This is a genomic window from Chromohalobacter moromii (assembly GCF_023091865.1).
Lineage (GTDB): Bacteria > Pseudomonadota > Gammaproteobacteria > Pseudomonadales > Halomonadaceae > Chromohalobacter > Chromohalobacter moromii.
Genome location: NZ_JAHXDI010000001.1, coordinates 459,561 through 574,903, shown reverse-complemented (window position 1 = coordinate 574,903; position 115,343 = coordinate 459,561). Strand labels below are relative to the sequence as shown.

Genomic DNA, 115,343 nt, shown 5'->3' with positions numbered 1-115,343 from the left:
ACTTGGCACCGACGCAAAGCGCGGCGATACCGCAATACCTGGCTCGCTTACTGCTGGCCTTGGACCATGCCCTGAACGCGCTTCATGAGCTGCGGATCCTGCTGGATCGCCTGGCCAATGGAGTTGAACTCTTCGACGCTCATGCCGCTGTCTTCGACAACGCTGACCATCTCTTCATTGGCTTTTTCACGAAGCTCTTTCTGCTTGGCTTCGTCATCCGCGTTCTGAAGCTGCTTGGTGTACTTCTGGGAAACTTGAGCGATTTCCTCAGACGCATCGGCGAACTGCTGAAGCTGTTCGTCAGAAAAATCTTGAGAGGACGCACCTTGAGTCTGGGTTGTCCCGCTTGCTGCCGGGTCTTCCTGCTGTGCCATGGCGGCCTGTGCCGCTACCATTCCGGTCGTCAGCATAGCCGCTGAAACAAGAGCAGTGATCCGTTGCATGAATACCTCCAGGTTATTGCGTGTGCGTAGCCATTGTGACGCCACTGTAGTGGGTGAGTTCACATTTTTCCTGTAACAGAGTGTAAATGCTCACGCGCCATTCAACCAGGCCACCAACGCCTCGATTCCATGACGCACCGTGGCAAGCTCAGGCACGGCCATCGCCGATTCGAGATCGTCGGGGTAGTCGCGTTCCAAAAGCGCCGCGCCATCGAAGTCCACATAGGCCAAGCGCGCCGTCAGTTGCGTCGATTCGCAGCCAAATGCGCTGCCCGGCAAGAGCGCGATGCCGGCCTCTTCGAGCAACCTGGCGGTCAACTCGGCGCTGGTGGCAATCCCACGCGCTCGTAGTATCTCGCGATATGCACTGAAATCGGGGAACAGATAAAAGCCTCCATCCGGCGCGTGCGTGCGAATTCCAGCCGCCTCAAGACGTTGCGCGCACCAGCGTCCGATCGCACTCAACCATTGCCGCTGGGCCTCGAGATACGCTTCCAGCGCCGGCGTCACGCTATACGCGGTGATCGCCGCCGCTTGGACCGGACTCGCCACGCTCGACCACGTTTCCGAGGCGAGCCCCAGCAAGCGCGTTAACAATGCATCGCCCAGCGCTTCGGGCACATTCAACATACCCAAGCGCCACCCCCCGGCACCACACCACTTGGAAAGCCCGCTAGTGGTCAACGTACCCTCGGGGTAATCGAGTGCGAAGGGACGATGTTCTCCGCGGTGATGAAGCGGCCCGTAGATCTCGTCGGAGAGCACCAGCACGCCATGGCGCTTGGCGACCGCGGCCAGTTCACGCTGCATCTCGGGCTCATACGACAGCCCCGTGGGGTTGCCAGGCGCATTGAGGATCAGCAGCCTTAGACTCGGGCCATGCTCACGGCAATGCCGGTCGAGCTGTGCCGGCGTAACCAGCCAGCGGCTATCGAAGCTTGTTTCCAGCCTCACCGCCGGCTGTCCCGCGAGTCGCGCTTGTGGCGCATAGGAGACCCAGGCCGGCGCCGGAATGAGCACTTCGGCACGTGGCAGGGCCTTCATCAGTGCAAACAGCAGCAGCTTGCTCCCCGGGGCGATCAACACGCGTTCGGCTCGCCAATCGGTGCCCTCCAGGTGGCGATGGAAAGCCGCCACCTGTTCGCGCAGCGCCGCCATACCCTGCACCGGCAGGTAGGCTTTGTCGGCGGCGTGTTCGGCCAGCGTCTCCACCGCAGGGGGAAAGACCGGAAATGGCGACTGGCCGAAACCGAACTTGGTGATGCGCCGCCCCTGCGTTTCGAGTAGACGCGACTGCTCGTTGATCAAGAGCGTATCCGAGGCGGCGGTGGCGTTGTGATCGTCGGCGTAGCCCCGGTCCAGCCATTCGGCAGCGCTGGGAGCGGGCCCTGGGACATCGGAGGCAGAGACAGAAGTGGTCATGGCAAACTCCAGAGAAGCGGCAAAAGAAGCGGTGTAAGCGAACACGTCACTCGACGTGCAGACGCGAGATCAGCGCCTCGCGCTGACGCAAGGCAAGCACTGCGTCATGCCCCATCTCGCGGGCCACGCGGGACAACAACAGCTCGACGAGCATGAACAGGCTACTCATGGGGTTGAAGAAGAAGGCGCCCTCGGCCGGCGCAAGCAGCGTCGATTCGCTCAACGCGGCCAGCTGCGAGTTGGAATGGTTCGTCAACGCCAGCAGCGAGGCGCCCTGCTCCACCGCCAGCCGGCAGTAGTCGATGCTCATCCGCGACTCGGGCCTAAAGGCAATACCGATCACCAGATCACCTTCGCCCAGCCGTAATGCCTGCTCGACGCTGACACCGGCGTGTCCCGAGACCAGGTGCACACCATCGCGCAGATAATCCAGGTAATACGCCAGGTAATGCGCGGCCCCGAAGCTGGCCCGCAGGCCGATGACGTGGATACGCTGGGCCCGCTGGATGCTAGCCGCTGCCGTGGTCAGTTGCGCCGTATCCAGCGTGTCCACGGCAGCCGATAGATTTTGCATCTCCTGCTGCCATAGCGCGCGATCATCCGCCAGCGCGTCGCCCTCGGCGCGGGGCGTCTCACCGAAATCCAGCAAACGCTGGGCACGCGTGGAATAGAAGGCGCTATCGCTAAGATCCTCACGAAACAGCGCCTGCAGCGCCTTGTAGCCTTCCAGGCCGAGCGCGTGTGCTAGGCGCGTCAGGCGCGAAGGGTTTACCCCGTGGTGCTGCGCCAACTGCGAGATACTCGACAGGCTCACTGACTCGGGCTGGGCCAATAGGGCTTCGAGCAAAGCGAGTCCCTTAGCGGAAAGCTTCAGGTCGGCGGCGTCACCACGTCGAGCACGCAGCGCCAGCAGTTGCAGGTCGGCATAGCGCCGGGGAGGCAAGTCGACATTCTCGGCGGACATGGGGCGGGCTCCTGACACCATTCCCTGAAAGGGTTCTGCTTCCAGATTAGGCATCCGCCTCCCGTATTGCAAATTAATTTGCAATACGGGAAATAAAATATCGAAAACTACCTCGGCTGCAGTCCTCTGCCATACTGGCAGTACTCCCAAAGGAGTGATGCCATGCAAAGGAGTGATGCCATGCGAACCGCCCTGCTTGCCTGCTGGATGCTCGTGCTGCTTGGCCCGGTGAACACCGCACATGCCGCCGACCCCGCCAATCCCTTGATCACCGACCACGGGCTTTTTCGTCCGCTGGTGATCGTCTCCCCACAGCGCGACGACGATTACCAGCGCATGCGGACTCAGCTCAGAGCCAGTCACGCGAAATTCGAGGCACGTGACATGGTGCTCTACCGGGTAGAAAACGGGCAGGGATATCGCAACGACGAGCCGATGACTCGCTTCGAGACTCAAGCTCTGTTGAAGGCACTGACGCTAGATGACGACGCACCGCTCACCACGGTGCTCATCGGTAAGGACGGCGGCAAGAAAATGCAGCTGGAGGGGTTCGTGGCGCCGGAGACTGTCTATCACATCATCGACCAGATGCCGATGCGGGCAGCGGAGCGCGACTGACCGCTCCGCCTCGCCCTTCTCACGCATCAGCGCCAGCACGCCAACTGACGCAGGTGGACATCACGCGCCTGCCCCGCCGCCACCGGTGTCAGCCATACCTCGGTGCCCGGCTGGCATTGCGCCAAGCGCGCGCAGGCCAGCGGCGTCAGCGCACCGAGTCGCGGATAACCCCCAATGGTCTGGCGGTCGTTGAGCAAAATGATGGGCTGGCCATCGGCGGGCACCTGGACGGCACCCAGCGGAATTCCCTCGGAGACCATTCCCTCGCCCTGATAATGCAGCTCGGGGCCGGTCAGGCGCACGCCCATGCGGTCGGTGCGTTGATCGATTGTCCAAGCGGTATTGAAGGCCTCGAATACGCTGGTGCCGCTGAAATCGGCAATTTGCGCGCCGCCGACCAGCGCCAACGTCACGCGCTCTCCATCTCCGGGTAACGTGCCCACCCCCGAGGGCAACGTTCGCTCGGGGCCGGCACCGCCCGACCATGTCAGGCAATCGCCTTCGGTCAGCACGCGCCCCTGGCCATCGAGCCCACCCAGGCTTTCGCGCACCGTGCTGGCCACGCTGCCCAGCACCGGCGTGGCATCGAGTCCGCCCGGAAAGGCGAGATAGGCACGCAGACCGGCTCGAGGACTCTCGAACGCCAGGCGCTGCCCGGCAGCGATCGTAAAGCGGCACCCTGGCACTAATGGCTCATCGTCGAGGGTCGCGCCTAGATCAGCCCCCGTCAGGGCCAGCGTCGCCGGAGCCTCAGCGTATAGGGTCAGGCCGCCCACGGTAATTTCCACGCCGGGGGCTTGCGGCGCGTTACCCAGCAGCCAATTGGCCCACCCCAGCGACACCCAATCGGCGGCACCGCCCTGAGTCACGCCGAGATGGCGTACCCCAAAGCGTCCGCCATCTTGTATCAGTGCCAGCGGCCCCGCACGTTCGACGATCAATCCCTTCATGCCTGGGCCTCCGTGGGGGTGTCGCCGCGCTCGGCCAGTGGCGTCGGATCGCCACCCTGTTCAATGAATGCCTCGCGGGAGATAGCCTCGAAACGCACCTTATCGCCGGGGCGAAATAGGCTATAGCCTTCCCGGTCGCGCCCGAACAGTGCCACAGCCGTACGTCCGACGATGTTCCAGCCGCCCGGCGAGAGCGTGGGATAAACCGCCGTCTGGCGCTCGGCGATGGCCACGCTACCGGCGGCGACTTTCTGACGCGGAGTCTTCAGGCGCGGCGTGGCCAACGCATCGTCGAGACGCCCCATGAAGGCGTAACCGGGTGCGAAACCCAACGCGAAGACGCTGTAGTCCCGCGCGCAATGCCGCGCGATGACGTCCTCTTGACTGCCCCCCAGACGCTCGGCAATGCGCTCGAGCTCCGGCCCGACACTAACGTCGTACCACACCGGAATCACATGCCGCTGGCCTTCGCCACTCGTCGCGGGCGTGAGGCCTTTCAGCGCCTCGCTCACCCGGGCTCGAGCGGCCTGCAGATCAAGGCGTTGGATATCGTAATGCACCAGCAGCGTGGTGTAGGACGGCACCAGATCGATCAGCGCCTCGCCGAAGGCCTCGCGCAAGGCTCGGTCGGCGGCTAGCATCCACGGCATATTCTCTTCGTCGATGTTGTCGAAAAGGCGCACGATGAGACTGTCCATGCCCACCGTTTCGATACTTGGGTCGCTCACCGACTCACTCCCGTGCCAGACCATCGAAGGCGTCACGAATGGCGCGCACAGCGGCCACCGACTCAGCATTATCGCCGTGGACGCAAAGCGTATCGGCGGCTAGACGCAGCGTGCTGCCGTCGTTGGCGGTCAGCGCTTCGCCCTTGGCGAGCGTCACCGCCTGCGCCACGATGGTCTCGCGATCATGGTGGACGGCACCCGGCTCGCGCCGCGACACCAGCCGTCCCTGGGAGTCGTAGGCGCGGTCGGCGAAGGTCTCGAACCACAGCGTGACGCCCATTTCCTCGGCCAGCGCCCGCATCGGCGCCGGGTCCGCCGTGGCCATGGCGAGTAGCGGCAAGGTGCGATCATAGGCCAGCACGGCGCGCATGGCGCCGCGCAAAAGCTCCGGATCGCGGGCCATGTCGTTGTACAGTGCGCCATGGGGTTTGACGTAGCTCACGGTCGTGCCCTCGGCGCGGCACATGCCCTCCAGCGCGCCGATCTGGTACAGCATCATGTCCTCGACTTCGCGCGGCGAACAAGCCAATGAGCGACGCCCGAAGCCTTGCAGATCGGGATAGGCGGGATGCGCGCCGACACGCACGCCGTGTTGCACGGCCAACGCCACGGTACGCCGCATGATGTCGGGGTCGGAGGCATGAAAGCCACAGGCGATATTGGCGCAATCGACATAGGGCATGACCTCGTCATCGAGGCCCATTTTCCAGTTGCCGAAGCTCTCTCCCATGTCGCAGTTGAGGAGCGGAAGGGACATGAACGTGACCTCTTTTATTGTCGTCGGCTTTCACGGTTTGGATATTTCACTCTAAGAAAGCCCACGAGGCGCGGTCCAATCGTTTTTCGCGATGCACGATATCGGTGGAACCTTTCAGCGCGGCGCGGGAAAACGAGTTGACGCCGCACAGCGCCGGGCTAAAGAATCGAGGCTCACGAATGCCAATCACAACTGACACCGAGGATGCTCCCATGGCCGTAAGCGATCCCTTCCATCTCGCCGTGCAGGTGCGCGACATCGACGAAGCCCGGCGTTTCTACGGCGACTTCCTAGGCTGCCCCGAGGGCCGCTCATCGGAGAGCTGGGTCGACTTCGACCTCTTCGGCCACCAGTTCGTCTGCCATCTCAACCCTGCCCTGAAGGACACCGCCGTGGCCAGTCACAAGAATCCGGTGGACGGTCATGGCGTGCCGGTGCCGCATTTCGGCGTGGTTCTCGAGATGCAGGCCTGGCAGGCCCTGGCCGACAAGCTAAGCGCTCATGGCATCGCCTTCGAAATAGAGCCCTACGTACGCTTCAAGGGCGAACCCGGCGAGCAAGCCACCATGTTCTTCTACGATCCCTCCGGCAATGCCCTAGAATTCAAGGCCTTCAAAGATCGCGAGACACAGCTGTTCAAGAAGGCATAGCTTTTCAGGAAGACATCGCTTTTCAAGAAGACAGAGTACTCGACGCCGCTTCCTTTTCGCCGCGCGGGAATCGCGCGGCGACCTGTGCAGGATCACCGATGTTCGATTTCAAGGAACTCGAGGCGTTCGTCTGGGTGGTGCGCCTGGGCTCGTTCCGCAAGGGCGCGACCAAGCTGCACCTCACCCAGCCATCGATCTCGGACCGTATCACCCGGCTCGAAGACAGCGTCGGCGAATCGCTTCTCGACCGCTCGGCGCGCCCCGTGCAACCCACGCTTCGCGGCCGCGAGTTCTTCACCCATGCAGAACGTCTACTCGAGGGACGCGACGAGGCCATGCGCCTGTTCCAGGACGAGGAATCGTTCTCCGGCACGCTGCGCCTTGGGGTTATCGAGACCATCGCCAGCAGTTGGTGCCCGACCTTCATGCGCCGACTGGCAGAGCGCTATCCGCAACTGACCATCGAGTTGATGGTGGATATTTCCCCCTTTTTACATCAACGCCTGGCCGAGAACGATCTCGACATGCTGTTCGCCATGGACGGCCTAGCGCCGGGTCTCTCTGCCATTCAGACGCCGCTTTGCACCTACGAGATGGGTATGTTCGCCGCCCCCGAGCTAGCCGCCGCATTACGCCATGGCGATATGGCGACCTTCGCCGACACGGCGTTCATTTCCTTCAGCAAGCAGGCGCGGCCCTACAGCGAGCTGGTCGCCTACCTCACCGCGCTGGGCATCGACACGCCACGCATTCACTCCACCAGCACGCTGATGACCATCATGCGCATGAGCATCGAGGGGCTGGGCATCGGCGTCTTACCGGTCGCCACGGTACGCGATGCCGTGGAGGCCGGTAACCTGGAGCGTCTGACGCTGGAAGAACCCCTGCCACCGATGATCTATGACGCCATCTGGCGCCGTTCCAACTACCCGAGCTTCTGCGCCAGCGTGGCTCGCCTGGCCAAGCAGTGCGCCGCCGATTACGCCCAGGATCACGGAAAGCTTTCATCACCGACCACTATGAAAGGTTACGTCGATACTTGACATCAGAATTAACGATTTGACGCCAACGCATCGCCACTTGAAGAATGAAATCGTCTTCCAAGTTCAATAACAATGAGGAATTGAACATGCGTACGATGCATTCTTTCGCCTGGCTGGCGGCACTCGGCTCGCTTGGCATTGCCAGCAGCGCCATGGCCGCGCAATGGAACCTCGCCACACCCTATGGCGATGCCAGCTTTCATACTCAGAACACCAAACAATTCGCCGAGGACGTCGCCGACGCTACCGACGGTGAACTGGACATCACTGTGCATAGCGGCGGCTCGTTGATCGCGCACTCCGAGATCAAACCTTCCGTGCGACGCGGCACCGTCCAGGCGGGCGAAGTGTTCCTTTCGTCGCTCTCCAACGAATCGCCGATCTACGAAGTGGATACCTTGCCGGGACTGGCCGGGAGCTACGAAGATGCCTACGACCTCTGGCAGGCCTCCAAGCCGATCATCACCCAGATGTTCGCCGATGAAGGCCTGATGCCGCTGTATGCCGTACCGTGGCCGGCGCAGGGCATCTATACCGACTTCGAGCTGACCGATGCATCGCAGTTCGAGGGGCTGCGCGTGCGTGCCCCCAACATCAACACGCAACGCTTCGTCGAGAATCTCGGTGGCACGCCCACCGAAACCGAAGAGGCCGATATTCCCACTGCGTTCAGCACCGGACGCGTCGACGCCATGATTACGTCGGTCTCCACGGGTAAGTCGATGTCAGCCTGGGACTATGTCTCGCATTACAGCGATGCCAACTTGTGGCTGCCCAAGAACATCGTGTTCGTCAATAAACGTGCCTTCGACCAACTCGATGACGAGACGCAGCAAGCCGTGCTGGATGCCGCCGCTGAAGCCGAACGACGTGGCTGGCAGGCCAGCCGCGAGGACAGCGCCGAGAGCGCCAAGGCTCTGAAGGAACACGACATCACGATTTCCAAGCCCAGCGGCCAGCTGGCCAAGGATCTCGAGGCTGCCGGCGACTCGCTGTTCGAGAACTGGCAGGAACGCGCTGGCGATCAGGCCAAGATGCTGATCGAGCGCTATCGCGAGCGCCAGGCCGACGACTGACGCGTCACATCCGACCCAAGACGACATTCGACGCTTCGTGATCGCCATAATGCATGGCGGTCGCGAACGTTAGATGACGTCTTCGCCCCCGATTCGTGAGTGACCGACATGACCTACCGACTCGACAGACTCTATCGCCTCGGCGCTTGGGGCGCCGCGGCTTGCATGCTGGCGATCTGTGCCATCGTCACCGTTCAAGTGCTACTGCGCTGCCTGGATGCGTTGCTGGTCCTGGCGGGCAACGCGCGCCTGGGGCTCGAAATTCCCGGCGTCTCGGAAATGGCCGCTTATCTGCTGGTGGGCGCCACTTTTTTAAGCATAGCCTATACCTTCACGCACCACGCACATATCCGCGTGACGCTGGTCATTTCACGTCTGCCACCGCGTGCCCGCGTATGGGTCGAGACACTCTGTCTGCTGGTGGCGCTGGCGCTTAGTGTACTGCTCACTTGGGAACTGGTGGGCCTGGTGCGTGAAAGCCTCGAATACAACGATGTGTCCTCGGGATTGCTCGCCATTCCACTATGGATACCGCAAAGCGTTCTCGTCGTTGGCATCGCTTTGATGTGCGTGGCGCTCCTCGAAACCTTGTTGGGTACCCTGCGCACGGCTTTCACGGCCCCTGCTTCTTATGTGGCACCCGAGCCACAGGACGGTGACTCATGATCCGCCATACGCGAGAGGATACCTTGTCATGCTGACCCTCAGTCTCGTCACGATCCTCGCCCTGGCGCTGCTTCTCGGCGGCGGCGTATGGATCGCCTTTGCCCTGCTGGGAACTGGCTGGATCGCCCTGACGTTCTTCGGCAGTTTCGAGCCCGGCCCCATTCTGGCGTCCGACTTCTGGGGCGCCAGCTACGGCTGGGATTTGACCGCTCTGCCGATGTTCGTATGGATGGGAGAAATCCTGTTTCGCTCGGGGCTTGCGGACAACATGTTTCGCGCCCTGGCGCCCTGGCTCAACCGCCTGCCGGGACGCTTGCTGCATTCCAATATCATCGGTAGCGGCCTGTTCGCCGCCGTATGCGGCTCTTCGGCGGCGACCTGCGCCACGGTCGGCAAGATGACGCTGCCCGAGCTGGAACGCCGCGGCTACGACGGTAACCTTGCCATCGGCACGCTGGCCAGCGCCTCGACGCTGGGCCTGCTGATTCCACCTTCGATCATGATGATCGTCTACGGCGTGGTGACCGAGCAGTCAATCTCGCGGCTATTCATCGCCGGCATTCTGCCGGGCTTACTGCTGCTGGGTCTGTTCATGACCTACCTGATCGGTTGGTCGTTGCTGGTCGGCAACCGCCAAGGGCGTGCCGGCGAGGGCGCGGCCCACATGCCGTTCGGACAGAAGCTTCGCAATAGCGCCCAGTTGATCCCACTACTGGCGCTCATCGGCGGCATCCTGGGCAGCATCTACGGCGGGCTGGCCTCGCCCACCGAAGCCGCCGCCGTCGGCGTGGTGCTGTCGATGCTGATCGCGCGGGGCAACGGTCACTTCAACAAGGCCATCTTTCTCGACTCGCTCTTCGCGGCGCTGCGCACGGCGTGCATGATCGCCTTCATCATCGCAGGCGCCTCTTTTCTCTCCTCGGCAATGAGTTTCACGCAACTGCCCATGCAGCTCGCTAACGCCATCGCCGAGATGGGACTGTCCCCAACCATGCTGCTGGTGGTTCTGACACTCTTCTTATTGGTACTGGGCTGCTTCCTCGACGGTATCTCGCTGATCCTGCTGGTCACGTCGATCATCATGCCGCTGATCGAAGGCGCAGGGATCGACCTCATCTGGTTCGGCATCTACCTGGTCATCGTGGTGGAAATGTCGCAGATCACACCGCCGGTCGGCTTCAACCTGTTCGTCATTCAGGGACTGACCGGCAAGGACATCATCACCATCACCCGCGCTACCCTGCCGTTCTTCTTGCTAATGATCCTCGCCGTGGTGCTATTGCACCTGTTCCCTGGGATCGCATTGTATCTACCGCAAGCGATGAACTGACCGACATACTCCCTCAGCACAACGCCAACCCGCCACAACCCCAACGGCCGCTGGTATGCTCCAGCGGCCGTTGGGGTTCGGGTCAAAATAGCCTGAAAGACTTACAGAGGTTTGACGCTCGGCACCGGTGCGGTGGCGTCCTTTGCCAGCGGATTACGCAATGGTAGGGCGAATGGCTTGGCGTCGATTTCGAACACATCTCCCGGCTGAGCACTGATACCGTCGCTGAAGCTCAGTGTCGCAGTGCCGAAGAAGTGCACATGAACGTCACCCGGCCGACAGAACTGCGCGTACTTGAAATGATGTGCCTCGAGATTGGCGAGGCTGTGGCACATGTTGTCTTCGCCGGAGATGAACGGTTTCTCCCATAGCACACCGCCGTCGCGCCGGATGCGCGATGTGCCCTGCACGTCGTCGGGCAGTTCGTCGACGAGCAACGTCGGGCCGAAGGAACAGGCACGCAGCTTGGAATGCGCCAGGTACAGGTAGTTCTCGCGCTCGGTGACATGATCCGAGAACTCGTTGCCCAGCGCATAGCCGATGCGACGCGGCGCGCCGTCGTTGTCGATCAGATACAGCCCGGCGATTTCGGGCTCTTCGCCGCCATCCAGCGCGAAATGTGGCATGCGCAGCGCCTCGCCTGGGGCCATGACGATGCCGCCATCGCCCTTGTAGAACCACTCCGGCTGCACGCCGAAATCATCGCCGGTCGGTTTACCGCCCTCGAGCCCCTTGCGGAACATCTTCATCGAGTCGGTGAGCGGCGCTTCGCTCTGATCTGCCTCGTTCATTTGGCGGTGCATCTTGTCGCGCCCCTCGGCACTGCCGAGATGCGTCAACCCGGTGCCGGTGACCAGCAAGTGCGCCGGGTCGGGATGATCGAGCGGTGCCAATAGGCGGCCTTGATCGGACAATGCCGCGGCGTCGATACGGGCCTCTCCCGGCCACTCGGCAACCAACGCGGCAAGCCCGACATTGCGATCGAGCGCCGTGAGTGCCAGGGCTAGCACGCTATCCACGTCATCTAGACGACGCGCCTGTGTCGGATCGTCTTCGATGACCAGGACGAAACGCTCGCCATTGTCGTTCCGAGCTTGTGCGAGTTGCATGTTATGGGCTCCTGAAGGTCGAGTCGGTGACGGTGGGTCGCTCAATCGTGATAGACCACGCTGCGCCCGCCATCAATGGTGATACAGCTTGCGTTGATGAACGGTGCCTCGTCGGAGGCGAGAAAGACCGACGTCATGGCGACCTCCCGCGGCGTTCCCAGGCGCCCCGGCGGCAACAGCGCCTCGATCCGCTGCCTGGCCGCGTCCGGCTCGTCGAATCGTTGCCAGTGTGCCTCGACCGCGGGCGTAGCGATATACCCCGGCGCGATGGCATTGACGCGCACGCCTTGTCGAGCGTATTCGATGCCCAGCGACCGCGTCAGCCCTATCAAACCGTGCTTGGCCACCGCGTAGGGAAAACAGCCCGGCAGGATGGAAAACGCATGCGTCGAGGCCACGTTGATGATGCTGCCACTCGCCTGCGCGAGCATGTCTGGCAACACACCGCGCGCGCAGTGCCAAGCGCCTTCCAGATCCACTGACATGCAGCGCTGCCAGGCAGCCTCGGGCATTTCAAGCGGCGTGTGGAAGACGTTGCGCCCAGCATTGTTGATCAGAGTCGTGACCGGCCCATGCGCCTCGCGTGCCGCGTCGAGCGCCATGTTCACAGAAGCGGGATCGGCAATATCGCAGGCGATCGCCACAACCACCCCGCCGGTATCGCGCAGTTGCCGGGCGACGGCTTGCGCGCCTTCGAGATCGATATCCGCTAGCGATACGTGCGCACCTTCCTCGATACAGGCCTCAGCCATGGCCCGGCCGATGCCGGCCGCCGCTCCGGTAATGAAGACATGTTTGCCATGCAGGCGCGGCGCTCTTTCCGCCATCGCACGTCACCCCTTGGCGCGGCGTGTTTGTTTCCAGCGGTCGAACATCACCGCCAGCAGCAGGATCGCCCCGCGTACCAGATACTGATAGAAGGTGGGCACGTTGAGTAGCCCCATCGCGTTCTGTACGCAGCCCATGATCAAAACGCCGACTAGCACGCCGGTGATCGAGGCCACCCCACCAGACAGCGAGACGCCACCCAGCACACAGGCGGAAATCACCGCCAGCTCTAGCCCCATCGAGGTGTTGGGGTCGCCAAGCCCCATGCGCGAGGCCAACAGTACCCCAGCGATGCCCGCGACAACGCCCTGAAGGGCGAACACGGTAATCTTCAGACGACGGACGTTGACCCCAGCCAAGCTCGCCGCCTCGGCATTACCACCGGTCGCCAGGGTGTTGCGTCCGAACGCCGTCATGTTGAGCACGATTCCGAAGACCACGAAACACGCGATCATGGTCCATACCGGCAACGTCAGCCCCAGAAATGAAGCACTGCCCAAGTCGAAGAAGCTCGGCACGGTGACCATGACCGCATCACCTCCGGAAGTGATGTAAGCCAACCCGCGCACGAACTCCATCGCTGCCAAAGTGGCAATCAATGAATTGATGCCGAACTTGGATACCACGAAGCCATTGAAGGCCCCCACCGCGCCACCGGCGGCGACCCCCACGAGCACGCCAATGAAGACGCTGCCCGAGGTCGACGTCACAACGGCAGCCACCACGCCGGTAAAGGCGACGATGGAGGCGACCGACAAATCCACCTCGCCGAGGGCCAGCACCATCATCATGGTGGTCGCGATGGTGCCGATCAGGGTGACCGAGAGTAGCAATCCGACGATATTGCGGCCGGTCAGAAAGTCCGGCACGAATATCGCCAAAGCGATGAAGAGGACGAAAAAAATCGCAATCAACCCGGAGGTGTCGAGCAACGTGCGCAATGCCTTGGCCCGCGGTTTTGGCGCCGTCGGCGAGGTGTCGGTAGCGGCCATTTTGTTTGTGCTCATGTGGTCAATCTCTTCATGTTGTTAGCGGGTGAGCAATGCGATTGATGGCAACTCAAGCCGGAAGCGCCAGTCCCAGCAGGCGCTCTTGGGTCGCCTGCTCGCGCGGTACGATATCGACCAGGGCGCCATCGCGCATGACACCGATGCGATCGCAGATCGAGCTGACCTCAGCGAGGTCGCTGGAAATCACGATCACGCCCTTACCCTGGTCCGCGAGGTCATACAGCAAGGTGTAGATATCGCGTCGAGCCCCCACGTCGATGCCACGCGTGGGCTCGTCCATCACGAACAAGTCGATCTCCTCCGCCAGCCAGCGCCCGACAATCACCTTCTGCTGATTCCCCCCCGAGAGGGTATTGATCGGTGTGCGATGGTTCGGCGTCTTGATACTCAAACGCTGGATATAAGTCTTGGCGTTATCGGCTTCACGCCCAGCATGGCGAAACACGCCCCAGCGCTTGAAGAAGCGCCGACAACTGATATTGAGATTGTCAGCGACACTCGCCACGGGAAAGATTCCCTGGGATTTGCGGTCCTCGGGACACATGGCGATGCCCGCACGAATCGCCTGTTGAGGCGAGGTAAAGACACCGGTTTTGCCGCGAAACGTCACCTGCCCTTGGCTCGCCTTTTCCACGCCACACACCAAACGCATCAACTCGCTACGCCCGGCGCCAACAAGCCCGAAGAGACCGAACACTTCGCCGCGTTTCACCTCCAGACTGACCGGCTCGTTCACGCCCCGCCCCTGAAGACCGTCGATACGCATCAATACGTCGCCCATGGCACGCTGCCTGAAGCCATAAACGTCCTCGATTTGACGCCCCACCATCTCGCCGACCAAGGTGTCTTGATTGACGCCGTCCAACGTCTCGTGGGTGCAAATATGGCGCCCATCGCGGAATACCGTCAGCGCATCGCACATCTCGAAGACTTCTTCCATGCGGTGCGTGACATAGAGCACCACGCGCCCTTCCTCGCGTAGCCGCGCGACGATGCGCTTGAGCTGCCGTGTTTCCTGCACGGAAAGGCTGCTCGTGGGTTCGTCGAAGGCGATGATCTTGGCGTCACGTAATAGTGCACGGCCAATCTCGATCATTTGCTGTTGGCCGATGGACAGCTCTCGCACCTTGGTGGCCGGATCGATCTCCCCCTCGCCGAGATCTTCGAGAATCTCCCGAGCACGCGCCTTCATGGTACGCCGGTCGATGAAGCCGCGACGCTCCGGCAACTGTCCCAGCAACAGGTTCTCGGCCACCGATAAGTTGGGTGACAAGGTGAGTTCTTGATAGATGATCGCGATGCCGTGAGCCAATGCCTCTCGGGCGTTGGTAAAGACATACGACTGGCCATCGATCCACAACTGGCCCGAGGAGGGACGGTTTACGCCGCTGAGTACCTTGAGCAAGGTCGACTTCCCGGCGCCGTTCTCGCCCATCAAGGCATGCACCTCGCCGGCCTTCGCAGCAAAACTCACACCGTCGAGCGCCCTCACACCGGGAAACTCGACGGTAATATCATCGAAACGAAGAAAAGCCTCGGACATACGGCACTCCTGAAGGAAACAAGCATGCCCGCGACGTGGCGCGGGCATCGATCTTACAAACCCAGCTCTTCCCGTACGTCTTGCCAGTTGTCCCGCGTCATCAGCTTACCGGTCGTCTCGGTATTGGCCGGCGGTTTCTCGCCTTCGGTAATCCACTGGTAGAGGTTGTCCGCCGACTGGCGCCCATGCATGGTCGAACTCACGGCAACGGTACCGTGGAAGCCAGTAGGCGTCTCACGCGAGAACTCCGCGAACGCCGCGCCGGAGCCGTTGATGCCCACGCCGATGACCTGTTCCGGATCGAGTCCGTACTGTTCACTCGCGCGTACGCCGCCTAGCACGCTCTCTTCGTTGAGGGCGTAGATCACCCAGTGCTCGAAATCGCCACGCTTGGAGAACACCGGCGATGCCGCCGAAAAGGCGCTGCTGGTATCGGTATTTTGCTGCGGCGCATCGAAGATGTTGTCCTTCTTGAAACCGGACTCGAGCAACGCAGCCGTGGCGCCATCGGTACGCTCTTTTGCGGTAGGCAGTTCATAGTTGGTGATACGCAGTGCGGCGACCTCGTCCGGATCCCAGCCGCGATTGTCCATCTCTTCGGCGATGGCGTTACCGACTTGCTCACCGATCTTATAACCGGACATCCCCAAGTGCGGCACGTTCTCCATCGGCTCGCCATCGCTGCCGATAAAGCGATCGTCGACGGTCACCACTTTCATGCCATATTGCTTGGCACGGTTCATGATCGCTGGCCCCAGCCGCACATCCGGCGGACAGATCACGAAGCCCTGAGCGCCTTGCGAGTTGAGGTTATCAATGGCACTCAACACTTCCTGGCCATCTTCGCCCGACAAGCGCACCACTTCGAAGCCTTTCTCTTCACCCAATGCGGTCGCGGCCTCTTGCTCATTGATGAACCACGCCTGTTCGGGCTTCTTGACGATGAAGCCCATCTTGACGTCCTCATCGCTCTGGGCTTGTGCCGTCAACGGCCCAGCGCTCAGCGCCAAGCCCACGGCCATCCCCAGTAGGGTACGTGTCATGGGTCGTAGCGTACGCGTCTTAGGTGTTGTTAATGACATCCGGCGTCCTCCTGGATCCCTTCGAGGGGTTGTTGTTGTGCTGCAGAACAGGTTTCTTAACAGTCTGAACAATAGGCATCAGCGAAATAACCGACTAATGCCACTTGACAGAAATACCGATATCCATTTTGTTATTGTTTTCTCCTGAGGCCAGACACCATGAGCTCCTTGCCCACTGACTGGTTCATGAAGGTGCGACTAAAGTTGCGCCATTTGCAGTTGTTCATCGCGCTAGACGAGCTGCGCAACCTGCACCGCGCCGCCGAGCGCCTGGGTATGAGTCAGCCGGCGGCATCCAAACTGCTGGGTGAGCTAGAAAACCAGCTCGGCCTCGTATTGTTCGACCGTCACCCGCGCGGCATCGCCCCCAACTGGTACGGCGAGACGGTGATTCGACACGCGCGCGGCATCATGTCGTCGCTTCATCAAGCAGGCGACGAATTGAATGCATTGCATGCGGGCAGCGCGGGGAGTGTTTCGGTGGGGACGGTGATGGCGCCAGCCGTCACGCTGCTGACCAGCGCGGTGGAGCGCGTGCATCGCGACCGCCCCAACCTCAAGGTCAGCATCGACGTGGATGTCAGCCACGAGCTGATTCCGCGTCTCATGGAAGGCGAATTCGATTTCGCCATCGCGCGAATACCATCGACGCTGCCCGCGGGCGATTTCGTCTTCGAAGAGATCGGCGAGGAGGCGCTGTGCTTCGTGTGTCGCGCCGACCATCCGCTCGCCCAGCGCGAGTCGCTGAACCTGGCGGCGATGGTCGACTACCCTTGGGTATTGCAGCCGCCCGGCGCCTTGATGCGCCAGCGGGTCGACCATCTATTCCTGCATCACGGCGTGGCGTTGCCGCGTCAAATCGTCGATACGCCGGACATCCTGGTGGCGCTGGCCATGGTCGACAAGTCGGATACCGTGACGGTGACCACGCGGCAGGTAGCGGACCTGCTCTGCGACCAGCCGCGCTTTCGCATTTTGCCATTCCCAGAGGCGCTGAGCGTGCAGCCCTACGGGCTGGTCAGCCTGCGCGAACAGCGGCTTTCGCCCGGCGCGGCGGCGTTGATGTCGACTCTGCGCGAGATCATCCGTGGTCGATGAGTCACGCCCTCAGCAAGGCACGCTTACTCGTGGAAAGCATCGACGCTGACGCGCTGACCAAGCAGGAAGGCATCGGCGACATGCCGTAGCGGCGCGACATCGACATCACTCTCACCATGAGCGATGAGCTCGGCGAAGCGAGCGTAGAGCCCGGGGTACTCGGCATCGCCGCCTTCCATTACCACCTCATCACCGACGGTCAAGCGACTGCCGCCCTGGGTGAGTGACAACGGCCCGGTATCGGTCTCGATGTAAATATCCCAGGTCTGCGGTCCCGTCTGGCGCCAGTCGAACTCGGCTCGAATATCGGCATCATGTGCATCGCGGAACGCCAGCGTCGCCGCGATCGGTCCCTGCCGATTGGCCGGCACTGCAAGCTCGCCCTGGGTGAGAAAGAACGGTTCGGGCAGAATCGCAGTGATGATCGACAGCGCGTTGATGCCGGGATCGAAAACGCCCAGGCCACCGGCTTCCCAGATCCATTCCTGGCCGGGATGCCAGCGCCGTACGTCTTCCTTCCATTGCACGTTGACCGAACGCACGCGACGCCCACTCAGCCACTCACGAGCTTGAGCGACCCCCGCCGCGTAACGCGAATGCCAGGTTGCGAACAGCGTCACGCCGGCACGCTCGGCCTGAGCACGCAGATCTTCAACCTCGCTCAGCGTCGCACCCGGCGGTTTTTCCAGCATCACATGCTTGCCTGCGGCGATGGCCGCGCGCGCCTGGCGATAACGCACTTGCGGCGGCGCGCACAGCGAAATCGCCTGGATGTCCGGACGCTCATCGAGCAAGGTCTGGATATCGCGAAAATGCGCGACACCCTCCAGCGACGCATTACGGCTGGCCACGGCATCGAGCGTGAACGCCGCGCTGTCATGCAGGGCGGGCACGTGCTGGTCGCGTGCGATTTTGCCGAATCCGACGATGGCCACGGAAGTGGAATTCATGAAGGCTCCTTATCTAATAAAAGCGACTGCAATGACGGCGGCCAGCACGATGACAACGCTTACAGGCGCTCAAGGTAAGCGCTACCGCCCAGTTGACGCATTTGCTGCCGAATCCACTGGCTGCGCTGCTGGATGTACGCCGAGGGTCGCGACGCGCTCCACTCGCGCGGATTGGGCAGAATCGCCGCTAAGCGGCTAGCCTGCGCTGCGCTGAGTTGGTTGGCGCTCACACCGAAGTAGTGCTGCGCGGCGGCTTCTAGGCCGAACACGCCGCTATCCCACTCGACGATATTGAGATACACCTCGAGGATCCGCTCCTTGGGCCATAGCAGTTCGATCAAGACCGTGAACCAGGCTTCAAACCCCTTGCGCACCCAGGTCCGATCGGTCCAAAGGAACAGGTTCTTGGCGGTCTGCTGACTGATAGTGCTGGCGCCGCGCAGGCTGTCGCCACTGAACCAGGCGTCTAGTGCCTTCTGCATCTGGTTGAAATCGAATCCGTGATGCATGGGAAAGCGCTGGTCCTCTGAGGCGATCACCGCCAGCTTGGCATTGTCGGAAAGCGACGCCCATGGCCGCCATTGCTGGTGGATCGAGATCGGCTCGCCACTCACCCACGACTCGATCTTGCGCTCCAGCATCACCGTCGAGCCGAACACCGGTACCACGCGAAACACCAGCACCAGGAGCACCGATAGCCCCACGAAGCCAAGTATCACGAACAATAAAAAGCGCAGTCCCCTGCGCAACCAATCCCGCGTCATGCGTTAGCCTTATTGGGTCGCAGCATCATGACGAAGGAGTATATCAGGCCTGCCCGTTAACAGACTGCCGCATAGCCCGACGTCAACCTACTGCGTGTGCCGATAGCCATCTAATGCGTTTCGTGGCCAAAAGCGATATCTATTCGATTATCATATTCGCATGCCCCCTAATAAACGGATACCACCCTGCACACCCAAGACCAAAGGCGTGATACCAAAGTAGTGCGATATGACATCCATATTAGTGTGCTTGCAACCCCGCCCCGGTCATTCGATCATGGGTCGTGCCGGTCCTGATACCAGGGTCGCCGCCTCCTTACCGTGATACCCGGGAGCATCGCCATGTGGCCGCAACGTGAACTGCTCGACCGCCTCGCCATCGAACTGCCCATCGTCCAGGCTCCCATGGCTGGCGCCAACGACGCGACACTGGCCATCGCCGCTAGTCGAGGGGGCGCGCTGGGCTCCATCCCTTGCGCCACGCTCGCCCCCAAGCGCATCGAGCAGGAAGTCGCACGGTTTCGCGAGCATGCCACCGGCCCGCTCAATCTCAACTTTTTCTGCCACTTGCCGTCACCGCCCGATCCCTGCGCCGAAGCTGCCTGGCGCGAGCGCTTGGCACCGTTTTATCGCGAGGCGGGACTCGACCCCGAGGATGCCGCCCCGGCCGCCCAACGCACGCCCTTCGACGAGGTCCAGTGCGCGCTGGTCGAGCGTCTGCGTCCCGAGGTCGTGAGCTTTCATTTCGGCTTGCCGGACGCGCCCTTGCTGGCTCGCGTGAAGGCCACCGGCGCCACCGTCATGGCCAGTGCCACCACCGTCGCCGAGGGGCGCTGGCTGGCCACCAACGGTGCGGGCATCATCATCGCCCAGGGGCTCGAAGCCGGCGGACACCGTGGTGTTTTTCTGGAGGATACCCGCGCGGACACGGTGGCCGACGCCATGGCCCGCCAGCCCGGCACCTTCGCGCTGGTGCCGCAGCTCGTCGATGCCATCGACCGGCCCGTCATCGCCGCCGGCGGCATCGGCGACGCACGCGGTGTCGCCGCCGCCTTCGCGTTGGGTGCCTGTGGCGTGCAGCTCGGCAGCTACTACCTGTCCACGCCGGAAAGTCTGATCAGCGACATTCATCGCGCTGCCCTGACCAAGGCCCGCGACGACAACACCGTCGTCACCCGCCTGTTCTCCGGCCGCCCGGCGCGCAGCCTCGTCAATCGAGTGATTCATGAGCTCGGCCCGCTCTCGCCAGCCGCCCCGCCCTTCCCCACCGCCGGTGGCGCGCTCGCTCCGCTCAAGCAAGCCGCCGAGGCCCAAGGACGTGGCGACTTCTCATCGCTGTGGGCCGGCCAGGCAGCGGCACTGGCGCTCCAGGGCGACGCCGAGACTCTCACGCGCCGACTGGGCAACGAGACGCTGGCACGACTCCAGACGCTGGCTCCGCGTTGATCACGCCCCCGTCACCCTGACTTGCCACCTCCGACGATCAGCCCGTTGAAAGACGACCTGCAAAGCCGTCATAATCCCTTAGCCAACAAAATATCGTCACGTTATCGATTCGCCTGCTTTCGTCCTCAGCGACGTCGCATCCGCTTCCGGTAACGCCCACGACACACAAGGACAAGGCTTTGCATCCTCTCTCGCTGGCACCCGCTTCCCGGTGCCATCGCTCCCTCTGCATCGGTGGTCGCGCATGACGCAGGTCGACCGGCTCTTCGAACGCTACGGCCCCCGCTACCGCCTGTGGGTCACCCTGACCGTGATGCTGGGACTCGTGGCACTTGGCATGTCGATCACCATCGTCAATGTAGCGGTGCCTTATATAAAAGGCGCGTTCGGCATGAGCGATTCCCAGGTCCAGTGGCTGTCGACCGGCTTTCTGGCCTCGACGACCGTTTCGCTGCTCGTCGCGCCGTGGCTGGTCTCCGCCGTCGGCCAGCGCGCCACCTTCATTGGCTTGCTGGTCGTGTTCATCGCCGCCTCGTTTCTGGGGGGGTTGGGACAAGGCATGGGCATGCTCGTTGCCGCGCGCGTCATCCAAGGCGGAATGACGGGGCTGATCCGCCCGGTGGCGATGCAGGCGCTGTTCGCGGCTTATCCGCCCGAAGGACGCGGCATGGCGACAGCGATGTACGGCATGTGCCTGGGACTGCCGCTGACGCTGGCCACGGTGATCGGCGGCTGGCTGGTCGAGCATTTCACCTGGCGCTACGTCTTCTTCGTGACCCTACCGATCTGCGTGGCGGCGGCGGTGATGGGCTACTTCTTCCTGCCCTCGCGAGAACAGAAGGGCCCGCGCCCGCCCTTCGACTGGGCCGGCGTCGTGCTGCTATTCGTTGCGGTTTTCTCACTGCTCGCGGCGCTTTCCAACGGCCAGCGCTGGGGCTGGTATGACCCGCGCGTGCCGGGCTTGATCCTCATCGCCCTCGTCTGTGGCACCGCGTTCGTGGTTTGGCAGAAGCGCACCGAGCATCCGTTGATGGACCTAGCGATTTTCCGCAATCGCGTGTTCGTGGTCGGCACCCTGGCGATGTTCCTGTTCGGTGGCACCTTCTACGGCATCATGTATTTGCTGCCTCAGTTCGTGCAGTCGGTGCTGCATTACAGCCCGATCACCGCCGGACAGATCTTTCTGCCCTCCACCGCCGTGCTGGGAGTGCTAGTGCCACTAGTGGGCTGGTTGAGCGACCGTCACCCACCGCACCGACTCACCATGCCGGGGCTGGCCTGCACGATGTATGCGGTGTGGTTGATGGCACAAATGGACTGGAATACCTCGTTCGCGTACCTGGCGACGGCGATGGGCATTCTGTCCATCGGCATGGCCGCGTTTCCTCCGCCAACACTTTCCAACGCCATCGCCGGACTGCCCCGGCACCTGACCGGCCACGGCTCCGGCGCTATCAACTTCGCGTTGCAGCTCGGCGGTGCACTGGGCACGGCGGCGTTGGTCATTCTGCTCGACCGGCAAACGGTACAGCATGGACAAGCGCTCAACGCGGGCGTCAACGCCGATAACGCCCTCGCCCAGCAGCAACTCCACCAGCTCGCCGAGCTGGCTGGCCATCTCGGCACCTCCGCCACCCAACAAGGTGCCATGGCCGGATATCTGATGGAACGTATCGAGACGATCTGGGCATCGATCCTCGCTTATCAGGATGGCTTCTGGGTGCTCACGGGGAGCCTGTTCATCGTCGCGATCCCCTCGCTTCTGCTCAGCCGCTGGCGCGCCACGACGCCCAAGTGACCACGACGTCTACGTAACGCACGTTTCGACCAAGGACACTGTCATGACCAACGACACCACCATGACCGATGACACAACACCACAGGCAACCGACAAACGCCGCCTGCCGCCGCGCGGCAAGTGGCTAATTCTGGCGATTCTCGTCGTGCTCTGTTTGATCTGGCTCGGCTTCGCCATCGCTCATCGCGTGACCCACGTCAGCGCTCAGGACGCCCGCGTCATGGCCGATCAGATCACGGTCAGTAGCCGCCTGGACGGTCGCATCACCGACTTCACGCTCACCGAGGGCGATACCCTGAAGCAAGGTGACGCCGTGGCATCGCTCTACAGTAAGCCCGATGAGCGCAAGATGGCATCGCTCGAGGCCAACGTCGCCGCGCAGCAGGCTCAGCTCGACTACGAGAAGGCACGTTTGGCGATGGCCCAAAAGCAGCTTGAAGGCGGCATGAACTTGACCCATCAAGACCTCGAGGCCAGCCAAGCCGCCGAGGAAGCCGCCCAGGCACGACTCACCGAGGCCGAACGCGAGTTCAAGCGTGCCGATACGCTGTACAAGAAGAACTCGGTCTCCGAACAGCGTCGCGATCAGGATTATTACGCTTATCAGGCCGCCAAGGCCGAGCACGCCCAGGCACAGCAAGAAGTGGAAGTCAGCCAGGCGCTGGCCGATAACGCTCAGGTGGGCTTCATCAACGGTTCGCAGATGCCATTGCCCAACCCCGACGTGCTGCAAAAACAGGTGGGAATCGCCGAACGAAACCTCGCCGCCGCCCGAGCCAAGCGCGACGAGGAACGCCTACGCCTCGACGACCTGCATATCACGAGCCCCAGCAACGGCGTAATCAACAAGACATTGGCCGATCAAGGCGAATACATCAGCGCTGGGCAGCCGGTCCTGATGATGCACGACCCCGACAAACTCTGGGTCAAGGCTAACATCAAGGAGACCGATATCGGCGAGCTGCGTCAGGGCCAACCGGTCGCGATCACCGTCGACGCTTTCCCGGACGCCACCTTCAAGGGCCATGTCAGCGTCATCGGCCGAGCCGCCACCAGCCAGTTCGCGCTACTGCCGGACCCCAACCCTTCCGGCAACTTCACCAAGATCACCCAACGCCTGCCGGTGCGCATCCAATTCGACGATGGGCCGACCGAGCTGATCGGCCCTGGGATGATGGTCGAGGTGGATATCGACGTCAGCGACGCCGAACCGCGCGATCACGGCTGAGTAAGACGGGCCTATCGCAAGTGATTGCTCACTTCAAGCCTTCGGCCTGCATGGCGCGCTGAACCGAGTCCCGCTCGGCGATGCGCGCCACGAAACGCTGCAAATGGGGCCACGCGTCCAGCGAGACATCCACCACCTGCGCCCAACTGAGCACCGTAAATAGGTAAGCGTCCGCCACGCTGAAGCGCTCGCCCATCACGTAGTCACGCGACGTCAGGCGCTCGTTCATCAGCGATAGCCGCGTCTCGAGATTTTTCTGAGCGATACCACGCCAGGTCTCGCCGCTATTGGGCTTGAAGAACGGACTGAAGTTCTTGTGCAGCTCGGTGGAGATGAAGACCAGTTGGCTCAATAGCTCGAAATACGCCTTGCTACCCGGGGAAGGCGCCATCTCGGCCTCCGGTGCGAGATTGGCGACGTAGAGAAGAATCGCCGCCGCCTCGGTCATCACCTCACCGTCGTCCAACACCAAGGCGGGCACGTACCCATTGGGACTGATCGCCCGATAATCCTCGCCGCTCTCCGTTGTCTTGGCAGCCAGATCCACTTTCTCGATCTCGTAGGTCAACTCCGCCTCTTCCAGCGCGATATGCACGGCCATCGCGCAGCTACCCGGCTTGAGATACAGCTTCATGTCATGCGCTCCATGATTGTCCTATTGGGTTTTAAAGGTGTGCGCTCACTTCGCCCGAGGCACTTTCAATGCCTGGCAATGACGCGCTACCGACAGCGCCACCACGGCGCTGGCATCGGTGGTGATCTCGCTGCCCCAGAATGCCGCGTAGGCGGTCTCGAATTCCAGTGCATGCAAACGCTCGCCGATGCGTGTCACCTCGTCGGCAGGCAACGGAATATTGTTGGGGTACGACCACATGAACGACGCCATGCGATCCGGCGTGACTAGCAGCGTGTCTCCGGTCAACAATGTACCGCGCGCTTCCCAATGCAGCACGCTGGCGCCGGGGAAATGCCCGCCCAAACGGTGCACCGTCACTCCGGGCAGCACCTCCAGCGTCTCGCCCTCCCACGGAGTGAGCGCTTCATCAGGCACCATGATCCATTCGCGATCCGCTGCATGCGCATATACTGGGCACTTAAACGCACGGCCCCAGCTCGCCATGGTGGCGTAGTAATGTGGGTGCGAAATGACGATGGCCTTTAGCCCGCCCAGCGCCTCGATCAACGTGACCGTCGCCGCATCCAGCAGGCTAAGGCAATCCCACAACACATTGCCGTGGGGCGTGCGCAGTAAGAACGCCCGCTGGCCAATGGCGAATTTCGGCACCGTGCCCAGCGCCAGTAGACCCGGCGCCATCTCGCGAAAGGTATTGGTATGCCCCGCCGCCAGCGCCGTAGGCGTCGTCCACTGCTGGCCCGATGCCGGCACGTACTGCCGCTCGTCCTCGCATACCGGACACCGCGACGGCGGCGCCTCGCTCGCGGGATATTGCACCCCGCATGTTGCACACAGAAACCCCGGTAACATCATCCGTCCCCCTCCCTCGTGTTAGCGCTTGTTCACGCTCTGGCGGCTAGCAGCGCCTCCGCCATTTCCACGAAGCCGTCGCCATGGCTGGCATTACATAGCCAGCGTGGGGGCCGAGGCAATTGATCGAGGCGCGTGACTATGTTGGCAACGCCCACGCTCAGCGAGTGGCGCTGGAAAAGAGACGCATCATTGGGCGCATCACCGATGAACAAAACACGATCTCGGCGTTCTTCGGGACGAAGGCCAAGATCATGCTCAAGCACCCAATCCGCCATGGTGGCCTTATCATGATCGCCGAACCAGGCATTGACGTGAATCGAACTGGCTCGAGCACTAGCACCAGCGTCATGAAAAGCCGCGATTAGACGTGCAATTGCGTCATCATCAAGGGGCGCTACATCTTGTCCATGGTCGACAGCCACATCGGCCAGGCGGTAACGCTGGTCGGCGGCCAATCGGGATCCGGGTACGGCGCGCATCGCTTGCTCGGCAATCGCTAGCAGTTGGTACTGTTCTTTATGCAGTGCTGTCAGCGGTCGCACGCTGTGAATGTCCAGTCCACCCGACTGCGTGCGCCGAAACCGGAAGGCACCGCTTTCGCCGATGACTGCCGCGACCGGCCAGGCGCGAACGAGATGATCGCACCAGCCAGCGCAACCGCCGGTGACCGGAATCACCGTAATACCGGCAGCATCGAGTCGCTCCAGTGCAGCCAGCGTTGTACTCGCAAGGCGACCATGGCGAGTCAAGGTATCATCGACATCGGTCAGCACCACCGACACACTGGCCAACGTCTCACGTGGCGCACATTGCAACGGCTGGGGAGCGCTCATGCGGTATCCTCGCGGGCAGTAGTGTCCGAGGCACGCGCCGATAGCGCGCTGTCGATAGCCTCGAGAGTGGCGATATGTAGGGCGACGCCGGCACGTTCCAAGCGCTGCGTCATGGCATCGGATGGCGCTCGGTCGGTGACGATGCCATCGAGTACGCTCAGCGGCGCCACTCGCTCGAGTACGGTCTGGGCGAATTTGGTGTGGTCGACGAGTAGGTAGGTCCTTTCGCTGCGCGAAATCAGCGTGCGCTTGACCCAAGCAGCGTCACGGTTGACGTCGAGAATGCCTTCTTGCGTCAAACCGCTGGCGCCGATGAAAGCGATGTTGGCGTGAAAACGGGTCAGATAGTCGGTCGTGTCCTGCCCGAAAACACCGCCTTCACGGGCATTGAAGTCGCCGGGGCACAAGATCAGTCGAGACGCCGAAGACGCCATCGCGCGCGCTACGGGGTAGCTGTTGGTGATGATGGTCAGCGCTTGTCCGTTGGCCGCCAACTGCCAAGCAAGCTGAGTGGTCGTGGAGCCGGCGTCGATCATCACGACCTGACCGGGTTCCAGCAGCCGGGCAGCGGTATGAGCAATAGCCCGCCGCTCGTCGACCGTCGCTTGCTCGCGCTCATCGATGGGCGGCTGAATCCCCATCGGGCGCGCCACGGCGCCACCATGGGCACGGTCGAGTAACTCCTGGTCGCTGAGTGCATCCAGATCGCGGCGTATCGTCTCGGCGGTCACCCCAAAGCGCGAGGCAAGCGTCGCAATGCGCACGTGGGGTGTATAGCGCAGAACCTCGAGGATCTGAGCATGACGTTCGTCCTTGCGCGGCTTGCGGCTCATGACGCTAAGACTCCTTAACACATTTAGCAAGGCTACCTGGGTCGCTATTTCCCACACTTTAATCTTTGTTTTACCACATTGTATTGCGACTATTGGCGAACAATGCTGCATTTTTGTTGTAAATACCAATTTAGCTAGTCTAGCCTCCAGATAATCCCACACGAACAATCAGAGTCAGGGATACAAGGAGTCCACGCCATGACCCACGATGCTTTTCAGGCGCCCGCATACGCGCCATTCAACACTTCCAACAATGCCTTTTCTGTCTTGTTCCGTGGCATACAGCGCCCGCGCAATCTTTTGGCAACGGCACTATTAGCGGCCCTTCCACTCACGGTTCAGGCTGCCGAAGACTGCTCGCAGCGAGGTGAGCTGGCCTCGATCTACTGCGATGCCGACGGCGATCTGGTCGCCGATGCGCCAAGCGACCCCAGCAAGTACATCGACCCCGAGACGCTGATCTTCGCCTACACCCCAGTCGAGGATCCGGCCATCTATGCCGATATCTGGGACCCGTTCATCGAGCATCTCAGCGAGGTGACCGGCAAGGACGTACGCTTCTATGCCGTGCAGTCCAATGCCGCCGAGATAGAAGCCATGCGCAGCGATCGCATTCACGTTGCGGGATTCTCCACCGGCCCAACGCCCTTCGCGGTCAATCTCGCCGGGGCCGTACCATTCGCTATCATGGGCTCGGAAGAAGGCGAATTCGGCTATACCTTGCAGCTTTACACGCGCAAGGATAGCGGCATCGACACCATGGAAGACCTAGAAGGCAAGCGTATAGCCCATACCTCGCCGACCTCCAACTCCGGCAACCTCGCGCCGCGCGCGCTATTCCCGAAAGAAGGCATCGTACCAGGCGAAGATTACGAGGTGGTTTACTCAGGGTCGCACGATCAATCGATGCTCGGCGTGGTCGCCGGCGACTACGATGCAGCGCCGGTAGCCTCCGAGGTCGTCGACCGTATGGCGGATCGCGGTCTTTACGATCCAGAAGAGGTCAAGATTATCTACGAGTCCAAGCCATTCCCTACTACAGCCTACACCTACGCCCACAACTTGAAGCCCGAGCTGATCGATAAGATCAAGGAAGCGTTCTTTACCTTCGACATGCGCGGCACCGAACTCGGCAAGGAGTTCGAGGGCGTTACCAAGTTCGTTCCCGTGACATATAAGGAAGACTGGGAAGTCATTCGCGATATCCAGGAAGCCAACGGTGTGAAATACACCCCCGACAACCTGGATGGCTAAACCGCACAAGATGTGTGCCAGACTTCCGTGGACACCGACCGCCCGGGCTCTATCGCAGGAGCTCGGGCGAGGAGGATGGATATGTTGCGAATCCAACAGCTCGTAAAGCGCTACGGCCACGACGAGCCTGTATTGAAGGGGCTGGATCTTGAAGTACCCGACGAATCGGTGGTCTCGATCATCGGTGCGTCAGGGGCCGGCAAGAGTACCTTGCTACGCTGCATCAACCGGCTAGTCGAGCCAACCTCTGGCAGTATCGAGCTTAACGGTGCCGAGTTGACCCGTTTGCACGGCAATGAACTCCGCAAGGCACGGCGACGCATCGGCATGATCTTCCAAGGCTTCAACTTGGTAGATCGTTTGACCGTAATGGAGAACGTGCAGTGCGGACGCCTGGGTTACATCCCCTACTGGCGCGCCGCGCTACGCAAATACCCGACCGAGGACATCGACCGGGCCTACACGCTCATGGAACGCGTGGGGATTGCCCATTACGCCAACAAGCGCGCCGATGAACTCTCCGGTGGAGAGCGCCAACGCGTTGGTGTGGTTCGCGCCCTGATGCAAAATCCGGAAATTCTGCTCGCCGACGAACCCACCGCCTCGCTCGATCCTGTCAGCTCACGTCAAATCATGGAATTGCTGCAGACACTCGCACAGGAGCTGCAACTGCCGGTACTGATCAACATTCACAATGTCGCCGAAGCGCGCGAATATACGCAGCGCATCGTCGGGATGCGTTTCGGGCGGCTGATTTTCGATGGCAAGCCCGAGGACCTCGATCAATCCGCGATGGATACCGTTTACAGCGGCACACCGGCGGAAGACCGGCAACAGGCCGAACAGGACACATCCAAGGCGGTGGTCTCATGAACGACGCCACTCCATCCCGCACTTGGCGAAAGCCGCCCTTTATAGCTAATCCGTGGCTACGCTGGGGGCTGATAGTCGTCGCGCTCATCTATCTGAGTTGGGCAGCCTCTACACTCCCGTTCGACTGGGCCCGAGTCAGCCAAGGCATGGAACGTGCAGCGCGTATATTCTCGGGTGCCTTTCCCCCCAATTTCTCGCGTCACGATCTGTTGATCAAAGGCTTCCTGGAGAGTCTCCAGATCGCCATTCTTGCCACCTTGCTAGGGCTCGCGCTGAGCGTTCCGATCGCATTCATGGCGGCACGCAACATCGCCATCAAACCAATCTACCTGATAGGACGCGCGCTGATTATCATCACCCGCAGCTTCCATCCGGTGATCGTCGCCATTCTGTTCGTCAAGGCAGTCGGCTTCGGCCCGGTGGCGGGCATCCTGACGCTCACCATTTACTCGATCGGTTTCGTCGCCAAGATGCTTGCCGAGCGCATCGAGGAAATCGATTGGGGACAGGTCGAGGCATTGCGCGCCAGCGGCACACGCTATCTCACGGTGCTGCAATTCGCCGTGCTGCCGCAAATCATGCCACGTCAGATAGGGCTCTCGATCTATCAACTCGACAGCAATCTGCGTGCTTCAGCAGTCGTGGGTATCGTAGGCGCGGGAGGTATCGGTTCCACGTTGATGAACGCCTTCGGCCGCTACGATTATGACTTCGCACTGGCCATCACGCTGGTGATCATCGCCGTGATTCTAGTCAGCGAGGCCATAAGTGGACGTATCAGGAGGGCGATCTGGTGACACAACCATCCGTGGCCGAGCGCGCCTGGTCGCGCTACACCCCCCAACAGCGTTGGAAACGTTTCGCCGGCCTCATCGTGGTAGCACTGGCAGTCACCTGGTCGGTAGCAACTCTGGATGTCATCTGGCCTTGGGTCTGGGATGCGCCGGTACAGATCGGTGACTTGTTCCGGCGCATGGTGCCACCGGAATTCAGTAACTGGCGGGCGATTTTCTGGGCGCTGGTCGAAACACTCAATATCGCCACCTTGGCCACCTTCGTGGCGGTATTCGTGTCGCTGCCGATCGCCTATATCTCGGCGCAGAACACGACGCCTAATCGGTTCACCTTGTGGCTGGGACGCTTCATCCTGGTTTCCAGCCGCTCGGTGAATACGCTGATCTGGGCACTATTGTTTGTCGCGATCTTCGGGCCAGGCGTGCTGGCAGGAATCATTGCCATCATGTTCCGTTCGCTGGGCTTTCTCGGCAAACTAATGGGCGAGGCCATCGAGGAAATCGATCGCCGCCCGGTGGAAGCCTTGGAAGCGACCGGCGCCTCACGCGCCAAGGTCATTCTCTATGCCATCGTGCCACAGGTAGTCCCGACCTTCTTCGCCGTCAGTATCTTGCGCTGGGACATCAACCTGCGCGAATCCACCGTACTCGGCCTAGTGGGTGCTGGCGGTATTGGTGTGATTCTCCAAGGTGCCATCGACACGCTGGCCTGGCCCACCGTCGCCACCGTTTTGCTCGCGATCATCGTTCTCGTCATCGCCGGTGAAGCTGTCGCCGCCTGGTTACGCAAGAAGGTGATCTGATGACATGCCGCTACTAACTCAAGCTGGCCACGATATCCGTCACCCAGCCCGTCACTCAGATGCCGGAGTCGCGCTTCTACGGCGCTGTGCACGGAACCTGACACACTATCAAAAACCGGGCGCTTGAAAGCGCCCGGTTGAGAGTAAGCATTAACTCCTACGCTCGTTTAACGCTTGAAGAAGTTGCTTTTTACGAGATCGACGACGTCTTCCATGCGGCCGTTGAGGACGGCTTTGGTGGAGTAGAGCGCGGTAGAAGCAACTTGTCCGGCCTCTACCTTGGGCGGCATGACGAGTTCCATGCGGTTGACCTTGACGTCGAGTAGCGCGGGGCCGTCGTGATTGAGCCACTCGGTTATCGCGGGCTTGAGTTCGTGGACTTCCTCGACGCGTTTGCCCCAGATGCCCATGGCTTGGGCAAGCTTATCGAAGTCGGGATTCTCTAAGTCGGTATAACTGTCGAGCAGGCCTTCGACCTTCTGTTCGAGTTCGACAAAACCCAGCGAGCTGTTGTTATAAACGACGATTTTGAGCGGCACTTTCTCTTGCTTGAGGGTGAGGAGATCGCCCATCAGCATAGTCAGGCCGCCGTCGCCGCACATGGCGATGACTTGCCGCTTGGGAAACGCCTTCTGAATGCCGATAGCCTGCGGATAGGCGTTGGCCATGGTGCCATGGACCAGGCTAGAAAGCGTACGGCGCTGGCCATTGGCGTGAATGTGACGCAGCATCCAGACCATCGGGCTACCGCCATCCGCCGTGAAGATGGCATCGTCGGCGCCCTGCTCGTCGAGCGCCAGGGTCAGTGCCTGCGGATGAATCAGCGCGTCGTCCTTGGATTCATGGGCATCATGCTCAAGCGCCTCCAGATACTGCTTGCGACAGTTATCCACCCAGTGGGTGTCGGTCTGCTCATCGACCATCTTGGCCAGCGCCAGACAGGTATCACGCACGCTGCCGACCAGGCCGATATCCACCGGGTGGCGTTTGCCGATCTGTTGCGGGTCGATATCCACCTGAATGGTGGTCGCCTTCTCGGGATAGAATTGGCTCCACGCAAAATTACAGCCCAGCAATAAAAGCGTGTCGCATTCGGCCACGGCGTGATAGCCGCCCGCCAAGCCGAACACGCCGGTCATACCTACTTGGAAGGGGTTATCGGGTTCGATGAAGTCCTTGGCGCGCGAGGTCCAAGCCACCGGGGTATTGAGCTTAGCCGCCAGCGCCATGACCTCGCTGCGCGCGTGTTCGCAGCCGAATCCGGCAAAGATGGATATCTTGCCCCCCTTATTGAGCTGTTTGACGGCGGGGACGAATTCCTCGGCATTGGGCCGTACGATGGGATCGAAGCGATGCGCGCGAAACGGCAGGTCCTGGCTCGACTTCTGGGTGAATATGTCGCCATGCACGACGAGCACCGCCACGCCGTTGTTGGCCAAGGCAGCCTGTGCGGCTAGGGCAGTCATGCGCCGCGCTTGATCGGGATTGACGATCGACTCGCAGAATACGCTGTACTGCTCATAAATGGGTGCGGGGTCGACATCCTGCGGAAAGCCGATGCCGGTGTCTTTGGTCGCAACCTGGGAGGCGATCAGCACCACCGGTGAGCCACTGCGATGCGCCTCGAATAGCCCATTGACGAAATGCAGGCTGCCGGGGCCGCAAGTGCCAGCGCACAGCGCCAACTCCCGCGTCATGTAGGCCTCGCCGCCCGCCGCGAAGCCGCCGACTTCTTCATGACGCACATGCACCCATTCCAGGGCATCGCTGCGCCGAATGGCGTCGGTGAAATGATTGATGGTATCGCCGACGACGCCGTAACAGCGCTTGGCGCCCGCGTCCGCCAGTGTCTCGACGATGATATCGGCCACGTTACTGTGACTGCTCATGCGACTCCCTCCGCATCGGTGCCCTTGAGAGGCACGTAAACGTGATCGCCACGCCGATGCGTGGCGTCCCGCTCCCACTCTATGCCCGACGAAGGTCGATCTCCAAGCCCGGCGGTGTTGCATGAAGGTGTCATCGTGTAGACGCGACGAGGGAAGCGCGGCGTATCTGATTTATCTGGGCATTCAGGCCTGGCGCGCACAGGTGACGGCGTCGATGACGGACAATGCCGCGCAAAGCCCACAGCACGTCGGGCGTACCGGCACGAGAGCCCTCTTCCGGCGCGGTTTTACAGTAGGTATCAGCAACCCCAAGGACCTGCTCTTCTTCGGCGCATTGTTTCCCGGCTTCATCGACCTCGGCGCCCCGCAACTGCCGCAATTCGCGATCCTGTCGCTGACCTGGTTGGCCATCGACCTCACCACCATGTCGAGCTACGCCACGATGGGGTCGGGGATCGGTCGCTGGTTCCATAGTCCACGCCGCGTAAAGCTCTTCAATCGCACCACGGGCAGCTTGTTCATCGCCGCCGGTGGAACCTTGGCGGCCTCGCATCGCTGAGGCCCATAATCAGCCGCAAGGCTCCGAATCGGCCTCGGCCTGCTACGCTTGGCGCAGTCGCTTAGCCGTGCCTTAACTTTCCCGGTGTCTGCCCGGTCGACCGTTTGAACGCGCGACTGAAAGCGGCCTGGGAGCCATAGCCCAGGCGCCAGGCGACCTGCTCGATCGATAATTGTTTCTCGGCTATCCACTGCGTGGCCAGACGCATGCGAAGCTGGGTGACATAGCCGAGCGGTGACACGCCCAGCGAGCCGCGGAAGCGTTCGGCGAATACCGAGCGCGAGCTGCCCATCTCCGCCGCCATGGCGGCGACCGTCCAGTCGCGGCCGGGCTCGCGGTGGACAGCGGCGATGACCTTGCCCAGACGCGGATCGCGCAACGCCTCGATCCAGCCACCGATGTCGGCGCAGCCACATTCGACCCAACCACGCACGATGCTAGCGGCGACCACGTCGGCCAATCGCGAAAGAATGCCGGCGGCGCCGGCCCGCTCGAGACTCGCTTCACGTGCCATCGCTTCCAGCATCGGCAGCATCTCGGGATAGCGCGAGAGTAGAGTGCCGACATGCATTACCGCAGGCATCAGCGTCAACAGCGGCTGCATGCCGCCCAGATCGAATTGCATGCAGCCGCTGAACAGCCGCACCGGTGGCGTGCCGTCGAGCGTATCGGGGCATTCATTGACGCAACTGAAGTCGTCACATAGCGGCAGCGCGTCGATCTGCTCGATATCGCGACTCTTCACCTCAGGCGAAGAAAGCAGACAGTGCTGGCCACCCCGAGGCAGAAGTACAGCATCACCAGTCTCCAGTGTCTGTTTCTCGCCGCCGAGCAGCAATATGACGGGCCCGTGGGCGACGAAGTGAAATTGCGCGCAGCTGGCGTCGGTATCGAAACGAATGCCGAAGGGCGGTGCTACCTGGACGCGACGATAGTTCAGCCCCGACAGACGCATGCCGAGGAGCAACTCGTTGATCCATTCGCTGGATCTGGCATTTGAACCGGAGACGGCAAAAATTTCGGACTCTTGATCAAACATACCGGATTTATAGTGATAGATGATCCTAGGATAATACTTTAGTCTGCACATCATCCCAAGTCTTGATCGGAAGTATCGAAATGACGACGCAAGAACCTCAACGCTCGACGCACACGTCGCCCACGACATCGCGCTGGGTCGCCGTGTTTTCGCTGACGATGGGCGTGTTCAGCCTAGTGATGGCCGAATTCCTGCCGGCCAGCCTGCTGACGCCGATGGCAGATTCGCTCATGATCAGCGAAGGCCAAGCCGGGCAGGCCGTTACGGTCACGGCGGTGGTAGCGCTACTTTCTGGCTTGCTGGTGACGTCCGTCACGCAGCGCCTCGACCGGCGCCATGTGCTGCTAGGGTTCTCCGTGCTGATGATCGCGGCCAACCTGGTGGTGGCCTTCGCCCCGCATCTGGCCTGGTTGCTGGTCGGTCGGGTACTGCTCGGTGTGGCACTGGGCGGCTTCTGGGCACTGTCTGCCGCCACGGTGATGCGGCTAGTGGCGGAGCATGACGTGCCACGCGCACTGTCGCTGCTGTTCACCGGCGTTCCCATCGCCACCATAAGCGCCGCCGCGCTGGGCAGCTATCTCGGCGACATGATCGGCTGGCGCAATGTTTTCCTGCTCGCGACGGCGCTTTCGGTACTGACGCTGGTGCTGCAGTACACCACCCTGCCGCGGATGACACCTGAGCGCCCGACGCCACTTGGCACGTTAGTGAGCGTGATGAAGCGGCCGGGAATGGCGGCCGGCATCGTGGCCATTCTGCTGGTGTTCTGCGGCCATTTCGCCTTTTTCACCTATGTGCGTCCGTTTCTCGAAGGCGTGTCCCGGATGGGCATCAACGAGCTTTCTTCGACCTTGCTGGCGTTCGGTGTGGCGAACTTCGTCGGCACATTGATCGCGGGTTATCTGCTTGAACGCAGCCTGCGACTGACACTGCTGCTGATGCCGCTGATCATGGGTGTGCTGGGCTGGCTACTGGCCACGCTGGGCGGCATTTCCATGAGCACCGATGTCCTCATGGTGGCCCTATGGGGTTTCGCCTTCGGTGCCGTGCCAGTCGCCTGGTCGACCTGGATCACCCGTGTCGTGCCGGACGAGGCAGAGAGCGGGGGCGGCTTGATCGTCGCCTCAATACAGCTAGCGATCGCGCTGGGCGCCGCCGTCGGTGGCGTCATGTTCGACATCAGCGGCGTCTTGGGTGTTTGTGCGACAGCCGGCACGATGCTGTTGGCCGCCGCCGCTCTGGTGCTTGTCGGCGTGAGAACGCAGCCGACTGTCTCCAGCGATGGCGATGCTGTCACGGCCTGTCAGTAAAGAAGGCAAGAAGTCGCCAGCCGGGAAACAGCCACGGTTGGCGATATTCTAGGCATGAGAATTCCAGACATTAACCGGCCTGCTGTGCCTGACGTTCAAGCTCGGCGGTCATCTCTTGGGGTAAATCAAGGGCACTGGCCAATTGATCGAGCCAGGCGCGCTCCATCGGGTTTTGCTCATCGATCACGGCGACGCTGATTAAGTACATTTCTCGCGCCGCTTGGGGCGAGTCCGCTTCACGGGCCAACGCTTTGGCATCCAACGGCGCATTGAGTTGTTGTTCGACCCAACGGTGCATCTCGTCGTCGGCCCCTAACGCATCGATCTGTTCGGTGATCATCGCCTGTTCTTGTTCATCGATGTGGCCATCGGCACGAGCCGCCATGATCATCGCCTGCAAGAGTTCCAGACTACGCCGCTCCTGGTACTCGCCATCGAGCACCTCGACACGTTCGCCCTCGCCAGCGTCTTGTGGCTCGCTGCCCGAACTTTTGTTTTGAGAACTTTGCCATGCTTTCCAGGCCAATACGCCAACACCGGCGATCGCGCCGTACTTGAGGGCTTTACCGCCCAGTTTGCGGCCGCGCTTGGAGCCAACCAGCATGCCCATGGCACCACCGCCGAGCAGGCTTTTCATATCGAAGCCGCCCGCAGATCCCCCACTGGACTTGCCGTCTGAGGAACTTCCGCCCAGCTGTTTCGAGAGGCCACCCAGCATGCCTTTTACATCGACACCACTGCCCTTCTGGCTACCACTGGCTTGTTGCATCAACTGCTGCAGTATCTTGTTTGCGTTCATTCCCTGGCTCCTCCAGTGATCACTGACGACGCTGCCCCAGGCGCCCCGTTACGCAACGCCGCTGCCTTCGGAGAAACACTGACACAGTTTCTGCCCACCGCCCATAAAAAAGCCACGCCCGAAGGCGTGGCATTCCCTTGAAGCCCCTTTGAACAGGGGTCTTGGCGGCGATTTATCGTGATTATGGTGACGAGGGCCGGATCGCGCGATCAGGCATCTTCCTCGTCAGCGCCGCCGTCATTGGTACTACCGCTGCCGAGGTAATCGGCCTTGCTGGAACGCTCGAGCCACAGCGGGTTCGTCCAGGCGGTATCGCCATCGGCATCGTCGACTTCCAGCGCGACCCAGCCGTTGGCGTCGCCAGGAATCTCGAAGGTCAACGTCGCATCGGTGCCGTCGAGGGATTGCGTGGCGAGTACTTCGCCTCCCTGGCCAATCAGGCGCGCTTCCTTGAGGCCGTTGACGGCGGTGGCGTTCACGACCCATTCACCCTTGGCGTCTTCGACCAGGCGCAGGCTGTCGCCGAACATGTGGTTCTCGGGGAACAGCAGCGGTCCTTGGGTCGCGTATCCGTGGCCGTCCTTGAGGGCACGGGCGAAGGCGCGCGGGGTCAACTCGCCGGGCACCTGACCCATCATACGAATGCGGCCAGTGAGGTCGTTCCAGGCATCGTGGGTGTCCGTGCCCGCCGTGAAGTACATGCGCGTGCCTTGATCCCACAAGCGATGCGCGGCCTTCAAGGTCGGTTCGTTATCCACCTCGGCATTGAGTTCGAGCAAGTCGAAGCCGGTGGTGAAGCCACCAGGCACCTTGCCATCGCCCAAGTTCTGTAGATAACCATAGGCGTTGTACGGGTGATTCATGGGAATCACCTCGGCACCCAGACGGCGCGCATCGGCGATGATGTCCTGCACGTCATCGGTGCCGGGATCGACCTTGAGCTCACCGTTCATCTCGATGGGAAACGGGTTCATATGGCCCCACGAGGGTGAAATCTCGATGGAGGGAATGAACGGCACGCCACGTTCGGCGGAGAGCTTGCGGAAGGTGTCGTGGTTGGCGGTGGAGTCGTGATCGCTGATGAAGGTCAGATCGAGATCCGTGGCCAACTGGGCACGCACCACCGTATCCGGCGGCGTGGTGCCCTCCAGCACGTTGGCGTGATGATGCAGGTCGGCGCCGTACCAGTGATCGTCGTTGGGTTCGACGAGACGCTCGATCTCGACGGCCTTGTCGATCTCTTCTCCGGTCTCGAGGCTGACGTCCAGCGTCTGCTCGCGAGCCGTGAAACCCGCCCCCGCGTTGACACCCAGGCGGTAATCGCCGGGCGCCAGCTTGAGCTCGGCGTGACCGGCCGGGTCCAGCTCGGTGAAGAAAGTCTGCTTGCCGAGGAATTCTACCGGCGGCTGCTGACCGTCGAGAATGGTCAGGCGTGCGTCGCGCGGCGTGTCGCTCTCGGCGCCGTGAATATCCAGTGATAGCGTACCGGGCCCGCGCATGCCGTCGAAGGTAAGCTTGCGTTCGCTGCCATCGGTGACATTCAATTCGACCGGCTCGGAGTTAGCGAAACCTTCCGCCGTGGCGTAAGCCTGGTACTCGCCTACCGGCAGCGACATCGAGAACTCGCCATCGTCAGCCAGCGTCCAGGCGTAAGGCGCGCCTTCCTTCTCGATCATCACCAGGCCGTTGGCGGGCGCCTCGCCGTCACCATCACTTAGCTGACCATGAACCTCGCCGCTATCGAGGTTCTTGCGTTCGATCTCATTGGCGACCACCGGGGCCAGATCGCCTTCCGGCACGACCTGCAGCCAGCCTTCGAAGCGGCGCGACTCGCCGGCTTTCAGGCTGTGTTCGAGATACATGTCCTGGCCTTCGTAGTTGATGCGGTCGAAATACGGCGCATGCAGGGCGAAGGCCCAATCCTGATCGTAGGCAACCATGCGGTCGGTGAGCGCGTCGCTGGCCTCGGTCTCCTTGGCGTCGCCCAGGCCGGGTACGCCAAACAGATAGCCGGTATCCGGCCACAGCGTGAAGCCGGAGCGAATGCCTTCCAGCGGCTCGTCACCCCGATTGTCGAACACGGTTTCCAGATGCACGCGGTCGCTGTCGGCGTCCAGCGTGTAAGTGGTGGTGACCATCGCCTCGCCGAAGTTGCGGCTGACGCGGATCACCGCACGCTCGGGCGACTTCTCGACGACCTCGACGTTCTTGCCGTCGTTGGGCCAGGCGGACCAGTTGTTGGGGATGAAATCGGCGAAGGCAACACGGTCGAGATCGATCTCGCCGCCTTTAACCGCCGCCAAGTCGACCAAAGTGCCGCGTGGCACGCCCCAGGGCGGCCGTGATTCGACGGCCAGCGCGAAGGCCAACTTGTCGTTAGCGACGGTAATGTCCTCGGCGTGAGAGGCCTCGCCATCGGGAATATCGGTTGCGCCGCGCGTGACGCTGACATCGGCCTGGGCCAGCGAGGCGGCGCCCAAGGTCAGCACCGCAAGCGGCACAAAGCGCCATCGTGAATGTGTCATGAGATCCCTCTTATGTTGAATTTTTATCTATAATTTCTTTTTCCATTATTCATAATTTTGATTGTACGTTCAAATTACGCATGCTGCGACGGCATGCTTGCCCTGGAGCGCACTCTAGGGTTGTAGAATTGAGGTACATTGATCGACAAAAAACACGGGATCTCTCATGGCATGCTGCTGCGGTTCTTCTTCCCCTTCGCCACACGCGGCGCCGCGTTACCGGCGCGTGCTGTGGATAGCGCTGGTGGTCAACGCGGGGATGTTCGGCGTCGAGATGCTGGCAGGGATGAAAGCCGATTCCACCTCGCTGATGGCCGACTCACTCGATTTCCTCGGCGACGCGGCGAACTACGCCATAAGCCTCGGTGTACTGGGCATGGGCCTGCTCTGGCGCGCTCGTGCGTCGCTGGTCAAAGCTGCGACTCTAGCCGGGTTCGGCGTCGTGGTGCTGGGTGTGACACTGCATAACCTGTTCGCGGGTAGCTACCCAGATGCGCCGACCATGGGCGCGGTGGGGGTCTTGGCACTGCTTGCCAATCTCGCGGTGCTGCTGCTGTTGATGCGCTATCGCGAGGGCGACAGCAACATGCGCAGCGTGTGGATCTGCACACGCAACGACGTCATCGGCAACGGCGCGGTGCTACTCGCCGCGTTGGGTGTTTTCGGCAGCGGCACCGCCCTGCCCGACTTGATCGTCGGCGGGATATTCGCCTTTCTCTCGCTGTCCGGCGGCTGGAAGATCGCCCATCAAGCGCGTGGTGAGCTACGTGAAGCGCGCGACGCCGAACGGCTTGGCACTACTGCCACCGAGTCGCGCTGAGCGCCCGGCCATGCCGGGCCAAGGAACGTCAGGTGTTAAAACTCGATAGCGACATGGCTCTTGGGCGTGCTGCAGCAGCTCAGAATGTAGCCTTCCGCTTCGTCGTCCTCGGTAATACCGCCGTTGTGTTCCATGTTGACGTCGCCCGAGAGCTTCTTGACCTTGCAGGTGCCGCAGATGCCCATCCCACAAGCCTTGGGGATATGTAGGCCGAGCTTGGCAGCGGCGGAATGCACGGTCTCCTCGGGCAGAATGCGAATGCTCTTGCCGCTGGAGCTGAATTCGACCTGCAACATGTCGGCGGTGTCGACGGCTTCCATTTCCGCTTCGGCCTGCTCGGCCAGCTCCTGCACGTCGGCGCGCACCTCGGCGGGTGTGGCGCCAAACGACTCCTCGTGATAATGGCTCATATCGAAGCCGTTGCTCTTCAGCACTTTTTTAACGGCATTCATGTACGGCGTGGGGCCGCAACAGAAGATCTCTCGCTCCAGATAATCCGGCACCATCAATTCGAGCATCGCCTGCGCCAGGTATCCGCGGAATCCCGCCCAGGCCACACCGTTTTCATCCCCGCGCTCACAGACGATATGCAGCCGGAAATCGGGGATCCGTGAGAAAATATGTTCCAGCTCGCGGTGAAAGATGATGTCGCGTGGCTCGCGTGCACTGTGCACGAACTGCAGGTCGACATTGGCGTTGGTGTCGAAGAACCAGCGCGTCATCGACATCAATGGCGTGACGCCGACTCCACCGGAGAGCATGAGCACTTTGTCGGCGGGATAGTCGATGACGTTGAAGTCTCCCACAGGACCATGGACGGCAAGCTCGCTACCCACCTGCAGGTTGTCATGTAGCCAGTTGGAAACGCGTCCATCGGGAAGCCGCTTGACCGTGATCGAGAAGCTATAGGGCACCGAGGGCGAGCTGGAAATCGTGTAGGAGCGCATGATCGGCTCGCCGTCGATCTCCAGCTCCAGGGTCACGAATTGCCCAGGCTTGAAGAAGAACAGCACCGGCTGATCGGCCATGAAGCAGAACGTGCGGACATCCCAGGTCTCCTGGATGATCTTCACGCAACGCACGTTATGGCGCCCATTGGTCCAGGTCTGGGTAGTGACGGGATTGAAGAAGTTCAAGCTCATGAGATGGCTACCTGGTCGCGCGGCGGTATCTGACTGTCAGGCGCATTGTGGGCGCCCCCCGCACCGACCACTTACCTGCCAACGACACGCGCATGCCTGCGCCAGCCGCCATTACGAGGGCAATCGCCAACTGACGTCGTCACGGCATCGGCCAATGTCGCGGGCAGACAATCCCCACTGATGGCGATACGCCACACTTCGTGTCACTCACGCCTCTCACGCACACTCACTCAATGTCATGGCGCCATCCGTTACCCGACACGGCGCACGAAGAGGATGCCTTCATGGATCTGATCGCTACATCCGCACTCGACGATCCCTTGGCCGCCGCGCGTGACGCGACCGCCGACATGCTTCGCCAGCGTCGGCGCACGTATTCGCTGCCGCAACCCTTCTATAATGACCCGCGCGTGTTCGCGCTGGATATGCAAGAAATCTTCACCCATGAGTGGCTGTTCGTCGGCATGACCTGCGAGCTACCCGCCAAGGGCAATTACCTGACCGCACAGATCGGCGATAACCCCATCATCGTGGTGCGCGGCGATCAGGGTACGCTGCATGCCTTCCACAACGTCTGCCGCCACCGTGGATCGCGACTGTGCACGCAGGAGAAAGGCAAGGTCGCCAAGCTGGTCTGCCCCTATCATCAATGGACCTACGAACTCGACGGCCGCCTGCTGTTCGCCGGACAAGACATGGGCGAGGACTTCGATCTTTCCGCCCACGGCCTCAAGCCGGTGGCAGTGAAGAGCGCCGGGGGCTTCATCTTCATTAGTCTCGCCGAGCAGCCGCCGGCCATCGACGACTTTCTGGCGACACTGGATGAGTACCTGGCGCCTTACGAGATGGATAACGTCAAAGTCGCGGCGGAATCGAACATCGTCGAGCAGGCCAACTGGAAGCTGGTCCTCGAGAACAACCGCGAGTGTTATCACTGCAACGGTGCCCATCCGGAGCTGCTCAACTCGCTTATCGAGTTCGACGACACCGACGACCCGCGCGCTACGCCCGCCTACCGCGACCTTGTCGCCCGCCAGCAGGCCCACTGGGAACGCCTACAGGTGCCCTGGGCGCTCAAGCACTTCGGCAAGCGCAACCGTCTGACCCGCACGCCTATGATCGACGGCGTCATGTCGATGACCATGGACGGCAAGCCCGGCTGCGGGAAACTGATGGGAAGCCTCACGAGCCCCGATCTGGGTTCGCTGCGCATTTTGCACCTGCCCAATTCCTGGAACCATTTCATGGGCGATCATGCCGTGGTCTTCCGCGTGCTGCCGCTGGGTCCGCAACAGACCCTGGTAACCACCAAGTGGCTCGTCCGCCGGGACGCCCAGGAAGGCGTCGATTACGACCCGCAATGGCTACGCAAGGTATGGGACGCCACCAACGATCAGGACCGGCAACTGGCCGAGGAGAATCAGCGCGGCATCAACTCCATCGCCTACCAGCCCGGCCCCTACTCCGAAACCTATGAATTCGGCGTGATCGACTTCGTCGACTGGTACAGCGAAACCCTACTCTCGTACCTGGAATCGGAGACACCTTCGTTGCAGGTCGTGCGGGGCTGAACGTCCATCGGGCAGTGCCCATCCGATAAATGCCCCACCGCGCGATGCATATCATGCAGCGCGGTGGGGCATTCACGTTTCACCTTTGTGCTTTGCCAACTGTCACCAGGCCAAGTGTCCCGAGCGAGAATTTACCTAAGCCCGCAGGCGAGGCAGCAAATGGGTGTCGATCGCTTGGCGTACCGAGGGCAGCATTTCATCGCTGTGCTGCATCATGTCGTGAATGGCCTCGGGCAATCCTTCCACGCCGACTTCGTTGTACTTGCATGCGGCCATGCGAGCACAGGTTTCGGGGCAAGCACCATCGGGAATGCGTACGCCCAGCGCTTGTAGGCGTTGACGAAAGTCATCGCCGTCGATCAAATCCGCGAGCATCATGTCTTCCCCTCCTCGAGTGACGGTGCGCCGACCGGTGTCCCCGGTCACGGCTGCGATGGTCGTTATTGTGGATGGTGGCTATCGTGAACGCCTGTCGCCAGAGGCGTTACCCGAAGTTTAGGAGAGCGGTGGCAAAATGCCCGCTCCCGCATCGTCAACGTGTGAACACCACGGTGCGCTTGGAATGCAGAAACACCCTGCGCTCCAGATGAAGCGATACCGCCCGCGCCAGGGTCAAGCATTCGATATCTCTGCCCTTGGCCACTAAGTCCTCGGGATAGTCGGCATGACTGACCGATTCCACTCCCTGGGTGATAATGGGGCCTTCGTCGAGATCGTCGTTGATGTAGTGCGCGGTGGCGCCGACCAGCTTGACGCCTTTTTCATAGGCCTGGTGATACGGCTTGGCGCCCTTGAACCCCGGCAATAGCGAATGATGGATGTTGATCGCGCGCCCGCTGAGGCGCGCGCACATCTCACTGGAAAGTACCTGCATGTAACGCGCCAGGATCACCAATTCGGCGCCGGTGGACTCGATCACCTCGAGAACGCGGGCTTCCTGCGCCGCCTTGGTCTCGGGCGTGATCGGAAAATGGTGATATGCCAACCCGTGCCCGGTTACCAAGGATTCGAGATCGGGATGATTGGAGATCACCGCACGAATATCCAACGGCAACTGCCCGGTGCGGTAGCGATACAACAGGTCATGAAGGCAATGATCGGCCTTGGAGACCATGATCACCACCGGGGTGCGACGCTCGGGCGGGGTCAGTTCGAAATCCATCTCGAACTCGAGGGCCCGGGTCGCGAAGTCGGCCTGGAAGGCTTCGGGGTCGAAATCGGCGGCCAGGGGCCGAAATTCGGTACGGATGAAGAACCGCTCGCCCAGGCGATCGTCGAATGACTGCTGTTCGGTGATGTAGCAATCGCGCTCCTTGAGGAAACGCGTCACAACATCCACGGTGCCCAAGCGGCTGGGGCACTGCGCGGCGAGGATCCATGTATCGTTACTGCGGCTCATGGCGGCTTTCTCGAGCGACACCGATGCCATATTCTTCCCCCGCATCCAGTAACCAGCGATACACGTAGTCGGCGAAACTGCGCCGCACGATGAGTTCCCAGCGCGCCTCGTCCGGGCGACGCAGGATCACGTTGGTCTTGGCGAAGAGCGTGGTCACGCCCTTGCCTACCGTGAACGCATGCGGGTCGACATCATAGACCGTCGATTTCATCAGGACTTCATGCGCCGCCTCCCCGGAGAGTTCGATCAGCGTCTGTCCCGCGCTGACGTCGACGATGGCGACATGCGACCCGCCGAGATGCGCGCGCAGCCGTGTTTCGAGGCCGAAGATCTCGTCACCGGGCACGATCAGCAGCCATTCGTCGGGCGACAACCATTGCACGGAGCGCTGGCCATCGGCGTCGACGGTGAGCGAATTAGGGCGCCCAGGCAGACCAATGCCGAGCACCTCCCGTAACGCTTCATCGAGGACGATGGCACCGCCGCGCAGGATGAGATGCCCCAGAAACGCTCGCTCGCTAACCACTGCACGGCCTTCCTCTCCAGGCGCGGGCATGCCGCTGCGTTGGAAGGAGTACGCCAACGGCGACTCGGCCGTGACGGTAGCGTGATCGGCGCGGGCATCGTAGACATGGACCGAGTTAGACATGCTGGCGCTCTCCCTTGGGATCGACGAATTGGGTGCCGACGATTTCGGCTTCATGCACACGACCATCGGCCATGGGCAAGTAGACGCTCTCCCCCATGCGCTGGTGGCCGCCCTTGACCACCGCCAGGGCAAAGCCGCTTTCCAGCGTCGGGCTGTAGTAGCTCGAGGTCACGTGGCCAGCCATGGGCATGGGGATGGCGTGTTTCGGATCGAAGACGATCGGCGCGCCCTCCTCCAGCACCACGCTCGCGTCCTTGGGTTTGAGACCGACGAGATGCTTGCGTCCCTCGCGGCGCGTATCGGAACGCGTCAGCGCCCGCTTGCCGACCCACGGGAACGGCTTGTCATAGCCGATGGCCCAGTGCATGCCGAGATCCTCGGGCGTCACCGATCCATCGGTATCCTGGCCGACGATGATGAAGCCCTTCTCGGCACGCAACACATGCATCGTCTCGGTGCCGTAAGGCGTCAGGTTGTACTTGTCGCCGTGCGCGAATAACGCTTCCCAGACGTGCATGGCGTAGTGCGCCTGGACGTTGATCTCGAAGGCCAACTCCCCGGTGAAGGAGATCCGGAACACCCGCGCGGGAACACCGGCCACATGCCCCTCGCGCCAGTCCATGAACTTGAACGCCTCGCGGTCGAGATCGATGTCGGTCAAGTCAGTGAGCAGCTTGCGCGCCTCGGGGCCGGTCACGGTCATCGTCGCCCAGTGGTCGGTAACCGAGTTGAAATACACCTCGAGTTCCGGCCATTCGGTCTGGTGCCAGAGTTCGAGCCATTCCAGCACCGGCGCGGCGTTGCCGGTGGTGGTGGTCATCAAAAAGTGATTCTCGGCCAGACAGCTGGTGGTGCCGTCATCCATCACCATGCCGTCGTCGCCGCACATCAGTCCGTAGCGCACGCGACCAGGCGCCAACTTCTGCCACTTGTTGGTGTAGATGCGACCCAGGAACTCGCGGGCATCCGCCCCCTGAATATCGATCTTACCCAGCGTCGAGGCATCGAGAATGCCCACACCCTCACGAACCGCACGGCACTCGCGCGCCACGGCCTCCGCCATGCTCTCGATCCCGCCGTCGGTACGTTTGCGAGGATAGTACCAAGGACGCTTCCACTGCCCGACGTCTTCGAATTCGGCGCCCTGAGCGACGTGCCAGGCCTGCATCGGCGTGTAGCGCTCGGGATCGAAGAGCTCGCGGCAGTGGCGTCCGACCACGGCACCGAAGGTCACTGGCGTGTAGTTGGGCCTGAATACCGTAGTGCCGGTTTCGGGAATGCTCTGCCCCAGGCAGCGTGCGGCGACCGCCATACCATTGATATTACCCAGCTTGCCCTGGTCGGTACCGAAGCCCATGGCGGTGTAGCGCTTGACGTGCTCGATGGATTCGAACCCTTCGAGCGTTGCCACCTCGATGGCGCCGGCGGTAACGTCATTCTGCAGATCGACGAACTGCTTGGGCGCACGCAGCGTGGTTTTCTCATGCGGCACCTGGAATAGCGCGCAGGCCGGGCCTTCATGGCGCGGCTCGACATGTGGCAGGTCCGCGTCGTTCACGGTGGCGTCGAATCCCAGCGCCGTCGCTGCGTTAACGCCGGCCTCGACGCCGTCCGCCAACACCTCGCCCAGCGGATAGACGCCATGGGCACCGCCCGTCGCCGTGACGCCCGCCACGGTGGTCGGCACGAAACCGATGATGTCATCGCTCCATACCGGACGCGCGCCGGTATGCGAGGCCAAGTGGATCACCGGGCTGTAGCCGCCGGAGCTGGCGATGGTGTCGCACTCGAGCGTCTCGACTTTTCCGGTGACCGTGAAGGTGTCCACGTCGATGGCCGCCACGCGTGCCGCTGAGACGCGCTGCGCCCCTTTGGCCTCGATCACCGCGCTGCCGGTGATGACACGGATGCCCGCCGCCTTGGCCTGCGTTACGAGATCGCCCTGGGGCGCGGGACGAGCATCGACGATAGCCGCTACCTCACGTCCAGCCTCCTGCCAATCCAATGCGGCGCGGTACGCGTGATCGTTGCTGGTGGAGAGCACCAGCTTCTGGCCGGGCACCACGACGTAGCGGCGAATGTAGGTCGATACCGCTCCAGCCAGCAGGTTGCCGGGGACATCGTTGTTGGCATACACCAGCGGGCGCTCATGTGCGCCGGTCGCCAGGATTACCTGGCCGGCACGTACCCGGTGCAGCCGCGAGCGCGCCTGGCGATGACCGTCCTGAGACGGCGCACTATCGCCCAGGTGCTCGGTGCGGCGTTCGTGAAGCGTCACGAAATGATGATCGTGATAACCATGCGCGGTGGTACGCGGCAGCAAGGTGACGTTGTCGTGTTCCGCCAGCGCCGCCAATGTCGTCTTCAGCCATTGAGCGGCGGGTTGATCGTCCAGCGTCTCGCGCGTATCGAGCAGCGAGCCACCCATCGTCTCTTGTTCGTCAGCGAGGATTACCCGAGCCCCGGCACGTGCCGCCGCCAGCGCCGCGCTCAAGCCTGCAGGGCCAGCGCCGACGACGAGCAGATCACAATGCCGATGCATGTGGTCGTAGATATCCGGATCGGGCTGTGTCGGGCTGCGCCCCAGACCGGCCGTCTTGCGGATGTATTTTTCGTAGGTCATCCACATCGAGGCCGGTGCCATGAAGGTCTTGTAATAGAACCCCGGCGGCATGAACGGGCTGCCCAGCTTGCCGACCCAGCGCATGATGTCGCGCTGCGCGTCGGGCCAACCGTTGGTGCTGCACGCGACGAGACCGTCGTAAAGCGCCTGCTGGGTAGCGCGCACGTTGGGTACCTGGGTCGCCTCCGTGGCGCCCAATTGAACCACCGCATTGGGTTCTTCCGCACCGGCGGCGACGATGCCGCGCGGGCGCGAGTACTTGAAGCTGCGATTGACCAGGTCCACGCCATTGGCCAGCAAGGCCGAGGCCAGAGTATCGCCGGGATGGCCGGTATATGAGCGGCCATTGAAGGTAAAGGTCAACGTCTGCGTGCGGTCGACCTGGCCGCCTTGCGCCAGGCGGTTGGACTGTGATGCTGTCTGGCTCATGCCTGTGCTCCCTTGACCGACGCCAGGGCGGCGTCACTGGCACCCACGGTCTGCTGGCCGCCCTCGGCAGCCTGCACGCTCGCGGTTTTTTCTTCACGCGCCAGATGCTCGGCGCCCACCGTCGGCTGCTCGCCCATTCTGTAGGTTTCGAGGATCTCGTAACTCACGGTATTGCGCGTGATATTGAAGAACTTGCGACAACCCACCGCGTGCAGCCACATCTCGTGATGGATGCCGCGCGGGTTGTCGCGGAAGAACAGATAATCGCCCCACTCCTCATCGCTGCAGGCGTCCGGCTCCTCGGGACGAGCGATGTGCGCCTGGCCCTTGGGGTGGAATTCCTCTTCTTCGCGCAATTCTTCGCAATAGGGGCAGTAAATATGGAACATGGTGGCTCTCCCTTAGTGCGCGACGCCAGCGGCGCCGTGCTCGTCGATCAACGCCCCGCTGTGGAAGCGGTCGATGGAAAACGGCGCGGCGATGGGATGCATCTCGCCCTTGGCCAGACTGGCCGCGAAGACATGCCCCGAGCCCGGCGTCGCCTTGAAGCCGCCCGTCCCCCAGCCGCAATTGAAGTAGAGCCCCTTGACCTTGGTCTTGGAGAGGATCGGACAGGCATCCGGACAGGTATCGACGATGCCACCCCACTGACGGTTCATGCGCACCCGGGAGAAGATCGGGAACATCTCGACGATGGCCTGCAAGGTGTGCTCGACGGTGGGATAGCTGCCCCGCTGGCCGTAGCCGTTGTAGCCGTCGATGCCCGCACCGATGACCAGATCGCCCTTGTCCGACTGGCTGATATAACCGTGCACGTGATTGGACATCACCACGGTGTCCAACACCGGCTTGAGCGGCTCGGATACCAGCGCCTGTAGCGGATGCGATTCCAGCGGCAGATTGAGACCGGCCATGCCGGCCAACACGCTGGAATTGCCCGCCGTCACACAGCCCACGGTCTTGGACTCGATATCGCCGCGATTGGTATGCACGCCCTGAATCTGGCCGTCGCGAATCTTGAAGCCGGTGACCTCGGTGTTCTGCAGCAGATCGACGCCCAACGCGTCGGCGGCGCGGGCATAGCCCCAGGCCACGGCATCGTGACGCGCCACCCCGGCGCGTGGTTGCCAGGAAGCGCCCATGACCGGATATCGAGCACGCTTCGAGCAGTCCATGATCGGCACCAGCGACTGAACGCCTTCGGCGTCGAGCACTTCACCGTCGATACCGTTGAGGCGGTTGGCATTGACCCGGCGCTGAATGTCACGCATGTCCTGAAGCGTATGACCCAGGTTGAGCACCCCACGCTGGGAGAACATGACGTTGTAATTGAGCTCCTGGGACAGCCCCTCCCAATGCTTCATGGCATGCTCGTAGAGTGCCGCCGACTCATCCCACAGGTAGTTGGAACGCACGATGGTGGTGTTACGCGCGGTATTGCCACCGCCCAACCAGCCTTTTTCGAGCACCGCGACATTGGTGATGCCGTGCTCCTTGGCCAGATAGTACGCCGTGGCCAGACCGTGGCCGCCGCCGCCGACGATGATCACGTCGTACCCCGGCTTGGGCGTGGGATTGCGCCATTGGCGTTGCCAATCCTCGTGGTGGCGTAACGCGTGCTTGACGAGGCCGAAGCCTGAATAACGTTGCATGGCACCTCTCCTGCGCGATCCCCGTGCGCTGTCATGGCACGGCGACGTGTCTGTGTATGACGCGATGGTAGCCCCGTCCCTCCTGGCACGGGGTACTTGCAAGCGTCACGGCCGGATGCGTTTGCGACACGCCCCCGGATCAGCCGTCGAGCGCCGTCGCCACCTCGGCGCGATGCAACCGACTGGCGGCGTACTTGAACTCGGGAATCTTGCCGAACGGATCGAGCGCCGGATTGGTCAGGATATTGGCCGCCGCCTCCAGATAGCAGAACGGCACGAACACCATGCCTGGCTGCATCAAGGGATCGGCGCGCGTCTTCAGGGTGATGCTGCCACGCCGAGTGGCGATGGTGACCGCCTCGCCCGGCGACAGCCCCAGGCGCCCCAATTCCGACGGCGCGAGGCTGGCCACCGCCTCGGGCTCGAGATCATCGAGTACCCGAGTACGCCGGGTCATGGAGCCGGTGTGCCAATGTTCCAGTTGGCGCCCAGTGATCAACACCGTGGGATAGTCATCATCGATGGGTTCATCCGGTGGCAGTGGCCGGGTCGGTGTGAACGTCGCTCGCCCGCTCGCGGTGGGGAAGGCGTCGGAAAACACTACGTCAGCGCCGGGGGCGTCCTCGGCCGGGCAGGGATAGGTCACCGAGCTCTCGCGTTCCAGACGGGCCCACGAAATGTGATCGAGCGACGCCATGCCCTGCTTCATCTCGTCGAACACCTCGCGCGGGTGCGTGTAATGCCAGTCCAGGCCCAGGCGATTGGCGAGCTGCTGGATGATCCACCAGTCGGGCTTCGCCTCACCGGGTAGCGGCACCGCAGCGCGACCGAGCTGCACCTGACGGTTGGTGTTGGTCACGCTGCCGTCCTTTTCTGGCCAGCTCGAGGCCGGCAGGATCACATCGGCGAACTGCGCGGTCTCGGTGACGAACAGGTCCTGCACTACCAGATGCTCGAGCTTGGCCAGTGCTTCTCGGGCGTGATCGAGGTCCGGGTCGGACATCACGGGATTCTCGCCGAGGATGTACATCCCCTTGATGGTACCGGCAGCGATGGCATTCATGATCTCCACCACCGTGAGCCCAGGCGTCGCATCCAGCGGCGAGTTCCACAGTTCCTCGAAGGCACTGCGCATCTGGGCGTCACCCACCGGTTGATAGTCGGGCAGCACCATGGGAATCAGGCCAGCATCGGAGGCGCCCTGGACGTTGTTCTGGCCACGCAGCGGATGCAGGCCGGTGCCGGGACGGCCGGTCTGGCCACAGGCCAGCGCCAGCGAGATCAGGCAGCGGGCGTTGTCGGTGCCATGCACGTGCTGGGAAATGCCCATGCCCCAGAAGATCATCGCCCGCTCGGCCTGGGCATACAGCCGTGCAAGCTCGCGAATCAGCTCGGGCTCGACGCCGCAGGCGGGCGACATCGCTTCGGGCGTCATGTCACGCACATGGGCCTTGAGTGCCTCGAAGCCCTCGGTGTGGGCATCGATATAGGCCTGGTCATAGAGCGCCTCACTGATGATGACGTTGAGCATGGCGTTGTAGAGCGAGACATCGCCGCCGGGCGTGAAACGCACGCTCCGATGCGCGTAGGCATCCAGTGCCTGGCCGCGTGGGTCGAGGACGATCAGTTTGGTGCCGTTTCTGGCCGCCTGCTTGAAGTAGGTGGCCGCCACGGGATGGTTGATCGTCGGATTGCAGCCGGTGAGGATCACGACATCGGCCTCAAGCGCCTGCATGAAGGAGGCGGTCACCGCGCCCGAGCCGATGCATTCCATCAGTGCCGCCACCGAACTGGCATGGCACAGCCGGGTGCAATGGTCGACATTGTTGGAGCCGAAACCGGTGCGTACCAGCTTCTGAAACAGCCAGGCTTCTTCGTTGGAGCATTTGGCGCTGCCGAAGCCAGCCAGGGCATCGGGACCGTACGCTGCCTTGAGGTCGGCGAGTCCGCCGGCGGCAAGCTCCAGCGCTTCTTCCCAGCTCGCTTCGACGAAATGGGTCAGTGGCTGAGCCGGATCGAAATCGGGATCGAGCCCCTTGAGCACCCCCGGTTTGCGGATCAGTGGCGTGGTCAAGCGTGACGGGTGCCGCGGATAATCGAAGCCGAAGCGGCCCTTGACGCATAACCGGTTCTGGTTGGAAGGGCCCTCGCGCCCTTCGACGAAGAGAATCGCGTCGTCCTTGACATGGTAGGTGAGCTGGCAGCCCACGCCGCAGTAGGGGCAGACGGAATCGACGCTGCGGTCGGCCACCCGGGAATCGCCGCGCCCCGCTTCGTCGACTAGGGTCGCCGGCATCAGTGCCCCGGTCGGGCAGGCCTGAACGCACTCGCCGCAGGCCACGCAGGTGCTATCGCCCATGGGGTCGTCGAAATCGAAGACGATCTTGGAAGCCGCGCCGCGATGCGCCATGCCGATGACGTCATTGCCCTGGACCTCGCGACAGGCACGCACGCAGAGATTGCACTCGATGCAGGCGTCGAGGTTGACGTTCATGGCCGAATGGCTGGCGTCACGGGTCGACGAGGCGCGCCGCGAATGCTCGGGAAGGTGCACATGGTGCACGGTGGTCGCCTCTCTCTCGGCCCGCGCCGGTAGCCGTCGGCGCACCCCCGTGGCATCGATGGCCAGTTGATCGGCCATGGCCCAGAAGTGGCTGGAACGGTCGGGACTGTCGTCACGCACCGGCTGGTCGACCAGCAGCAGCTCCATGACGCCTTCCCGCGCCGTGCGGGCCCGCTCTGAACTGGCGCTCTTGACCACCATGCCGGGGGCGGCCTCGCGCAGGCAACTGGCGGCCAGGGCACGCTCGCCCTCGATCTCCACCATGCAGGCGCGGCAATTGCCGTCGGCGCGGTAGCCACTGGCATCCTTGAAGCACAGGTGAGGAATGCTCTCGCCGGCACGCTTGGCCACCTGCCAGAGCGTCTCCCCGGCAGTGGCGCTTACTGCCACCCCGTCCAGGGTCAGGGTGAAGCTTGTGTTCGAGCATTGCTTGCTCATGCCATGTCTCCCTTATCCCTTGACGATCACGTTCTGGGCGGCGAGTTCACCGCGGAAGTCCTTGAGCAGCCCCAGCACCGGATTGGGCGCTGCCTGCCCGAGGCCGCAGATGGAGGCATCCATCATCACCTGCGAGAGGCGCGTCAGGGTCGCGGCATCCCATTCGTCGCCCTCGAGCAGGGTCAGCATCTTCTCGGTGCCCACCCGACAAGGGGTACACTGACCGCAGGACTCGTCGGCGAAGAAGGCCAGCAGATTGGTGGCGACGGCACGCAGATCGTCCTGGTCGGACAGCACGATCACCGCCGCCGAGCCGATGAAGCAGCCGTACGCCTGCAGGGTGTCGAAGTCCAGCGGCACGTTCGCCTTGGACGCCGGCAGGATGCCGCCCGAGGCGCCGCCGGGCAGGTAGGCAACAAGGCGATGCCCCTCGGCCATGCCGCCGCAATATTCCTCGATCAACTCCTCGAGGGTGATGCCCGCCGGAGCCAAGTGCACGCCGGGGTGCTTGACCCGGCCGGAGACCGAGAAGCTGCGCAGCCCCACCCGACCGTGGCGGCCCTGGCGCGCGAAGGCCTCGGCACCGCGCTGCCAGATCAGCGGGATCCAGTAGTCGGTTTCCACGTTGTTGACCAGCGTGGGACGATCGAACAACCCTCTCTGGGCGACGAAGGGCGGCCGATGGCGAGGCTTGCCGGGCTTGCCCTCCAGCGACTCGATCATCGCCGACTCCTCGCCGCAGATATAGGCACCGGCACCGCGCCGCAGCACGATATAGTCCGGCACCACCAGGCCCTCGTCCTCGAGCTCGGCGATCGCCTCGCGCAATACGCGGTGCAGGCCCGGATACTCGTCGCGCAGGTAAATGTAGAGCGCCTCGGCTTCCACCGCCCAGGCACTGACCAGGGCGCCCTCGAGGAAGCGGTGCGGCGAGCGTTCCAGATAGACGCGGTCCTTGAAGGTGCCGGGTTCGCCTTCGTCGGCGTTGATGGCACAGTAGCGCGGCCCCGCTTCCTGGCGCACGAAGGTCCATTTCTTGAAGGTGGGGAAGCCGGCGCCGCCCAGGCCGCGCAGATTGGCTGTTTCCAGCGCCTGCATCAACGCCTCGACCGTGACGCGCCCCGCGTGGCAGTCGGCGAGCAATGCATAGCCGCCCTCGGCGCGATAATCCACCAGCCGCTGCCAGAGAATCGCCTCGGGATGGTAATGACCGGTATCGATCACCGAGGCCACCCCTTCATGAGTGGCGAAGCGCACGTGATGATGCCCCACTTCCACCACCGGCGCGGTGTCGCAGCGCCCCATACAAGGAGCTCGCACCACCCGGACCGCTTCCGGATCGACGCCGGCCGCCAGCTTTGCCTTGAGCGCCTCGGCACCGGCCAGCCGGCAGGAAAGAGAATCGCAGACCCGGACCGTCACCTCGGGCGGTGGCGACTGATCGTCATGGACCACATCGAAGTGAGCGTAAAAGGTCGCCGTCTCGTAGACCGCGGCCATGGGCAGATTCATGTAGGCGGCCAGCGCTCGGAGCGTCACCAACGATAGATATCCATGGGCATCCTGGAGGGTATGTAGATGCTCGATCAGGAGATCGCGGCGTCGCCGTTCACCGTCCTCGCGTTCATCACCGAGGAGTTGGCGAAGCGCCGCCAGGGCAACGGGGGGCAGGTCGCGCCCGCGCAGCTTGCCGCGGAAGCGACGCTTGGGAGTGAGAGTCTCGACGGTCATGGCGTGCTCGTTGTTATCGGTAGGCACTTGCCCGGGAATGCGCTGTCCGGCGTAACGCACCGCTATGGACAACGGCTCCCCGGATATCGACCCTCCTGTTCTAAGACAGGCGGCTGATTGCAGGTTAGCCCCGGTCTCGTGCCGGGGCCATTCACACCGCTCAAGCGGCCACGCTGCCGTGCGGATCGATGACGAACTTCTTGGCCACGCCGCCGTCGAAGTCCGCATACCCGCGCGGCGCTTCGTCCAGGGAGATGACTTCGACATTGACCGCGTCGGCGATGCTCACCTTGTCGAACAGGATCGCCTGCATCAGCTGCCGGTGATACTTCATCACCGGACACTGCCCGGTATGGAAGGAATGAGACTTGGCCCAACCCTGCCCGAGGCGCATCGAGAGATTGCCATGCTGGGCTTCCTGGCTCTCGGCACCGGGGTCTTCGGTGACGTACAACCCCGGAATTCCGATCTGACCACCGGCCCGGGTGATGTCCATGCAGGCATTGAGCACCGTGGCGGGTTGCTCGTGCGCATGGTTGTGCCCATGACAACGCGCCTCGAAGCCCACCGCATCCACGGCGCTGTCCACCTCGCGTTCGCCGAGGATCGGCTCCAGCATGTCGGGCATGGGCGTATCTTGGCGCAGATCCAGGGTTTCGCAGCCGAAGCTTTTGGCCTGATCGAGACGCTGCGGGTTCATGTCGCCGACGATGACGCAGGCGGCGCCCAGCAACTGGGCGGAGACCGCCGCGGCCAGCCCGACCGGTCCTGCCCCAGCGATGTAGACGGTGCTGCCGGGGCCGACACCGGCGGTAGCACAGCCGTGGAAGCCGGTGGGAAAGATGTCGGAGAGCAACGTCAAATCGCGGATCTTGTCCATGGCGATATCGCGGTCGGGAAACTTCAACAGATTGAAGTCCGCATAGGGCACCATGACGTACTCGGTCTGGCCACCGACCCAGCCGCCCATGTCGACATAGCCATACGCGGCGCCCGGACGCGCGGGGTTGACGTTGAGACAGATGCCGGTCTGGCCTTCCTTGCAGTTGCGGCAACGCCCGCAAGCGATGTTGAAGGGCACCGAGACGACATCGCCAACGCCGATGAACTCGACGTCGCGTCCGCACTCGACGACTTCGCCGGTGATTTCATGCCCGAGTACCATGCCGCTCGGCGCTGTGGTGCGGCCGCGCACCATGTGCTGGTCGCTGCCACAGATGTTGGTGGTGATGACCTTGAGAATCACGCCGTGCTCGCATTTGCGATTGCCTAGCGCCAGCTCGGGAAAAGGGATCGATTGGACCTCGACATGGCCGGCGCCCATGTAGATCACGCCGCGGTTGGCTGCACTCATGGCTATTGTCCTTTGGTTTCGTGGTGAGAGGCGTCGTGGCGTCAACGCCACTCTTCGACCATAGCCCTCTTGCTGGCGCGTACTGTTCCCAGCGAGTCATCGCCATGCTCAAAAGAGACATTGCCGTGCCAATCGCAGCCCCGCTTATTGTGCGCCGCCTTATCATAAGCGCGACTTGTTCCGGCTGCGGGGGCGTGCTATTCAAGCAATGATCGAAATACGCCCTACCCCGAGAAGCGTATCCACCGCCCACTCGTCACCGGAGCTCACCATGGAGGCCTCGACCGCCACCGCCTCGTCTCGTTCCCCGTCCTACCCCGCTCGCCTGACCGGCATGAGCTGGGCGCACTTTCTCAACGACGGCGCCGCCAATTACCTGCCGGGCGTGCTGCCGGCGATTCTGATCTCGCTCAATCTATCGGTGGCGCTGGCGGGTACGATCATGGCGGCCTTGCTGATGGGCCAGGCACTGCAACCGCTGGTGGGGATTTTCGCCGACCGGGTCGGTGGCCGCGTCATGGTCGCCCTGGGGCTCGCCGGTTCGTCGCTGGGCGGCGCCCTGATAGGCTTCGCCTCCGGCTTCTGGCCCTTGCTCGGCATCCTGATGCTGATCGGGATCTCCAACGCCTTCTTCCATCCCCAGGCGCTGGCCGGCATTCGTCGTCTGGGTGGCGAGCGCCCTGGGACCGCGATGTCGATCTTCATGGTCGGCGGTGAGGTGGGGCGCGGTGTATGGCCAGCCCTGGCGAGCTGGGTGGTGGTGCAATGGGGACTGGGCTACCTATGGCTACTCGCATTGCCCGCGCTCGCTACGCTGCCGTTCATGCTGCACTGGGCGCCGCGTCTGCCGCCACGCGCCGCGGATGCCACACCCATTGCCTGGCGTCTGCATGCCGGTCCGCTATCGCGGTTGGTGACCTTTTCAGCCCTGCGTTCGCTAATGATCCTCTCGGTGGTGACCTATGTACCGCTGATGTGGGCCCAAGGCGGGGGCGATCTGACCACCGGCGCCAGCTTCATCACCGTTCTGCTGGTCGTCGGCGTGATCGGCAATCTGGGAGGCGGACGGCTCTCCGATCGTTTCGGCCGCCGTCCGGTGTTGATCGTCGCCATGAGCATCTCGGTCATCATGCTGGCGGCTTTCCTGTTGGCCGAAGGCATCTGGCTATGGATCATACTCGGCGTGTTGGGCATCAGCCTGTTCGCGACCTTGCCGCTGGGCATCCTCATCGCCCAGGACATCCTGCCCGAAAACCGCTCACTGGGGTCGGGCATGGCGCTGGGCCTGGCCAACGCGCTGGCGGCCCTCGGCGTGATGCTGCTGGGACCGGTCGCCGCGCTTTGGGCGCCCGCCGCACCGCTGTGGATCGCCCTGGGTGGCGGTGTGATCAGCATTTTTCTCGCCAGCGGCCTGCCCGAGCATGACCATGCTGCTTAAAACAAGAACTAATGCCATAGCACATGGCTGGTCTTGGCCCGGCGTTTACATCGTGCCTTAACGCAGGACGTCTTCTTCACGCAGTAACGTCAGGATCGCCTCGGCGCCTTGCGTCGGGGTCACATCCGTCAGTACCTGCCCACTGCCGCCTTCGGCCTTGGCGGCGGCGGCCTTGAAACGGTCCCGCGCCGAGGCGGCCTTGACGATCTTTAAGCGCTTGGGACGCGGGCGCGCGGGTTGCACGTGCCAAGAGGCCCATTCATCGTCAGCGCTCACCGGCCCTGCCGTCGCTTCGAACGCGCCGCGCCGCGCCGGCCCGTAGGCGCTCTGACGCGGCGCAGGGGCCGCATCGTCGACGGTGACGATGACCGGCAGACGGACCTTGAGTCGCCGCCGCTGCCCCCGCGGCAGGGCCTGTAGCAAGGTCGCCACGCCATCCTCGACGCTTTCCACCGCCGCCAGACCACTCACCAGAGGCCAGCCAAGGCGTTCGGCGAGCAGATAGGGCAACAGGCCCGATCCTTCGCCCCGTTCGGCACGCTCACCGGTAATCACTAAGTGCGGCGACGCCGCATCCAGGGCTTCGGCGAGCGCGGGCAATACATCGGCGCCCTCGGACTGCTCGAGTAACGATAATTCGGTGAAGCCCATGCCCAGATAGCCGCGCAATGCCGCTTCGCTGCTTTCATCGCGCATGCCGGCATGCAGCAGACGCACCTGGGCATCCGCCAAGGAGCGCGCCAGCTCCACACCCCGGGCATCCTGGTCGGCACGCCGAGCTCTCCCCGTCAGCGGATGGCGGCCGACGGAGACCAGCACCGTCACTTCGAGTCCTGGCGTCATGGCGGATTCAGGCTGCATCGCGTTTCTCCTCTCGTGCCTGTGCCACCAGGGTGACCAACGCCTCGAGTATTTGCGTCGAGTCTCCGATCACTGCGAGATCGGCACGCTTGATCATGTCGCAACCGGGATCCATGTTGATCGCCACCACCTTGTCGCAGGTTTGAATACCCTGCAGATGCTGAATGGCGCCGCTGATGCCCACGGCCACATAGACCCTTGCCGTCACCCAGGTGCCGGTGGCCCCCACCTGACGGTCACGGGCCATGAAACCATCATCCACCGCCACGCGTGAGGCCCCCTCAGTGGCCCCCAATACTTCGGCGGCATGATGGAAGCCTTGCCAATCCTTGACGCCATTGCCGGCGGAGAGAATGAACTCCGCCTCGGACAGGGCCACGCCTGACGGGTCGACACTCACCTGACCGAGATCCTGAATGCGCGACAAGGTCGACGGCAATGGCTGTGGCAGGGCCAGTTCGACAGCGGCGTGACGCGTTTCGCTGACCGGCTCGGCACATTCGGCCAAGGCCAGGGCGATTCGCGGCAATGGGCGCCGAATGTCGAGCGACCCCGCCGCACCCCGCGCTGTGCAATGCCACCCCGTGGCCGCCTCGGCATCTGCTTCGACCTGCCAAACCCCCGTCGCCGGTCGCTCGCCGAGACGCACCGCCAAACGCCGTCCCAGCTCGCCGCCGCCCAGCTTGGAGTCCGGCAGCAGCCAATGGCGTGGTGACCAGGTTTCCTCGGCCATGATCAGCGCTCCCAAGCGTGCCTCGGGGGCATAGCCCGCAACCTCCGGTGAATCGAGATGCAGCAGGCGGTCGATGCCCGCTTCACCGACGTCCGCTTCCTTATGGGGACCGAAAATCACGGCCACCACCGCGCCTCGCGCCGCAGGATCGGCATCGGCGAGCTGGCGCGCCAGGCCGAATAGATCCCGGTCATGTCCGCTCAGGCGACCGCCGGCCATATCCGGCACCACTGCAATCATGAAGGCGGGTGCGTCGATCTCGACCAATGGTTTGCGCTCGGCAATCGGTGTCGCCGTGCCGCCGCCACACGCGCCCTGCTGCGTACCGCTGCGGTCGATACGCTTCACGCCATTGGGGCCGACGAATCCCACTGCGTGCGGATTCCTGCGTACGAGACCGCCGGGGCCCCACCATTCACTGGCCGCGCCCCGGCCCATCTCCTGGAGAACTTCAGCATGGCGCGGATGCAGACGATTGCGGGCGATCCACTCCTGGCGGGGATCGCGACGCGGTAGATCGCTCATGACATGACCTCCTCGGTGGCCTGCGCGGTCGAGGCATCACGCGGCGTAGATGATGTCGACACCGGCGTGGTATCCAGCGCAGCGGCGACCATCTCGGCAATGTCCTTGACTGCAACCTCTTCGTCGCCCGCTGGCGGAACGACACCTTCGAACATGGCCGTACATTGCGGGCAGCCCACCACCACCTGCTCGGCCTGGGTCTCGCGCACGTCCCCCATGCGCATGTCGGGGATGCGTTGCTTGCCGGGAATGTCGGTGACGGGCGCCCCGCCACCGCCGCCGCAGCAACGCGAGCGATAGCCCGAACGCTGCATCTCGACCAGCTCCACGCCAAGGGCGCGCAGCACCGCGCGCGGTGCTTCGTATTCACCGTTGTAGCGGCCCAGATAGCAGGGGTCGTGGTAGGTCACGCGCGCCGCTTGGCCCGGCGCCAGTCGCAACCGACCCGCCTCGATCAACTGATTGATGAAGGTGCTGTGATGCCAGACCGGATAGTCAGATGCCTGTCCTTCTGGATAGAAGGCACCGTATTCGTTCTTGAGCACGTGGAAGCTGTGCGGATCGCAGGTAACGACACAGTCGAAGCGATACTGGGCGAGTGTGGCGATATTGCGCCGCGCCAGCGACTGGAAGGTCGCCTCATCCCCGAGACGGCGCGCCACATCGCCACTGTCGCGCTCTTCATTGCCGAGCACCGCGAAATCCACGCCGGCGGCGCGCAGTACCTTGACCAGGGCACGCAGCGTGCGCTGATTGCGCATATCGAAGACGCCATCGCCCAACCACAACAACACCTCGGCGCGTTCGACGTCGGCCATCAACGGCAGTTCGAGATCCGCCGCCCAGTTGAGCCGCCCACCGGGATCGAAACCGCCCGGATTGTCGGTGACGATGAGGTTGTCGATCACCTCGGCGCCCTTGCCAGGCGTCGCGCCTTCTTCGAGCGTCAGATGACGGCGCATATCGACGATGGCATCGACGTGTTCGATCATCATCGGGCACTCTTCGACGCAGGCACGGCAGGTGGTGCAGGACCACAGCGTCTCGGCGTCGACCAGCGCCTTGCCGTCTTTTGTCGAAGCCGGCGCGACGATCGGCCCATGGGGCGTACCATGATGCTCGCCGACCGGCTGGTCCCCGCGCTCGGGTGACGGGTAGGGAGAACCGGCGTAATGGGCGTCACTGCCGCCGGCCATGCCCACCACCATGTCCTGGATCAGTTTCTTGGGATTGAGCGGCTGCCCCGCGGCGAAGGCCGGACAGACCGCTTCACAACGGCCGCACTGCACGCAGGCGTCGAAGCCCAGCAACTGGTTCCAGGTAAAGTCGCTGGGCGTTTCCACACCCAGCGGGGCCTGGTCATCCTCGAGATCGAGAGCCTTGAGACCGGTGGAGCGATTGCCCCCGCTCCCTTTTTTCGTGGAAAAGCGTTCGGGACGACGGTGAAAGGCCAGATGCAGGGCGCCGGCAAAGGCATGCTTCATCGGCCCACCCCAAGTCATGCCGAACACTAGCTCGGCCAGCCCCCAGGTCACCACGGCGGCCAGCACCAGTGCGACCAGCCAACCACCAGCGTCGGCGGGCAGCACGCCCACCGCCGGCAGGGTCACCACGAAGATGCCCAGCGAGAACGCCATCAGACTCTTGGGCAGACGCATCCAGGGGCCCTTCGACAGGCGCGCCGGTGGATCGCGCCGACGCCGGGCAACGAACAGGCTGCCTGCGAACATCGTCGCGCTCGCCGCCAGCAGCAACCAGCCCAAGACGCCGCTAACCCAGCCAGAGCCGAGGCCCAGGCCATGGACGACGATCGCCAGCCCCATCGCGGCGACGAAGCCACCGGCGGTGGCGACGTGGGTATTGGACATCACCTTGTCGCGCGCCACTACATGGTGCAGGTCGACCAGATATCGGCGCGGTACGGCTGCCAGACCGCGGAGCACGGGCACCGGCGATGGCCGCCCCTGACGCCACAGGCGAATGCGCCGCACGGCACCGACCGCCGCCAGCGCAAGGGCGGAAAAGAGCAGGATCGGCAGGAGGATATCGAGCATGTCGGCTCACCTCATCGGCGAGCTGGAAGCTGAAAGCCGGAAGCTGAAAGAAAGGGCGAAAAGCGCAGGGTTTCCTTCCAGCTTCAAGCTTCAGGCTTCAGGCTTCCAGCTAGGGGTTAAAAGTCCTTGCAGATCCGCAGGGCATCGTAGATCGCCGCATGCGTATTGCGCGGCGCCGTACAATCGCCCACTCGGAACAGCAGGAAGCCGGCCTGTGCATCATCGTCCAGCGTTGCCAGGCTAGGTTGTGGCTCGGCGGCATAAAGCGCTTCGAGATCGAGTTGACCGTGATTGCGTGAGCGTTCCTTGAGCGCGTAGTAAAGCGACTCATTCGGGCGCACGCCATTTTCGACCACGACCTGATCGACCACGCGCTCTTCCTGGACGCCGGTGTATTCGTTCTCGAGTACCGCGACCAGGGCATCGCCCTCTCGATAGACCTTATGCAGCGCCAGATCCGAGGTCATGATGACCTCTTTCTCGTAAAGGCTGCGGTAATAGGTGGGAAAGGTCGTGCCGCCGACCGCGCTGCCCGGCTTGGTATCGTCGGTGACGATCTCCACCTGGGCGCCTTTGTCAGCCAGATAGTCGGCCACCGAGACACCGGTGAATTCGCAGATGGTATCGAACACCAGCACGTTCTGCCCCGGCGCCACGTCACCGCCGAGGATATCCCAGGCACTGACGACCAAGCTCTCGTCGCGATCTTCCGCATATCCCCATTCCGGCACCTGAGTCAGAAACGGCTGGCCGCCGGTGGCGAGCACGACGATGTCCGGGCGCAGGTCGTCGATCGTCGCCCCATCGGCGTGCACGCCCAGACGAATATCGACCTTGAGCCGCGTCAGTTCGAGCTGAAACCAGCGTGTAATGCCGGCGATTTGATCACGCTGCGGCGCCTTGGCAGCCAGTGTGATCTGTCCGCCCAATGCTTCGGCACCTTCGAACAACGTGACCGAGTGTCCCCGCTCGGCGGCGACCCGCGCCGCTTCCATACCGCCCGGCCCGCCGCCTACGACGACCACACGCCGCTGGGGACCGGTGCTTTTCTCGATCTCGTGCGGCAGGCCCATGTACTCACGAGAGGTAGCCGCATTCTGGATGCACAATACGTCGAGGCCCTGGTACTGGCGATCGATGCAGTAATTGGCGCCCACGCACTGCTTGATCCGGTCGGTCTGCCCCATCTGGACCTTGGCGATCAGGTGCGGGTCGGCGATGTGCGCACGCGTCATGCCCACCATGTCGACGTAGCCGCCTTCGAGAATGCGGTTGGCCTGGGTGGGATCCTTGATGTTCTGGGCGTGGATCACCGGCGCGCTGACAACTTCCTTGATACCCGCCGCCAGGTGCAGGAACGGCTCCGGCGGGTAGGACATGTTGGGAATCACGTTGGCCAGGGTGTCGTGAGTATCGCAGCCCGAGCCCACCACGCCGAAGAAGTCGATCTGGCCGGTGGCATCGTAGTAGGCGGCGATGTCCTTCATGTCGTCGTGGGTCAGGCCATCGGGATGGAACTCGTCGCCACAGATGCGCATGCCGACCACGAAGTCGTCGCCGACCTCGGCGCGTACTGCCTTGAGCACCTCCATGCCGAAGCGCATGCGGCCCTCGAAGCTACCGCCCCATTCATCGGTACGCTTGTTGACGCGCGGGCTCCAGAATTGATCGATCAGATGCTGGTGCACGGCGGAAAGCTCGACACCGTCCAGCCCGCCTTCCTTGGCACGCCGCGCGCCCTGGGCGAAATCGTCGATGATCCGCCAGATGTCTTCTTCTTCGATGGTCTTGCAGGTCGAGCGATGCACCGGCTCGCGAATCCCCGAGGGCGACAGCAGCACCGGCCAGTCGTGGCCGTCCCACCGCGAACGACGCCCCATGTGGGTGATCTGGATCATGATCTTGCCGCCGTGCTTGTGAACGGCGCCCGAGAGGTTCTGGAAGTGCGGGATGATGCGATCGGTGGCCAGGTTCACCGAACTCCACCAAGCCTGTGGGCTGTCGATCGACACCGGCGACGAGCCGCCGCAGATAGAAAGACCCACGCCGCCCTTGGCTTTTTCTTCGTAGTATTTGACGTAACGATCGGTGGTCATGCCGCCATCGGTGGCATGAACCTCGGCATGGGCGGTGCTGACCACGCGATTGCGAATCGTCAGCTTGCCGATCTCGATGGGTTGAAAAAGTGCGTCGAATGCCATCGTGGAAACCTCAGCCGGCGGATTGGGAGCGGGGAGAGACCTGGAAACGACCGACATCGCAACCTGGCTCAGCGGCGCTTTGGGTCTGCTCGGCGACGGTGCGCAATTCACTGCCTTGCGCAGTGAGAATCTGATCCATCGCGCCGGCGAACCAGCCGGTGAACATGTAATCCACCTTGTGCCCGACCTTGCCCTGTTGATAGACGAAGGCGCTGTCTTCCAGGCGTACACGGGCGCTACCCGTATCGAGATCGAACGCCTCGGTGAAGAAGCGCCCCCAGCCGCGTTGCGAGAGTCGCTTCATGTAATGTTCGAAGACATCCACGCCTTCCAGGCCATGGCATTCGGCTTCTTTCTCGCACCAGTGCCAGGCGCTCTTGTAGCCGGCCTGGTAGAGAATCTCGGCGTAGGTCTCGATGCCCAGCGCCTGCTCCACGGCGACGTGATTGTTGATGAAGAAATGGCGCGGCACGTAGAGCATGGGGAGCGCATCGGTGGTCCACACGCCGGTCTCGCTATCCACTTCGATGGGCAGTTCGGGAGGCATCTTGGTCACGGTCGTATTCCTCGCATCGTTGTTCTTGGCACGTTTCTCACCAGGGATTGCCAGCGGTAGGCCTGCGAGGAGGCGCTCTGAATACGTCCTTGTACGCTACCGATTCCATCCCTGGAATCGGACCTCCTCTTCGGCCTACCCCGGCACCCCTTACATACAATGGCGGAGCCTCTTAAGCGCCCCAGACATCCTTGAGCACTCGCATCCAGTTCTCACCCATGATCTTGCGCACCTGTCGCTCGCTCATGCCGCGTCGCAAGAGTGCCTCGGTGAGGTTGCCGAACTCGCCGATGGTGCGAATGCCCTCGGGATTGATGATGGTGCCGAAGTTAGTCAGGCGCCGAGCGTAGCCCTTGTCATGGGTGAGCCACTCGAAAAAGGCTTGATCCTGCCCCTGGGTGAAATCGGTCCCGATACCGATGGCGTCCTCGCCGACGATGTTCATCACGTATTCGATGGCTTCGACGTAGTCGTCGACGGTGGCGTCGACACCGGCACGCAGGAAGGGGGTAAACATGGTCACGCCGACGAAACCGCCATGCTCGGCGATGAAACGCAACTCGGCGTCGGACTTGTTACGGGGGTGTTCCTTGAGGCCGGACGGTAGGCAATGGGAGTAGCAGACCGGCTTCTCGGACGTTTCGATGACCTCGCGAGAGGTGGTCTCGCCAACGTGGGAAAGATCGCACATCACGCCCACGCGATTCATCTCGGCGACGATTTCGCGACCGAAGCCGGAAAGCCCGCCGTCGCGCTCGTAACAGCCGGTGCCGACCAGATTCTGGGTGTTGTAGCACATCTGCACGATACCCACGCCGAGGCGCTTGAAGACCTCGACGTAGCCGATCTGATCCTCGAAGGCATGGGCGTTCTGGAAGCCGTAGATGATGCCCGTCTTGCCTTCTTCCTTGGCACGAGTGATATCGGCGGTGGTGTGCACGGGCCGTACCAGGTCATCGCTCGCCGCAAGTAGCGCGTTGGTCTGGACGATATTATCGACCGTGGCCTGAAACCCTTCCCATACCGAGACGGTGCAGTTGGCAGCGGTCAAACCGCCCCGGCGCATGTCTTCGAGTAGTTCGCGGTTCCATTTGGCGATGATCAGGCCATCGATAACGATGGCGTCGTCGTGTAGTGCTTGCGCGGTCATGGGTCTCGCTCCCGGGGATGGCGTCATGTCGCCAGCTTAGCCCCGTCCCCGAGACCGTCGACGCTTGGAAGCGACGAGGAAAATTCCAAATACGTCACGCCTTGTCATCGGCCCTAACGCAACGAGGCCGCCCGATGATCGGACGGCCCCGATGGAAGCGGCACGTCGGCCGCATGAATGGCGCTAATACGCACTATCTCAAGTGCACACTCGCGTAGGTGGGTTCGCCTTGCGCCTGAGCCAGCGCCTGCATGGCGCTGGAGGCGCGCGGTGCGACATAGGCGTCGTCTTCATTGCCCGCTGTGAGTTTGGCGGGCGTCAGCGTCACGCTGGCGCTCGCCAGGCGCGTCAAGCGTTCGTCACGCGGCGGCGTGCCGAAGTATTCCCGATAGCACTTGGAAAAATGCGGTGTGGAAACGAACCCGCAAACCGAGGCGATTTCGATGATCGACATCGAGGTCTGGCGCAGCAGCTGTCGGGCGCGGGTCAAGCGCAGCTTGAGGTAATAGCGCGATGGCGAGCAACTCAAATACTTCTGGAAGAGGCGCTCGAGTTGGCGGCGCGAGACGTTGACATAATTCGCTAGCTCGTCGAGGGCGATGGGCTCTTCCAGGTTGGCCTCCATCAGCGCCACGATCTCGAGCAACTTGGGCTGGCTGGTGCCCAGAACATGTCGCAGCGGCACACGCTGCTGATCTTGTTCGCCGCGCATGCGGTCGCAAATGAACATGTCGGAGATCGCCGCCGATAGCTCGCGACCATGATCGCGGGCGATCAACGTCAGCATCATGTCCAGCGGCGCGGTCCCGCCGGAAGCCGTGGCGCGGTCGCGATCGATGGAGAACAAGCGGGTGGTCAGCGTGGCACGCGGGTAGGCTTCTTGTGCGGCGGCCTGGAACTCCCAATGAATGCTGCATTCGTAGCCATCGAGCAGCCCCGCCTTGGCCAGCGCCCAACTGCCGGTACATAGCGCACCGATGCGTCGCGACTGGCGCGCCTGCGCCTGCAGCCACAGCACATGTTCACGTGTGACATGACGCTGGATGCCGACACCACCACACACGAATACCATGTCGAGCGCCAACGGCTCGTGCATGCCGTTATCGGGCGTGATCAGCAAGCCATCGCTGGCTCGTACCGCCTCGCCGTCCGTACTCAGGGTGGTCCACTGGTAGAGTTCGCGCCCCGCCAACTGATTGGCCATGCGCAACGGCTCCACCGCCGAGGCCAACGAGATCAGCGTGAAATTATCCATTAACAAGAAGCCCAAACGCAGCGGCGCATCAGGGACGGTAGGCGGCGTGGGACGATCGCTCGTCATGGCCATCAGCGGTTCTCCTCGGGTCACGTTCGGAGCCACTGGTAGTGCTTCACCAGGGGTGTATTGTCATTATAGGAAGTTGGTTTCAACGCCTTGAGTGTGACGAGAAGGCGCCCCCTCAACGTATCTAAAAGCGTCGTCTCACGCTATCAAAAACGACATACCCATGACGTTTTTAAGAAAACGCCCCGCACCAGTACATCTGGTCGGGGCGTGGGTCCGGCACGGCGCCTAGCAAACTGTCGATCGTGCGACTGCGCTGCTACTAACGCTTTCGCTGCAGATGCTCGGCGTGATAGCGCAGATGCTCTTCGATGAAGGTGGCGATGAAGAAGTAACTATGATCGTAGCCCGGCTGACGACGCAGGGTCAGTGGATGGTCATGCTTCTCACAGGTGGCTTCGATGCGCTCAGGCATGAGCTGTTCGTCGAGGAAGTTATCCGCCTCGCCCTGATCGATGAACAGCGGCTGGCGCGAGGCCCCCTTGGCAATCAGCTCGCAGGCGTCGTATTGCGTCCATTTACCATGGTCCTCGCCAAGGTAAGCCGTGAAGGCCTTCTGTCCCCAAGGCGAGACGATGGGGTTGACCACCGGCGCGAACGCTGACACCGAGGCGTAACGTCCAGGTTGGCGCAAGGCCAACACCAACGCACCATGACCGCCCATGGAATGCCCGCTAATGGCTTCCCTTCCGTTGAGCGGGAAGTGCTGACGCGCCACCGAGGGTAGCTCCTCGGTAACGTAGTCGTACATGCGATAGTGCTTGGACCACGGGGCCTGGTTAGCATTGACGTAGAAGCTCGCGCCGGAGCCGAAGTCATAGCTGTCGTGTTCTCCGGGGAGATCGGTGCCGCGCGGACTGGTGTCCGGGCAGATGATAGCTATGCCCAGCTCGGCGGCCACGCGTTGCGCGCCGGCTTTTTGCATGAAGTTCTCGTCGTTGCAGGTCAGCCCCGAAAGCCACCACAGCAGCGGCACCTTGTCGGTTTCCGCCTGGGGCGGCAGATAAATGGCAAAGATCATCTCGCAATCGAGTGCACGCGAATGGTGCTTGTAGCGCTTCAGCCAACCGCCGAACGACTTGGTGGCGGAGACCAGCTCCAACGATTCGGACATGGTCATGGTGCTCTCCCTGAGAGACCGGCGGCATCGAGCCGCCGGCGGATGAACGACATAGGGCGCGATAAATCAGATGCTCTTCGCGCGGCTTCGGGCGCGTGTCAAAAGTGCAACACGGTGCGAATGCTCTTGCCGGCATGCAGCAGCTCGAATGCCTCGTTGATCTCCTCGAACGCCATGTCCTGGGTGACGAACTCATCGATCTTGAGCTTGCCGTTCATGTAATCGTCGACATAGCCCGGCAGTTCGCTGCGACCCTTGACGCCACCGAAGGCGGAGCCTTTCCAGACGCGCCCGGTGACCAGCTGGAATGGCCGTGTGGAGATTTCCTCGCCGGCCCCGGCCACGCCGATGATGATCGACTCACCCCAACCCTTGTGGCAGCACTCCAGCGCCGAGCGCATGACGTTGACGTTGCCGATGCACTCAAACGAGTAATCGACGCCGCCGTCGGTCAGGTCGACGATGACCTGCTGAATGGGATCCGAGTAGTCCTTGGGATTGACGAAGTCGGTGGCACCGAACTGGCGCGCCAGCTCGAACTTGTCGGGATTGACGTCGATGGCGATGATGCGCGAGGCCTTGGCCATCTGCGCGCCCTGGATCACCGCCAGGCCGATGGCGCCGAGGCCGAACACCGCGACGGTGGCCCCCGGCTCGACCTTGGCGGTGTTCATCACCGCGCCGATGCCGGTGGTGACGCCACAGCCCAGCAGGCAGATCTTGTCCAGCGGCGCCTCGGAGGACACCTTGGCCAGCGAAACTTCCGGCAGTACGGTATATTCGCTGAACGTCGAGCAGCCCATGTAATGATGTAGCGATTGGCCGTCCTTGGAGAAGCGCGAGGTGCCGTCGGGCATCACGCCCTTGCCCTGGGTGGCACGGACCGAGCTGCACAGATTGGTCTTGCCGGAGAGGCAGAACTTGCACTGACCGCACTCGGCGGTATACAGCGGAATGACGTGATCGCCGGGCTTGAGGCTGGTGACGCCCTCACCGACTTCCTGCACGATCCCGGCCCCTTCATGGCCCAGCACCGCCGGGAAGTTGCCCTCGGGATCGGCGCCGGACAATGTGTAAGCGTCGGTATGGCAGACACTGGTCGCCTTTATCTGAACCATGACTTCGCCGGCCTTGGGCCCTTCGACGTCGATCTCGGCAATCTCCAGCGGTTTGCCGGCTTCCCAAGCGATGGCGGCGCGTGATTTCATCAGGCATTCTCCTTCGTCGATCGTGGCGGCGCCCGATGCGCCAGCATAGGCAGTCTAGGCGCGCGTGGTTAACCCCACCAGTCTAGGCAGTTGGCGCGCTTGGATAAATGCTTACGACGTCACAACATTATTGCCGTGGAGCAACAATGCAGCGCTGGGATCGCATCGAGGCTTTCATCGAAGTCGCCCGCTTGGGCACGTTTTCCGCCGCTGCGCGGCATCTGAAAGTGTCCACCTCACACGTGAGCCGCTCGATTGGGCAGCTCGAGAGTCAACTCGGCACGACGCTTTTGTACCGCACCACGCGCCAGACGCGCCTCACCGATGCCGGCGCGCTCTACTACCGGCATTGCCGCCATTTGGTCGATGGCTTTCGCGAAGCAGAGGAAGCCATCGTCGACTTCCAGTCACGGCCCAAGGGCACCTTGCGGCTGACCTGCGCCACCACGTTCGGCGAGCGCTACATCGCCCCGCTGGTCAACGATTTCCAGCGCTTGCATCCACAGCTCGAAGTCGACATGCACTTCACCAATCGTCAGGTCGAGTTGATCGAGGAAGGTTTCGACGTTGCCATTCGCATGGGCGTGCTGCGTGACTCGAGCCTAATCGCACGGCGGCTATGCGAGCGTCGCGAATACGTCGTCGGCGCGCGGGAATACTTCGAGCGCGCCGCACCGCCACATTCGTTGGCCGAGCTGTCTCATCACAACTGCCTGCGCGGCTCTCGCAATAGCTGGCTGTTCGAGGTCAACGGTCAGCGCCGGGAAGTACGTATCGAGGGCCGCTGGCGTGCCAATTCAGGGCCGGCGTTGCTCGATGCGGTCTTAAAAGGGTTGGGGCTGGCGCAGTTACCGGATTACTACGTGGCGCCGTACTTGGCGCACGGGCAACTGGTGCCGGTGTTGGATGCCTATCAATTCACCGACACCGCGGTGTGGGCGATCTATCCGCGCCACCGGCATCTCTCGCCCAAGGTGCGTCAGTTCGTCGATTTTCTAGTCGCGCGCTTGCCAGACGCGCTACGGGCCTGACTCATACCCCGTGGCAGCCTCGAGACTCACTCCCCCGACATTGGCCCGAGTCTATCCCGCAGATACCGTCCGGCGAATTCGGCCTCGCGGGCCAAGGCATCGGGATCGAGCAATTCGACCCACTGACGCTCGCGGATCAACAAGCCATCCTCACGGAACCCGCTTAACGTGCGACTGATATGCACCGAGGTAAGGCCCAGCGCATCGCCCAATTGCTGCTGCGACAGCGGCAGACGGAAACGCCGAGTGGCGTAAGGCATGATGCGCTGCAGGCGCATGTACATCTCGTAGATAAGATGCGCCACTTTCTGACGTGCACTGCGTCGCGCCAGATTGACCAGACGCTCGGTCAGCAGGGCCTGCTGTTGCGAGGACACGGCGAAGAAGATCATCGACAGGGTAAAGGACTCTCGAAACACCTCGAGTAAACGGCGATGAGGAAAATCGCAGACGACGCCGTCATCGAACATCATCACCCCGGCCAGGCGCTCTTGAAAGGCGAACTCGCGCAAGCCAATGACATCCCCGGGCAGGTAGATTTCCAGAATCTGCCGCGAGCCGTCTTCCATGTCGCGGAAGGAATACGCCCAGCCCTTGGAAAGCGTGCAGAAACGCCCCGCCGGGTCGTCGGTTTGCCATAGTGCCTCTCCGCGCTCGACCTCGCGCGGCTCGCGTTCGAGCGAGTCCAACAGGGCTTCGTCACTCTCGGTGAGATTCGCGTAATGCCGGAAATGGCGGATGATGCAGCTATCTGTCTCGCTCATGAGCGACCTTCTCTATCTTAATCTCGTCGGGAGTCCTAGGCAGGGCACCGAGCATGACCCGGCCACCCTAAGCGCATTACTGTCCGATGGAATAAAACCATAGAAGGCCACGCGGTGCGATCCCGAATCAAAAAAAGGACGCCCCGCAGGCGTCCCAAAGGGTTGATCGAACGATTCAGCGTCAGCATTCGATGGCATTCACTGCCAAGCCACCACGCGAGGTTTCCTTGTACTTATCCTGCATATCGGCGCCGGTATCGCGCATGGTACGAATGACGCGGTCGAGGGACACGAAATGTTCGCCATCGCCACCCAGCGCCATTTGCGCGGCGTTAATCGCCTTCACCGAGGCGATAGCGTTACGCTCGATGCACGGCACCTGTACCAGGCCGCCGATGGGGTCGCAGGTCAATCCCAGGTTGTGCTCGAGGCCGATCTCGGCAGCGTTCTCGACCTGCGCGGGCGTGCCGCCCATTACCTCCGCGAGCCCGGCTGCGGCCATCGCACACGCCGATCCGACCTCGCCTTGGCAACCGACCTCGGCGCCGGAAATCGAGGCATTTTTCTTACATAGGATGCCTATAGCGCCGGCCGTCAGCAGAAAGTCGACGACATCGCGTTGGCAGGCATCGGGCTGAAACTGCATGTAATAGTGCAATACCGCCGGGACGATACCCGCTGCCCCGTTGGTCGGCGCGGTCACCATGCGTCCACCGGCAGCGTTTTCCTCATTGACGGCCAGAGCGAAGACATTGACCCAGTCCATCGCCGAAAAAGTCGACGCGATCACGCTGGTGTTGTCGCTGGCCGCCTGCAAGCGCCGATGCAGCGTACTGGCCCGGCGTTTGACATTAAGGCCACCGGGCAACACGCCATCATGGCGCAAGCCGTTGTCAACGCAGTCCTTCATCGCCTCCCAGATACGCCACAGCGAGTCGCGAACGCTTTCTTCATCGCGCCAGGCCTTCTCATTTTCGAGCATTAGCTCGCTGATGCGTAATCCATGCGTGCGGCACAGCATGAGCAGTTCTTCCGCCGTGGCGAAATCAAACGGCAACGTCGTAGTATCGGTATCCAGCGCGCCGCTGGCCGCCTGTGCCTCGTCGACGACGAAGCCGCCTCCCACGGAGTAATAGGTATTGCGGTACAGCTCTTCTCCGTGGGAATGAGCGATGAGACGCAACGCATTGGGATGATAGGCAAGCGACTCTTCATGCCATTGCATGTCGCGTGCCCAGGGAAATGAGATCGGCTGTTGACCGGCGAGCAGTAAGGTCTGCGATTCGCGCAGTTCTTCCATGCAAGCGGGGACTATCTCCGGGTCGATGCAGGCGGGGCGTTCGCCCATGAGTCCCATGATCACGGCCTGATCGGTGCCATGCCCCTTGCCAGTGGCGCACAACGAGCCATGCAGATGCACTTCGATGCGCGTGACGCGCGTCAGCCAATCATGCGCGCGCAGCGCATCGATGAAGTCGCAGGCCGCACGCATGGGGCCGACCGTATGCGAACTGGACGGTCCAATTCCCACTTTGAACAGATCGAACACACTGATTGCCATGCGTGACACCTCGAACAGTCTTGATATATCAAAATTACTAAACGAGCTTGTTAGTAGCTCGATTTAACTTTAGCTTGAAGCCAGCCCGAATGCTGGGCAACGGAGAATAATTCGACCAAGCTTTAGAATGACTAAACCATGAGCCGTACACTGCACGCCCAAACCCACGCCTGGCTCAAAGTCTTCGCAATCAGCGCGCGCCACCTTTCCTTCACCCGGGCCGCCGAAGAGCTAAACGTAACCACGGGCGCAGTCAGCCAGCAGATCAAGCAGCTCGAGGCGCGGCTGGGCTTCAAGCTCTTCCGTCGCCTGCCACGTCGTCTGGAGCTCACCGATGAAGGCCAGCGCCTGGCCACCGTGGTCGACCAAGCCTACGATGCGGTAGGCATGGAAGTGCGTCGCCTGCGTACGGGGGTCATGAGCGGTGTGCTACGCCTGCGTTGTGTGCCCTCGTTTCTCGCCAAATGGCTGATGCCACGACTGACGCGCTTGCAGGCCCGCTTTCCCGACATCGAGCTGCATGTCGCCTCCGAAGACAGCAACCTGTCACTGCGTGAGGGTGAGTTCGAGCTGGCCATCGACCTCAACGACGGTCGCTATGCCGGTTTCCAGATCACGCCGCTGATGGATGAGGAAATCTTCGCGGTATGTTCGCCGCAACTGCTGCGCCGACGCCCGCCACTGGTACGTCCCGAGGATCTAGGCTACTACCCGCTATTGCATGACGTGACCGCATGGCGCGGCAGCCACGATTACGCCGAATGGGAGCATTACCTGGGGGCGTTGGACGCCGGCTCCGTGAATGTACGGCGAGGTTACACCTTCAATCGCAACCACTTGACGGTAGAGGCGGCCATCGCCGGCATGGGAGTGGCGATCGCTCGGCGCACACTGATTACCGATGAGCTCGACACTGGGGCATTGATAGCACCGTTCGCTGGCGCCGTGGCCACCGGCAAGACCTATGGCCTGGTCTATCACCCCGGGGCGCTGGACGATCGCCGGGTACGTGCCGTGCATGATTGGATCGTCGAGGAAGCGGCGCGCTGCCATGGCCATTGAATGCCAGACCGATTCCGCCGAGAATGCATTTTTTGCGAAACACAGCACAAAACGTTTAAGGTCTCGATGGCAAAAACGACTCAACTCTGCAAACTTATTGAGTACAATAGCTTTTAAGCACAATACGCTAATTGCCAATACGGCATTCTCGCGTCAATGACGCACTCTACGCTTACCTGAGACGGAGAATTCTCATGGACAAACGTTCGCAGGACGATACTGCCAACGAGCCAAATGAAGGCTCAGAGGGTATTCCGGCTCCGGATGGGCCGGCGAACTTAATCGATACCGATTATGTAATAGGCCAGGACAACATCACCTCCACGAAGTTCGGTATCGACTTCGACCTACACGGCAAGGTGTTCACGGTCTCCTCCTTGGTGATCTTGTTTTTCGTCATCGTGACGCTGGCGTTCCAGAACCAGGTGGCACCGATTTTCAATGCCATGTTCTCGTTCTTGACGGGCAACTTGGATTGGTTCTTCATTCTTGCCGCTAATATTTTCGTGGTACTCGCCGTCGTACTGATTTTCACTCCACTGAGCAAGGTCCGCTTGGGCGGCGCCAACGCCACGCCAGATTTCAGCTATGCCGGCTGGTTCGCCATGCTGTTCGCCGCGGGGATGGGCATCGGTTTGATGTTCTACGGCGTTTCCGAGCCGCTGACCCACTTCGGCACCTCGCTTGCGGGTGATGGCGGCGCCCCTCTAGGTGGCGCCGAAGGCAACGAGCAAGCAGCGGCACATCTGGGCATGGCGGCAACGATTTTCCACTGGGGACTGCACCCCTGGGGCATCTATGCCATCGTCGCCCTGTCGCTGGCCCTGTTCTCCTATAACAAGGGCCTGCCGCTGACCATGCGCTCGATCTTCTACCCGATTCTGGGTGAGCGCGTCTGGGGGTGGCCCGGCCATATCATCGATATCCTGGCAGTCTTCGCCACGCTCTTCGGTCTTGCGACCTCTCTCGGGCTGGGCGCTTCACAGGCTTCTGCGGGGCTGCATTACCTGTTCGATACGCCCAACACCAACGTCACCATGGTGGTACTAATCCTGGGTATTACGCTGGTGGCGCTGGGCTCGGTACTCGCCGGTGTCGACAAGGGCGTGCAACGCCTCTCGCAGCTCAACATGGCACTCGCCTTCCTGCTGCTACTCTTCGTGATCTTCGTCGGGCCGACGCTACTCATCGCGACCGGGTTCTTCGAGAACCTACTCGGTTACGTCAAGAATCTCCCCGCGCTCTCCAACCCCTTCGGCCGTGAGGATACTGGCTTCACACAAGGCTGGACGGCGTACTACTGGGCTTGGTGGATTTCCTGGTCTCCGTTCGTCGGGATGTTCATCGCCCGCGTCAGCCGTGGCCGCACCGTGCGTGAATTCCTGATCGCGGTGCTACTGGTGCCGACACTGGTATCGATCCTGTGGATGACCGCCTTCGGGGGCACCGCCATCGATCAGGTCATCTCCGATGGGTACAATGGCGTGCAGGATGCCGCACTGGAGCTGCAACTGTTTACCATGCTCGGCCAGCTACCGCTGACAGCGATCACGTCGTTCGTGGGTATCGTGCTGGTGATGGTATTCTTCATCACCTCCTCGGACTCCGGCTCTCTGGTCATCGACTCTATCACTGCTGGCGGCAAGGTCGACGCACCCAAGCCTCAACGCGTTTTCTGGGCTTTGATCGAAGGTGCAATCGCTATCGCCTTGCTGTTGGGAGGTGGCCTCACCGCACTACAAACCGCGGTCATCACCACGGGCCTGCCCTTCACGCTGGTCTTGTTGGCGGCTTGCTACGCCATCATCAAAGGTTTGATGAGCGAACCGCGCAGCGTGTAACGCGATGTCCTCATTCGCAATATGAAGAAGGCGGCCCACGGGCCGCCTTCTTCGTTTACGACCTCTCTAACCTGCCGAGCCTAGCTCCATACTTCTCGGAGTGGCGTCTCGGGACTGTAGCGATGGGCGATCTGGGCTTGCAGCAATTCGGCGGTCGCCAGGGCATCGATCAAGGCATGATGTGCCTGATAGGGCGGCAAGCCATAGCGCGTGCGGCTATCAGGCAGGCGAATCGACGCTGGCGGACGTCCCAGCCAGCGCCGTAGACGTGCCCACCACGACTGACGGTGAAGACGCGCCTCCAGCGACATGGTATCGATCACGGGAAAGTGGATGCCCTCGCCGCGCCGCGCTTTGACGGCTGCATTCAGGAAGGTCCGCTCGATATGGCGATAATGCACCACGACGATGCGCCCAGCCATCACGGCCAATAGCTCATCGAGAACATCATCAAGATCGGGGGCCTGCTCGATCTCGCTATGGGTAATATGGTGAAAGGTGATCGAGCGCTCATTGAGAGGACGTGGCGGCCTCACGACCCAATAACGGCGCTCGGCGAGCCGTATGCGCTGCAGGTCGAACGGCACTACGCCGATGCTGACGATGGCGTGACGTTGTTCATCGAGGCCCGTGGTTTCCATGTCCATGGCCAACATCGGCACATCACCGATGGGAGTCTCCGGCGTGGGCACACCGACATCGAAGTAGCCTTCCAATGCCGTATCACGCGCCTGCTCGCGACGTGCCATGAAATAATCCGCCCATGTCGGCGGCTCCGAGTGTCGACGTGAAAGCAGTGGCTTCATTCAAATATCAGCGTTTCTGAGAAGGCATGGGATAACGAAACTTCAGGAATTTCTGGGCGTTGCTTAGTACCTGAAAGGCGTCCTTGAGATTGTGGCGCTCGTTATCCGAGACGTTTTCGGGCTCAATGTTATTGTCCGGTTCACGCTCTTCCTGGATATCGATGACCTGATGGCGAATTCGCACCATGGCGATAAATTCCAGTGCATAGCGAATCCGCTCCCCGGAGTGGCCCGCAAGCAAGCGAGTTTTGTTGATATCCTCGAGACGGTCGAAGGAATTCTGTGCTCGTGAGCCGCAGGCCAGCGCATGCACTCGGATCAGATCGATCAAGGGCGCTGTGCCACGTCGCTTGAGGTTAATCGTATTGTTCTGCTCGCCGTCTTTTTCCATCACGAACGTGCGGAAAAAACCGAGCGGAGGCGTACGATTCAACGCATTTCGCGCCATAGCGGCCAGAAAGCGTGGACGCTGAGAGGCACGCCCAGCGACCAGATCTTGAAGGCTTTCGACGAACGCCTCGTCGCCATAAACACTGTCAAGATCGAAAAAGATGGAGCTGTGCAGCAAGCGCTCGGGGCTGGGGTCATCGATCCAGTCGCGGAAATATTGCTGCCACACGTGTAACGGCTGACGCCAACGCGAATTGGTGGCCATGACGTCGCCCTTGCAATAGCTATAACCGCATGCCGCCAACCCATCGCTGACGCGTTGTGCCAATGTCAGGAAGTACGCGTCATGCTGCTCGGGGTCGAAGCTATCATCCAGTACCAGAGCATTGTCTTGGTCGGTAACGATGGATTGCTCATTGCGCGCCATCGACCCCAACGCCATAAAGCAATACGGCACTGGCGGCGGCCCCAACTCTTCCTCGGCCAGTTCCAGCAAGCGGCGTGTAAACGCGCGCCCGATGCTCGACAGCGAACTGCTGACCATCTGCGAATTGTCGTCTTCGTTGACCATACGCACGAAGGCCGCGCGCACGTCACTTTTCATCGCGGCCAGCCCTTCGACATTGGGCTGGCGAAAGATATTGTCCACCAGATACAAGCTACTATTAGTCTCGTAGCGCACGATATCGGATAGATGTAACACGCCCACCGGGCGCCGCCGATACAAGACAGGCAGGTGATGAATATTGTTGCGCAGCATGCGCAGCATCGCTTCATACACCGACTCGTCGGACTGAATGGTGATCGGACGCTCGTCGATCAGCTCCCCCACCGTGGTGCTCGCCGGCCGTCCCTCGGCTAGAACACGGTTGCGTAGGTCATGGTCGGTGAGGATGCCAACCATGCGGCGCAGTTGCCCGTCTTCATGGGTAAAGGCATGCGAATCGTCCGGTGTTTGCGGCGCCGCCAGCACCAGTACCGAAGAGGCGCTGTGCTCGCCCATTCGCTGCGCCGCCTCCTGCACCGTGGCATCGCTTTCCACCATGACCGGTGCTCGGGAGGCCAGCTTGCGCACCCGCGTCACCAGCATCTCGTGACCCTTGCGCTGCTGGTCGACGGTAGACTCCAGCCGCGGGCGCTCGACCTCGACGAAATCGGCGAAATTGTCGTCCGCCTCGCACAAGTGTTGAAACGCCGCGAGGGGGATGAAGTAGATCAGCGTATCTTCGATCGCCCGGGCCGGGAAACGTACGCGGCGATCCCGGAGCAAGTCGAACTGACCGAAGATATCGCCTTCGCTGAGGCGGTTATAAAGATCGCCGTTGCGGCGATAGAGATCGATAGCGCCACTACGAATGTAGTGCAGATACTCGACGGCATCTCCATGGCGGTAAATGTCGGTTTCGGCCTGAAAATACCCAACCTCGACCTGACCGGCAAGCTCATCGAGCAAGTCGTCAGACAGCTGCTCGAAGGGCGGAAACTGCGCCATGTGCTGACGAATCTCCAGCAATTCTACTTGCATACGACCGCTCTCCGACAATGGTAGGACAATACCGTTAGTCTGAGATTCTCCCCAGGTTCTGTAAAGGGCTACCTTGAAGATCGGAAACGGTGTTTCTTAAGAGTCGTTTCCCTGCTAATATTAAACATTAATCGAAACCCTAATCACTGTCGCTTCGACGCACGCCAGAGACACCGTATGACGCATTCACCCCAGCCTCCCGAAGTCTCCTTCGGCTTCAAGGCGATCCTTCTTCGCGCACTTTGCTATATCTTGATCGTCGCCGGCATCATGCAGCTGGTGATGCTGGACGCTCAATCGGGCGTCGGTCAGTTTTCCGAGACGTCACTGACCGAACTCACGCAGTCGGCATTGTTGCTGCTCAGCTCGTTGCTGATGGCCTACTTATACCGCCATCCCAACGCCATTCCTCATGTCAGCCTGTTACTGGGGGCGTTCCTGTTCGCGTCCTTCGTCAGGGAAAATGACGCCTGGCTAGACATCTACGTCTTCGACGGTGCCTGGCAAGTGATCGTGACCCTGATCGTACTGCCGACGCTTTACGTGGTGATTCGCCATCGACATGCCTTTGCCGAGGAGTTCAAGTCGATCTCCAACAGCCTTGGCTTCGGGATGTTTGCCGCCGGCTTCCTCACGACGTATGTTTTCTCGCGCCTTTATGGCCGCTCCGCGTTCTGGGAAGCCATGCTCGGCGATCATTACCGGCGCGTCATCAAAGACGCAGCCGAGGAAGTGACCGAGTTGGCCGGTTACATGCTGCTCTTCTTTGCTTGCATCGAACTGGTGCTACTGGTGCGTCGACGCTTCAACCATCATGGCTGAAACGGCCACCATCATCCTTAGTGCATAAAAAAACCCGCGAGTTGACTCGCGGGTTTTTTGCTCTCACTTCTTTCACTCGTCGAGGAAAGTGCGCAACGGCTCGGAGCGTGACGGATGGCGCAGCTTGCGCAGCGCCTTGGCTTCGATTTGGCGAATGCGCTCACGGGTCACATCGAACTGCTTACCGACCTCTTCTAGCGTGTGGTCGGTATTCATGTCGATCCCGAAGCGCATGCGTAGCACCTTGGCTTCGCGCGCTGTCAAACCACCCAACACGTTGCGAGTCGCCTCGATCAAGCCCTCACCAGTGGCCAAGTCGATCGGCAGCAGCATAGTGCCATCCTCGATGAAATCACCGAGGTGCGAGTCGTCATCGTCGCCGATCGGCGTTTCCATGGAGATCGGCTCTTTGGCGATCTTGAGCACCTTGCGAACCTTGTCTTCCGGCATCTCGAGGCGTTCGCCAAGCTCTTCCGGCGTCGGCTCGCGACCCATTTCCTGCAACATCTGGCGTGAAACGCGATTGAGCTTGTTGATGGTCTCGATCATGTGCACCGGAATACGGATGGTGCGTGCCTGGTCGGCGATGGAGCGCGTGATCGCCTGGCGAATCCACCAAGTGGCATACGTCGAGAACTTGTAGCCACGGCGATATTCGAACTTATCTACCGCTTTCATCAACCCGATGTTGCCTTCCTGAATGAGATCCAGGAATTGCAGCCCGCGATTGGTATACTTCTTGGCAATCGAGATCACCAGGCGCAGGTTGGCCTCGACCATCTCCTTCTTGGCACGACGCGCCTTGGCCTCGCCAATCGACAGCCGGCGATTGACCTCTTTGATGTTCGTGACCGGCAAGCACACCATTTCTTCCTCGAAGCCGATCTTGCGCTGGGCACGCAGAATGTCGGCACGGAATGGCTCGATACGCTCGGCGTACTTGGAATGCTTGGCCTTGAAACGGTCCAGCCATTCGAGATCGGACTCGGCGCCGGGGAAGGAGCCGATGAAGGTCTTACGCGGCACCTTCGCCTGCTTCACGAAGAGCTGCATGATGGCCTTTTCTTGGCCACGGATCTGCTCGATGCTGATGCGTACCTGTCCCACAAGACGTTCGAAATGCTTGGGCACCAGTTTGATCGGCGAGAATAGCTCAGCAAGACGCGCTTGCTCTTGATCCGCGTTCGACGACCCCAGACCATGCTTGTCGATCGCGGCCTTGGCACGCTCGTTCTGTTCGCGAATCTGTTCGAAACGCGCCTTCGCTTCCTCGGGATCCGGACCGCCGCCGGTTTCTTCTTCCTCGGCATCGTCATCATCTTCGGAAGCATCGCCGTCCACGGCATCACGCTCGGGCTCGGGCTCGGGAACGTCCGCCTCGGCCACACCGGGGATCCCCTCATCGGGATCGATGAAGCCCGAGAACAAATCGGAGAGCCGTCCCGGCGCTTCTTCATCCTGGGTGGCGTCATAGGCCTCGAGGACGGAGTCCACGGCCCCCGGCAGATAAGCCAACGAAGACATTACCTCGCGGGTGCCTTCCTCGATGCGCTTGGCGATTTCGATCTCGCCTTCGCGCGTCAACAAGCCCACCGTACCCATCTCGCGCATATACATGCGCACGGGGTCGGTGGTACGCCCGACGTCGCTCTCGACCGCCGCCAAGGCAGCGACGGCTTCTTCCGCCGCCGACTCGTCGGTAGATTGATCGGACATCATCAGGGTATCTTCGTCAGGTGCTTCCTCGACGACGCTGATACCCATGTCGTTGATCATCGCGATGATGTCTTCCACCTGATCGGGATCGGCGATATCCTCGGGAAGGTGGTCATTGACCTCCGCATAGGTCAGGAAGCCTTGCTCCTTACCTTGGGCGATCAACTCCTTCAGACGTGACTGCTGCGTATTTCCAGCCATAGAAACCCTATCTCGACAATGGAGCACCTGGAAGCGAACGGATCGAAACGCTGCTAAGCCTGCCAGTATAGCCGCTAAGGGCATTTTACTGCCAGTGTCGTATTTGTCTTGTCATCCAGGTGTGCTAGTGTGTTCGGCTACCCTTTTCGATATTGCCTAGTAAATGGCGACGTTTTGCGCCAATTCAACCCGTCGCGGCAGGCATCTTCCCCACGACCGTCATACTGAACGAGCACCGCCCTTCAATTCCATCAGCAGCTCGTTCAACTGCTGACGCTCCTCTCTAGACAGAGACTCGCCTGCCTGCATCCGGGCCAACAAGGCGTCATATTCTTCCTGCGGCGAACGCTGCGAATGACGTTGACGCAACCCCTCGACCAGGCCTTCCACCTCGATGCCGCGTGCGTCGCGCGGCATCAAGAGTTCCCGACGCGCCAGCCAGGCTAGTCGCTCACCTTCGGGCGTACCATGAAAATGCGCCAGCAAGACTTGGGCGTTGCGGTAGCCTCCCGCACGGATCAAACGCACCACTTCGTGGCACAGCGCGCCATCGCCCTCGTCGTCAGGGCACCAGTCGAGCGACTCGGGCAAACGCCCTACCAAGCCAGGCTCATGCACCAATAAATGCAGCAAACGACCGACGAGGCTCAGAGTGCCACGACGCTCATTCGATGCGCCCTCTCGCTGAGGCGCGGCCTCAGAAGGCGCTCCCTCCTGCACCTCGACGAAGCCAGAATCTTGGGCGCCATGCGCCTTATCGGCACGTGCCAGCAATGCCTGGAAGTTCGCTTGTTCGACGCCCGTGCGCTGCGATAGTTCGCGCAGCAACAGCGATTTCAAAACGCCCTCAGGCAGACGCTCCAAGGCGCGCAATACCGTGGTAACGAAACGCTCACGCTCTTCGATATGCTTGAGATCGCGCCCCTCGGCCGCCTGATCGAAGAGAAACTCCGAAAGAGGTGCGGCACATAGCACACGATTCTCGAAGGCCTCGGTGCCTTCTCGCCGTATCAGGGTGTCCGGATCTTCGCCTTCGGGAAGAAACAGAAAGCGCACTTGGCGACCGTCGATCATCGACGGCAGCACCGTCTCCAGTGCGCGGCGTGCCGCCTGCCGACCGGCCTGGTCGCCATCGAAACAAAACACCACCTCACCCACCAAGCGGAACAAACGCTGCAAATGATCTTCGCTAAGCGAGGTCCCCAAGGTGGCACAGGCGTTGCGAATCCCGAACTGGGCCAACGCCACGACATCCATGTAACCCTCGACGACCAGCATACGTTCCAGCCGTGCGTTGGCCTGACGCGCTTCGTAGAGGCCATATAGCTCACGCCCCTTGTGGAACACCGGCGTCTCGGGCGAGTTAAGGTACTTGGGCTTGGCGTCACCGAGCACGCGACCACCGAAGGCAATGGTGCGTCCTTTCCAATCGCGGATCGGAAACATCACCCGATTGCGAAAGCGATCATAGCTGCGCCCCGAGTCTTCGCGATGCACCAGCAGCCCGTATTCGATCTGTACGGCATCGCTGATGCCACGCTCACCCAAATGGCGTTTGAGCGCCTCCCACTTGTCTGGAGCGAAGCCGATCCCGAACTCACGCACGATATCTTCGGACAACCCACGCCGCTCGAGATAATCACGAGCGTCACTCCCCTCGGCCATCACCAAGCGCTCTCGGAAGAAGCTCGCCGACAACTCGAGCAAGTTGACCGCTTCTTCTCGACGCTGCTCGCGCTGTTGGGCACGTGGATCGTCATCGCCTTCACGCGGAACGTCCAGGCCCAACCGCGACGCCAACTGCTCGATCGCCTCGGGAAAGCGCAGATGATCGAACTCCATCAAGAAGCGCAGCGCATTGCCGTGCACGCCGCAACCGAAACAGTGATAGAACTGCTTCTCGGCACTGACGGTAAACGATGGCGATTTTTCCTGATGGAAGGGACAAAGGCCCGAGTAGTTGCGACCGGCCTTCTTGAGCTGAACGCGCTCGCCGACGATCTCGACCACGTCGGTGCGAGCCAGCAAATCATCGATGAAGCGTTGAGGTATCTGTCCAGCCATGGCGGGGAAGCGCTCGACGAAACGTTGTCTGTATCGCGGAAATCACGGAGCCAGGCAGCGCGGAAACAGCGGGGTGAGAAAAACAAGCGGCCACCTGATGGCAGCCGCTTGGCGTCCCTCTTAGAAGCGACCGAGGCCGCTTCTAGTACGGATCAATACAGCCGTTCGAAACGCTTGCGCTCGCGCTGCAGCTTCTTGGCATGACGCTTGACCGCCGCAGCAGCCTTGCGCTTACGCACTGCGGTGGGCTTTTCATAAGTCTCACGACGACGGACTTCGGAGAGAACGCCGCCTTTTTCGCAAGAACGTTTGAAACGCCGCAGAGCGACGTCGAACGGCTCGTTATCACGTACTTTTACAGAAGGCATTAACCAATCACCTACCTTTAGGAAAGATGAGTTCGGATTGAACGCACACCCAGTCAGCCCATGTTTAGCGATTGCCAACGGCATGACGAGTGCACGACCCAGTCTTGCAGAACACAGTATTCTAGTCGCCGTAAGATTGCTTTGCAAAGCCTTTACCCGAGCGTTTACCTGACGGCCCCTGCCACGCACGCCGCGAAAGGCGTAGAATGGCGGGCTTCATGGGATAGCGGGGAAATGACGACACATGCGGGTATTGGGCATCGAGACCTCCTGCGACGAAACTGGCGTCGCCATCTACGATACCGAGCGCGGCCTGATCGCCGATGCGCTGCATAGCCAAATGGCGATGCATGCCGACTTCGGCGGCGTGGTGCCAGAGCTCGCTTCGCGCGATCATACTCGCAAATTGCTGCCACTGATTCGCCAGGTGCTCGACGAGGCCGCGCTTAACGGTGCTGAACTCGACGCCATCGCCTACACGGCCGGGCCCGGGCTTGTCGGCGCCTTGATGGTGGGTGCCTCGACCGCGCACGGCCTGGCGCGTGCCTGGAACATCCCGGTACTCGGCGTGCACCACATGGAAGGACATCTACTGGCGCCGATGCTCGAGGACACGCCGCCCGACTTTCCCTTCGTGGCCCTGCTGGTATCGGGTGGGCACACCCAACTCGTCGAAGTACACGGACTCGGACGCTATCGCTTGCTCGGCGAGTCGGTCGACGATGCCGCAGGCGAAGCCTTCGATAAGGCCGCCAAGATGCTCGACCTGCCCTATCCCGGTGGCCCACAGGTGGCCAAGCTCGCCGAACGCGGCGACCCCAACCGGTTTCGTTTCCCGCGCCCCATGACCGACCGCCCGGGACTCGACTTCAGCTTCTCCGGGCTCAAGACACATACCCTGACCACCGCCCGAAAGCTTCAGGAAGCCGGCCCCCTCAGCGATCAGGACCGAGCCGATATCGCGCGCGCCTTCGAGGAAGCCGTCGTCGACACGCTGGTCATCAAATGTCGTCGCGCCCTCGATGCCACGGGGCTCAAGCGTCTCGTGGTGGCCGGCGGCGTCAGCGCCAATCACCGCTTGCGCGAGCGTCTCGACCATGCCACCGCTAAACGCCAGGCGCAGGCGTTCTATCCACGTGGACGCTTCTGCACCGATAACGGCGCGATGATCGCCTACGTCGGGGCACAACGCTTGCTCGCCGGTGAGCGCGACGACGCGACCATGCAGGCGACGCCACGCTGGCCACTAGCAACGCTCACCCCTCCGGCGGTCTGACGTCACCATCTTCTTCGCGCGAGGAGCGTGCAAGCCCCGGCTCACCGCCCTGCCCCAAGCGGCGAATATTCCAGGCATGGCGCACCAACACCAACGCTGAGAAGACGCTCACGACCAGCGTCGCCTCGCGCGCTAGCCAATAGCTAGCCAACGGGGCGAGCAAAGCCGCAGCCAGCGACGCCACCGCCGCAGTACGCGAGCGCCACGCCAAGATGGCCCAGCATAGAGCGCATACCCAGGCCACCGGCGTCGCGATCATCAGTAGTACACCAAAGGCACTGGCCACGGCTTTTCCACCGCGTCCACGATGCCACGCTGGATAGCTGTGTCCCACTAACACCGACAATCCCACCGCGCCCTGTAGCCACAACGGCAACGCCTCACGTTGCGCCACCCAGAGCACCGGCATGGCTTTGACCGCATCGACCGTCAGGGTCAAGGCGGCCGGCACCGCCCCATGCACACGCAAAACATTCGAAAATCCGGGGTTGCGCGATCCCGCGTAACGCGGATCGCGACGCCCCAGCGCACGACACACCCAGACGGCGCCAAGCAGCGATCCGCTTAGATAGCCGGCCACCACCAAGGCAGCGACGGGCAAGACTGGAGACATGGGTTGGACTCCCTCATGGCGTGGGCGACACCGATGCATAGGCCCCGCCCATGATTCTGCCACCTCCATGACGTACAATCTAAGGTTTGCGACGCCGCGAAGCGCTTACCAGGCTTCGCCGCATCAATGTCCGACCTAATGAGGATACGCCGTGGATCACGTGCTGATCGAGGCACTGGAAGTGGATACCGTCATCGGTGTCTACGACTGGGAACGCACCCTTCGCCAGCGGCTGCGGCTGGATCTCGAACTGGCGACCGACATTCGCCCCGCCGCACAGCGAGACGATATCCAACAGACGCTCGACTACGCCGCCATCAGCGCACGTATCGGCGAATTCGCCGAGGCCCATCAGTTCGCGCTGGTCGAAACCTTTGCCGAACGCCTGGCCGAGACTTTGCGCCAAGAATTCACCATCGCCCGGCTCAGCCTGACCGTCCGCAAACCCGGTGCGGTTGCCAATGCCGCCAGCGTGGGCGTACGTATCACGCGGGGGCAGGAATGACACAGGTGACCGTCAGCATCGGCAGCAATATCGATCGCGAGCGCCACGTTCTTGCCTGTCTCGACGCCCTCACCGACACCTTCGGAGACGTGCAGGTATCGCGCGTCTTCGAAAGCGAACCGGTCGGCTTCGAGGACGGGCGCAATTTTTACAATCTTGTCGCAGCGTTCCACTCCACCCTCACGGTCGGCGAGCTGCAAGCCTGGTGCAAACGGGTCGAAGCCGACAACGGGCGCCTACCGGGTAGCCCCAAGTTCAGCCCACGCACCCTGGATATCGACCTGCTCACGGTGGGCGACCGATGCGGCCATATCGAAGGCGTCGACCTCCCGCGTGACGAAATCCTCCAACATGCATTCGTGCTGCAGCCACTCGCCGAGTTGTTGCCGGAGACGCCGCATCCTGAGGTGGGAACCTCCTATGCCGCGCTGTGGGCCGCGTTCACGAACGGCGACCAACACCTATGGCCCGTGTCCTTCACTTGGCGTGGCCGTACGCTCTCACATCCGGATTGACATCCCGGGACCGAGCCGCGTGATGCACACTGCTTGCACATTGCGTGACGGTTTCTTGCGCGGGCGTCCTGCATGATGAGCTCATCCTGCGGTCATGCGCCCGCGCCACGGCCGTTTCGTAGATCAAGAGTCGCCTCATGAAACATCGGCTACGTTTCAAGCGTCCTCGCATGGCGCGCATCAGCCTCAAGCTGTTCGCCGCCATCCTGCTGACCAACGTATTGATCGGTGGCATGAGCTTCCTGCTCATTGCCCGCAGCCTCGACCAAGGCTTCATCGACTACTTGGAACGCACCCAAGCCAATCGTGCCGACACCCTAGCCACCGCGCTCGCCGAACGCTGGCAGGAACATGGCAACTGGCATTGGCTACGCGACGATCCACGCGCCTGGCATCGCCTGGTACGTAACCAACTCTGGCCAGGCGAACGCCAACCGCCCAGCGGCATCGACCGCGAATTGAGCGATGCGCGGGATTTCGTGGTACTCGATGCCGAGGGCGACGCCATCATCGGCCGCCCACTGCCACCCGGCAAACCACCTTCCGATGCGGAACCGCCTCCGCAGCCCCGCTTTATCGACATCGAGCATCAAGGAAAGGTCGTCGGCCGTCTCGGCTACCTCCCCCCTGCGCAGCTGATGGCACGCATGGATCGTATCTTCCTGCAGCGCCAGTTGCGCAACATGACGATCATCGTCGCTTCACTCTCGGTGGCCTCGCTGCTGCTCGCCGCGGGCCTGGCCTGGTGGCTGGGGCGGCGTGCCCGCGACATGACCGCGGCGACCCGCCGCATGACCCAGGGCGACTTCGCCGTGCGTCTTCCCGAACGTGGCCACGACGAGCTTTCCCGCCTGTCCGCCGACTTCAACGTGCTCGCCGAGACGCTGGAGGCCAATCGACGTAACCGCCAGCAGTGGGTCGCCGACATCGCCCATGAATTGCGCACACCAATGGCTGTGTTGCGCGGCGAGATCGAAGCGATCGAGGACGGCGTGCGCCCGCTTGGCGGCGAGACGCTCGCCTCGCTCGCCCAGGAGGTGACTCAACTCGAACGTCTGGTCGACGATCTACGCCTGCTCGCCCAGAGTGATGCGGGCGCCCTGGATATCTACCTGGCCCCGCACGATCTGGCGGATACGCTGAGGGCGCGACTCGACGAGGCACATGGCTGGCTGAATACACGCGGCATCGCGCTGGAGACAGAAATCGGCACCGCTCCGGCGCCGATTCACGGCGATCCACAGCGGCTGCGTCAATTGTGGAATAACCTGCTGAGCAATACCTGCACCTACACCGACACCCCGGGCCAGCTGCGCATACGTCTCGAGCGTCATTCCGATCATCTGCGTTTAACCTGGGAAGACAGCGCCCCCGGCGTCACCGAGGAAGCACTACCGCGCCTGACCGAGCGCCTATACCGTGTAGAAGGCTCGCGTAACCGTCGCAGCGGCGGCAGCGGCCTGGGCCTGGCGATCGCCAATGCGTTGGTCACGGCGCATGGCGGCACGCTGACTCCCTCGGCGTCGTCGCTTGGTGGGCTTCGCTGGACGCTGATTTTTCCGGTGCGTCATGGCGATGATGTCCTCGAGCACGACATGCCATGAGCCAAGTCTGGAGACAGTCATGAATGACACCATCCTGATCGTCGAAGACGAGCCCAAGATCGCGCGCCTGGTCGCCGACTACCTTCAGCAAAGCGGTTACGCCACGCATCACCTAGCGCATGGCGACGAGGTCATGCCCTGGCTCGCGCACCACGCCCCCGCCCTGATACTACTCGACTTGATGCTGCCCGGCACCGATGGCCTGACACTCTGCCGACACATCAATGACGCTCATCCCTCGCTGCCCGTGATCATGTTGACCGCTCGGGTCGAGGAGATCGATCGGCTACTCGGCCTAGAGCTAGGCGCCGACGACTACATCTGCAAGCCATTCAGCCCGCGCGAGGTCGTGGCGCGGGTCAAGGCCGTACTCCGCCGCCTGGAACCACGCCACGAGAACGCGACCGGCGCCCCACCCCTGCACCTCGATGAAGACGGCTGGCGCGCGCTGGCCCAAGGCCACGACCTCGGCCTGACCGCCGTCGAATTTCAGTTGCTCAAGGTCATGATGCGCGCCCCGGGACGGATCTTTTCCCGCGACCAATTGATGGATCACATGTATCGCGACCATCGCATCGTCTCCGAGCGCACCGTGGACAGCCACGTCAAAAAGCTGCGCCGCAAGATCGCCGACGCTTACCCCGAGCGCGACATCATCCACTCCGTCTACAGCGTCGGGTACAAGTACCAGCCCAACGCTTGAACTTCCCTACCAACAGCACAATAAAAACCACCCGCTCGAAAACGGGTGGTTTTTGCATATTCGTTCAGACGGCACCTTGGCGACGCCGTCAATCAACGCCTTACCAATCCGCGCGATGGCCGATCTGCTGTTGCTCCTGTGTATCGCTGGGCAGGTCGGTCTGCTTGGTGTTATGCACTGAAATGTAGTGCCGAGCCTTGGCGACGCCAAAACTGTCGGCGCCCGAAGTATCGAGCTGCTGGAAGCTCACGGATGCCTGATCGGCACCCTGGTTGGCCTGCAGTGACTCGTGATTGACGTGCAGCGCTTCTGCAGAGGCAATGCTAGCTTGAGCGGCAACCGGCAGAGCGGCGAGGGCGACGGCGGCAATAAGGGTACGTACTTGCATGATGAATCTCCTTGCGTGTTCATGTTCGCTTGCGAACGTTGAGTAAAATATATAGCAAGCTAACAATAAACGCAATAACAGATTTGCCAATCGCGCCTATAGCCGAAACCTATATGCCGCAAAAAGTCATAATGCAGTTGCTTTTCCTTCTTAAGGCGCTTAATGGAGCATTAAAATCACACCCCCACCAGTCCCCTGAGCACAAAAAAGATATGCTCTTATGCGTGAATGCCTAATGCTTTTCGTAATCGAAACCGCCCGACGCCCGCTGCAAGAGCACCACATCATCACGCGGGAACGTCACCGTCAGCTCGTGTTGTTCGGCGAGGTAGTCAAAACTGCGCTTGGAGAAGAAGCAGACATGCGTCGAATCACGCATGTAACGCCAGCGCGTGAGGTCGGTGACGCCATCGCTGCGCTGGGTCATGATACCCAGCCAGCCTCCTTGACGTAGCCGCGCGATCAACTCGGCCAATACCTGCCCTGGCGCATGCAGATGCTCCACCACTTCACTGGCGGTGATGACGTCGTAATGCCGCGCCAGACGTTCAGGATACGGCGCATAGAAAGGATCAAAGACCGTCATGCGATGCCCAGCATCTTCCATCATCAACGACAATGTGGGTCCTGGCCCACATCCGAAATCGAGCCCTTGCGAGGCAGGCGGCAGACGCGCCAGCAAGGGGTCGCACAAGCGTGCCAAAAAGCGGCGATAGCCTGGGTCTTCGGGCGTGTTCTCGTGGAGGTCGTAGACCGCGCGCTCTTCTTCGGCCGTGGGGCGCTCCTCGGGAGCGACGAAGATCAAGGCGCACGCCGGGCAGCGATAATAGGTGCGTGGCGGCGCACCCGGTGAGGGCACGCTTTGCGACGCGGCACACAGGGGGCACGCAGGCGTAACGGCCGGTGATATAGATGGTGTCGTCATTGGGCCTCACATGACTGCATAGATTGACCGGCCCGACGGCGAGTACTCACCGGCAGACACTCTCACGAATACGCACGCGTGTATCTTTCGACTGGATGCAGACCGCCTCGAACGTGCATGATGTCCTTCCCCCTTGGGGCCGACCGTCACTTTTTGGACAATTCGCCATGCTCAATGCCATCGACCATCTGGTGGTAAACGTCACCGACCTCGAGCGCAGCATCGATTTCTACACACGCGTACTGGGGCTCGAGGCACGCTACCACGATGCGACACGCACCGACCTCTACCTGGACGACTTCGCCTTGCGCCTACATGCCCCCCAGGCAACGTCCGGCAATCCTCATACCGTCCCGCCGGGCCGCCAGGCCCTGGGCTTTCGTAGTGCCCTGCCGCTGGCGGAAGTGAAGACACACCTCGAGGTACTTGGGGTGCCGCTGGATAAAGGGCCCGATGAACAGCAGCCCACCGAGACGCTTCACGTACGCGATCCCGATGGCAACCTGATTGAGATTTCCCGACCACGGCGCCGCTGAAGAGATGAGATTGTACGCCCGCGCGGGCAGGCATACGCCGCGCGATCTGTATAATACGGGCCCTATCGTCCGCCGTAACCGATGATGCCATGAGCTCGATGTCCGAAGACGTTTCTTCTCCTTTACGCGCACGCGCCATCGCCCTGCTGTGGCGCACCCTGGCACGCTTGACACCGCACCGGCTGTGGCAGCTGGCTCGTCTGGTCGGCCCGCTGATTCTCACCTTCAGTCGCCGTGAACGTGATGTGACGCGCATCAACCTCAGACACGTCTATCCGCAGATGCCGACACGTCAGCAACGGCGCCTGACACGGGACAGCCTGACACACTCCTCGGCCACCATGCTCGAGCTGGGCTTTGCGTGGATGGCCGCCCCAGAGCGCGTGGAGGCCTCGATCCGCGCCGTGCACGGCCGCGAACTACTCGACGACGCCCGTGCAGAGGGACGAGGCGTCATCGTGCTGGCACCGCATTACGGTAACTGGGAAGTGCTCAACTTCTGGCTCTCTAGCCACTTCCCGTTCACCGCCATGTACGAGCCTCCCAAGATCGACGCCCTCGACCCGGTGATCCGGTATGGCCGCGAACGTATGGGGGCGCAATTGGTGCCCACCAATCCACGCGGTGTCGCCTCACTGCTCAAGGCTCTCAAGCGCTGCGAGGCGGTGGGGATTCTTCCCGACCAAGAACCGAGCTGGGGTAGCGGCGTCTTTGCCGATTTCTTCCAACGCCCGGCCTATACCGCCACCTTGCTGCCCAAGCTCGTGGCCCGCACCGAGGCGCGTGTCGTCACCGGTGTGGCGAAACGCCTCCCCGACGGCGAGGGCTTCGCGCTGCACTTCCTCGCCGCCGATGAACGCGTCTACTCACGCGACGAGACACTCTCCGCCACTGGCGTCAACGCCAGCGTGGAACACGCCATCGCCCTGGAACCCGCTCAGTATCAGTGGGAATACAAGCGCTTCCGCAAGACCCCGCAACAAGCTGCCAAACACCCCGACTTCAAACGCTTTCGCATCTACTGAGCCCTCGGACGCGTCACTGATTGTTGTCTACACTGCTCCAGAGAATTTCTCGAGGAGTCGTGCATGATCGTTCGCCACACTACCCATGCACTGAGGCGAAGCGCGCCGGCCTGTGGTTGGGCGCCATGATGATCGCCTCCGGGCAAGCCCAGGCACTGACGCCAGTGGAGGTTGCCGGCAACGCGGAACGGGCCAATGTCCCCGACGGTGCCACGCTCGATAAGCAGGTCGCGCTACGCGCGCCCCGACTGATCAGCTTTGGTCCCAAGGATGAGATGTTCATCGGCTCCCAGGCGGGGCGCCTGTATCGTCTGCAACCGCCCTATGACCGTGTCGATGCGGAAATCCCGCTGTCCGGTTACCCGCATAGTGCCGTGGTCCACGAAGGCTACTTGTACGTAGCGACCACCGAGCGTCTCTATCGCACGGCATATACGCCGGGGCAGGATGTCACGGAGATAGATTTCGAGGGCGTCGCCGACTTGCCCGGCGGTAGCGGCCACGCCTCGCGTTCGTTATCTGTCGGCCCCGATGGCAGGCTTTATGTCGCGCTCGGCCTTCAAGGCAACTGCTCGGCGCAACGCATCGCCGAAGACGTTGCGTTCGAGGACCGGCGCGGCGGCGTGATGGCCCTCGATCCCACGCATGAGACGCCCGAATGGATGCCCTACGTCAGCGGGTTGCGCAACCCCATCGGCATGGCCTGGAGCCCCGAGGGAACGCTATATCTCAACAACAACGGCCCCGACCACTGGGGTTATGAAGCCCCGCCCGAATTGCTAGTGCGCGCCGAATCAGGGAGCTTTCATGGCATGCCGTGGTATCAATGGAATGAGGGCGAGTGGCAGCGCGATGAGTGCATCGACTCGGCGCCGCCTGCCGCGCGCGACACGCTTACGCCACCGGTGGCAACCTTCGCCGCGCGTAGCGCCCCTATCGGCCTGACCTTCCTACCCGAGGGCAACCCCTGGCAGGTGGACATGGTCACCGCCATTCATGGCAGTTGGGCGACACAGGCCTCGGAAGGCCGTGCCTCTCGCCGACCGCCCAAGATCGTCGGCATTCGACTCACGAATGGCGGTCATCAAGGCGACGTGGTCGATCTGGTCAGCGGTTTCCAAGCGGCAAATGGAGAGCGCTGGGCACGCCCCGCCGGTATCGCCTACCGTGAAGGCGCGCTTTATTTCACAACCGACGATGGCGACACGGGCTTGTATCGCCTGACGCCATGAACATGGCCTAGGCCTCGTCTAAAAGTCCCTAGCGCTTGTCCAAATGCGCCTGGCGCGCGGCAACCTCGGCGAGCCCCGACCAATCCTTTTCACCATCACCATGGGCCAGGGCATCGAGCAGACGATCACGCACCGCGCTGCCCAATGGCAAAGCAACGCTCTGCTCATCACCCGCGCTCAAGGCCAGCCCGACATCCTTGTGGCCGAGACGCATCGTGAAGCCGGCAGGCTCGAAGCGTGCCTCGGCGATCATCTTGCCATAGCCCTTATAAGCCGGCGAGGCGAAGAGCGTGTTGGTGACGATATCCAGAAAATCGCTGGCTTCGATGCCGTACGCACGGGTCAATGTCGAGGCCTCGGCCATCGATTCGATGGCACTGGCAAGCATGAAATTGGCGGCGATCTTCGCCACGTTGGCTCGCTCCGGCGACTCACCCAACGGCCAGATGCCTTGCCCCATGGCCTCCAGCAGCGGCCTGACCTGCTCGATATGCGCCTCATTGCCGGCAGCAATGATATTGAGCTTACCCGACGCCGCGACGTCCGGACGCCCCAGCACCGGCGCGGCGACATAGCCCACGCCCAGGCGCTCGTGGAGCGCCGCCATGCCGCGCGCGAAAGCCACCGACACCGTGGCCATGTTGACGTGAACGCTGCCTTTTTTCATCGCCTCGATGGCCTTACTGTCGACCAGCACCTGATGCGCAGCCTGATCGTCGGCCAGCATGCTCACCAGCACCTCACACCGCGCCGCGTCGGCCGGTTTCTTGGCGATCTTGGCGCCCTGCTCGGCGAGCGCCTCGGCGGCCTCCGGGGAACGGTTCCACACCGTGACGTCATGCCCCGCCTCGAGTAACTGCTGCGCCATGCCACGTCCCATGGCACCCAGACCAATGAATCCAACCTTCATATTCATACGCTCCTGTGGTGACTTCTCCCTTAGACATTAGCATGCAAACGAGGATTTGACGTCCCTCTTGCCATACACATCGCCCTGGGGATTTCATTCGGCCGATACCTTGTTAGACTCTAGACGATAGCTTGACGGGGTGCCGGTGGAACCGGCTGAGATCGTCCTGCGCTCGCCATCCCGGCGGACGCCACGACGGATCCCGACGAACCTGATCCGGCTAGTACCGGCGTAGGGATCAAGCGGAGTCCGCGGCGTCAGGACGTCATCCGTCGTTGCTTACTTCTCCCGCCTACGCTGTGCGCCGGCCTGACTTGCGTCATGACCTGGAGCACATATGACATCACCGCAATTTCTTTCCGACACCGCTCGCGTCGACGAAGCCGCCATTCAGGCGCTCCCCGGCTCGCGCAAGATATATGTGGAGGGCTCACGCATAGACATCCGCGTCCCCTTCCGCGAGATATCGCTATCACCGACCCGTACCTCGGGCCAGGATGAGGAAAACCCGCCCCAACTGGCTTACGACACATCCGGCCCCTATACCGATCCCAATGCGAAGATCGACCTGCGCCAGGGGCTAACGGAACTGAGACGCCGTTGGATCGACGCGCGCGGCGACACCGAATTCCTCGACGGCCCCACTTCCGAATACGGACGACGCCGCGCCAACGACCCCATGCTCGCCCAGTTGCGCTTCGAGCTGACCCGCACGCCCCGCCGCGCGAAGGAAGGCCGTAACGTCACCCAGCTTCATTACGCCCGTCAGGGGATCGTCACGCCTGAAATGGAATTCATCGCCATCCGCGAAAACCAGCGCCGCCAAGCGTTGGGGAGCGGCGAGGTTGAACGTATCCTCGATCAGCAGCATCCGGGGGAAGGGTTCGGCGCACGCCTGCCGGAGGAGATTACCCCGGCGTTCGTACGCGACGAGGTCGCTGCCGGCCGTGCGATCATCCCCTGTAACATCAACCATCCCGAAACCGAACCGATGATCATCGGCCGCAACTTCCTGGTGAAGATCAACGGTAACCTGGGTAACTCGGCAGTGAGTTCGTCCATCGAGGACGAGGTCGACAAGATGACGTGGGGTATCCGCTGGGGCGCGGACACCATCATGGATCTATCCACCGGTGCCAATATCCATGAAACGCGTGAGTGGATCATCCGCAACGCCCCGGTGCCCATCGGCACCGTGCCCATCTACCAGGCTCTGGAGAAGGTCGGCGGCGTGGCCGAGAACCTGACCTGGGAGATTTTCCGCGACACCCTGATCGAACAGGCGGAACAGGGCGTGGATTATTTCACCATTCATGCCGGCGTCTTGCTGCGGTACGTGCCGCTCACCGCCGAGCGCGTCACCGGCATCGTTTCCCGAGGCGGCTCGATCATGGCCAAGTGGTGTCTCTATCATCATGAAGAGAGCTTCCTGTACACGCACTTCGAGGATATCTGCGAGATCTGCAAGCGCTACGATGTGGCATTCTCGCTGGGCGATGGACTACGCCCCGGTTCAGTGGCCGATGCCAACGATGCCGCGCAGTTCGCCGAATTGGAAACCCTCGGCGAGCTAACCAAGATCGCCTGGCAGCATGACGTCCAAGTGATGATCGAAGGGCCCGGCCACGTGCCGATGCAATTGATCAAGGAAAACATGGACAAGCAGCTTGAATGCTGCGATGGCGCGCCCTTCTACACGCTGGGGCCACTGGTGACCGATATCGCTCCCGGCTACGATCACATCACCTCCGGCATCGGCGCGGCACAGATTGGCTGGTACGGCTGCGCCATGCTCTGTTACGTCACCCCCAAGGAACACCTGGGGCTGCCCAACAAGAACGACGTCAAGACCGGCATCATCACCTACAAGATCGCCGCCCACGCCGCCGACCTGGCCAAAGGGCATCCCGGGGCGCAACGCCGCGACAATGCGCTCTCGAAAGCGCGTTTCGAGTTCCGCTGGGAGGATCAGTTCAATCTGGGGCTCGATCCAGACACTGCGCGGGCATACCACGACGAGACGCTGCCCAAGGACTCGGCCAAGGTGGCACACTTCTGCTCCATGTGCGGGCCCAAGTTCTGCTCGATGAAGATCAGCCATGAAGTGCGCGATGCTTACAAAGACCGCACCTCCGAACGCGGACTTGAAAGCGACGCAGAGGCGGTGAGGCGTGGCATGAAAGAGCACGCGGAGAAATTCCGCGAGCAAGGCGGCCACTTATATCGCGAGGTCTAATACGCGCCCGAAACGAAAAAACCACGCCTTTATGGCGTGGTATTTCATTTCGCGCTGCCCCTTCCTGAGGGGCGAAACGTCGTGGCCGATGTCCGGCCCGGACTGGCTGCTCAAAAAGGGGGCCGGCACCGTAGCGTTCGGGGTGCGTGAGGTCCAAATAGCCTCTAGACTGGATGATCCTTCGATCGCGGTCGGCGATCAATGACCATCGCAGACAGGAGCGTCGATATGCTCAACGACTGGCTCGTATCCCATCCCTCCAATTTGATCTGGGTGGTCTTGTGTACGGTCGTGCTGTACCTAGTCGTGGTAGCTTTGGCACGGTGGTCGGGCGTGCGTAGCTTCGCCGAGATGTCGACTTTCGATATCGTGGTCACGATCGCGCTCGGCTCGATGATCGCCAGCGTGGTGGTCTCCAAGAATCCGCCCCTTCTCCAGGGGTTGGTGGCAGTGGCTACGCTGTACGTGCTGCAACTGCTCGTGTCGCGACTGCGCTCGCGTTTCTCTGTGTTTGAGGCGGCGACCGACAATCGGCCAATTCTGCTCATGGGGCCGGGTGGCGAGATCAAGCACGCCAATCTGCGTGTGGCGCGCGTCACCGAGGATGATCTGCGCGCCCACATGCGCCGAGCCAATGTCTCGGATACCCGTCAGGTGCATGCAATGATCATGGAGGGCACCGGCAACATCAACGTACTGCACGGCGAGCATCACGAACTCGGCGATGAGCCGTGGATCCTGCGCGGCGTACGTGATTACACGCGCTAGGCCTCGATCTGACCATCAGTTCAATCTGGGACTCGACCTGGATACCGCCCGTAAGACGAAAAAAGCCACGCCTTTATAGGGCGTGGCTTTTCATTTCAAGCACGTGAGGCGAGATCAACGCAATGACGTCATCAGCACTTCGGTATCCGTGACCTGAAAGTCGATCGACATCATGATGCTGAGCGCCGTGATGGTGAAGATCGAGAAGATGAACACCTTCTTGGCCCACACGCGGTCGTCGCCGGTGCGATAGCCGCGAAGGGCCATGACGAGCCAATAAATCCCCATCGCTGCCGCCACCGCGAAATAGCCATATCCGGCATAGCCTCCTAGCGTGAGCATCAGGGTCGCAACCAAGAACGCCAGGATATACCAGAAGATGTGATGCTTCGCCGCCCTCACGCCACGCGTGACCGGCAGTACCGGGATCGACGCTGCGCGATAGTCCTGATAGCGAAAGATGGCAATGGCATACGAATGCGGCATCTGCCACAGGCAGAAGATCAAAAGCAGCGTCAGCGCACCAAGATCGAACTGGCCGCTGACCGCACAATAGCCCACCACCGGCGGCGCCGCACCCGACAAACTGCCCACCAGGGTGCCATAGACCGAGTGTCGTTTGAGATAAAGGCTATACAGCCCGACATAGACGACGAACCCGAGCAAGGCGAACAGCGTCGCCAAGGCATTGGTGCCGAACCAAAGGATCAAGAAGCCTGCCATGCCCAACACACTGCCATACGCCAGTGTGATGCCGGGTGAAATCAGCCCCTGGACCGTGACACGCCCTTGGGTACGCTCCATCAAACGATCGATATCGCGATCGATGTAATTATTGAACACGCACCCGGACGCGATCACCAACGCAATACCGATGACCGTGGCCAGAAAGAGCACACCATCCACGCTTCCTTGAGAAGCGAGGAAAAAGCCCCCGGCCACGGAGATCAGATTGCCGAAGATGATGCCCGGCTTGGTAATGGAGACGTAGGGTTTGAGCATCACGCCGAGCGACTCACCCACCAAGCATCATGTTGGCGTGCAGGTTCTGCATGATCCACAGCGACCCACCTACCAGGATGACCAGGATCAACGCAGTGAAGATAAAGGACCCTGCGTTCCATCCTTCTTCTGTCTTGAAGTCCAAGTGCATGAACATGATCAACTGCACCAGCACCTGACAGATGGCCATGATCGAGATCGTCAAAACGATGGCCATATTGCTGAAGCCACCGCTCATGACCATCCAGAACGGGATGATCGTCAATACAAGAGAGAGTATCAAGCCAATCACATAGGACTTGACGCTGCCGTGGTTGCCACCATCGTGGGAAGCATGTGCATCGCTCATTACAGAACTCCCATCAAATAGACGAAGGTGAAGACACAGATCCACACGATATCCAGGAAGTGCCAGAACAGGCTCAGGCACATGATGCGCGGGCGCGTCTTGTCGTTAAGACCCTTCGTGAACAGTTGGACGATCATCACCAGCATCCAGATCAAGCCGAAGGTCACGTGAAGGCCGTGCGTCCCGACCAGCGTGAAGAAGGAAGATAGGAAAGCACTACGATCCGGCCCGAAGCCTTCAGCAATCAGGTGATGGAATTCATAGATTTCCAACCCTATAAAGCCGGCACCCAGCAAGAACGTGATGACCAACCATCCTTTCACCTGCGCCACTCGATCGGCATGCATGGCCAGCACGGCCATGCCATAGGTGAAACTACTGAATAGCAGCAGGAAGGTACTGACCAAAATCAGCGGGAGCTCGAAGATATCGGCCCCAGAGGGGCCACCCGCCGTGCCCTTCATGAGCACGGCATAGGTCGCGAAAAGGCTCCCGAAGATGACCAGGTCACTCATCAGGTAGACCCAGAAGCCGAACAACTTCATGCCACTGGCATCGTGGTGCTCATGCCCATCGTGGGCATGAGCGTCATGTTGATTAACTGTTTGCGTCGTCATGATTACGCCTGCATCTCCAGCCGTTTATGGTGCTCGCGCTCAATGCGTTCGACTTCTGCCGCCGGGACGTAGTAGTCAATGTCGTCATTGAAGACACGGAACATGAAGGCCACGAACATGCCAATCGCGCTGACACCGACCAGCCACCAGATATGCCAGACCAGCGCGAAACCGAACGCGATGCTGATCAGACCGATGACAGGTCCCGCCACGGTGTTCCTGGGCATGTGGATGTCTTCGTACTGCGTCGGCTTGTCCGCCGCCATGCCTTTTTCTTTCTTCGCTTCCCAGAAGGCATCGATGGAGCCGACATGGGGCAGATGCGCGAAGTTGTAGAACGGCGCCGGTGAAGACGTGGACCACTCCAGGGTACGCGCATCCCACGGATCGCCCGTGATGTCGGCATACTTCTCGCGATTGCGAATACTCACGATGAACTGGATCACGGTGCAAGCGATACCGAGCAGGATGCACACGGCACCGACCCACGCCACGATCATCAGCGGCTGCCATTCGGGGTTCGCATAGGACTGCATGCGACGCACCGCGCCCATGAAGCTCAGGATGTAGAGCGGCATGAAGGCCAGATAGAAGCCGACGATCCAGAACCAGAAGGAGCGCTTGCCCCACTTTTCATCGAGCTTGAAGCCAAACGCTTTCGGGAACCAGTAGGTCAGGCCCGCCAGCATGCCGAACACCACGCCGCCGATGATGACGTTGTGGAAGTGGGCAATGACGAACAGGCTGTTGTGCAGCACGAAGTTGGCACCCGGTACTGCCAGCATCACACCCGTCATGCCACCGATGGTAAAGGTGATGATAAAGCCCAGCGTCCACAGCACCGGAGAAGTGAACTCCAGGCGGCCACGGTACATGGTGAACAACCAGTTAAAGATCTTCACCCCAGTCGGAATGGCGATGATCATCGTCGCGATACCGAAGAAGGCGTTGACGTTCGCGCCTGCCCCCATGGTGAAGAAGTGGTGCAGCCACACCACGAACGACAGTATACCGATCGCCAAGGTCGCCCAGACCATGGTGTTGTAACCGAACAGGCGCTTCTTGGCGAAGGTCGCAATGACCTCAGAGAACACCCCGAACGCCGGCAGGATGAGAATGTACACCTCAGGATGGCCCCAGGCCCAGATGAGGTTGACGTACATCATCATGTTGCCGCCCATATCGTTCGTGAAGAAGTGCGTCCCCAAGTAACGATCGAGAGTCAAAAGCGCGATAGTCGCGGTCAGAATCGGGAAAGAAGCAATGATCAGAACGTTCGCAACCAGCGACGTCCAAGTGAAGACCGGCATACGGAACATCGTCATGCCCTTGGTACGCATCTTCAGAATGGTGACGAAGAAGTTGATACCGGTCAGGGTCGTGCCGATCCCCGATATCTGCAGTCCCCATATCCAGTAATCGACCCCTACGCCGGGACTGTACTGTATTCCCGATAATGGCGCATAGGCCAACCAGCCGGTCTTGCCGTACTCGCCGATGAGCAGCGAGATCATGGTCAGCGCCACGCCCGCGACGAACAGCCAGAAGCTCAGGTTGTTCATGAACGGGAAGGCAACGTCACGCGCGCCGATCTGCAGCGGCACGACCAGGTTCATCAGGCCGATGACCATGGGCATGGCCACGAAGAAGATCATGATCACACCATGCGCGGTAAAGATCTGATCGTAGTGTTCCGGGGGTAGATAGCCCTCGGCCCCTCCGGCGGCCATGGCCTGTTGGGTACGCATCATGATGGCGTCGGAGAAACCGCGCAACAGCATGACCAGCGCCACGAGGAAATACATGATACCCAGCTTCTTGTGGTCGATGGAGGTGATCCACTCCGTCCACAGCCATTTCCACTTCTTGAAGTACGTCAGCAAGCCGACGATGGCTAAGCCACCCAGCATCATGACAATAGCCGTCACGACCAGAATTGGCTCATGATAGGGAATATCGTCAAGTCCAAGTTTTCCGAACATAATGTTACTCCGCTGCCTCTGCGCTCATGGACGTCTCGCCATGGCCGCCATCGTGTCCACCTTCACCGTTGCCACCATGGAAACCCTCGACGATGTCGCGGTACAGGTCTGACGTTACGTCGGAGAAATACTCCACAGGATGGTCCGTGGACGGTTCCGCCAACTCTTGGTAGCTCCCTTCATACGAGAGCGTTTCGGACGACTGACCCACCTTGTCGACCCAGGCATCGAAATCATCCTGCGACATGGCATGCGCATCGAAGGTCATCTCCGAGAAACCCTCGCCACTGTAGTTGGAGGACTTGCCGTCGTAGACGCCCGCCTCGTTCGCCACCAGGTACACGTCGTTGTCCATGCCAGCCATGGCATAGATCTGACTACCCAGCGTGGGAATGAAGAACGAGTTCATCACCGACGCCGATGTCACGCTGAAGTGAACCGGCACATCGACGGGCATGGCTACTTCGTTGACCGTTGCGATGCCTTGCTCGGGATAGATGAACAGCCACTTCCAGTCCAAAGCGACGACCTGTACTTCCATGGTCTCGGCGTCGGATTCGATCGGCTTGTGCGGATCCAGCGAGTGCGACGTTTTCCAGGTAATGATCCCCAGAAACAGGATGATGATGCAGGGGATGAGCCACACGACGGCTTCGATCTTGTTGGAGTGCGCCCAGTCCGGCATGTACTTGGCGGTATGGTTGCTATGCCGATATTTCCAAGCAAAAACCACCGTCATTACGATGACGGGGATCACCACGATCATCATTAGCCAGAAAGCGGTAATAATCAGTGATTTCTGTTCTATCCCGATCTGACCCTTGGGATCCACGAGCGCCCAGTCACAGCCACTAAGCAGCACTGCGATCAAGGGCAGGATACCGAGCCATCCCAGGTTCTTCTTCATTCTCATTGCATGACCTCACTCAAGCATGGGAAGACGTTGCAGCGCTTGCTCATTGAATGCTTTCCTCCGCTAGCGACCCGTTAGGCCCGGCGGTCAAAATGTAGTGGCACATTCACCAACGGAACGTCAGCGACTTGGAGCGTGTCCAAATGGTCGGCTCATGCATCGCTGACCACTTGGAAACGCCCCATGGCATACATCCCGACCGGCCACCGGTTTCCCGGCTGCCAATGACACGAGTGTGATGCGCTCTGAAGGTTGGGCGTACCGCGCATGCTAGGCAATGGTGAATGTCTCCGCCATAAACGAGCACGCATCGCTTACGCCATCTCACTCCTCGCCTGCCTGCTAAAGCATCGCTATTCGCTCGAATGCAGGCAACAAGCAGGAAGAGCCGACGGGGCGGCATTCTGAAGCAAAATCAGGCGAAATAGAAGCGACCAATTGCCGCATCCGCGTCGCACCCTGAGCCTCTTGACTGAGCAAGCGCTCATACGATTGTAGGGGGTAGCGCAAGGTCCCTCAACGACGCCATGACATGGGATCAGAAAAGATCCGGCGCAAATACCAGCAACGCCACGCCGACGCCCGTGGCCAACGAAATCCCACCGCCCCACAGCATCCCCCTGCGCACTTGCTGCCAGGTATCGTGAACGCGTACGGCACGGGCCACCTTGGCCTTTAGCTCCGCGTAGCGAGCGTATTCGCCATCGGCGCTGATCGAGAAGTCGTTAGCCACGTTGCCGTTCCAGTACGGCGCATGACTCAACCCCATGCGCGCACGCAGCAGTCCTATGCCCGTCAAGGTGCCATAGAGCTGGTCGTATTCACGCTTGCGCGATTCGACGCGCAAGACATCTTCGGCGTCCGTCTTGACGGCCTGATTCTCACAGCGCGCAATGGCCCGGGCGATGCCCGCGTCGCTCGCCGACACGTGTATGTCCAATCGTCGATAAAGATCACGCATGTTGGCGCATCAAATAATCGTAGGCATTCTTGATTCGCTGAAAGCGCAGCGACGCCGTGACCATCGCCTCCTGACTTTGCGCATGATAGCGATCGGGATGGTACTTTTGGGCCAGACGTCGGTAAGCGCGCTTAATCTCGCTCTTCTGTGCGTTTTCCATCAGGCCCAGCACGGCCAATGCCCGCTGGGCCTTTTCATTACTACCCGTGGCATGTCCCTTGGCGTGCGCCCCCTCGTGGGAAAAGCCCTCGTGGGAAAAGCCCTCGCGGCGCCGCTTGCCTTCGTCCGAACGCTGGCCGTCATCAGCCCGCTCACGCTGCCCGGTCTTCTCGCGCCGCCAACGCCAGCGACGCTGCCGAGCTTCTTCACGCTCGTCCTTGGCATGCTCACGCTGGCGATAGCGCCGCTCCTGCCGGTGACGATCCCGCGAACCTTGCGCGTTGTCTTCCTCCCCGCCCGTGCGCTCCCGAGAGCTGTCACCTTGCGCGCCGTGACGGCCTTGCTGGGAGGAATGCCGATGATCGGCACTCTCGCGTGACCGCCAGTAATGCGCGGCACTCGGATCCTCGGGCGCCTCCAGCGGGTAACCGGCAACATCCCGGAACAAGACCTCGAACGTCTCTGGCGCTACGTTCAGCAGGTCGGCCAGAAAACGCAGCACATGATGCTGGCCAGCCGCCAATGCCCCTTCATGGGTTGCCACATGAATCGCTTGGCGGAGAAAGGTTTCCCGGCGCGGCCCTCGATAATAGCGCTGCAACACTTCCGCCGCGAGCTGCAAGGCGACGAAATCCGGCGCACTCGCCAGGTCGACGATCAACTGATAACCGTGATCGTGACGAAAGTCCCCGGTGAGCTCGTCGAGCAAGGTGCGCTTGCGGTCGCTCAAGGTCCCCTGCCCATCGCTCATCGCCAGCCACGCCAATAACAACAACGCAGCCGTATCGGCCTCGTTACGGCTGCTGAGCAATAAGCGCTCGAAAGGCGTAAAACGCGATGATGCCATGCCAGCTCCTGGCTTTTGGATTGTTCGTTATAGGTAATTGCCGCGTGGCGTGCGAACATCCTATGAGCATCGGCCGCTAGCTGCATACCTTTAACGGCGACGCCATGACATGCGTCATCCCCTTTTTTCTAGCTAATCACCTCCGCAGTCGCGATCAGCTGGTGTCGGATGGCGCATCGCTGACATCGCCACTGGCCGTCGTGGCATGCTCAGTCGCAGTCGGCAGGTTCTCAGCCTCGACCGATGACTGCTCGAGACTCACGCTCATACGCGGCATGGCGAGCTCCATGCCCAGTTCATCGAAACGTCGCTTGAGCCGCAGGTTGAAAGCCCTCGCCACGTCCCACTGCATGATCGGCGCCGTGCGCATGCGCATACGCAGAATCGCCGCACCGGCATCGAAACTTTCCACCCCCTGGAGCTCCAGCGGCGACCAGATGTAATGCCGCATCATCGGATCGCGGCGCAGCTCTTCGGCCACTTCACGCACGATAGCGATCGCTTCGTCGATCTTCATATGATGTGCCACGCGAACACGCATCAGGGCGACACCAAATTCCCGTGAAAAATTCTGGATTCCCTTGATCTGACTAAAGGGCATCGTATGCACGATGCCATCCAGGTCACGCAAGCGCACAGTGCGCAGGCTCAATCCCTCGACCGTCCCCATGTGTCCGCTCAGGTCGACGAAATCATCGATGGCCAAAGAATCCTCGATAAGGATGAAAAGCCCCGTAATCAGGTCCTGGACCAGCGTCTGAGCGCCGAAGCCCACCGCCAGACCGATCACCCCGGCACCGGCCAGCAGCGGCGTGACATTAACCCCCAGATTGGCCAGCGCCACGATGACCGCGATAATCACGATGGTGGCGAAGACCACATTGCGAATCAGCGGTGTAATGGTTTGCGCCCGCGTACTCTGCGCGCGCCCGCTGCGACCGCGCTTGGAGGAGAGCAATGCCCGCTCGATCGCGGTATCGGCAAAAATCCAGACCAGCCACGCCAGCAGCAATGTCATGCCGATACTGATCAGCGATTGCCCAATACGCTGACTGATGCCCTCGTCCCCACCAAAGGCCAACAACGATAAGCCCCAGACACGCATCGCCAACTCGGCGAAGACCAACCAACTGATCAAGTGCGCCAGAGTATAACCAAAGCGCAGCAGACGCCGCCGATACTGTGACTGACGACGCAGTTTGGAAGGCTGCTCGGCATGGCGATGAATCAGGCCATTGATGATCAGGGTCACCACAAGTAATCCGGCGGTCACGATGGCCTTGGCGAAGGCGCTGCGCGAATCTCCCTCCGATGTCAGGATCGCAACCAGCGAGACCACGACCATGAGCAGAATCGGCACATGCCACAACGACCCAATCACCTGGATCAACTCACTGCTGGCACGCTTATCGCGCCGGTAGCGATAGGGCCGATTACGGATCAGATGCTTGATCGGGCGCTTGAAGCGGATCGTGAACGCCCCCGTCAACAAGGCGGCGGTGACATTGGACAGCATCGAGACCATTTCCGCTAACGACGCTCCCAAGTCCGAGCGCAGTTCCGAGGCATTCGAGGCGTCGCCCAAGGCGACCAGCGCACCGATGATGAACAACCAGCGAGCGGCCCGGCGATGCAGAATACGCAAAGCAACACGACGATGGCCGTTAGCGAACAGCGAGAAGACGACTTCACACACGGCGGTGAACAGAATCCCGCACAAGGTGATGTAAGCGATCACCATCGCCAGCGCCATCCCCAGTGTGGATGTCATGCCGTGCACGACACCTAAGGTGAGGCCGAAGGCGAGGCCCCAGGGTAGCAAGCGCCGCAGCATATGGCGTATCAGCATCCAGGTGCTCGGCTCGGCGCTGAGCGTGAGTTGCATGTTCATGCGCTTGGCCAAGCTGCGCCCGCCGAACACCATCAGCGCCGCACTACCGCCCCACAATCCCAGCACCCAGACGAAATCGCCGACGAGATGCAGCAACGACTCCAACGACGAGACGCGCTGTGTCAAGGTGTCTCCCGCTCGTTTGCCCAGGCGCTGCCAATATTCGAACGGGGTCACGACCTCGCCGGAATCGCTCAATGAGGTCAGCGAGTCCGCAATGGCCCCCAACAACCCTCGCGGCGTCTCTGGCTCGGCGTCGGCATCGGCGCCCTCCAGCGAGGCTCGCAACTCACGCAACTGTGTGAGCAAGGCATCTCGACGCTCCTGATCCTCGAGCATCGAGATGACGCTATCTAACGAGGCACGCGCCTGCTCGTTCGATGGGGCCTCATCTTGTGATGCCTGACCGCTACTACCCCCAGACAGGGTCGCCAGCGGAGATGCACTCTGGCCCCACGCACTGCCGGCAAACACTAGTAATACACACAAGAGGACGATTCCTCGGTACCAATGCGTCACGCTCTTGATCATGCTCACCTCATCTCGCCTTCCATCATGACAGAGTGCCCTAGCCGAGCGTCGCAACCAACCGGCCGGCACGCCTGAACCATGCACGCACCAATAAAAAAGCCAGGGCGCGAGGCCCTGGCCATAGTCGATTCAATCAAAGATCAGTGACGGTTTATCGGCGACCCGGACGTTGCCGACGCCTCGTCGTCATCCTCATGATGAGCGGATACGCCACGTTTCTTCTGCAGCCATACTTGCGCATTGGCGATCATGGCGTAGAAGGCTGGCACGAAGAAGCTCGCCAACACGGCCACCGAGACCATCCCCATCGCTACCGTGGTGCCAATGTGATGGCTGTTGGTGTCATTGGCACCACTCGCGATGGCCAACGGCAAGGTCCCGAAGATGAATGCCAACGAGGTCATCACGATTGGCCGGAAACGTAGCTCGGAGGCGGTCAATGCGGCATCCCGGATCGACTTACCGAGCTCGCGCCGCTGCAATTCGGCGAACTCAACGATCAGGATGGCGTTCTTGGCCGCCAACCCGACCACCACCAGCATGCCCACCTGGACATAGACACTGGTGTCCAATCCACGCAGCACGATCCCGCCGATGGAGCCTATGAAGGCGAACGGTACCGCCGTGATGACCGCCAGCGGCAAGGCCCAGCTTTCGTACTGCGCCGCCAGGATCAAGAAGACCATCAAGATGCCGAAGGTAATGGCAATGATCGCGGCATTGCCGGCATTGGCCTCCTGAAAGGACGTGCCAGTCCAGCCCATGCCCCACTCATTGCCGAGTTCTTGCTGAACCACCTCTTGCATCGCGGCGATCGCCTGGCCCGAGCTATAGCCCGGCGCAGGGCCACCTTGGAACTGCGCTGAAGGATAGACCCCAAAGCGAGATACCACCGATGCCGCCGACTGACGTTCGAGCGTCACGAACTCGGAAATCGGAATACGCTCGCCATCACCGCCACGCACGAAGATTTTGTTCAGGTCATCGGGTGTTTGCCGGAACGTGTCCTCGTTCTGCATGTAGACCTGGAAGTTGCGGTTCTGATACGTGAAATAGTTCACGAAACCGCTGCCCAACGTATTCGATAGCGTCGTATTGAGGTCATCGATGGAAACGCCATAACTCAGCGCTTTTTCCTGGTCTATATGCGCTCGATAGGTCGGTACCGAGGCATCGAAGGTGGTGAATACCTGTGCCAGCTCGGGACGCTTGTTGGCGGCTTGCATTATTTTACCGGAAGCCTGCATCAACTCTTGAGAGTCGGCCCCGCCATAGGACTGCAGATACCCGGTAAAGCCCCCCGTGGTAGAAAGCCCGATGATCGGCGGCATGTTGAAGGCCATGACCGTACCACCCTCAAGACCAGCCCCAATGCGATTGATCTTGGCGATCATATCCTCGACGGACTCATCACGATCGCCCCACGGCTTCATGGTGATGAACATCACACCCTTGGCCGTATTGACCGCGCTGGAGAGCATATCGTAGCCCGCCACCGCCGTGGAATATGCCACTGCCGGATCCTGCTCGATCTTGTTGCTCAGCTTCTCCATGTACTCGGTGGTACGCGCAACGGATGAGCCTTGCGGCAAGGTGACGCTCGCGATGGCGATCCCCTGGTCGGTTTCGGGAATCAATGTCGAGGGATTGCTTTGGTACAGCCAGTAGGAAGCGCCGATGATGAGCGCCGCCAATACCAACGTCAGCACCCAAGCCTTGACCAGCAAGCGTACGACGGCCATGTAACCCCGGGTCACCCACTCGAAGAAGCGGTCGAACAGACGGAATGGTGTCGAGGCGGCACGCGCGATCTTGGAATCGCCTATCTCTGACTTGTGCTTGACGAAAAGGGCGCTCATCGCCGGCGTAAAGGTCAAGGCCACGACCGCCGAGATGGCCACGGAGATCGCGATGGTCAACGCGAATTGCTGGTAAATCTGGCCGGTAAAACCGCCCAAGAAAGCCACCGGCACAAACACCGCTGCCATGATGAACGAGGTCGCGATAACGGGGCCGCTCACTTCTTTCATGGCGGTAATGGCGGCCTTACGTATGGGTATTTCGGGGTCTTCCTCCAGTAATCGCTCGACGTTCTCCACCACCAGTATCGCGTCATCGACCACGATGCCGATCGCCAGCACCATGGCAAAAAGCGACAACAAGTTGATCGAGAAGCCGAACATGTACAGCCCGGCGAAGGTCCCCACTACCGATACCGGCACTACCGACATGGCAATGATCGTGGTCCGCCAATTCTGCAGAAAGATGAACACGATCACCGCAACGATCAGCAATGCCTCTATGAACGTATGAAAGACCGACTCCACCGAGGCATCGATGAACAATGTCGTGTCGTAAGGCACGTCATACTCGAGCCCCGGCGGAAACCGCTCGGATAGCGCGTCCATCTTGCTCTTGACGGCCTCGGCGGTTTCCAGGGCATTGGCGCCGGGTTGCTGATTGATCATGATCGGCGTCATGGTGGCGCCGTTCATGTTGGCGTTGACCGAATAAGATGACGCCCCCAACTCGACGCGCGCCACATCGCTCAAGCGCAGCGCCGAGCCATCGTTATTAGCGCGCAGGATGATATTGCGGAATTGGTCCGCATTAGCCAAACGTCCCGGCGCCGTAATGGTATACGTATACGCTCGCGGGTCGTCTTGTGGCGCCTGCGCCAGGGCCCCCGCCGGAATTTCCGTGTTCTGCGACCGGATGGCATTGGCCACCTCGGCCGACGTCATGTCGTACTGCGCCAATTTATCCGGATTGAGCCAGATACGCATGGCGAACTCGCCGCCCCCCAGTACCTCGGCCGTGCCCACGCCGGGTACCTGGCGGAGCTCATTGAGGATATTGAGCGTGGCGTAGTTCTGCATGTAGATGTTGTTGTATTCATCCGTCGGCGACGTCAATGCCACCAACATCAAGATACTGCTTGAGCTCAGCTCAACCGTGACCCCTTGCGATTGCACCGATTCTGGCAACTGCGACAGCGCCTGCTGGACACGATTATTGACGTTGATCGTGTTGATATCCCCGTCAGTACCGATACCGAACGAGACGTTCATCCGCATCGAGCCATTATCGGCACTGGTCGAGGTCATGTAGATCATGTCCTCGACCCCGTTGATCGCCTCGGCGATCGGAGCTGCCACGGTCTTAGAGACCGTCTCGGCATCGGCACCGGGATAGGTTGCCTGCACGGAGACCGTCGGCGGCACCACGCTGGGATATTGCTCGATGGGCAAAACGCGCATCGCCATTATCCCGATCACCGCCACGATGATCGAAATAACGGTGGCGAAGACCGGCCGTTTTATGAAGAAGTTGGAAATATTCATCCGTCAGGCTCCACCTTCCTCGTTGGCTTGGCCACCATCGCCATTGGATGCCCCTTTCTTCTGGGTCTGACTTCCTGATGCAGACTCACCTTTTTCGGTACCCGAGAGCGCTTCGGCATCGCCGTCGAACGGCTGAGGATCGATGCTCGCACCGGCGCTGATATTGCCTGGATCGCTAACGATGACGCGATCTCCCGCCTTGATCCCGTCCGTAATGATCATCCACGGTCCCGCGGTATCACCGAGCTGCACGGTCTGTGTACGTACCGTGCCTTCTTCATTCAGTACATAGACTTGAGGGCCCATCAGCCCTTGCGTCACGGCAATCTCGGGCACGGCGAACACATCGAAGCGCTTCAGGCCTTCCAGTTCGACGCGCACGAACTGTCCCGGCATGAACATGCCATCGGGATTATCGAAGAAGGCATTCGCCTGCACGGTGCTAGTGCTTTCGCTGACACGCGAGCCCAGGAATTCCACGTGCCCTTTCAGGGTCTGCCCCGGCAACGCCGGCATCTGCAGTTCGGCGGTAATCGCTTCTTTGCCCTGTTGCTGGCGCTGACGGCGTAGCTCGAAGGCTTCTTCCTGAGGCAGCTGAAAACGCACCTCAAGAGGATTGAGCGGGGTAATCGTCGCCAACTCGGTGCCATCGTTGACGAGGTTGCCGAGATTCACCTCGCTCAGGCTGATCATGCCCGATACCGGGGCCTCGACATCGGTGTAATCAAGATCGATACGCGCGCTATCAAGCGACGCTTGTGCCTGCGCAACGCTGGCACGCGCGACCTTGAGATCGGCCTGCGCCTGATCACGTTGTTGTACACTGACGGAGTTCTGCTTGAGCAGGCGCTGATAACGGTTAGCGTTGGTCTGCGCCAGTTCCGCATCGGCCTGCGCGCTTTGCAGGTCCGCCTCGCGCTGGCGCACGGTCGCTTGATAGGTTTCGGGTTCGATCGTGTAGAGACTCTCGCCCTTCTCGACCTGCTGGCCGGGGTCGAAATGCCGCTCTTCGAGCGTACCGCTGACACGCGCCACGACGGTCACTTCATTATCGCTGCGCAGCATGGCAGGATAAGATTTATCGAGCGAAATGTCGCGCTTGGCCATTTCCATGACCTGAGCCTTTTTGGGCGGCGGAGAAGACGCCTCGCTTGACTGCTGCTGAGCATCGTCATCGCTGCCGCAGCCCATCAACAGAACGCCCGCCAACGCCACGGCCCAAAGGCCCCGGCGCTCATTCCCTGTCGTGGATACCATCGGTATTTTACCTTGTTTGATCGAGATCAATGATGGCTAAGACTACACGCATACATACATGAATGTAAATGCCATTCACTTGGGGTATGATGTCTAAAAAAGTCTCGCCTCTCGGTGTTCATTCCCCGCCGTCTGGCCGGATTCATCAACGAGATCACGCCATGCCCCGCAGAACCAAAGCCGAAGCCGAGGCCACGCGAGAAGCCTTGCTCGATGCCGCCGAAGACGTCTTCCTCGAAAAGGGCGTCTCACGCACCTCGCTCGAACATATCGCGCGTCATGCCGGTATGACGCGCGGCGCCGTGTATTGGCACTTCAAGAACAAAGCCGACCTGTTCCATGCCATGCTCGACCGGGTCAAGATGCCGCTTCAGCAGATCATCGACGACATCACCGCCGAGCGCCAGGCCACAGGTCCGCTGGATACGCTGCGCCTTGCCACGCTACACGCCTTCGAGATGCTCGAGCGCCCACGTTCATGTCGCGTCCACACCATCTTGATGCATCGCTGCGAATTCATCAGCGACATCAACCCCGTGGAGCTTCAAAACCGTCTGGCCTCAGATTGCCGCGAGGTCGTGCGACGCTGTTTTCAGCAAGCCCACGACGAAGGCCTACTCATCGACGAGATCGCCCCGGACGTCGCCACCCTGATGCTGCACTCGATGATCGGTGGCTTGGTACACGACTGGCTCCGAGCCCCCGATAGTTTCTCGCTACGCGAAAGCGGCGGCGAGGCAATCGACAGCCTGTTCCACCTCATCACGCGACGCGCCTAAGATTCTGCTGCATTGCAGCATCACGTCTATACTGGTGACGTATCGATGTTCAGGACCCCGCCGTGGATGAGCTTGTTCTGCTCCAGCACCGTGAGCTCGAGATCGCCGTGCGCGTCTGGCATCCCGATGCCCCACGGACAGTGATCGCCTGGCACGGCCTATCGAGGCATGGCGGCGACTTCGAGTTCCTAGCCCGACTGCTTGGTCCCCGTTGGCGATTGATCGCCCCGGATACACCAGGACGCGGTCTTTCCAGCTGGTCGCTCTTTCCCGCCTACGATTATCTCTACGCACATTACATGCGAATTGCCATCGCAGTCCTCGATCACTTCGAACTCACGAGCGTTCCCTGGTTAGGCACGTCGATGGGCGGGCTGCTGGGGCTACTCTTGGCCGCCGACGCGTCGCATGGGCACCGTGTAGCGGCGTTGATTCTCAACGATGTCGGTCCAACCGTCGAAGCGAAAGGCCTGCAGCGCCTGGCGAATCACTTCATCTCGACGCAGCGATTCACGACCTTGCAGTCACTGGAGTCGGAAATCCGCGATCACTACCAGAGCTTCGGCATCGATAGCGAGGCAGTATGGCAACGCCTGCTCTTGGGCAGTGCTCGGCGTTTACCCGATGGTAGCTGGAGCCACCATTTCGATCCGCGTATCGCCGAGCAATTCGTCCACGATACGCCACGCGATCTATGGGCCGCCTGGAAAGCCCTACATTGTCCCTTGATGACCATACGCGGCATGCAATCCGATATCCTGTCACGCCAAACACTATCGACCATGCGTCACCACCAACCTAGCACCCGCATCCTCGAAGTGCCCGGGTGCGGCCACGCCCCCATGCTCGACAAGGCTTCACAGAGCGCCCCGATCGCCGCGTTTCTCGACACTCCTCGGGTACGTGAACGGTGTGTGCCTTCTACTGCTGGCGATACATGGTGGCAACGGTTGTTACGTACGCCCCGCCAACATTAAGTCGATTGCAAGCGTGCGATGGCCCGCTCGACACCCGCCCGGTAGGCACCACCGAACAGCAGCAGGTGATTAAGCAGCGGATACAACTGGAACAAGGTCTCGCGACGCTCCCAATCGTCAGGGCGAGCACCGTTCCAGTAAGCCTCGAAGAACGCCTCGCCCGGCGCGCCGAACAGCGTCAGCATCGCCAGATCGACCTCGGGGTAATGATAGTAGACAGCAGGGTCGATGATGGCCGGCCCCTCGGGCGTGGTGAGCACATTGCCGGACCATAGATCGCCATGCACCAGGCTTGGCGGCACGTCCGGCAACCACGTCTCGAGCCGACCGGCGACATCGCCCAGGGCATCCAGCATCTTTGCAGGCAGCAAGCCGCGTTCAACACAAGCCGTACCCAGTGGCATTAGCCGGTGCTCGCGTTGAAACACGCGACCATCATCACAGGGCGTGTTGCTCTGTGGCGTGGGCCCGCAGCGGTTGTCACTCGGCCATCCGTGACGATCGCCGTGAACGGCATGCAACCCGCGCAGACCGGCGCCAAGCCTCGCTGCATCGCGCTTGCCGCCCGATGCCAATGCCTCCATGATCAACCACTCGCCTTCCTGGGCGATCACCGCCGGCACTTTCAGCTCCGTGTTCGCCCGACCCAGAGCGCGCAACCCCTCGGCTTCGGCAGCCAGGGCCTCGGGGGCGTCACGCTTGACTACCACCGCGCCCTGATCGGTTTCCAGCCAGGCGACCTCGGCGATGTCGCCCCCCGCAAGAGCCCGGGGCTCACCCCGAGCGACAAGATGTTGCGATGCCAATACGGCACGCAGCGACTCCTGCATATCGACCTCCCGTTAACTGCTTCCCACCTTGCGCCACGAACGCCCTGCCCCTCTCCGCAGTGCACAACGCAAAACGTGTTCAGCGATCTTCCGGCACGGACGTGCTTGCCGTCCCCGATGGCGGCGCGGCATCCGTTTCCTTGCCTCGTCGCTGCTTCAACTCTTGCTGAAAAAGCGCCTGAAATTCAGCAATGGCTTCATGCTCGGTCTTTCTCAAGGTCTCCAGATCATGGCGGTGCGCGTAGGACGATGCCAGCAATTGATTATCGAAGTCGCGGAAGGTACGCACGGCCTCGAGTGCATTGGAAGCGGGATAGCCAAGGCCCTTGAGCACCTCCACACTCATCTCCATGCTCGAGGCGAACGTCTCGCGTACAACGGTCTCGACGCCGATCTCCATCAACTTCCAGGTATGATGACGATTACGCGCACGGGCGAAGATTTTGATCTGTGGGTAGTGGTTGCGCACCATCCTCGCGATGACCAGTGCCGCTTCCTCGTCGTCGACGGCGATCACCAACACCTTGGCTTGGGCGAGGCCCGCCGAGCGCAAGACATCGAGACGCGCGGCGTCGGCATAATAGATGCGCGAGCCAAAGCGGCGAATGAACTCCACTTGGGTGATATTGGGATCAAGTGCAGTAAAGTTGATGCCCTGTAGCTTGAGCACGCGCGCCACCATCTGACCAAAGCGCCCCAGCCCCGCGATCAGCACCGGCGGTGTCTCGTCGCCGAAGTCCTTATCATAGGGGCGGCTCTCCCCCATCTGAGAGGCGAGCCGATTACCGCCACGATAAAGAAACGGCGTGAGCGACATGCTCAAGGTCACTGCTGCAATACACAGACTGGCGATACGTTGATCGAAAACCCCCGCGCTGACCGCCGCGCTGAGCAGCACGAAATCGAATTCACCGCCCTGAGCGATCACCGTCGCCAAGCGCGGGATCTCCTGACGCGGCAAGCGCGCTACCATGCCCACCAACGTAATGACGACCAGCTTGGCCACCAGTAGCCCCAAGGTGATGCCCAGCACCCACCATACGTTGTCGAAGACAAGCGCCAGGTCGACCGACATGCCCACGGCGATGAAGAACAGCCCCAGCAAGATGCCCTTGAAGGGCTCTATGTTGGCTTCCAGCTCGTGCCGATAAACCGTATCCGCCAGCATGACGCCACCGAGGAATGCCCCCAGCGCCATGGACAAGCCCGCCCACTCCATGACCAGGGCCATGGTCAGCACCATGAACAACGCCGCAGCGGTGAACACCTCATGCACACCGCTGCGCGCGATGAGCGCCAGTACACGCGGGAAAATCAAGCGTCCGAAAACGATCGCCGCCAGCACCATGCCCACGGCCTTGCCGATATCGAGCCACACCGCACTACCGTGGCCACTAAGGTCGCCCGCAAATAATGGCAACAAGGCGAGTAACGGGATGACCGCCAGGTCCTGGAAGAGCAGGATGGAGAACGCCGTCTGGCCGTGAGGCGTCGCCAGGCGATGCTGCTCATTGAGAAGCTGCAGAGCGAACGCCGTGGAAGACAGCGCCAGGATCAGCCCCAGCAGCACCGAGAGCTCCCATGTCAGCCCCAATGCCAGGCCGATGGGCGTCAACAAAACGCCACATCCCAGCAGTTGCAGAAGCCCCAGCCCGAACAATTGCTTGCGCATGCTCCACAAACGCGAGGGCTGCATTTCAAGGCCGATGAGGAACAACAACATCACCACGCCGAACTCCGAGAAATGTAGTACTTCCTCAGGTTCGGCGATAAAGCCGAGCACAGACGGCCCTAGCAGCAACCCCACCGCGAGGTAGCCCAGTATCGAGCCCAATCCCAGACGTTGAAACAGCGGTACGGCGATGATGACCGCGCCTAGCAGCACCGCTGCTTCATAGAAAAAATTCATGCGCTAGACTTCCTCATGTGATCCTTCCATGGCCGCGCCACGGCACGCTTCCCTGCGATGGCGTCTGCTCACTGTACGGGACGAAACGGTAAGCGTTCGCGGCATGCCAAGCGATAGTGGCCCATGGCTTGGCGCTCCTCGACGCAGAACCGCGCGACCGCCTCCCGAAATCCCATATGCGGCAAGTAATGCAGCGAAGTGCTTAGCTCAGGTGAGAAGCCACGAAGCAACTTGTGCTCTCCCTGAGTACCGGGATCGAAGCGTTGCAAGCCCTGTTCCAGGCAGTATTCGATGCCTTGGTAATAACATGCTTCGAAGTGTAGGCAGTCGGCAACGATTTCACTGCCCCAGTAGCGTCCATATAACGTATCACCGCCTCTCAGATAGAGCGCCGCGGCGACTGGCGTATCGCCCTGGCGCACCTGCACCAACATCAGCGCCTCACTCATCGTCGCGCGCAATCGTGTGAAGAATGCTTCGCTGAGGTAGGGCATCTGCCCACGTTCGAGATAGGTAATACGATAGCAGCGATAAAAGTGAGCCAACGCCGCAGCATCGATGTCGTCTCCGCTCAGTCGACGCAGGCTCAGCCCTTGTTCGGCGACCTTGCGACGTTCACGGCGAATCTCCTTGCGCCGCTTCCCTACCATTGACGCCAGAAAGCCCTCGAAATCACCGTAGTCGGCATCGCGCCATTCGAAACGCACCGCCTCACGCCGCAGCAAGGCCGGCCACTGCGCTTGCCATTGCACCACTTCGCGCTCACCGGCAAACAACAAATGCCAACTCGACAAGTCGTCGCCCCGCGCCTCAAGAAAAGCCGCTACCGTCTGTATGGCCTGGGCGGACGAGATGTCGGACGCCACGGCCAGGCGCGGCCCGACGGCAGGAGTGAAGGGAATGGCGCTCAACTGCTTGGGATAATACCGTCCACCGGCACGCTCCCAAGCGTCAGCCCAGCTCCAGTCGAAGACGTACTCGCCAAAGGAATGCGTCTTGAGATAGTGCGGCAGCACGCCCACCAGGCGCTCGCCCTGCCACAGCGAAAAGTGGCGCGGCACCCAGCCACTCTCGGCGTCCACACAGCCGGTGCTTTCCAGGGCATCCAGGAATTCGTGCCGCAGGAAGGGATAACTCCTGCCTGCCAACGCATTCCATGTTTCGAGCGGGACATCGGCAACACGCGTCAGCTCCCGTACCGTCAAGCTCATCGCTACGCCTCCCGAAGCGGATTCCCGAATATCACGGCTCATGCTAGGGTGAGGCCAACCCATTTCTGGAGCAAGCGATGCCCCGCGTCACGCCCGCGCCATCCACACCACCACCAACGCCGCAGCTCAACACAATGGCCGCCGTCGCTTTTGCACTCAGTGTGCTGGGCATTTTCGTGCTGCCTAGCGCGCTGGGCGGCGTCGTCTGCGGCCACCTGGCACGCCGACAGATCCGTCGCACAGGCGAACAAGGCGACGCCTGGGCACTGGCGGCACTCATCCTCGGTTATCTGCTACTCCTGCTGTCGATCGCGGGCTTGTTATTGTTCGGCGGCTTCATGATCACCATGTTC

At 61.4% G+C, this 115,343-nt stretch carries 100 protein-coding genes and 1 riboswitch (1 of these 101 only partly in view); of the genes, 36 read left to right on the top strand and 64 right to left on the bottom strand.

Annotated elements, in window-relative coordinates:
- Positions 1–47 precede the first annotated feature (47 nt).
- The 3 genes from KZO83_RS02635 to KZO83_RS02625 all read right to left on the bottom strand — a co-directional run bounded on the left by KZO83_RS02635 (position 48) and on the right by KZO83_RS02625 (position 2,829).
- Positions 48–443 carry a DUF4168 domain-containing protein gene (locus KZO83_RS02635; protein ID WP_178997988.1) on the bottom strand — a complete coding sequence of 132 codons (396 nt, stop codon included), beginning with the start codon at positions 441–443 and terminating at the stop codon, positions 48–50.
- A 90-nt stretch (positions 444–533) separates the two neighbouring features.
- Positions 534–1,865 carry a pyridoxal phosphate-dependent aminotransferase gene (locus KZO83_RS02630; protein WP_247619655.1) on the bottom strand — a complete coding sequence of 444 codons (1,332 nt, stop codon included), beginning with the start codon at positions 1,863–1,865 and terminating at the stop codon, positions 534–536.
- A 46-nt stretch (positions 1,866–1,911) separates the two neighbouring features.
- Positions 1,912–2,829, bottom strand: a complete 918-nt coding sequence (locus tag KZO83_RS02625) for a MurR/RpiR family transcriptional regulator (RefSeq protein ID WP_247619654.1) — start codon at positions 2,827–2,829, stop codon at positions 1,912–1,914.
- 180 nt (positions 2,830–3,009) lie between these two features.
- On the opposite strand from KZO83_RS02625, the gene KZO83_RS02620 reads away from it, so the two are divergent.
- Complete coding sequence (locus tag KZO83_RS02620) at positions 3,010–3,447, top strand: DUF4174 domain-containing protein (RefSeq protein ID WP_247619653.1); 438 nt, start codon at positions 3,010–3,012, stop codon at positions 3,445–3,447.
- 26 nt (positions 3,448–3,473) lie between these two features.
- Here the strand turns inward: KZO83_RS02620 and KZO83_RS02615 are convergent, their stop codons facing one another.
- The 3 genes from KZO83_RS02615 to KZO83_RS02605 are packed head-to-tail and all read right to left on the bottom strand — an operon-like array spanning position 3,474 to position 5,882.
- A complete protein-coding gene (locus KZO83_RS02615; RefSeq protein WP_247619652.1) occupies positions 3,474–4,397 on the bottom strand; it encodes a 5-oxoprolinase subunit C family protein in 924 nt (307 codons plus the stop codon).
- Positions 4,394–5,149: a 5-oxoprolinase subunit B family protein gene (locus KZO83_RS02610; RefSeq protein WP_247620168.1), complete on the bottom strand. Its 756-nt coding sequence runs from the start codon at positions 5,147–5,149 to the stop codon at positions 4,394–4,396. Before KZO83_RS02610 ends, KZO83_RS02615 begins: the two co-directional genes overlap by 4 nt.
- Entirely contained in the window at positions 5,130–5,882 is a 753-nt protein-coding gene (locus KZO83_RS02605) for a 5-oxoprolinase subunit PxpA (RefSeq protein WP_246939858.1), read from the bottom strand. The genes KZO83_RS02610 and KZO83_RS02605 overlap by 20 nt, the downstream gene beginning before the upstream one ends.
- A 212-nt stretch (positions 5,883–6,094) precedes the next feature.
- Between KZO83_RS02605 and KZO83_RS02600 the strand changes: the two genes are divergently transcribed.
- From KZO83_RS02600 to KZO83_RS02580, 5 genes are all read left to right on the top strand, one after another.
- Complete coding sequence (locus tag KZO83_RS02600; protein WP_040244289.1) at positions 6,095–6,532, top strand: VOC family protein; 438 nt, start codon at positions 6,095–6,097, stop codon at positions 6,530–6,532.
- 98 nt (positions 6,533–6,630) lie between these two features.
- A complete protein-coding gene (locus tag KZO83_RS02595) occupies positions 6,631–7,575 on the top strand; it encodes a LysR family transcriptional regulator (RefSeq protein ID WP_247619651.1) in 945 nt (314 codons plus the stop codon).
- Positions 7,576–7,670: 95 nt separating this feature from the next.
- The gene (locus tag KZO83_RS02590) at positions 7,671–8,651 is read left to right on the top strand and encodes a TRAP transporter substrate-binding protein (RefSeq protein WP_418904298.1); all 981 of its coding nucleotides are present in this window, start codon (positions 7,671–7,673) and stop codon (positions 8,649–8,651) included.
- 108 nt (positions 8,652–8,759) lie between these two features.
- Complete coding sequence (locus tag KZO83_RS02585; protein WP_247619649.1) at positions 8,760–9,317, top strand: TRAP transporter small permease; 558 nt, start codon at positions 8,760–8,762, stop codon at positions 9,315–9,317.
- A gap of 28 nt (positions 9,318–9,345) precedes the next feature.
- Complete coding sequence (locus KZO83_RS02580) at positions 9,346–10,647, top strand: TRAP transporter large permease (RefSeq protein WP_247619648.1); 1,302 nt, start codon at positions 9,346–9,348, stop codon at positions 10,645–10,647.
- 101 nt (positions 10,648–10,748) lie between these two features.
- Here KZO83_RS02580 and araD1 read toward each other — a convergent pair whose 3' ends face one another.
- From araD1 to KZO83_RS02555, 5 genes are read right to left on the bottom strand one after another with little or no spacing between them, the layout of a single operon-like run.
- Complete coding sequence (gene araD1, locus KZO83_RS02575; protein ID WP_247619647.1) at positions 10,749–11,756, bottom strand: AraD1 family protein; 1,008 nt, start codon at positions 11,754–11,756, stop codon at positions 10,749–10,751.
- A gap of 41 nt (positions 11,757–11,797) precedes the next feature.
- Positions 11,798–12,583, bottom strand: a complete 786-nt coding sequence (locus tag KZO83_RS02570) for an SDR family oxidoreductase (RefSeq protein ID WP_247619646.1) — start codon at positions 12,581–12,583, stop codon at positions 11,798–11,800.
- Positions 12,584–12,589: 6 nt separating this feature from the next.
- The gene (gene araH, locus KZO83_RS02565) at positions 12,590–13,591 is read right to left on the bottom strand and encodes an L-arabinose ABC transporter permease AraH (RefSeq protein WP_178997967.1); all 1,002 of its coding nucleotides are present in this window, start codon (positions 13,589–13,591) and stop codon (positions 12,590–12,592) included.
- 52 nt (positions 13,592–13,643) lie between these two features.
- Positions 13,644–15,137: an L-arabinose ABC transporter ATP-binding protein AraG gene (araG, locus tag KZO83_RS02560; protein WP_247619645.1), complete on the bottom strand. Its 1,494-nt coding sequence runs from the start codon at positions 15,135–15,137 to the stop codon at positions 13,644–13,646.
- A gap of 53 nt (positions 15,138–15,190) precedes the next feature.
- Complete coding sequence (locus KZO83_RS02555; protein ID WP_247619644.1) at positions 15,191–16,180, bottom strand: arabinose ABC transporter substrate-binding protein; 990 nt, start codon at positions 16,178–16,180, stop codon at positions 15,191–15,193.
- Between the two features lie 198 nt (positions 16,181–16,378).
- Here KZO83_RS02555 and KZO83_RS02550 point away from each other — a divergent pair, with 198 nt between their 5' ends.
- Positions 16,379–17,317 (top strand): LysR substrate-binding domain-containing protein, encoded by a 939-nt coding sequence (locus KZO83_RS02550; RefSeq protein ID WP_247619643.1) that lies wholly within the window; start codon positions 16,379–16,381, stop codon positions 17,315–17,317.
- Positions 17,318–17,340: 23 nt separating this feature from the next.
- On the opposite strand, the gene KZO83_RS02545 is transcribed toward KZO83_RS02550, so the two are convergent.
- Together KZO83_RS02545 and mtgA are read right to left on the bottom strand one after the other, a co-directional pair.
- Positions 17,341–18,267: a Gfo/Idh/MocA family protein gene (locus KZO83_RS02545; RefSeq protein WP_247619642.1), complete on the bottom strand. Its 927-nt coding sequence runs from the start codon at positions 18,265–18,267 to the stop codon at positions 17,341–17,343.
- A 59-nt stretch (positions 18,268–18,326) separates the two neighbouring features.
- On the bottom strand, positions 18,327–19,031 hold the full coding sequence (gene mtgA / locus KZO83_RS02540; protein ID WP_247619641.1) for a monofunctional biosynthetic peptidoglycan transglycosylase: 705 nt from the start codon (positions 19,029–19,031) through the stop codon (positions 18,327–18,329).
- 342 nt (positions 19,032–19,373) lie between these two features.
- On the opposite strand from mtgA, the gene KZO83_RS02535 reads away from it, so the two are divergent.
- The 3 genes from KZO83_RS02535 to KZO83_RS02525 all read left to right on the top strand — a co-directional run bounded on the left by KZO83_RS02535 (position 19,374) and on the right by KZO83_RS02525 (position 23,503).
- Positions 19,374–20,477 carry an NAD(P)H-dependent flavin oxidoreductase gene (locus KZO83_RS02535; RefSeq protein WP_247619640.1) on the top strand — a complete coding sequence of 368 codons (1,104 nt, stop codon included), beginning with the start codon at positions 19,374–19,376 and terminating at the stop codon, positions 20,475–20,477.
- 244 nt (positions 20,478–20,721) lie between these two features.
- Positions 20,722–22,275: a DHA2 family efflux MFS transporter permease subunit gene (locus tag KZO83_RS02530; RefSeq protein WP_247619639.1), complete on the top strand. Its 1,554-nt coding sequence runs from the start codon at positions 20,722–20,724 to the stop codon at positions 22,273–22,275.
- Positions 22,276–22,318: 43 nt separating this feature from the next.
- A complete protein-coding gene (locus KZO83_RS02525; RefSeq protein ID WP_247619638.1) occupies positions 22,319–23,503 on the top strand; it encodes an HlyD family secretion protein in 1,185 nt (394 codons plus the stop codon).
- 28 nt (positions 23,504–23,531) lie between these two features.
- Here the strand turns inward: KZO83_RS02525 and gstA are convergent, their stop codons facing one another.
- From gstA to KZO83_RS02505, 4 genes are read right to left on the bottom strand one after another with little or no spacing between them, the layout of a single operon-like run.
- Entirely contained in the window at positions 23,532–24,137 is a 606-nt protein-coding gene (gene gstA / locus KZO83_RS02520; protein ID WP_247619637.1) for a glutathione transferase GstA, read from the bottom strand.
- A gap of 45 nt (positions 24,138–24,182) precedes the next feature.
- Positions 24,183–24,992 (bottom strand): MBL fold metallo-hydrolase, encoded by an 810-nt coding sequence (locus KZO83_RS02515; protein WP_247619636.1) that lies wholly within the window; start codon positions 24,990–24,992, stop codon positions 24,183–24,185.
- Between the two features lie 29 nt (positions 24,993–25,021).
- Positions 25,022–25,825: an HAD-IIB family hydrolase gene (locus KZO83_RS02510; protein ID WP_247619635.1), complete on the bottom strand. Its 804-nt coding sequence runs from the start codon at positions 25,823–25,825 to the stop codon at positions 25,022–25,024.
- Entirely contained in the window at positions 25,822–26,658 is an 837-nt protein-coding gene (locus tag KZO83_RS02505) for a DeoR/GlpR family DNA-binding transcription regulator (RefSeq protein WP_247619634.1), read from the bottom strand. The genes KZO83_RS02510 and KZO83_RS02505 overlap by 4 nt, the downstream gene beginning before the upstream one ends.
- Positions 26,659–26,856: 198 nt before the next feature.
- On the opposite strand from KZO83_RS02505, the gene phnD reads away from it, so the two are divergent.
- From phnD to phnE (KZO83_RS02485), 4 genes are all read left to right on the top strand, one after another.
- The gene (gene phnD / locus KZO83_RS02500) at positions 26,857–27,912 is read left to right on the top strand and encodes a phosphate/phosphite/phosphonate ABC transporter substrate-binding protein (RefSeq protein WP_178997941.1); all 1,056 of its coding nucleotides are present in this window, start codon (positions 26,857–26,859) and stop codon (positions 27,910–27,912) included.
- Between the two features lie 81 nt (positions 27,913–27,993).
- Positions 27,994–28,785, top strand: coding sequence for a phosphonate ABC transporter ATP-binding protein (gene phnC / locus KZO83_RS02495; RefSeq protein WP_178997940.1), 792 nt, complete (start codon positions 27,994–27,996; stop codon positions 28,783–28,785).
- A complete protein-coding gene (phnE, locus tag KZO83_RS02490; protein WP_247619633.1) occupies positions 28,782–29,582 on the top strand; it encodes a phosphonate ABC transporter, permease protein PhnE in 801 nt (266 codons plus the stop codon). The genes phnC and phnE (KZO83_RS02490) overlap by 4 nt, the downstream gene beginning before the upstream one ends.
- Positions 29,579–30,382 (top strand): phosphonate ABC transporter, permease protein PhnE, encoded by an 804-nt coding sequence (gene phnE, locus KZO83_RS02485; RefSeq protein ID WP_247619632.1) that lies wholly within the window; start codon positions 29,579–29,581, stop codon positions 30,380–30,382. Before phnE (KZO83_RS02490) ends, phnE (KZO83_RS02485) begins: the two co-directional genes overlap by 4 nt.
- Before the next feature lie 167 nt (positions 30,383–30,549).
- Here the strand turns inward: phnE (KZO83_RS02485) and KZO83_RS02480 are convergent, their stop codons facing one another.
- Positions 30,550–32,271 (bottom strand): thiamine pyrophosphate-dependent enzyme, encoded by a 1,722-nt coding sequence (locus KZO83_RS02480; protein ID WP_247619631.1) that lies wholly within the window; start codon positions 32,269–32,271, stop codon positions 30,550–30,552.
- Between the two features lie 121 nt (positions 32,272–32,392).
- Between KZO83_RS02480 and KZO83_RS02475 the strand changes: the two genes are divergently transcribed.
- On the top strand, positions 32,393–32,830 hold the full coding sequence (locus KZO83_RS02475) for a LysE family translocator (protein WP_247619630.1): 438 nt from the start codon (positions 32,393–32,395) through the stop codon (positions 32,828–32,830).
- Positions 32,831–32,891: 61 nt separating this feature from the next.
- Here KZO83_RS02475 and KZO83_RS02470 read toward each other — a convergent pair whose 3' ends face one another.
- On the bottom strand, positions 32,892–33,869 hold the full coding sequence (locus KZO83_RS02470; RefSeq protein WP_247619629.1) for an AraC family transcriptional regulator: 978 nt from the start codon (positions 33,867–33,869) through the stop codon (positions 32,892–32,894).
- Positions 33,870–33,949: 80 nt separating this feature from the next.
- On the opposite strand from KZO83_RS02470, the gene KZO83_RS02465 reads away from it, so the two are divergent.
- Positions 33,950–35,179, top strand: coding sequence for an MFS transporter (locus KZO83_RS02465; protein ID WP_247619628.1), 1,230 nt, complete (start codon positions 33,950–33,952; stop codon positions 35,177–35,179).
- Between the two features lie 70 nt (positions 35,180–35,249).
- Here KZO83_RS02465 and KZO83_RS02460 read toward each other — a convergent pair whose 3' ends face one another.
- Together KZO83_RS02460 and KZO83_RS02455 are read right to left on the bottom strand one after the other, a co-directional pair.
- Positions 35,250–35,978: a tellurite resistance TerB family protein gene (locus KZO83_RS02460; protein ID WP_247619627.1), complete on the bottom strand. Its 729-nt coding sequence runs from the start codon at positions 35,976–35,978 to the stop codon at positions 35,250–35,252.
- A gap of 209 nt (positions 35,979–36,187) precedes the next feature.
- Positions 36,188–38,503, bottom strand: coding sequence for a CehA/McbA family metallohydrolase (locus KZO83_RS02455; protein ID WP_247619626.1), 2,316 nt, complete (start codon positions 38,501–38,503; stop codon positions 36,188–36,190).
- Between the two features lie 166 nt (positions 38,504–38,669).
- On the opposite strand from KZO83_RS02455, the gene KZO83_RS02450 reads away from it, so the two are divergent.
- Positions 38,670–39,323 (top strand): cation efflux transmembrane domain-containing protein, encoded by a 654-nt coding sequence (locus KZO83_RS02450; protein WP_247619625.1) that lies wholly within the window; start codon positions 38,670–38,672, stop codon positions 39,321–39,323.
- A 35-nt stretch (positions 39,324–39,358) separates the two neighbouring features.
- Here KZO83_RS02450 and KZO83_RS02445 read toward each other — a convergent pair whose 3' ends face one another.
- Positions 39,359–40,465 (bottom strand): FAD-binding oxidoreductase, encoded by a 1,107-nt coding sequence (locus tag KZO83_RS02445; RefSeq protein ID WP_178997925.1) that lies wholly within the window; start codon positions 40,463–40,465, stop codon positions 39,359–39,361.
- A gap of 284 nt (positions 40,466–40,749) precedes the next feature.
- Here KZO83_RS02445 and KZO83_RS02440 point away from each other — a divergent pair, with 284 nt between their 5' ends.
- The gene (locus KZO83_RS02440) at positions 40,750–42,036 is read left to right on the top strand and encodes an aromatic ring-hydroxylating oxygenase subunit alpha (protein ID WP_247619624.1); all 1,287 of its coding nucleotides are present in this window, start codon (positions 40,750–40,752) and stop codon (positions 42,034–42,036) included.
- Between the two features lie 135 nt (positions 42,037–42,171).
- On the opposite strand, the gene KZO83_RS02435 is transcribed toward KZO83_RS02440, so the two are convergent.
- The 9 genes from KZO83_RS02435 to fdhA all read right to left on the bottom strand — a co-directional run bounded on the left by KZO83_RS02435 (position 42,172) and on the right by fdhA (position 54,874).
- Positions 42,172–42,414: a hypothetical protein gene (locus tag KZO83_RS02435; protein ID WP_178997921.1), complete on the bottom strand. Its 243-nt coding sequence runs from the start codon at positions 42,412–42,414 to the stop codon at positions 42,172–42,174.
- 154 nt (positions 42,415–42,568) lie between these two features.
- Positions 42,569–43,435 (bottom strand): formyltetrahydrofolate deformylase, encoded by an 867-nt coding sequence (gene purU / locus KZO83_RS02430; RefSeq protein ID WP_247619623.1) that lies wholly within the window; start codon positions 43,433–43,435, stop codon positions 42,569–42,571.
- The gene (locus KZO83_RS02425; protein ID WP_247619622.1) at positions 43,422–44,084 is read right to left on the bottom strand and encodes a sarcosine oxidase subunit gamma; all 663 of its coding nucleotides are present in this window, start codon (positions 44,082–44,084) and stop codon (positions 43,422–43,424) included. Before KZO83_RS02425 ends, purU begins: the two co-directional genes overlap by 14 nt.
- Positions 44,077–47,136: a sarcosine oxidase subunit alpha family protein gene (locus KZO83_RS02420; RefSeq protein WP_247619621.1), complete on the bottom strand. Its 3,060-nt coding sequence runs from the start codon at positions 47,134–47,136 to the stop codon at positions 44,077–44,079. Before KZO83_RS02420 ends, KZO83_RS02425 begins: the two co-directional genes overlap by 8 nt.
- A complete protein-coding gene (locus tag KZO83_RS02415; RefSeq protein WP_178997913.1) occupies positions 47,133–47,525 on the bottom strand; it encodes a sarcosine oxidase subunit delta in 393 nt (130 codons plus the stop codon). The genes KZO83_RS02420 and KZO83_RS02415 overlap by 4 nt, the downstream gene beginning before the upstream one ends.
- A 12-nt stretch (positions 47,526–47,537) precedes the next feature.
- On the bottom strand, positions 47,538–48,788 hold the full coding sequence (locus KZO83_RS02410; protein WP_247619620.1) for a sarcosine oxidase subunit beta family protein: 1,251 nt from the start codon (positions 48,786–48,788) through the stop codon (positions 47,538–47,540).
- Between the two features lie 139 nt (positions 48,789–48,927).
- The gene (gene fdhF, locus KZO83_RS02405) at positions 48,928–51,789 is read right to left on the bottom strand and encodes a formate dehydrogenase subunit alpha (protein ID WP_247619619.1); all 2,862 of its coding nucleotides are present in this window, start codon (positions 51,787–51,789) and stop codon (positions 48,928–48,930) included.
- A gap of 12 nt (positions 51,790–51,801) precedes the next feature.
- Entirely contained in the window at positions 51,802–53,520 is a 1,719-nt protein-coding gene (locus KZO83_RS02400; protein WP_247619618.1) for an NAD(P)H-dependent oxidoreductase subunit E, read from the bottom strand.
- 160 nt (positions 53,521–53,680) lie between these two features.
- On the bottom strand, positions 53,681–54,874 hold the full coding sequence (fdhA, locus tag KZO83_RS02395) for a formaldehyde dehydrogenase, glutathione-independent (protein WP_247619617.1): 1,194 nt from the start codon (positions 54,872–54,874) through the stop codon (positions 53,681–53,683).
- A 271-nt stretch (positions 54,875–55,145) separates the two neighbouring features.
- On the opposite strand from fdhA, the gene KZO83_RS02390 reads away from it, so the two are divergent.
- A complete protein-coding gene (locus tag KZO83_RS02390; RefSeq protein ID WP_247619616.1) occupies positions 55,146–56,312 on the top strand; it encodes an MFS transporter in 1,167 nt (388 codons plus the stop codon).
- A gap of 57 nt (positions 56,313–56,369) precedes the next feature.
- On the opposite strand, the gene etfB is transcribed toward KZO83_RS02390, so the two are convergent.
- The 9 genes from etfB to KZO83_RS02345 form a co-directional block, all read right to left on the bottom strand.
- Complete coding sequence (etfB, locus tag KZO83_RS02385; RefSeq protein ID WP_247619615.1) at positions 56,370–57,173, bottom strand: electron transfer flavoprotein subunit beta; 804 nt, start codon at positions 57,171–57,173, stop codon at positions 56,370–56,372.
- Positions 57,163–58,431 (bottom strand): electron transfer flavoprotein subunit alpha, encoded by a 1,269-nt coding sequence (gene etfA, locus KZO83_RS02380; RefSeq protein WP_247619614.1) that lies wholly within the window; start codon positions 58,429–58,431, stop codon positions 57,163–57,165. The genes etfB and etfA overlap by 11 nt, the downstream gene beginning before the upstream one ends.
- Positions 58,428–60,485: a (Fe-S)-binding protein gene (locus KZO83_RS02375; protein WP_247619613.1), complete on the bottom strand. Its 2,058-nt coding sequence runs from the start codon at positions 60,483–60,485 to the stop codon at positions 58,428–58,430. The genes etfA and KZO83_RS02375 overlap by 4 nt, the downstream gene beginning before the upstream one ends.
- A gap of 116 nt (positions 60,486–60,601) precedes the next feature.
- A complete protein-coding gene (dgcA, locus tag KZO83_RS02370; protein ID WP_247619612.1) occupies positions 60,602–62,686 on the bottom strand; it encodes an NADH:flavin oxidoreductase in 2,085 nt (694 codons plus the stop codon).
- Between the two features lie 10 nt (positions 62,687–62,696).
- Positions 62,697–63,242 (bottom strand): 4-vinyl reductase, encoded by a 546-nt coding sequence (locus tag KZO83_RS02365; protein WP_178997891.1) that lies wholly within the window; start codon positions 63,240–63,242, stop codon positions 62,697–62,699.
- Between the two features lie 172 nt (positions 63,243–63,414).
- Entirely contained in the window at positions 63,415–64,392 is a 978-nt protein-coding gene (locus tag KZO83_RS02360) for a dipeptidase (protein WP_178997889.1), read from the bottom strand.
- 193 nt (positions 64,393–64,585) lie between these two features.
- Positions 64,586–65,719 carry a choline metabolism transcriptional regulator GbdR gene (gbdR, locus tag KZO83_RS02355; protein WP_418904289.1) on the bottom strand — a complete coding sequence of 378 codons (1,134 nt, stop codon included), beginning with the start codon at positions 65,717–65,719 and terminating at the stop codon, positions 64,586–64,588.
- 259 nt (positions 65,720–65,978) lie between these two features.
- On the bottom strand, positions 65,979–66,836 hold the full coding sequence (fghA, locus tag KZO83_RS02350; protein ID WP_178997887.1) for an S-formylglutathione hydrolase: 858 nt from the start codon (positions 66,834–66,836) through the stop codon (positions 65,979–65,981).
- Positions 66,837–66,934: 98 nt separating this feature from the next.
- Positions 66,935–68,044, bottom strand: coding sequence for an S-(hydroxymethyl)glutathione dehydrogenase/class III alcohol dehydrogenase (locus tag KZO83_RS02345; RefSeq protein ID WP_178997885.1), 1,110 nt, complete (start codon positions 68,042–68,044; stop codon positions 66,935–66,937).
- 146 nt (positions 68,045–68,190) lie between these two features.
- Between KZO83_RS02345 and KZO83_RS02340 the strand changes: the two genes are divergently transcribed.
- Positions 68,191–69,075, top strand: coding sequence for a LysR family transcriptional regulator (locus KZO83_RS02340; RefSeq protein ID WP_178997882.1), 885 nt, complete (start codon positions 68,191–68,193; stop codon positions 69,073–69,075).
- Positions 69,076–69,101: 26 nt separating this feature from the next.
- On the opposite strand, the gene KZO83_RS02335 is transcribed toward KZO83_RS02340, so the two are convergent.
- Complete coding sequence (locus KZO83_RS02335) at positions 69,102–69,839, bottom strand: Crp/Fnr family transcriptional regulator (protein WP_178997881.1); 738 nt, start codon at positions 69,837–69,839, stop codon at positions 69,102–69,104.
- Positions 69,840–70,020: 181 nt separating this feature from the next.
- Positions 70,021–71,400, bottom strand: coding sequence for an L-serine ammonia-lyase (locus KZO83_RS02330; protein ID WP_178997879.1), 1,380 nt, complete (start codon positions 71,398–71,400; stop codon positions 70,021–70,023).
- Positions 71,401–71,538: 138 nt separating this feature from the next.
- On the opposite strand from KZO83_RS02330, the gene KZO83_RS02325 reads away from it, so the two are divergent.
- Both KZO83_RS02325 and KZO83_RS02320 read left to right on the top strand, forming a co-directional pair.
- Positions 71,539–72,462 (top strand): LysR substrate-binding domain-containing protein, encoded by a 924-nt coding sequence (locus tag KZO83_RS02325; protein ID WP_247619611.1) that lies wholly within the window; start codon positions 71,539–71,541, stop codon positions 72,460–72,462.
- Between the two features lie 194 nt (positions 72,463–72,656).
- Positions 72,657–74,303 carry a BCCT family transporter gene (locus tag KZO83_RS02320; protein WP_178997874.1) on the top strand — a complete coding sequence of 549 codons (1,647 nt, stop codon included), beginning with the start codon at positions 72,657–72,659 and terminating at the stop codon, positions 74,301–74,303.
- An 80-nt stretch (positions 74,304–74,383) separates the two neighbouring features.
- Here KZO83_RS02320 and KZO83_RS02315 read toward each other — a convergent pair whose 3' ends face one another.
- Positions 74,384–75,109: a 3'-5' exonuclease gene (locus KZO83_RS02315; RefSeq protein ID WP_261505557.1), complete on the bottom strand. Its 726-nt coding sequence runs from the start codon at positions 75,107–75,109 to the stop codon at positions 74,384–74,386.
- 7 nt (positions 75,110–75,116) lie between these two features.
- Positions 75,117–77,024 carry a DUF294 nucleotidyltransferase-like domain-containing protein gene (locus KZO83_RS02310; protein WP_247619609.1) on the bottom strand — a complete coding sequence of 636 codons (1,908 nt, stop codon included), beginning with the start codon at positions 77,022–77,024 and terminating at the stop codon, positions 75,117–75,119.
- A 177-nt stretch (positions 77,025–77,201) separates the two neighbouring features.
- Between KZO83_RS02310 and KZO83_RS02305 the strand changes: the two genes are divergently transcribed.
- Positions 77,202–77,846 (top strand): hypothetical protein, encoded by a 645-nt coding sequence (locus tag KZO83_RS02305; protein ID WP_246939769.1) that lies wholly within the window; start codon positions 77,202–77,204, stop codon positions 77,844–77,846.
- Between the two features lie 72 nt (positions 77,847–77,918).
- Here KZO83_RS02305 and rpoD read toward each other — a convergent pair whose 3' ends face one another.
- From rpoD to rpsU, 3 genes are all read right to left on the bottom strand, one after another.
- Entirely contained in the window at positions 77,919–79,763 is a 1,845-nt protein-coding gene (gene rpoD / locus KZO83_RS02300) for an RNA polymerase sigma factor RpoD (protein WP_178997866.1), read from the bottom strand.
- 219 nt (positions 79,764–79,982) lie between these two features.
- On the bottom strand, positions 79,983–81,827 hold the full coding sequence (gene dnaG / locus KZO83_RS02295; RefSeq protein WP_246894287.1) for a DNA primase: 1,845 nt from the start codon (positions 81,825–81,827) through the stop codon (positions 79,983–79,985).
- Between the two features lie 152 nt (positions 81,828–81,979).
- Positions 81,980–82,195: a 30S ribosomal protein S21 gene (gene rpsU / locus KZO83_RS02290; RefSeq protein ID WP_040244373.1), complete on the bottom strand. Its 216-nt coding sequence runs from the start codon at positions 82,193–82,195 to the stop codon at positions 81,980–81,982.
- Positions 82,196–82,439: 244 nt separating this feature from the next.
- Here rpsU and tsaD point away from each other — a divergent pair, with 244 nt between their 5' ends.
- A complete protein-coding gene (tsaD, locus tag KZO83_RS02285; RefSeq protein ID WP_247619608.1) occupies positions 82,440–83,471 on the top strand; it encodes a tRNA (adenosine(37)-N6)-threonylcarbamoyltransferase complex transferase subunit TsaD in 1,032 nt (343 codons plus the stop codon).
- On the opposite strand, the gene KZO83_RS02280 is transcribed toward tsaD, so the two are convergent.
- Complete coding sequence (locus KZO83_RS02280; RefSeq protein ID WP_246894289.1) at positions 83,452–84,084, bottom strand: glycerol-3-phosphate acyltransferase; 633 nt, start codon at positions 84,082–84,084, stop codon at positions 83,452–83,454. The two genes, tsaD and KZO83_RS02280, sit on opposite strands and share 20 nt — an antisense overlap.
- A 151-nt stretch (positions 84,085–84,235) precedes the next feature.
- Here KZO83_RS02280 and folB point away from each other — a divergent pair, with 151 nt between their 5' ends.
- The 4 genes from folB to KZO83_RS02260 all read left to right on the top strand — a co-directional run bounded on the left by folB (position 84,236) and on the right by KZO83_RS02260 (position 87,411).
- A complete protein-coding gene (gene folB / locus KZO83_RS02275; protein WP_178997858.1) occupies positions 84,236–84,589 on the top strand; it encodes a dihydroneopterin aldolase in 354 nt (117 codons plus the stop codon).
- Positions 84,586–85,104, top strand: a complete 519-nt coding sequence (gene folK, locus KZO83_RS02270; RefSeq protein WP_247619607.1) for a 2-amino-4-hydroxy-6-hydroxymethyldihydropteridine diphosphokinase — start codon at positions 84,586–84,588, stop codon at positions 85,102–85,104. The genes folB and folK overlap by 4 nt, the downstream gene beginning before the upstream one ends.
- Positions 85,105–85,241: 137 nt before the next feature.
- On the top strand, positions 85,242–86,708 hold the full coding sequence (locus tag KZO83_RS02265; RefSeq protein WP_247619606.1) for an ATP-binding protein: 1,467 nt from the start codon (positions 85,242–85,244) through the stop codon (positions 86,706–86,708).
- Between the two features lie 19 nt (positions 86,709–86,727).
- Positions 86,728–87,411: a response regulator gene (locus KZO83_RS02260; RefSeq protein WP_247619605.1), complete on the top strand. Its 684-nt coding sequence runs from the start codon at positions 86,728–86,730 to the stop codon at positions 87,409–87,411.
- 100 nt (positions 87,412–87,511) lie between these two features.
- On the opposite strand, the gene KZO83_RS02255 is transcribed toward KZO83_RS02260, so the two are convergent.
- Entirely contained in the window at positions 87,512–87,799 is a 288-nt protein-coding gene (locus KZO83_RS02255) for a hypothetical protein (protein WP_178997849.1), read from the bottom strand.
- A gap of 232 nt (positions 87,800–88,031) precedes the next feature.
- Complete coding sequence (locus tag KZO83_RS02250) at positions 88,032–88,724, bottom strand: class I SAM-dependent methyltransferase (protein WP_247619604.1); 693 nt, start codon at positions 88,722–88,724, stop codon at positions 88,032–88,034.
- A 167-nt stretch (positions 88,725–88,891) separates the two neighbouring features.
- On the opposite strand from KZO83_RS02250, the gene KZO83_RS02245 reads away from it, so the two are divergent.
- The 3 genes from KZO83_RS02245 to KZO83_RS02235 all read left to right on the top strand — a co-directional run bounded on the left by KZO83_RS02245 (position 88,892) and on the right by KZO83_RS02235 (position 91,517).
- Complete coding sequence (locus tag KZO83_RS02245) at positions 88,892–89,260, top strand: VOC family protein (RefSeq protein WP_246921639.1); 369 nt, start codon at positions 88,892–88,894, stop codon at positions 89,258–89,260.
- Positions 89,261–89,349: 89 nt separating this feature from the next.
- On the top strand, positions 89,350–90,285 hold the full coding sequence (locus tag KZO83_RS02240; protein WP_378076102.1) for a lysophospholipid acyltransferase family protein: 936 nt from the start codon (positions 89,350–89,352) through the stop codon (positions 90,283–90,285).
- A 59-nt stretch (positions 90,286–90,344) separates the two neighbouring features.
- Positions 90,345–91,517 (top strand): PQQ-dependent sugar dehydrogenase, encoded by a 1,173-nt coding sequence (locus tag KZO83_RS02235; RefSeq protein ID WP_247619603.1) that lies wholly within the window; start codon positions 90,345–90,347, stop codon positions 91,515–91,517.
- Between the two features lie 28 nt (positions 91,518–91,545).
- Here the strand turns inward: KZO83_RS02235 and KZO83_RS02230 are convergent, their stop codons facing one another.
- Positions 91,546–92,433 carry an NAD(P)-dependent oxidoreductase gene (locus KZO83_RS02230; protein ID WP_261505558.1) on the bottom strand — a complete coding sequence of 296 codons (888 nt, stop codon included), beginning with the start codon at positions 92,431–92,433 and terminating at the stop codon, positions 91,546–91,548.
- Positions 92,434–92,552: 119 nt separating this feature from the next.
- Positions 92,553–92,682, top strand: a riboswitch (TPP riboswitch).
- An 82-nt stretch (positions 92,683–92,764) separates the two neighbouring features.
- Here KZO83_RS02230 and thiC point away from each other — a divergent pair.
- Together thiC and KZO83_RS02220 are read left to right on the top strand one after the other, a co-directional pair.
- A complete protein-coding gene (thiC, locus tag KZO83_RS02225) occupies positions 92,765–94,663 on the top strand; it encodes a phosphomethylpyrimidine synthase ThiC (RefSeq protein ID WP_247619601.1) in 1,899 nt (632 codons plus the stop codon).
- A 228-nt stretch (positions 94,664–94,891) separates the two neighbouring features.
- Positions 94,892–95,431, top strand: a complete 540-nt coding sequence (locus KZO83_RS02220; RefSeq protein WP_247619600.1) for a DUF421 domain-containing protein — start codon at positions 94,892–94,894, stop codon at positions 95,429–95,431.
- A 114-nt stretch (positions 95,432–95,545) separates the two neighbouring features.
- Here the strand turns inward: KZO83_RS02220 and cyoE are convergent, their stop codons facing one another.
- The 10 genes from cyoE to KZO83_RS02170 form a co-directional block, all read right to left on the bottom strand.
- Entirely contained in the window at positions 95,546–96,433 is an 888-nt protein-coding gene (gene cyoE, locus KZO83_RS02215) for a heme o synthase (protein WP_247620166.1), read from the bottom strand.
- 13 nt (positions 96,434–96,446) lie between these two features.
- Complete coding sequence (cyoD, locus tag KZO83_RS02210) at positions 96,447–96,782, bottom strand: cytochrome o ubiquinol oxidase subunit IV (RefSeq protein ID WP_247619599.1); 336 nt, start codon at positions 96,780–96,782, stop codon at positions 96,447–96,449.
- Positions 96,782–97,399 carry a cytochrome o ubiquinol oxidase subunit III gene (locus tag KZO83_RS02205; protein WP_247619598.1) on the bottom strand — a complete coding sequence of 206 codons (618 nt, stop codon included), beginning with the start codon at positions 97,397–97,399 and terminating at the stop codon, positions 96,782–96,784. Before KZO83_RS02205 ends, cyoD begins: the two co-directional genes overlap by 1 nt.
- A gap of 2 nt (positions 97,400–97,401) precedes the next feature.
- On the bottom strand, positions 97,402–99,381 hold the full coding sequence (gene cyoB, locus KZO83_RS02200; protein WP_247619597.1) for a cytochrome o ubiquinol oxidase subunit I: 1,980 nt from the start codon (positions 99,379–99,381) through the stop codon (positions 97,402–97,404).
- A 4-nt stretch (positions 99,382–99,385) separates the two neighbouring features.
- Positions 99,386–100,294 carry a ubiquinol oxidase subunit II gene (cyoA, locus tag KZO83_RS02195; RefSeq protein WP_247619596.1) on the bottom strand — a complete coding sequence of 303 codons (909 nt, stop codon included), beginning with the start codon at positions 100,292–100,294 and terminating at the stop codon, positions 99,386–99,388.
- Positions 100,295–100,832: 538 nt separating this feature from the next.
- A complete protein-coding gene (locus KZO83_RS02190; protein ID WP_247619595.1) occupies positions 100,833–101,222 on the bottom strand; it encodes a hypothetical protein in 390 nt (129 codons plus the stop codon).
- Positions 101,223–101,247: 25 nt separating this feature from the next.
- Positions 101,248–102,261, bottom strand: coding sequence for a J domain-containing protein (locus tag KZO83_RS16320; RefSeq protein WP_272493565.1), 1,014 nt, complete (start codon positions 102,259–102,261; stop codon positions 101,248–101,250).
- A gap of 154 nt (positions 102,262–102,415) precedes the next feature.
- On the bottom strand, positions 102,416–104,683 hold the full coding sequence (locus KZO83_RS02180) for a mechanosensitive ion channel family protein (RefSeq protein WP_247619594.1): 2,268 nt from the start codon (positions 104,681–104,683) through the stop codon (positions 102,416–102,418).
- A gap of 140 nt (positions 104,684–104,823) precedes the next feature.
- Complete coding sequence (locus tag KZO83_RS02175; protein ID WP_247619593.1) at positions 104,824–108,027, bottom strand: efflux RND transporter permease subunit; 3,204 nt, start codon at positions 108,025–108,027, stop codon at positions 104,824–104,826.
- 3 nt (positions 108,028–108,030) lie between these two features.
- Entirely contained in the window at positions 108,031–109,284 is a 1,254-nt protein-coding gene (locus KZO83_RS02170; RefSeq protein WP_247619592.1) for an efflux RND transporter periplasmic adaptor subunit, read from the bottom strand.
- A 161-nt stretch (positions 109,285–109,445) separates the two neighbouring features.
- Between KZO83_RS02170 and KZO83_RS02165 the strand changes: the two genes are divergently transcribed.
- Entirely contained in the window at positions 109,446–110,063 is a 618-nt protein-coding gene (locus tag KZO83_RS02165) for a TetR family transcriptional regulator (RefSeq protein WP_247619591.1), read from the top strand.
- Between the two features lie 62 nt (positions 110,064–110,125).
- Positions 110,126–111,040 carry an alpha/beta fold hydrolase gene (locus KZO83_RS02160; protein ID WP_247619590.1) on the top strand — a complete coding sequence of 305 codons (915 nt, stop codon included), beginning with the start codon at positions 110,126–110,128 and terminating at the stop codon, positions 111,038–111,040.
- Here the strand turns inward: KZO83_RS02160 and KZO83_RS02155 are convergent.
- From KZO83_RS02155 to KZO83_RS02145, 3 genes are all read right to left on the bottom strand, one after another.
- Positions 111,037–111,870, bottom strand: coding sequence for a fructosamine kinase family protein (locus tag KZO83_RS02155; RefSeq protein WP_247619589.1), 834 nt, complete (start codon positions 111,868–111,870; stop codon positions 111,037–111,039). The genes KZO83_RS02160 and KZO83_RS02155 overlap by 4 nt on opposite strands.
- Before the next feature lie 79 nt (positions 111,871–111,949).
- Positions 111,950–113,779, bottom strand: a complete 1,830-nt coding sequence (locus KZO83_RS02150) for a monovalent cation:proton antiporter-2 (CPA2) family protein (RefSeq protein ID WP_247619588.1) — start codon at positions 113,777–113,779, stop codon at positions 111,950–111,952.
- 68 nt (positions 113,780–113,847) lie between these two features.
- On the bottom strand, positions 113,848–114,990 hold the full coding sequence (locus KZO83_RS02145; protein WP_247619587.1) for a GNAT family N-acetyltransferase: 1,143 nt from the start codon (positions 114,988–114,990) through the stop codon (positions 113,848–113,850).
- A 77-nt stretch (positions 114,991–115,067) separates the two neighbouring features.
- Between KZO83_RS02145 and KZO83_RS02140 the strand changes: the two genes are divergently transcribed.
- On the top strand, positions 115,068–115,343 hold the 5' portion of the coding sequence (locus KZO83_RS02140; RefSeq protein ID WP_247619586.1) for a DUF4190 domain-containing protein. 21 nt of this gene lie beyond the right edge of the window; 276 of the gene's 297 nt are visible here — the first part of the coding sequence; it begins with the start codon at positions 115,068–115,070; its stop codon lies off the right edge, out of view.

Coding starts and splice junctions, on each gene's coding strand:
- KZO83_RS02635 (WP_178997988.1), bottom strand. CDS start 443: ATGCAACGGATCACTGCTCTTGTTTCAGCGGCTATGCTGACGACCGGA.
- KZO83_RS02630 (WP_247619655.1), bottom strand. CDS start 1,865: ATGACCACTTCTGTCTCTGCCTCCGATGTCCCAGGGCCCGCTCCCAGC.
- KZO83_RS02625 (WP_247619654.1), bottom strand. CDS start 2,829: ATGTCCGCCGAGAATGTCGACTTGCCTCCCCGGCGCTATGCCGACCTG.
- KZO83_RS02620 (WP_247619653.1), top strand. CDS start 3,010: ATGCGAACCGCCCTGCTTGCCTGCTGGATGCTCGTGCTGCTTGGCCCG.
- KZO83_RS02615 (WP_247619652.1), bottom strand. CDS start 4,397: ATGAAGGGATTGATCGTCGAACGTGCGGGGCCGCTGGCACTGATACAA.
- KZO83_RS02610 (WP_247620168.1), bottom strand. CDS start 5,149: ATGGTCTGGCACGGGAGTGAGTCGGTGAGCGACCCAAGTATCGAAACG.
- KZO83_RS02605 (WP_246939858.1), bottom strand. CDS start 5,882: ATGTCCCTTCCGCTCCTCAACTGCGACATGGGAGAGAGCTTCGGCAAC.
- KZO83_RS02600 (WP_040244289.1), top strand. CDS start 6,095: ATGGCCGTAAGCGATCCCTTCCATCTCGCCGTGCAGGTGCGCGACATC.
- KZO83_RS02595 (WP_247619651.1), top strand. CDS start 6,631: ATGTTCGATTTCAAGGAACTCGAGGCGTTCGTCTGGGTGGTGCGCCTG.
- KZO83_RS02590 (WP_418904298.1), top strand. CDS start 7,671: ATGCATTCTTTCGCCTGGCTGGCGGCACTCGGCTCGCTTGGCATTGCC.
- KZO83_RS02585 (WP_247619649.1), top strand. CDS start 8,760: ATGACCTACCGACTCGACAGACTCTATCGCCTCGGCGCTTGGGGCGCC.
- KZO83_RS02580 (WP_247619648.1), top strand. CDS start 9,346: ATGCTGACCCTCAGTCTCGTCACGATCCTCGCCCTGGCGCTGCTTCTC.
- araD1 (WP_247619647.1), bottom strand. CDS start 11,756: ATGCAACTCGCACAAGCTCGGAACGACAATGGCGAGCGTTTCGTCCTG.
- KZO83_RS02570 (WP_247619646.1), bottom strand. CDS start 12,583: ATGGCGGAAAGAGCGCCGCGCCTGCATGGCAAACATGTCTTCATTACC.
- araH (WP_178997967.1), bottom strand. CDS start 13,591: ATGAGCACAAACAAAATGGCCGCTACCGACACCTCGCCGACGGCGCCA.
- araG (WP_247619645.1), bottom strand. CDS start 15,137: ATGTCCGAGGCTTTTCTTCGTTTCGATGATATTACCGTCGAGTTTCCC.
- KZO83_RS02555 (WP_247619644.1), bottom strand. CDS start 16,180: ATGACACGTACCCTACTGGGGATGGCCGTGGGCTTGGCGCTGAGCGCT.
- KZO83_RS02550 (WP_247619643.1), top strand. CDS start 16,379: ATGAGCTCCTTGCCCACTGACTGGTTCATGAAGGTGCGACTAAAGTTG.
- KZO83_RS02545 (WP_247619642.1), bottom strand. CDS start 18,267: ATGAATTCCACTTCCGTGGCCATCGTCGGATTCGGCAAAATCGCACGC.
- mtgA (WP_247619641.1), bottom strand. CDS start 19,031: ATGACGCGGGATTGGTTGCGCAGGGGACTGCGCTTTTTATTGTTCGTG.
- KZO83_RS02535 (WP_247619640.1), top strand. CDS start 19,374: ATGTGGCCGCAACGTGAACTGCTCGACCGCCTCGCCATCGAACTGCCC.
- KZO83_RS02530 (WP_247619639.1), top strand. CDS start 20,722: ATGACGCAGGTCGACCGGCTCTTCGAACGCTACGGCCCCCGCTACCGC.
- KZO83_RS02525 (WP_247619638.1), top strand. CDS start 22,319: ATGACCAACGACACCACCATGACCGATGACACAACACCACAGGCAACC.
- gstA (WP_247619637.1), bottom strand. CDS start 24,137: ATGAAGCTGTATCTCAAGCCGGGTAGCTGCGCGATGGCCGTGCATATC.
- KZO83_RS02515 (WP_247619636.1), bottom strand. CDS start 24,992: ATGATGTTACCGGGGTTTCTGTGTGCAACATGCGGGGTGCAATATCCC.
- KZO83_RS02510 (WP_247619635.1), bottom strand. CDS start 25,825: ATGAGCGCTCCCCAGCCGTTGCAATGTGCGCCACGTGAGACGTTGGCC.
- KZO83_RS02505 (WP_247619634.1), bottom strand. CDS start 26,658: ATGAGCCGCAAGCCGCGCAAGGACGAACGTCATGCTCAGATCCTCGAG.
- phnD (WP_178997941.1), top strand. CDS start 26,857: ATGACCCACGATGCTTTTCAGGCGCCCGCATACGCGCCATTCAACACT.
- phnC (WP_178997940.1), top strand. CDS start 27,994: ATGTTGCGAATCCAACAGCTCGTAAAGCGCTACGGCCACGACGAGCCT.
- phnE (WP_247619633.1), top strand. CDS start 28,782: ATGAACGACGCCACTCCATCCCGCACTTGGCGAAAGCCGCCCTTTATA.
- KZO83_RS02480 (WP_247619631.1), bottom strand. CDS start 32,271: ATGAGCAGTCACAGTAACGTGGCCGATATCATCGTCGAGACACTGGCG.
- KZO83_RS02475 (WP_247619630.1), top strand. CDS start 32,393: ATGAAGGTGTCATCGTGTAGACGCGACGAGGGAAGCGCGGCGTATCTG.
- KZO83_RS02470 (WP_247619629.1), bottom strand. CDS start 33,869: ATGTTTGATCAAGAGTCCGAAATTTTTGCCGTCTCCGGTTCAAATGCC.
- KZO83_RS02465 (WP_247619628.1), top strand. CDS start 33,950: ATGACGACGCAAGAACCTCAACGCTCGACGCACACGTCGCCCACGACA.
- KZO83_RS02460 (WP_247619627.1), bottom strand. CDS start 35,978: ATGAACGCAAACAAGATACTGCAGCAGTTGATGCAACAAGCCAGTGGT.
- KZO83_RS02455 (WP_247619626.1), bottom strand. CDS start 38,503: ATGACACATTCACGATGGCGCTTTGTGCCGCTTGCGGTGCTGACCTTG.
- KZO83_RS02450 (WP_247619625.1), top strand. CDS start 38,670: ATGGCATGCTGCTGCGGTTCTTCTTCCCCTTCGCCACACGCGGCGCCG.
- KZO83_RS02445 (WP_178997925.1), bottom strand. CDS start 40,465: ATGAGCTTGAACTTCTTCAATCCCGTCACTACCCAGACCTGGACCAAT.
- KZO83_RS02440 (WP_247619624.1), top strand. CDS start 40,750: ATGGATCTGATCGCTACATCCGCACTCGACGATCCCTTGGCCGCCGCG.
- KZO83_RS02435 (WP_178997921.1), bottom strand. CDS start 42,414: ATGATGCTCGCGGATTTGATCGACGGCGATGACTTTCGTCAACGCCTA.
- purU (WP_247619623.1), bottom strand. CDS start 43,435: ATGAGCCGCAGTAACGATACATGGATCCTCGCCGCGCAGTGCCCCAGC.
- KZO83_RS02425 (WP_247619622.1), bottom strand. CDS start 44,084: ATGTCTAACTCGGTCCATGTCTACGATGCCCGCGCCGATCACGCTACC.
- KZO83_RS02420 (WP_247619621.1), bottom strand. CDS start 47,136: ATGAGCCAGACAGCATCACAGTCCAACCGCCTGGCGCAAGGCGGCCAG.
- KZO83_RS02415 (WP_178997913.1), bottom strand. CDS start 47,525: ATGTTCCATATTTACTGCCCCTATTGCGAAGAATTGCGCGAAGAAGAG.
- KZO83_RS02410 (WP_247619620.1), bottom strand. CDS start 48,788: ATGCAACGTTATTCAGGCTTCGGCCTCGTCAAGCACGCGTTACGCCAC.
- fdhF (WP_247619619.1), bottom strand. CDS start 51,789: ATGAGCAAGCAATGCTCGAACACAAGCTTCACCCTGACCCTGGACGGG.
- KZO83_RS02400 (WP_247619618.1), bottom strand. CDS start 53,520: ATGACCGTCGAGACTCTCACTCCCAAGCGTCGCTTCCGCGGCAAGCTG.
- fdhA (WP_247619617.1), bottom strand. CDS start 54,874: ATGAGTGCAGCCAACCGCGGCGTGATCTACATGGGCGCCGGCCATGTC.
- KZO83_RS02390 (WP_247619616.1), top strand. CDS start 55,146: ATGGAGGCCTCGACCGCCACCGCCTCGTCTCGTTCCCCGTCCTACCCC.
- etfB (WP_247619615.1), bottom strand. CDS start 57,173: ATGCAGCCTGAATCCGCCATGACGCCAGGACTCGAAGTGACGGTGCTG.
- etfA (WP_247619614.1), bottom strand. CDS start 58,431: ATGAGCGATCTACCGCGTCGCGATCCCCGCCAGGAGTGGATCGCCCGC.
- KZO83_RS02375 (WP_247619613.1), bottom strand. CDS start 60,485: ATGCTCGATATCCTCCTGCCGATCCTGCTCTTTTCCGCCCTTGCGCTG.
- dgcA (WP_247619612.1), bottom strand. CDS start 62,686: ATGGCATTCGACGCACTTTTTCAACCCATCGAGATCGGCAAGCTGACG.
- KZO83_RS02360 (WP_178997889.1), bottom strand. CDS start 64,392: ATGACCGCGCAAGCACTACACGACGACGCCATCGTTATCGATGGCCTG.
- gbdR (WP_418904289.1), bottom strand. CDS start 65,719: ATGGCCATGACGAGCGATCGTCCCACGCCGCCTACCGTCCCTGATGCG.
- fghA (WP_178997887.1), bottom strand. CDS start 66,836: ATGACCATGTCCGAATCGTTGGAGCTGGTCTCCGCCACCAAGTCGTTC.
- KZO83_RS02345 (WP_178997885.1), bottom strand. CDS start 68,044: ATGAAATCACGCGCCGCCATCGCTTGGGAAGCCGGCAAACCGCTGGAG.
- KZO83_RS02340 (WP_178997882.1), top strand. CDS start 68,191: ATGCAGCGCTGGGATCGCATCGAGGCTTTCATCGAAGTCGCCCGCTTG.
- KZO83_RS02335 (WP_178997881.1), bottom strand. CDS start 69,839: ATGAGCGAGACAGATAGCTGCATCATCCGCCATTTCCGGCATTACGCG.
- KZO83_RS02330 (WP_178997879.1), bottom strand. CDS start 71,400: ATGGCAATCAGTGTGTTCGATCTGTTCAAAGTGGGAATTGGACCGTCC.
- KZO83_RS02325 (WP_247619611.1), top strand. CDS start 71,539: ATGAGCCGTACACTGCACGCCCAAACCCACGCCTGGCTCAAAGTCTTC.
- KZO83_RS02320 (WP_178997874.1), top strand. CDS start 72,657: ATGGACAAACGTTCGCAGGACGATACTGCCAACGAGCCAAATGAAGGC.
- KZO83_RS02315 (WP_261505557.1), bottom strand. CDS start 75,109: ATGAAGCCACTGCTTTCACGTCGACACTCGGAGCCGCCGACATGGGCG.
- KZO83_RS02310 (WP_247619609.1), bottom strand. CDS start 77,024: ATGCAAGTAGAATTGCTGGAGATTCGTCAGCACATGGCGCAGTTTCCG.
- KZO83_RS02305 (WP_246939769.1), top strand. CDS start 77,202: ATGACGCATTCACCCCAGCCTCCCGAAGTCTCCTTCGGCTTCAAGGCG.
- rpoD (WP_178997866.1), bottom strand. CDS start 79,763: ATGGCTGGAAATACGCAGCAGTCACGTCTGAAGGAGTTGATCGCCCAA.
- dnaG (WP_246894287.1), bottom strand. CDS start 81,827: ATGGCTGGACAGATACCTCAACGCTTCATCGATGATTTGCTGGCTCGC.
- rpsU (WP_040244373.1), bottom strand. CDS start 82,195: ATGCCTTCTGTAAAAGTACGTGATAACGAGCCGTTCGACGTCGCTCTG.
- tsaD (WP_247619608.1), top strand. CDS start 82,440: ATGCGGGTATTGGGCATCGAGACCTCCTGCGACGAAACTGGCGTCGCC.
- KZO83_RS02280 (WP_246894289.1), bottom strand. CDS start 84,084: ATGTCTCCAGTCTTGCCCGTCGCTGCCTTGGTGGTGGCCGGCTATCTA.
- folK (WP_247619607.1), top strand. CDS start 84,586: ATGACACAGGTGACCGTCAGCATCGGCAGCAATATCGATCGCGAGCGC.
- KZO83_RS02265 (WP_247619606.1), top strand. CDS start 85,242: ATGAAACATCGGCTACGTTTCAAGCGTCCTCGCATGGCGCGCATCAGC.
- KZO83_RS02260 (WP_247619605.1), top strand. CDS start 86,728: ATGAATGACACCATCCTGATCGTCGAAGACGAGCCCAAGATCGCGCGC.
- KZO83_RS02255 (WP_178997849.1), bottom strand. CDS start 87,799: ATGCAAGTACGTACCCTTATTGCCGCCGTCGCCCTCGCCGCTCTGCCG.
- KZO83_RS02250 (WP_247619604.1), bottom strand. CDS start 88,724: ATGACGACACCATCTATATCACCGGCCGTTACGCCTGCGTGCCCCCTG.
- KZO83_RS02245 (WP_246921639.1), top strand. CDS start 88,892: ATGCTCAATGCCATCGACCATCTGGTGGTAAACGTCACCGACCTCGAG.
- KZO83_RS02240 (WP_378076102.1), top strand. CDS start 89,350: ATGAGCTCGATGTCCGAAGACGTTTCTTCTCCTTTACGCGCACGCGCC.
- KZO83_RS02230 (WP_261505558.1), bottom strand. CDS start 92,433: ATGAATATGAAGGTTGGATTCATTGGTCTGGGTGCCATGGGACGTGGC.
- thiC (WP_247619601.1), top strand. CDS start 92,765: ATGACATCACCGCAATTTCTTTCCGACACCGCTCGCGTCGACGAAGCC.
- KZO83_RS02220 (WP_247619600.1), top strand. CDS start 94,892: ATGCTCAACGACTGGCTCGTATCCCATCCCTCCAATTTGATCTGGGTG.
- cyoE (WP_247620166.1), bottom strand. CDS start 96,433: ATGCTCAAACCCTACGTCTCCATTACCAAGCCGGGCATCATCTTCGGC.
- cyoD (WP_247619599.1), bottom strand. CDS start 96,782: ATGAGCGATGCACATGCTTCCCACGATGGTGGCAACCACGGCAGCGTC.
- KZO83_RS02205 (WP_247619598.1), bottom strand. CDS start 97,399: ATGACGACGCAAACAGTTAATCAACATGACGCTCATGCCCACGATGGG.
- cyoB (WP_247619597.1), bottom strand. CDS start 99,381: ATGTTCGGAAAACTTGGACTTGACGATATTCCCTATCATGAGCCAATT.
- cyoA (WP_247619596.1), bottom strand. CDS start 100,294: ATGAGAATGAAGAAGAACCTGGGATGGCTCGGTATCCTGCCCTTGATC.
- KZO83_RS16320 (WP_272493565.1), bottom strand. CDS start 102,261: ATGGCATCATCGCGTTTTACGCCTTTCGAGCGCTTATTGCTCAGCAGC.
- KZO83_RS02180 (WP_247619594.1), bottom strand. CDS start 104,683: ATGATCAAGAGCGTGACGCATTGGTACCGAGGAATCGTCCTCTTGTGT.
- KZO83_RS02175 (WP_247619593.1), bottom strand. CDS start 108,027: ATGAATATTTCCAACTTCTTCATAAAACGGCCGGTCTTCGCCACCGTT.
- KZO83_RS02170 (WP_247619592.1), bottom strand. CDS start 109,284: ATGGTATCCACGACAGGGAATGAGCGCCGGGGCCTTTGGGCCGTGGCG.
- KZO83_RS02165 (WP_247619591.1), top strand. CDS start 109,446: ATGCCCCGCAGAACCAAAGCCGAAGCCGAGGCCACGCGAGAAGCCTTG.
- KZO83_RS02155 (WP_247619589.1), bottom strand. CDS start 111,870: ATGCAGGAGTCGCTGCGTGCCGTATTGGCATCGCAACATCTTGTCGCT.
- KZO83_RS02150 (WP_247619588.1), bottom strand. CDS start 113,779: ATGAATTTTTTCTATGAAGCAGCGGTGCTGCTAGGCGCGGTCATCATC.
- KZO83_RS02145 (WP_247619587.1), bottom strand. CDS start 114,990: ATGAGCTTGACGGTACGGGAGCTGACGCGTGTTGCCGATGTCCCGCTC.